Source organism: Pseudomonas sp. CP-1 (genome assembly GCF_021213715.1).
In the GTDB taxonomy this organism is placed as follows: Bacteria; Pseudomonadota; Gammaproteobacteria; order Pseudomonadales; family Pseudomonadaceae; genus Pseudomonas; species Pseudomonas aeruginosa.
In genome coordinates this window covers 564061-656109 of record NZ_JAJQKY010000002.1, presented here as the reverse complement: position 1 = coordinate 656109, position 92049 = coordinate 564061, and the positions used below count along the sequence as shown (strand labels likewise).

General features: G+C 68.2%; 101 protein-coding genes, 1 tRNA gene and 1 pseudogene (1 of these 103 only partly in view). 41 read left to right on the top strand and 62 right to left on the bottom strand.

Going from position 1 to position 92049, the window contains the following annotated elements:
• Positions 1–425: hypothetical protein (locus LT948_RS06935; protein WP_232197074.1), on the bottom strand; the 425-nt coding region annotated here is incomplete at its 3' end.
• A gap of 26 nt (positions 426–451) precedes the next feature.
• On the opposite strand from LT948_RS06935, the gene LT948_RS06930 reads away from it, so the two are divergent.
• Genes LT948_RS06930 through LT948_RS06920 form a run of 3 tightly spaced genes read left to right on the top strand, consistent with a single transcriptional unit; the run spans position 452 to position 3326 of the window.
• The gene (locus tag LT948_RS06930; protein ID WP_003130268.1) at positions 452–1564 is read left to right on the top strand and encodes an aKG-HExxH-type peptide beta-hydroxylase; all 1113 of its coding nucleotides are present in this window, start codon (positions 452–454) and stop codon (positions 1562–1564) included.
• The gene (locus LT948_RS06925; RefSeq protein ID WP_003130266.1) at positions 1545–2735 is read left to right on the top strand and encodes a SagB/ThcOx family dehydrogenase; all 1191 of its coding nucleotides are present in this window, start codon (positions 1545–1547) and stop codon (positions 2733–2735) included. The genes LT948_RS06930 and LT948_RS06925 overlap by 20 nt, the downstream gene beginning before the upstream one ends.
• A gap of 3 nt (positions 2736–2738) precedes the next feature.
• Positions 2739–3326, top strand: a complete 588-nt coding sequence (locus LT948_RS06920; protein WP_003130264.1) for a JmjC domain-containing protein — start codon at positions 2739–2741, stop codon at positions 3324–3326.
• A 24-nt stretch (positions 3327–3350) separates the two neighbouring features.
• On the opposite strand, the gene LT948_RS06915 is transcribed toward LT948_RS06920, so the two are convergent.
• Both LT948_RS06915 and LT948_RS06910 read right to left on the bottom strand, forming a co-directional pair.
• The gene (locus tag LT948_RS06915; protein ID WP_003130262.1) at positions 3351–3818 is read right to left on the bottom strand and encodes a GNAT family N-acetyltransferase; all 468 of its coding nucleotides are present in this window, start codon (positions 3816–3818) and stop codon (positions 3351–3353) included.
• Between the two features lie 130 nt (positions 3819–3948).
• A tRNA-Arg gene (locus LT948_RS06910) sits at positions 3949–4023 on the bottom strand.
• A gap of 177 nt (positions 4024–4200) precedes the next feature.
• On the opposite strand from LT948_RS06910, the gene LT948_RS06905 reads away from it, so the two are divergent.
• The 4 genes from LT948_RS06905 (at position 4201) to LT948_RS06890 (ending at position 5661) form a co-directional block, all read left to right on the top strand.
• Positions 4201–4719, top strand: a complete 519-nt coding sequence (locus LT948_RS06905) for a GNAT family N-acetyltransferase (protein WP_022579681.1) — start codon at positions 4201–4203, stop codon at positions 4717–4719.
• A 192-nt stretch (positions 4720–4911) separates the two neighbouring features.
• Positions 4912–5190, top strand: coding sequence for a hypothetical protein (locus LT948_RS06900; RefSeq protein ID WP_003109295.1), 279 nt, complete (start codon positions 4912–4914; stop codon positions 5188–5190).
• A gap of 88 nt (positions 5191–5278) precedes the next feature.
• Entirely contained in the window at positions 5279–5425 is a 147-nt protein-coding gene (locus LT948_RS06895; protein ID WP_003091766.1) for a hypothetical protein, read from the top strand.
• Positions 5426–5475: 50 nt separating this feature from the next.
• Positions 5476–5661 (top strand): PA3371 family protein, encoded by a 186-nt coding sequence (locus LT948_RS06890; protein WP_003091768.1) that lies wholly within the window; start codon positions 5476–5478, stop codon positions 5659–5661.
• 48 nt (positions 5662–5709) lie between these two features.
• On the opposite strand, the gene phnP is transcribed toward LT948_RS06890, so the two are convergent.
• The 13 genes from phnP to phnC form a co-directional block, all read right to left on the bottom strand.
• Complete coding sequence (phnP, locus tag LT948_RS06885; RefSeq protein WP_003109294.1) at positions 5710–6480, bottom strand: phosphonate metabolism protein PhnP; 771 nt, start codon at positions 6478–6480, stop codon at positions 5710–5712.
• Positions 6471–7028: a phosphonate metabolism protein/1,5-bisphosphokinase (PRPP-forming) PhnN gene (gene phnN, locus LT948_RS06880; RefSeq protein ID WP_003109293.1), complete on the bottom strand. Its 558-nt coding sequence runs from the start codon at positions 7026–7028 to the stop codon at positions 6471–6473. The genes phnP and phnN overlap by 10 nt, the downstream gene beginning before the upstream one ends.
• Positions 7028–8191 (bottom strand): alpha-D-ribose 1-methylphosphonate 5-triphosphate diphosphatase, encoded by a 1164-nt coding sequence (locus LT948_RS06875; protein WP_003091776.1) that lies wholly within the window; start codon positions 8189–8191, stop codon positions 7028–7030. Before LT948_RS06875 ends, phnN begins: the two co-directional genes overlap by 1 nt.
• Positions 8181–8897 (bottom strand): phosphonate C-P lyase system protein PhnL, encoded by a 717-nt coding sequence (phnL, locus tag LT948_RS06870; protein ID WP_003098702.1) that lies wholly within the window; start codon positions 8895–8897, stop codon positions 8181–8183. The genes LT948_RS06875 and phnL overlap by 11 nt, the downstream gene beginning before the upstream one ends.
• Before the next feature lie 49 nt (positions 8898–8946).
• Positions 8947–9762, bottom strand: a complete 816-nt coding sequence (phnK, locus tag LT948_RS06865; protein WP_003091781.1) for a phosphonate C-P lyase system protein PhnK — start codon at positions 9760–9762, stop codon at positions 8947–8949.
• Positions 9759–10643: an alpha-D-ribose 1-methylphosphonate 5-phosphate C-P-lyase PhnJ gene (locus LT948_RS06860; RefSeq protein WP_003091784.1), complete on the bottom strand. Its 885-nt coding sequence runs from the start codon at positions 10641–10643 to the stop codon at positions 9759–9761. Before LT948_RS06860 ends, phnK begins: the two co-directional genes overlap by 4 nt.
• Positions 10640–11740: a carbon-phosphorus lyase complex subunit PhnI gene (locus tag LT948_RS06855; protein WP_003091786.1), complete on the bottom strand. Its 1101-nt coding sequence runs from the start codon at positions 11738–11740 to the stop codon at positions 10640–10642. Before LT948_RS06855 ends, LT948_RS06860 begins: the two co-directional genes overlap by 4 nt.
• Positions 11740–12369 (bottom strand): phosphonate C-P lyase system protein PhnH, encoded by a 630-nt coding sequence (gene phnH, locus LT948_RS06850; RefSeq protein ID WP_003138236.1) that lies wholly within the window; start codon positions 12367–12369, stop codon positions 11740–11742. Before phnH ends, LT948_RS06855 begins: the two co-directional genes overlap by 1 nt.
• Positions 12369–12827 (bottom strand): phosphonate C-P lyase system protein PhnG, encoded by a 459-nt coding sequence (gene phnG, locus LT948_RS06845; RefSeq protein ID WP_003138234.1) that lies wholly within the window; start codon positions 12825–12827, stop codon positions 12369–12371. Before phnG ends, phnH begins: the two co-directional genes overlap by 1 nt.
• Before the next feature lie 9 nt (positions 12828–12836).
• Positions 12837–13559, bottom strand: a complete 723-nt coding sequence (gene phnF / locus LT948_RS06840; protein ID WP_003091792.1) for a phosphonate metabolism transcriptional regulator PhnF — start codon at positions 13557–13559, stop codon at positions 12837–12839.
• 20 nt (positions 13560–13579) lie between these two features.
• The gene (phnE, locus tag LT948_RS06835; protein ID WP_003091793.1) at positions 13580–14374 is read right to left on the bottom strand and encodes a phosphonate ABC transporter, permease protein PhnE; all 795 of its coding nucleotides are present in this window, start codon (positions 14372–14374) and stop codon (positions 13580–13582) included.
• 66 nt (positions 14375–14440) lie between these two features.
• Entirely contained in the window at positions 14441–15445 is a 1005-nt protein-coding gene (gene phnD / locus LT948_RS06830) for a phosphonate ABC transporter substrate-binding protein (protein WP_003091795.1), read from the bottom strand.
• A gap of 52 nt (positions 15446–15497) precedes the next feature.
• A complete protein-coding gene (gene phnC / locus LT948_RS06825; protein WP_003109291.1) occupies positions 15498–16334 on the bottom strand; it encodes a phosphonate ABC transporter ATP-binding protein in 837 nt (278 codons plus the stop codon).
• A gap of 360 nt (positions 16335–16694) precedes the next feature.
• On the opposite strand from phnC, the gene amrZ reads away from it, so the two are divergent.
• From amrZ to tsaA, 4 genes are all read left to right on the top strand, one after another.
• Positions 16695–17021, top strand: coding sequence for a transcriptional regulator AmrZ (gene amrZ / locus LT948_RS06820; protein WP_003091802.1), 327 nt, complete (start codon positions 16695–16697; stop codon positions 17019–17021).
• Between the two features lie 153 nt (positions 17022–17174).
• Positions 17175–17540: a DUF2784 domain-containing protein gene (locus LT948_RS06815; protein ID WP_003109290.1), complete on the top strand. Its 366-nt coding sequence runs from the start codon at positions 17175–17177 to the stop codon at positions 17538–17540.
• Positions 17541–17637: 97 nt separating this feature from the next.
• On the top strand, positions 17638–18408 hold the full coding sequence (gene rhlG, locus LT948_RS06810; protein WP_003138231.1) for a 3-oxoacyl-ACP reductase RhlG: 771 nt from the start codon (positions 17638–17640) through the stop codon (positions 18406–18408).
• A gap of 52 nt (positions 18409–18460) precedes the next feature.
• Positions 18461–19156, top strand: a complete 696-nt coding sequence (gene tsaA / locus LT948_RS06805; protein ID WP_023875045.1) for a tRNA (N6-threonylcarbamoyladenosine(37)-N6)-methyltransferase TrmO — start codon at positions 18461–18463, stop codon at positions 19154–19156.
• Between the two features lie 6 nt (positions 19157–19162).
• Here tsaA and LT948_RS06800 read toward each other — a convergent pair whose 3' ends face one another.
• Entirely contained in the window at positions 19163–19465 is a 303-nt protein-coding gene (locus LT948_RS06800) for a putative quinol monooxygenase (RefSeq protein ID WP_023875044.1), read from the bottom strand.
• Between the two features lie 60 nt (positions 19466–19525).
• Here LT948_RS06800 and LT948_RS06795 point away from each other — a divergent pair, with 60 nt between their 5' ends.
• From LT948_RS06795 to LT948_RS06765, 7 genes are all read left to right on the top strand, one after another.
• On the top strand, positions 19526–19939 hold the full coding sequence (locus LT948_RS06795; RefSeq protein WP_003098688.1) for a VOC family protein: 414 nt from the start codon (positions 19526–19528) through the stop codon (positions 19937–19939).
• Between the two features lie 228 nt (positions 19940–20167).
• Positions 20168–22315 (top strand): transcriptional regulator NosR, encoded by a 2148-nt coding sequence (gene nosR, locus LT948_RS06790; protein ID WP_023092623.1) that lies wholly within the window; start codon positions 20168–20170, stop codon positions 22313–22315.
• A 42-nt stretch (positions 22316–22357) separates the two neighbouring features.
• Positions 22358–24268, top strand: coding sequence for a TAT-dependent nitrous-oxide reductase (nosZ, locus tag LT948_RS06785; RefSeq protein WP_003098686.1), 1911 nt, complete (start codon positions 22358–22360; stop codon positions 24266–24268).
• Complete coding sequence (locus LT948_RS06780; RefSeq protein WP_073656907.1) at positions 24265–25551, top strand: nitrous oxide reductase family maturation protein NosD; 1287 nt, start codon at positions 24265–24267, stop codon at positions 25549–25551. The genes nosZ and LT948_RS06780 overlap by 4 nt, the downstream gene beginning before the upstream one ends.
• Positions 25548–26462: an ABC transporter ATP-binding protein gene (locus LT948_RS06775; RefSeq protein WP_033995997.1), complete on the top strand. Its 915-nt coding sequence runs from the start codon at positions 25548–25550 to the stop codon at positions 26460–26462. Before LT948_RS06780 ends, LT948_RS06775 begins: the two co-directional genes overlap by 4 nt.
• Positions 26453–27280 (top strand): ABC transporter permease, encoded by an 828-nt coding sequence (locus tag LT948_RS06770; RefSeq protein WP_003111482.1) that lies wholly within the window; start codon positions 26453–26455, stop codon positions 27278–27280. The genes LT948_RS06775 and LT948_RS06770 overlap by 10 nt, the downstream gene beginning before the upstream one ends.
• Positions 27281–27296: 16 nt before the next feature.
• Positions 27297–27833, top strand: a complete 537-nt coding sequence (locus LT948_RS06765; protein WP_003111481.1) for a nitrous oxide reductase accessory protein NosL — start codon at positions 27297–27299, stop codon at positions 27831–27833.
• An 82-nt stretch (positions 27834–27915) separates the two neighbouring features.
• Here the strand turns inward: LT948_RS06765 and fpr are convergent, their stop codons facing one another.
• Positions 27916–28692 (bottom strand): ferredoxin-NADP reductase, encoded by a 777-nt coding sequence (fpr, locus tag LT948_RS06760; protein WP_003091832.1) that lies wholly within the window; start codon positions 28690–28692, stop codon positions 27916–27918.
• A 273-nt stretch (positions 28693–28965) separates the two neighbouring features.
• Between fpr and LT948_RS06755 the strand changes: the two genes are divergently transcribed.
• The gene (locus LT948_RS06755; protein WP_003091833.1) at positions 28966–29892 is read left to right on the top strand and encodes a LysR family transcriptional regulator; all 927 of its coding nucleotides are present in this window, start codon (positions 28966–28968) and stop codon (positions 29890–29892) included.
• 1 nt (position 29893) lies between these two features.
• Here the strand turns inward: LT948_RS06755 and LT948_RS06750 are convergent, their stop codons facing one another.
• The 5 genes from LT948_RS06750 to LT948_RS06730 all read right to left on the bottom strand — a co-directional run bounded on the left by LT948_RS06750 (position 29894) and on the right by LT948_RS06730 (position 34164).
• Positions 29894–30235, bottom strand: a complete 342-nt coding sequence (locus LT948_RS06750; RefSeq protein ID WP_003098676.1) for a YceK/YidQ family lipoprotein — start codon at positions 30233–30235, stop codon at positions 29894–29896.
• Between the two features lie 53 nt (positions 30236–30288).
• Positions 30289–31422 (bottom strand): ABC transporter permease, encoded by a 1134-nt coding sequence (locus LT948_RS06745; protein ID WP_003098675.1) that lies wholly within the window; start codon positions 31420–31422, stop codon positions 30289–30291.
• On the bottom strand, positions 31419–32591 hold the full coding sequence (locus LT948_RS06740) for an ABC transporter permease (protein ID WP_003130238.1): 1173 nt from the start codon (positions 32589–32591) through the stop codon (positions 31419–31421). Before LT948_RS06740 ends, LT948_RS06745 begins: the two co-directional genes overlap by 4 nt.
• 3 nt (positions 32592–32594) lie before the next feature.
• The gene (locus tag LT948_RS06735) at positions 32595–33566 is read right to left on the bottom strand and encodes an HlyD family secretion protein (protein ID WP_003091837.1); all 972 of its coding nucleotides are present in this window, start codon (positions 33564–33566) and stop codon (positions 32595–32597) included.
• Positions 33567–33678: 112 nt separating this feature from the next.
• Positions 33679–34164 carry a phosphate-starvation-inducible protein PsiE gene (locus tag LT948_RS06730; RefSeq protein ID WP_003091838.1) on the bottom strand — a complete coding sequence of 162 codons (486 nt, stop codon included), beginning with the start codon at positions 34162–34164 and terminating at the stop codon, positions 33679–33681.
• Positions 34165–34338: 174 nt separating this feature from the next.
• On the opposite strand from LT948_RS06730, the gene LT948_RS06725 reads away from it, so the two are divergent.
• Positions 34339–34626, top strand: coding sequence for a DUF3509 domain-containing protein (locus LT948_RS06725; protein ID WP_218816307.1), 288 nt, complete (start codon positions 34339–34341; stop codon positions 34624–34626).
• On the opposite strand, the gene LT948_RS06720 is transcribed toward LT948_RS06725, so the two are convergent.
• The 9 genes from LT948_RS06720 to LT948_RS06680 form a co-directional block, all read right to left on the bottom strand.
• Positions 34619–35974 carry a TolC family outer membrane protein gene (locus LT948_RS06720; RefSeq protein ID WP_034016861.1) on the bottom strand — a complete coding sequence of 452 codons (1356 nt, stop codon included), beginning with the start codon at positions 35972–35974 and terminating at the stop codon, positions 34619–34621. The genes LT948_RS06725 and LT948_RS06720 overlap by 8 nt on opposite strands.
• Entirely contained in the window at positions 35971–37296 is a 1326-nt protein-coding gene (locus LT948_RS06715) for an HlyD family type I secretion periplasmic adaptor subunit (RefSeq protein ID WP_073656908.1), read from the bottom strand. Before LT948_RS06715 ends, LT948_RS06720 begins: the two co-directional genes overlap by 4 nt.
• Entirely contained in the window at positions 37293–39083 is a 1791-nt protein-coding gene (locus tag LT948_RS06710) for a type I secretion system permease/ATPase (protein ID WP_009877543.1), read from the bottom strand. Before LT948_RS06710 ends, LT948_RS06715 begins: the two co-directional genes overlap by 4 nt.
• Positions 39084–39300: 217 nt before the next feature.
• Positions 39301–39918, bottom strand: coding sequence for a heme acquisition protein HasA (gene hasA, locus LT948_RS06705; protein WP_003115011.1), 618 nt, complete (start codon positions 39916–39918; stop codon positions 39301–39303).
• Between the two features lie 85 nt (positions 39919–40003).
• Positions 40004–42679, bottom strand: a complete 2676-nt coding sequence (gene hasR, locus LT948_RS06700; RefSeq protein ID WP_003130234.1) for a heme uptake receptor HasR — start codon at positions 42677–42679, stop codon at positions 40004–40006.
• 210 nt (positions 42680–42889) lie between these two features.
• Positions 42890–43876, bottom strand: coding sequence for a FecR family protein (locus tag LT948_RS06695; protein WP_023091120.1), 987 nt, complete (start codon positions 43874–43876; stop codon positions 42890–42892).
• Positions 43877–43940: 64 nt separating this feature from the next.
• On the bottom strand, positions 43941–44456 hold the full coding sequence (locus LT948_RS06690) for an RNA polymerase sigma factor (RefSeq protein WP_003107536.1): 516 nt from the start codon (positions 44454–44456) through the stop codon (positions 43941–43943).
• 76 nt (positions 44457–44532) lie between these two features.
• Positions 44533–44751: a hypothetical protein gene (locus LT948_RS06685; protein ID WP_003112066.1), complete on the bottom strand. Its 219-nt coding sequence runs from the start codon at positions 44749–44751 to the stop codon at positions 44533–44535.
• Positions 44752–44870: 119 nt separating this feature from the next.
• The gene (locus LT948_RS06680; RefSeq protein ID WP_003091850.1) at positions 44871–45140 is read right to left on the bottom strand and encodes a DUF2790 domain-containing protein; all 270 of its coding nucleotides are present in this window, start codon (positions 45138–45140) and stop codon (positions 44871–44873) included.
• A 209-nt stretch (positions 45141–45349) separates the two neighbouring features.
• On the opposite strand from LT948_RS06680, the gene LT948_RS06675 reads away from it, so the two are divergent.
• The 3 genes from LT948_RS06675 (at position 45350) to LT948_RS06665 (ending at position 46728) form a co-directional block, all read left to right on the top strand.
• Positions 45350–45616: a YebG family protein gene (locus LT948_RS06675; RefSeq protein WP_003091854.1), complete on the top strand. Its 267-nt coding sequence runs from the start codon at positions 45350–45352 to the stop codon at positions 45614–45616.
• Positions 45617–45651: 35 nt separating this feature from the next.
• Positions 45652–46236: a hypothetical protein gene (locus LT948_RS06670; RefSeq protein WP_003130212.1), complete on the top strand. Its 585-nt coding sequence runs from the start codon at positions 45652–45654 to the stop codon at positions 46234–46236.
• Between the two features lie 93 nt (positions 46237–46329).
• A complete protein-coding gene (locus LT948_RS06665) occupies positions 46330–46728 on the top strand; it encodes a DUF2809 domain-containing protein (protein ID WP_003107529.1) in 399 nt (132 codons plus the stop codon).
• On the opposite strand, the gene LT948_RS06660 is transcribed toward LT948_RS06665, so the two are convergent.
• The 4 genes from LT948_RS06660 to LT948_RS06645 form a co-directional block, all read right to left on the bottom strand.
• Positions 46729–47841 (bottom strand): dihydrolipoamide acetyltransferase family protein, encoded by a 1113-nt coding sequence (locus LT948_RS06660; RefSeq protein WP_009313643.1) that lies wholly within the window; start codon positions 47839–47841, stop codon positions 46729–46731. It abuts the gene before it with no gap.
• 17 nt (positions 47842–47858) lie between these two features.
• Positions 47859–48860: an alpha-ketoacid dehydrogenase subunit beta gene (locus LT948_RS06655; protein WP_003091856.1), complete on the bottom strand. Its 1002-nt coding sequence runs from the start codon at positions 48858–48860 to the stop codon at positions 47859–47861.
• The gene (gene pdhA, locus LT948_RS06650; RefSeq protein WP_003106978.1) at positions 48853–49950 is read right to left on the bottom strand and encodes a pyruvate dehydrogenase (acetyl-transferring) E1 component subunit alpha; all 1098 of its coding nucleotides are present in this window, start codon (positions 49948–49950) and stop codon (positions 48853–48855) included. Before pdhA ends, LT948_RS06655 begins: the two co-directional genes overlap by 8 nt.
• A 141-nt stretch (positions 49951–50091) precedes the next feature.
• The gene (locus tag LT948_RS06645) at positions 50092–51117 is read right to left on the bottom strand and encodes a Leu/Phe/Val dehydrogenase (RefSeq protein WP_003091859.1); all 1026 of its coding nucleotides are present in this window, start codon (positions 51115–51117) and stop codon (positions 50092–50094) included.
• Between the two features lie 245 nt (positions 51118–51362).
• Between LT948_RS06645 and LT948_RS06640 the strand changes: the two genes are divergently transcribed.
• The gene (locus LT948_RS06640; RefSeq protein WP_003091860.1) at positions 51363–52175 is read left to right on the top strand and encodes a SirB1 family protein; all 813 of its coding nucleotides are present in this window, start codon (positions 51363–51365) and stop codon (positions 52173–52175) included.
• A 6-nt stretch (positions 52176–52181) separates the two neighbouring features.
• Here LT948_RS06640 and LT948_RS06635 read toward each other — a convergent pair whose 3' ends face one another.
• The 3 genes from LT948_RS06635 to LT948_RS06625 all read right to left on the bottom strand — a co-directional run bounded on the left by LT948_RS06635 (position 52182) and on the right by LT948_RS06625 (position 57999).
• Positions 52182–54665 (bottom strand): LuxR C-terminal-related transcriptional regulator, encoded by a 2484-nt coding sequence (locus LT948_RS06635; protein WP_073656909.1) that lies wholly within the window; start codon positions 54663–54665, stop codon positions 52182–52184.
• A 149-nt stretch (positions 54666–54814) separates the two neighbouring features.
• Positions 54815–56185: a DUF1329 domain-containing protein gene (locus LT948_RS06630; protein WP_103119308.1), complete on the bottom strand. Its 1371-nt coding sequence runs from the start codon at positions 56183–56185 to the stop codon at positions 54815–54817.
• A gap of 56 nt (positions 56186–56241) precedes the next feature.
• Positions 56242–57999, bottom strand: coding sequence for a DUF1302 domain-containing protein (locus LT948_RS06625; RefSeq protein ID WP_003102337.1), 1758 nt, complete (start codon positions 57997–57999; stop codon positions 56242–56244).
• 284 nt (positions 58000–58283) lie between these two features.
• Here LT948_RS06625 and LT948_RS06620 point away from each other — a divergent pair, with 284 nt between their 5' ends.
• The 3 genes from LT948_RS06620 to LT948_RS06610 all read left to right on the top strand — a co-directional run bounded on the left by LT948_RS06620 (position 58284) and on the right by LT948_RS06610 (position 60903).
• The gene (locus LT948_RS06620) at positions 58284–59027 is read left to right on the top strand and encodes an AraC family transcriptional regulator (protein ID WP_003119583.1); all 744 of its coding nucleotides are present in this window, start codon (positions 58284–58286) and stop codon (positions 59025–59027) included.
• Between the two features lie 90 nt (positions 59028–59117).
• Positions 59118–60524, top strand: a complete 1407-nt coding sequence (locus tag LT948_RS06615; protein ID WP_073656910.1) for an NAD(P)/FAD-dependent oxidoreductase — start codon at positions 59118–59120, stop codon at positions 60522–60524.
• 34 nt (positions 60525–60558) lie between these two features.
• On the top strand, positions 60559–60903 hold the full coding sequence (locus tag LT948_RS06610; protein WP_003091873.1) for a cupin domain-containing protein: 345 nt from the start codon (positions 60559–60561) through the stop codon (positions 60901–60903).
• Positions 60904–60922: 19 nt separating this feature from the next.
• On the opposite strand, the gene LT948_RS06605 is transcribed toward LT948_RS06610, so the two are convergent.
• From LT948_RS06605 to LT948_RS06575, 7 genes are all read right to left on the bottom strand, one after another.
• Positions 60923–61693 (bottom strand): crotonase/enoyl-CoA hydratase family protein, encoded by a 771-nt coding sequence (locus tag LT948_RS06605; RefSeq protein WP_003091874.1) that lies wholly within the window; start codon positions 61691–61693, stop codon positions 60923–60925.
• A 116-nt stretch (positions 61694–61809) separates the two neighbouring features.
• The gene (locus LT948_RS06600) at positions 61810–62721 is read right to left on the bottom strand and encodes an SDR family oxidoreductase (protein ID WP_003111019.1); all 912 of its coding nucleotides are present in this window, start codon (positions 62719–62721) and stop codon (positions 61810–61812) included.
• A 115-nt stretch (positions 62722–62836) separates the two neighbouring features.
• Positions 62837–63130 carry a hypothetical protein gene (locus LT948_RS06595; protein WP_003111018.1) on the bottom strand — a complete coding sequence of 98 codons (294 nt, stop codon included), beginning with the start codon at positions 63128–63130 and terminating at the stop codon, positions 62837–62839.
• Between the two features lie 98 nt (positions 63131–63228).
• Positions 63229–64125, bottom strand: coding sequence for an alpha/beta fold hydrolase (locus tag LT948_RS06590; RefSeq protein ID WP_019484490.1), 897 nt, complete (start codon positions 64123–64125; stop codon positions 63229–63231).
• Positions 64122–64901, bottom strand: a complete 780-nt coding sequence (locus LT948_RS06585) for a class II aldolase/adducin family protein (protein WP_003091880.1) — start codon at positions 64899–64901, stop codon at positions 64122–64124. Before LT948_RS06585 ends, LT948_RS06590 begins: the two co-directional genes overlap by 4 nt.
• A gap of 128 nt (positions 64902–65029) precedes the next feature.
• Complete coding sequence (locus tag LT948_RS06580) at positions 65030–65716, bottom strand: LrgB family protein (RefSeq protein WP_003102323.1); 687 nt, start codon at positions 65714–65716, stop codon at positions 65030–65032.
• Positions 65703–66092, bottom strand: coding sequence for a CidA/LrgA family protein (locus LT948_RS06575; protein ID WP_003091885.1), 390 nt, complete (start codon positions 66090–66092; stop codon positions 65703–65705). The genes LT948_RS06580 and LT948_RS06575 overlap by 14 nt, the downstream gene beginning before the upstream one ends.
• A 95-nt stretch (positions 66093–66187) precedes the next feature.
• Between LT948_RS06575 and LT948_RS06570 the strand changes: the two genes are divergently transcribed.
• Both LT948_RS06570 and LT948_RS06565 read left to right on the top strand, forming a co-directional pair.
• Positions 66188–67081 (top strand): LysR family transcriptional regulator, encoded by an 894-nt coding sequence (locus tag LT948_RS06570; RefSeq protein ID WP_073656911.1) that lies wholly within the window; start codon positions 66188–66190, stop codon positions 67079–67081.
• A 53-nt stretch (positions 67082–67134) separates the two neighbouring features.
• Positions 67135–67260 (top strand): annotated as a pseudogene (locus LT948_RS06565) (LysR family transcriptional regulator); the annotation flags it as partial.
• 343 nt (positions 67261–67603) lie between these two features.
• Here the strand turns inward: LT948_RS06565 and LT948_RS06560 are convergent.
• Entirely contained in the window at positions 67604–68056 is a 453-nt protein-coding gene (locus LT948_RS06560) for a flavodoxin (RefSeq protein ID WP_003102319.1), read from the bottom strand.
• Positions 68057–68335: 279 nt separating this feature from the next.
• Between LT948_RS06560 and LT948_RS06555 the strand changes: the two genes are divergently transcribed.
• The 6 genes from LT948_RS06555 to LT948_RS06530 all read left to right on the top strand — a co-directional run bounded on the left by LT948_RS06555 (position 68336) and on the right by LT948_RS06530 (position 71489).
• The gene (locus LT948_RS06555; protein ID WP_003111015.1) at positions 68336–68893 is read left to right on the top strand and encodes a hypothetical protein; all 558 of its coding nucleotides are present in this window, start codon (positions 68336–68338) and stop codon (positions 68891–68893) included.
• 110 nt (positions 68894–69003) lie between these two features.
• On the top strand, positions 69004–69708 hold the full coding sequence (folM, locus tag LT948_RS06550; protein WP_009313635.1) for a dihydromonapterin reductase: 705 nt from the start codon (positions 69004–69006) through the stop codon (positions 69706–69708).
• Positions 69709–69725: 17 nt separating this feature from the next.
• Complete coding sequence (folE, locus tag LT948_RS06545) at positions 69726–70286, top strand: GTP cyclohydrolase I FolE (protein WP_003091896.1); 561 nt, start codon at positions 69726–69728, stop codon at positions 70284–70286.
• 1 nt (position 70287) lies between these two features.
• Complete coding sequence (gene folX / locus LT948_RS06540; RefSeq protein ID WP_003091897.1) at positions 70288–70659, top strand: dihydroneopterin triphosphate 2'-epimerase; 372 nt, start codon at positions 70288–70290, stop codon at positions 70657–70659.
• Between the two features lie 128 nt (positions 70660–70787).
• Positions 70788–71099, top strand: a complete 312-nt coding sequence (locus tag LT948_RS06535; RefSeq protein WP_003091898.1) for a DUF1244 domain-containing protein — start codon at positions 70788–70790, stop codon at positions 71097–71099.
• 51 nt (positions 71100–71150) lie between these two features.
• Positions 71151–71489: a HopJ type III effector protein gene (locus LT948_RS06530; protein ID WP_003091899.1), complete on the top strand. Its 339-nt coding sequence runs from the start codon at positions 71151–71153 to the stop codon at positions 71487–71489.
• 179 nt (positions 71490–71668) lie between these two features.
• Here LT948_RS06530 and LT948_RS06525 read toward each other — a convergent pair whose 3' ends face one another.
• The 10 genes from LT948_RS06525 to LT948_RS06480 form a co-directional block, all read right to left on the bottom strand.
• Entirely contained in the window at positions 71669–71884 is a 216-nt protein-coding gene (locus tag LT948_RS06525) for a TOBE domain-containing protein (protein ID WP_003091900.1), read from the bottom strand.
• 40 nt (positions 71885–71924) lie between these two features.
• On the bottom strand, positions 71925–72749 hold the full coding sequence (ssuB, locus tag LT948_RS06520) for an aliphatic sulfonates ABC transporter ATP-binding protein (RefSeq protein ID WP_003117544.1): 825 nt from the start codon (positions 72747–72749) through the stop codon (positions 71925–71927).
• Positions 72746–73534: an aliphatic sulfonate ABC transporter permease SsuC gene (ssuC, locus tag LT948_RS06515; protein ID WP_003117543.1), complete on the bottom strand. Its 789-nt coding sequence runs from the start codon at positions 73532–73534 to the stop codon at positions 72746–72748. The genes ssuB and ssuC overlap by 4 nt, the downstream gene beginning before the upstream one ends.
• Positions 73535–73554: 20 nt before the next feature.
• Positions 73555–74703: an FMNH2-dependent alkanesulfonate monooxygenase gene (gene ssuD / locus LT948_RS06510; protein ID WP_073656912.1), complete on the bottom strand. Its 1149-nt coding sequence runs from the start codon at positions 74701–74703 to the stop codon at positions 73555–73557.
• Between the two features lie 77 nt (positions 74704–74780).
• The gene (locus LT948_RS06505; protein ID WP_003111308.1) at positions 74781–75752 is read right to left on the bottom strand and encodes a sulfonate ABC transporter substrate-binding protein; all 972 of its coding nucleotides are present in this window, start codon (positions 75750–75752) and stop codon (positions 74781–74783) included.
• A 118-nt stretch (positions 75753–75870) separates the two neighbouring features.
• Positions 75871–76464 carry an NADPH-dependent FMN reductase gene (ssuE, locus tag LT948_RS06500; RefSeq protein ID WP_003091915.1) on the bottom strand — a complete coding sequence of 198 codons (594 nt, stop codon included), beginning with the start codon at positions 76462–76464 and terminating at the stop codon, positions 75871–75873.
• A 152-nt stretch (positions 76465–76616) separates the two neighbouring features.
• Positions 76617–77366: an ABC transporter ATP-binding protein gene (locus LT948_RS06495; protein ID WP_003091922.1), complete on the bottom strand. Its 750-nt coding sequence runs from the start codon at positions 77364–77366 to the stop codon at positions 76617–76619.
• On the bottom strand, positions 77363–78187 hold the full coding sequence (locus LT948_RS06490) for an ABC transporter permease (RefSeq protein ID WP_073656913.1): 825 nt from the start codon (positions 78185–78187) through the stop codon (positions 77363–77365). The genes LT948_RS06495 and LT948_RS06490 overlap by 4 nt, the downstream gene beginning before the upstream one ends.
• 3 nt (positions 78188–78190) lie before the next feature.
• The gene (locus LT948_RS06485; RefSeq protein WP_023088137.1) at positions 78191–79195 is read right to left on the bottom strand and encodes an aliphatic sulfonate ABC transporter substrate-binding protein; all 1005 of its coding nucleotides are present in this window, start codon (positions 79193–79195) and stop codon (positions 78191–78193) included.
• Positions 79196–79445: 250 nt separating this feature from the next.
• Positions 79446–80084: a peroxiredoxin gene (locus LT948_RS06480; RefSeq protein ID WP_003091927.1), complete on the bottom strand. Its 639-nt coding sequence runs from the start codon at positions 80082–80084 to the stop codon at positions 79446–79448.
• Between the two features lie 205 nt (positions 80085–80289).
• Between LT948_RS06480 and LT948_RS06475 the strand changes: the two genes are divergently transcribed.
• Both LT948_RS06475 and LT948_RS06470 read left to right on the top strand, forming a co-directional pair.
• Positions 80290–80499, top strand: a complete 210-nt coding sequence (locus LT948_RS06475; RefSeq protein WP_003091929.1) for a DUF6316 family protein — start codon at positions 80290–80292, stop codon at positions 80497–80499.
• A 202-nt stretch (positions 80500–80701) separates the two neighbouring features.
• Positions 80702–82273 (top strand): malate:quinone oxidoreductase, encoded by a 1572-nt coding sequence (locus LT948_RS06470; RefSeq protein WP_003091930.1) that lies wholly within the window; start codon positions 80702–80704, stop codon positions 82271–82273.
• A 223-nt stretch (positions 82274–82496) separates the two neighbouring features.
• Here LT948_RS06470 and LT948_RS06465 read toward each other — a convergent pair whose 3' ends face one another.
• The 4 genes from LT948_RS06465 to LT948_RS06450 form a co-directional block, all read right to left on the bottom strand.
• Positions 82497–83162 (bottom strand): YceH family protein, encoded by a 666-nt coding sequence (locus LT948_RS06465; RefSeq protein WP_003091932.1) that lies wholly within the window; start codon positions 83160–83162, stop codon positions 82497–82499.
• 128 nt (positions 83163–83290) lie between these two features.
• Positions 83291–84475, bottom strand: coding sequence for a thiolase family protein (locus LT948_RS06460; RefSeq protein ID WP_003102299.1), 1185 nt, complete (start codon positions 84473–84475; stop codon positions 83291–83293).
• Between the two features lie 152 nt (positions 84476–84627).
• Positions 84628–86118, bottom strand: a complete 1491-nt coding sequence (gene pap, locus LT948_RS06455; protein WP_003091935.1) for a polyphosphate:AMP phosphotransferase — start codon at positions 86116–86118, stop codon at positions 84628–84630.
• A gap of 25 nt (positions 86119–86143) precedes the next feature.
• On the bottom strand, positions 86144–86263 hold the full coding sequence (locus tag LT948_RS06450; protein ID WP_003091936.1) for a hypothetical protein: 120 nt from the start codon (positions 86261–86263) through the stop codon (positions 86144–86146).
• Between LT948_RS06450 and mnmC the strand changes: the two genes are divergently transcribed.
• Both mnmC and LT948_RS06440 read left to right on the top strand, forming a co-directional pair.
• Positions 86262–88226, top strand: coding sequence for a bifunctional tRNA (5-methylaminomethyl-2-thiouridine)(34)-methyltransferase MnmD/FAD-dependent 5-carboxymethylaminomethyl-2-thiouridine(34) oxidoreductase MnmC (gene mnmC / locus LT948_RS06445; protein WP_073656914.1), 1965 nt, complete (start codon positions 86262–86264; stop codon positions 88224–88226). The two genes, LT948_RS06450 and mnmC, sit on opposite strands and share 2 nt — an antisense overlap.
• Before the next feature lie 100 nt (positions 88227–88326).
• Positions 88327–89079 carry a sulfite exporter TauE/SafE family protein gene (locus LT948_RS06440; RefSeq protein ID WP_003117537.1) on the top strand — a complete coding sequence of 251 codons (753 nt, stop codon included), beginning with the start codon at positions 88327–88329 and terminating at the stop codon, positions 89077–89079.
• A gap of 160 nt (positions 89080–89239) precedes the next feature.
• Here LT948_RS06440 and LT948_RS06435 read toward each other — a convergent pair whose 3' ends face one another.
• Positions 89240–89713 (bottom strand): MarR family winged helix-turn-helix transcriptional regulator, encoded by a 474-nt coding sequence (locus LT948_RS06435; RefSeq protein WP_003091943.1) that lies wholly within the window; start codon positions 89711–89713, stop codon positions 89240–89242.
• A 142-nt stretch (positions 89714–89855) separates the two neighbouring features.
• On the opposite strand from LT948_RS06435, the gene LT948_RS06430 reads away from it, so the two are divergent.
• On the top strand, positions 89856–91625 hold the full coding sequence (locus LT948_RS06430; protein WP_003106635.1) for an N-acetylglutaminylglutamine amidotransferase: 1770 nt from the start codon (positions 89856–89858) through the stop codon (positions 91623–91625).
• Positions 91626–91665: 40 nt separating this feature from the next.
• Positions 91666–92049: the 5' end (the start) of an N-acetylglutaminylglutamine synthetase gene (gene ngg / locus LT948_RS06425; protein ID WP_003091949.1), read on the top strand. It continues 1374 nt past the right edge of the window; 384 of the gene's 1758 nt are visible here — the first part of the coding sequence; its start codon is at positions 91666–91668; its stop codon lies beyond the right edge, outside the window.

The window sequence follows — 92049 nt, the reverse complement described above, 5'->3', positions numbered from 1 at the left end:
TGCTCGACCAGCAGCAACAGCAGAAGGGCCGGCAGTTCCTCCAGGGCCTGGCCGCTATCCTCGACCAGCAGCAACAGCAGGGAGGCCGCAACCTGCAGGACCTCGCCGCGCTGCTCGACCAGCAACAACAGCAGAAGGGCCGACAGCTCCTCCAGGACCTGGCCGCGGTCCTCGACCAACAGCAACAGCAGGGAGGCCGCAACCTGCAGGACCTCGCCGCGTTGCTCGACCAGCAGCAACAGCAGAAGGGCCGGCAGTTCCTCCAGGACCTGGCCGCGGTCCTCGACCAACAGCAACAGCAGGGAGGCCGCACCCTGCAGGACCTCGCCGCGTTGCTCGACCAGCAGCAACAGCAGAAAGGTCGACAGTTCCTCCAAGGCTTGGCCGCTATCCTTGACCAACAACAGCAACAGGGAAGCAAACAACTAGCCAATCTGAAGGGTGAGTCTCAATGAGTCCGGGCACCGACCGCCCCTGGAACTCGGCATTCCAGCCCGACAGGGGGCTCGGGGCTTTCCACTCGCTGCGCAAGGCCATCCTTGCGCAGCGTACCCAGCTGGGTCTCGATGCCCTGAAACAATGCGACGAAGTGCTGAGGACGGCACAGGAGCCTGGCCTCCCCGAGCCGCTGCTCAATCTCCGGGAGGGGGAAGGAGGATCTACGCTCGTCTTCGATGATCCCGTCTATTCGATCTGGCTGCGTTTTTTCCTCCGCGCATCGGCCAACAGGCGCACGGAAGAACTCATCCGCCATATATCGAAACTTCCCTCGGTACTGCAGGACGTCGAGCGTCGACTCACAGGCAAGGCCAACCTCTACGTCCCCGGCAGCGCGATCGCACTCCAGCGCGAGGATCTGCATCCCTATGTCATGAAAGCGACACCGCCAACCTATGATTTCAGTCGTGCCCCCTCCTCCTCCGGAGAAGAAGGACGCACCATCGGCCATCCGTTGAGAATGCAAGCCGGCCTTCTCGGCAGCGCCCTGAAGAACATCGAAACGGCCTGGCCCGAATTGCATGCGCAGATCGAGGAGTGCGTGCGCATCTTCGGCTACCTTCCGGATGCGGCATTTCGCAGTTGCTCGGCGGCGCGCTACTCCGGAATCGTCTACCTGGGCAACATGGATGAATCACTTCTCGATCTTGAAGAGTCGATCGTCCATGAAACCGGACATCAGGTTCTTTACCAACTTGGAGAAATGACCAGGCTGACCCTCCCGCAGACACCGCTCGAGGCCAACTACGTGCTGCCGTGGTCCGGCTCGCGTCGTGATCTCTTCGGCTTCCTGCATGCCCATTACATCTACGCCCTACTGGTCAAGTACTACTGGCGCCGAGCAAACCTGGATGGACGGGAAGCGGCCGAATGCCGGGGCCGCGCGTTACTGATCCTGTCCGGCTGCCTGAAGGCGACCCCCATGCTGCAAGGAGACGCCAACCTGACGGAACAGGGAAGAATCATCGTCGAGCGGCTTGCCGAAGAACTCGCCGAACTGGATGGCGAAATTCGCGGACGGGTCCGGCACGAGCGGGAGAAAGCGAATGCAGAAGCGACAGGTTGAAACGGATGAGCCAGCCACCCTGCGGATCAGCGGCAACGCCCTGCATCTCTCGGACGGCGTGGGAGTAACGCTGCTCGACGATCAGATCGTCCTCGAGAACCGCGCCACTGGCGCCAGCAAAGCCTTTTCCAGGGAGGCGATACCGCTGCTGGATCTGTTCATGGACTGGATCGAACCCGACGATTTCGTCAGCCGGGCCTTCGAGCAGGGAGGCGAGGCGGAGTCTGTCAACAGAGCCATCGGCGTTCTGCACGATCTGCTGGAACTCGATGTGCTGACGGTGCGCGCCGAGGATCTGAGGGGAACCCGCCTGCGCGCCCCTGGTGCGGGCTGGGGCGACGCCATGCGCTTCCTGCTCGCAACACGGACGAGCAGGGAGACGATCTTCGCCCCACCCGCGGAGTTCAATGCCGCCCTGGCCGAGAAGGCAGCCGTCACGCGTCAGGCATCCGCCTTCATGGAATATCCGGCGGCACCGTTCAGTCCATTGAGCGAACCACGCATGACGGCCTCCAGAGGAGAACCCTCGTTCCCGAAAACCATGCTGAACAGGAGGACGGCTCGCCGATACGCGGACCATCCCCTCACCGAAGCCCAGTTGTCCAGCCTGCTCAAGTTCGCCTGGGGCATGATCAAGAGCGTACCCAACCCTCTCGGCGACGTGTTCGTCCGCAAGACCTCGCCGAGCGGCGGCTCGTTACATCCGGTCGAAGTCTATCCGATCGTCCTCAACGTCGACGGCATCGAGAGAGGGATCTACCACTATTCCGTTCGCCGCCACGGCCTGGAGCGCCTGTGGACGGGGGATGCACACGAGTGGATCGCCAAGGCCTGCGGAGACCAGGAATGGGTTCGGGAAGCCGCCGTCATCTTTCTCTGCTCCGCGTTCCTTCCGCGCACGGCCTGGAAATACGACTTTTCGCGCGTCGCCCGGGCCGTGATGGCCGAGATCGGCTTCAGCGGGCAATCGCTTCTGCTCACCGCGTCATGGCTAGGCCTTGGCGCCTTCACCACCATTGCCCTGCGCGATGAACTGTTCGAGGACCTGCTCGGCTTCGACCCTCTGCGCGAACCGGTATTCGCCGTCTTCGGAGTCGGTGCCCTGGAACCGGACATCGTCGACCATTCGCGTCCTCGAACGGAAAACCAGGACGAAGCGGGCGCCCTGTAGAAGATGGACATCGTGCATTCCCATGGACACGACCCGGGCGTACTCGATCCCCGGACCGATCGCCTGTTCGTCGTCGCGCTCAGCCAAAGCCCAGCCAAGGTCATGCTGCGCGCGGCGGATGGCGCGCACCTGGAAATAGCGCTGCCGGCAAGCGGAGCTCCGGACAGACCGGCCGGGACGCGCTGCTACATGAATCTGGAACGCACGGTGGTGGAGCTTCGCGAACGCTTGAAGCCGCGTGATTGCGGCGCGGCGGTGATCGATCGGGTCAACGCCTATATCTCTCCGCCAGGATGCGGAGCGCCGCTGCATTTCGACATTCGTACCGTATGGATCGTGCAACTGTTCGGCTGCAAGACCTGGAGGCTGGGCGACAAGCCCGCGGTGGAACAGCCAAGCCACAACTGCGTCCTGCCCAATGGCGAGCGCCACGTCATCTACGACGGGCGGGAGCTCGAGGCGCCGACGCGGATGCGAACCTATAACCTGTTTCCGGGCGACTGGCTTCTGGTGCCAAAGGGCGTATGGCACGAAACGACAACGACCGCAGGCTCCGTGTCGGCCACCCTCGCGGCGCCGGAAGGCAGCTAGCCGACGCCTGCTGGGAGGATGTCCTCACCGGGTCGTCATCGGCAGACGCGTCACACCGTGCTCGGTGGTCACCGGACCGCTCGCCACGAAACCGAACCTCTGGTAGACCGGCACAGCCCCCAGCGCCGCGCTGACAGTGAAGACACCCGAATATCCCGCCTCGAGACAAGCCTCGCGCGCACGTGCCCAGAGGGCACGCGCCAGCCCCTGGCCCTGGGCCTCTTCCGCGACGAATAGCATGAGCAGATGATGGTCGTCGCGAGTGGCGACGACGCCAAGCATTTTCCCCCGCTCCTCGGCGACGAAATAGCGGCAGGTTCCACGCATACCCTCCAGGATTCGCGGAGTGCCAAGGGCTCGCTGAAGGAAACGCCGCCCCTGTGGAGGGAAATCACGGGCAACATGCTCGCGAGTCAGCCGGCGTACGAACGCGCCGATCATCTCTGCGTCCTCCACCCGGGCCAGGCGAATATTCACCCGATTGGCAGACATGCCCGCCCTCCCGTCGGTCGTCGGCAAACCATGTTTCCACAGTATTGCCCAGGCGACGCCGGCCTGCCATGCCGGCAGGCCGGACAGCGCAGGCATGGCGCCTGGAGGGAGGCAAGGTAAAGAAAGAAGGTGGCGTCCCCGACAGGAATCGAACCTGTACCGACCCCTTAGGAGGGGGCCGTTCTATCCATTAAACTACGAGGACGAATCGCGCCGGTGCTTTTTGCCATGCCGGCTTTCGACAGAAAGACCATCTCCATCGGAGTCCAGCGGCGCAATGCACGATGCGCTGACGGGGCGGCATGTTAACGGCAGAGAAAGCGTTTGTCATGCCACTGCCACCAAGGCTGCGCATAATTTTCCGCAACCCTGGAGGTGCAGCATGAACCAGACCGTCGCCATTCCCGCCGCACAGGACCTGCCGGACGCCCCGCGCCAGCCGCGGATACCGGACTCCCCCTTCGCCAGCTTCGATGTGCGGATCGCCAGCGAGCACGACGCGCCGCGCCTGTCGTTGCTGCTACAGCAACTCGGTAGCGCCGATCCGCGCCCGGACCCGGCGTTGCTGGCCATCCAGCTGCAACGACCGCGCGACGACCGGGTCACCCTGGTGGCCGAGCGCGGCGAGCGCCTGCTCGGCACCTGCACCCTGCATCTGATCGAACACCTGGCGCACGATTTCGCCCGCTCGGCAATTCTCGAAGACATGGTGGTCGACCGCCACGCCCGCGGCCAGGGCGTAGGCCGCGAACTGATCGGCCGGGCCGTGGAGCGAGCGCGCAGTTGGGGCTGCTACAAACTGGCGCTTTCCAGTCACCAGGACCGGGAAACCGCGCAGCGCTTCTATGCCGCGCTAGGGTTCACCAGCCACGGCGTAAGCCTGGCGCTGCATCTGGGCTGACAGCATCATGCATTTTGCAACCGGCAAAATGCCCATCCGTGCAAAGTGCATGCGAGAGAGTCTCGGACACATATATAATTCATTGATTTAAAAGGATTTTTTATAGAAAAAAGTTGGCACAACCGCTGCTACAAGACCCTCAGGATCAAACCTTGGCCATCTGCCTGGCAAAGCTACGAAATGGAGGTGAACATGAGCAGCTCACGCAACCTGGTCGGCACCGGACTTCTTTCCCTGCTGGCTCTCGTAGTCTTCCAGAACAGCGCACTGGGCGACGAGGACAGGACGCAGGAACGCAACGGCGAAAAGCCGGTAGTGCTGGACAGCAACGCAACACCGCAGTGGGCACCCGCTGCGCAGCGACTGGTGATCCAGGCGCCCGAAGAATCCCCGCGCATCGTCACCGTAGGCGAGGACGAGCGCGGCACGGCGCTGGTGACCGCGGCTGACGAACAGGCCTGGACATTCTGACGAAGCAAGCGCCGGGAGACCGGCATCCAACGACGCTACACCGCCGCACAGGTCCCCGGGATGCTGGCGGGCGGAAGGGAGAAAGAACATGTGGATCCTGGCTTTGCCGCTGACCGCCCTGGCCCTTTCGGTCGGCGTCTACGGGCTGCTCTGGCTGATAGAGCGCGGAGGAGACGAATATCCAGCGAAGCTTCCGCTGAGCGACAAGGGCGCCACGGAACCTCGGCGCCACTGAGCCGGCACAAGGAACAGCGAGCCCGACGGAGAGGGCTCCGGGAGTGAACCATGTCACGATCCGCCGTCATTCTTCTGTTCGTGGTGATCGCCAGCGCGATCCTGGCGCTGAGCCTGCCGCCCGATGCCACCCTCCTCGCCTGGTGCGCCTGGGGACTGCTGGGCATATCCGGCGCCTGGCTGCTGTTTGCGCTGGTGGTAGGTCGGCGAATCCGCTTCGATCCCAGCCTGGACTAATTTCGCCCACAACGCCCCACAACGCCTTGCCGGGCGCTACAGCGTCGCTCACAGCGGCAGGCACATCCCGTCGTGTGCCAGTTCCACCCCCTCGGGCAACGCAGCGGGGTGGTCCAGCAGCCAGGCGTCCAGCGCATGCCCGACGTGAGTCAACACGGCCCGCCGGGGACGCAGTGATTCGATGCACTCCAATGCCCGCGTCAGGTCGTTGTGGTTGCGCGGCGGCCGCTCCTGCGGCGGCATCGAGCAGTCCAGCACCAGCAGGTCCAGCGGCGCCGCGAGCAATCGCGAGGCGCTGTCCGCCGGCAGCCCGACGGTATCGGTGAGGTAGGCCAGACGCCGTATCGTTCCCTCCTCGGAAGCCCCCTCCAGCAAGTAACCGAAGGTCGGCTTCGAGTGGACCAGCGGTAGCGCGGTCGCCGCCAACGCGCCCCACTGGCGCCGCTCGAAGGCGCCGAAGGGCTGGCTGAAATCGAGGATGCCCGGATGCTTGTAGAGGTCGGCGAGGCCCTCCGGGTCGGCCGGGCCATGCACCGGGATCACCAGGCCCTGGCCCCAGCGCAGGTGCAGCAGGCCTTGGGCGTGGTCGGCGTGGTAATGGGTCTGGAGGATGCCGTCGAGGCTATGGGGCGGGAAGCGCTCGCAGAGATCGACCAGGCCGCTGTCGATCAGCCAGCGCTGGCCGGCGCACTCCAGCAGCGCGCTACAGGGACGGCGACGCAGGCCGGCGTCGGCGCGCGCGTTGCGACAGGCCGGGCAATCGCAACCGTAGACCGGCACCTGGCGGGCATCGCCGGTGCCGAGCAGGGTCAGGCGCATGCGCGGTCGCTGCCGAGACGGGCCAGGAGGCTGCGTAGCGTGTCGTCGAGGTCACCGGAGTTGTCCAGTTGGAACAGCGGGCCCTCCAGGCCGGCGGCGAACTCGGCGTTGCGCGCCAGGCGCGCCTCGATTTCCTCGGGGCTTTCCCGGCCGCGCGCCAGCAGGCGCTGGCGCAGCACCTCGGGTTTCACCCCGAGCAGGACCGCGAGCAGATCCGGATAGCGCCGGCGGGCCTGCGCCAGGTAGCCGCGCGAGCCGTTCACCAGCACGTCGTAGCCCTGCGCCAGCCACTCGTCGATCTGCACCGGAATGCCATAGCAAAGGCCGTTGGCGCGCCAGCTCATGGCGAACGCCGAGGCCCGCTCGAGGGTGTCGAACTGCGCCGGAGTCACCGCCTGGGCGTCCTCCCCCACCGCTTCCGCGGAGCGCGTGATCACCCGCCGCACGATACGGCAGCCGCGCAGCGCCAGGGGCTCGCGCGCGGCCTGCAACAGGCTGTCCTTGCCCGAGCCGGAAGGCCCCATCAGATAAATCAGTCTGCCTGTCATCAGAACACTCTCTGCCCGCCGCGCCAGACCTGACGCACCACCGGCTGGTTGTTGCCGAGCGCCCGCGCCTGCAGCAGATCGGCGCGCAGGCCGACGCGGATTTCACCACGATCGGTCAGCCCGGCGGCCAGCGCCGGGGTACGGCTGACCATCGCCACCGCGCGCGGCAGGTCGTAGCGGATCGCATCATACTCGCTGTGCTCGCCGGCGAGCAGCAAGGCCGCATGCAGCAGGCTGGCCGGATAGTAGTCGCTGGAAAGGATATCCAGCACGCCGATTCCCGCCAGTTGCGCCGCCGCCACGTTGCCCGAGTGGGAACCGCCGCGGACCACGTTGGGCGCGCCCATCAGCACCTGCAGGCCATGCTCGTGGCTGGCCCTGGCGGCCTCCACGGTGGTCGGGAACTCGGCGATGGCCATGCCGTAGCCGGCCGACTCGCGGACATGCGCGAGGGTCGCGTCGTCATGGCTGGCCACCGACAGGCCGCGTCCCTGGCAGACATCGACGATGGCCGCACGGGCGGCGTCGCTGTAGCGCTCGGAGTTGGCTACCTGCTCGACGATGAAGGCGTCCATCTCGGCATCGCTCAGGTGGTACTTGCCCTGGTAGTACTCGCGGTACTTCTCCAGCCTGGCGAACTGGCGCTGGCCGGGGGCGTGGTCCATCACCGAGACCAGTTGCACCAGCGGATGCTCGACCAGTTCGCGGAACACCTCCAGCGTCTGCGGATGGCTGACCTCGCAACGCAGGTGCAGGCGATGGTCGGCGCGCGCGTCGCCGCTGGCGGCGGCCTCGCCGATGGCCTCGAGCATCTTCGGCAACTGCTGCATGCGCTTGCCCTTGGGGTTGACGTCGCCGATGGACAGCGCGTCGAACACCGTGGTGATCCCCGCGGCGACGATCTGCGCGTCGTGCGCCAGCACCGCCGAGGCCGACGGCCAGTCGACGCCGGGACGCGGGGTCATGTGCTTCTCCAGGTTGTCGGTGTGCAGCTCGACCAGGCCGGGCAGCAGGTAGTCGCCCCCCAGGTCCTCGGCCCCGGCCAAGTGGCTGCGGCCTTCGTCGACCGCGGCGATCAGGCCGTCGCGCAGCAGCACGCTGCCGACGAAGACCCGCTCGGCGCTGACTACCCGGGCATTGCTGAGAACGCGTTCAGACGACATGGGCTTGCTCCTGGCGGGAAAGCTCCTGGCTCATGTCCAGGTAGCGGCTGGCCACCGCCTCGCGGGCGGCGCGGTCGTGGAAGATGCCGATCAACGCGGCGCCGGCGGCCTTGGCTTCGCCGATCAGTTCCAGCACTACCTGGCGGTTGGCTTCGTCGAGGGACGCGGTCGGCTCGTCGAGCAGCAGGATCGGCCACTCGACCATGAAGCCGCGGGCAATGTTGACGCGTTGCTGCTCGCCGCCGGAAAAGGTGCCCGGCGCCAGTTGCCAGAGGCGTTCCGGGATGTTCAGCCGGGCCAGCAGGCTGCGCGCCCGCAGTTCGGCGCTGTCGCGGCTCCAGCCACGGGCCAGGGCCGGCTCCATGACCACGTCGAGGGTCGCCACCCGCGGGATCACCCGCAGGAACTGGCTGACGTAGCCGAGGGTCTGGCGGCGCACGGCGAGCACCTCGCGAGGCTCGGCGCCGACCAGTTCCAGCCAGTCGCCGGCGTGGCGCAGGCGGATGCTGCCGCCGGCCGGCAGGTAGTTGCCGTAGAGCGTGCGCAGCAGGGTGCTCTTGCCGGCGCCGGAGCGTCCGTGGAGCACCAGGCATTCGCCGCCGGCGACATTGAAGTTGAGCCCGCGCAGCACATTGAGCACTACGCCCTGTTGCTGGTGCAGGGTGAAGGTCTTGCTGAGGTCGCGGACCTCGATCAGGTTGTTCATCGCTACTTCTCCGGGCGCCCGTCGCGCGGACCGGCGCCGACGCTTCGGCTCAGGGTTGCAGGACCGACGACACCAGCAATTGCGTGTACGGATGCTGCGGGTCGTCGAGAATCTGGTCGGTGAGACCGGCTTCCACCACCCGCGAACGGCGCATGACCATCAGGCGGTCGGCGAGCAGGCGCGCCACCGCCAGGTCGTGGGTGACGATCACCACCGCCAGGTCCAGCTCGCGCACCAGGCCGCGCAGCAGGTCGAGCAGGCGCGCCTGCACCGACACGTCGAGGCCGCCGGTGGGTTCGTCCATGAACACCAGGCGTGGCGCCGAGACCAGGTTGCGGGCGATCTGCAGGCGCTGCTGCATGCCGCCGGAAAAGGTTCGCGGCAGGTCGTCGATGCGCAGCGGATCGATCTCCACCTGTTCCAGCCAGTCCAGCCCGGCCTGGCGCAGCCGACCGTAGTGGCGCACGCCCTGGGCCATCAGCCGTTCGCCGATGTTGGCGCCGGCGGACACGCCCATACGCAGGCCGTCGCGCGGGTTCTGCTCGACGAAGCCCCACTCGGTGCGCAGCAGGGTGCGCCGCTCGGCTTCGCTGGCGGCGTAGAGGTCCAGCCAGCGGTCGCCGTCGTCGCGGTAGGCGACCGTGCCGGCGTCCGGCGGGCAGCGCCCGGAGAGCAGTGAGAGCAGGGTCGACTTGCCCGAGCCGGACTCGCCGACGATGCCCAGCACTTCGCCGGGGTAGAGATCGAAGTCGACCTCCTGGCAGCCCTTTTCCGGCCCGTACAGGCGGGTCAGGCCGCGCACCGAGAGCAGCGGCCGGTCGCGTGCGTCGAGGCTCGCATCGATGGATTCGCAGACCGCGTTCATTGCGCGTCCTCCCCTTCTTCCTGGCGGGCACGCCGCTGCGTGCAGTAATCGGTGTCGGAACAGACGAAGCGCTTGCCGCCACGGTCGTCGACGATCAGTTCGTCCAGGTAGGACTCGTGGCTGCCGCAGAAGGCGCAGCTTTCCTCCCAGCGCTGGACCTCGAAGGGGTGGTCCTCGAAGTCCAGGCTCGCCACCCGGGTGAACGGCGGCACCGCGTACAGGCGCTTCTCGCGACCGGCGCCGAACAGCATCAGCGCCGGGTTCATGTCCAGCTTGGGGTTGTCGAACTTGGGAATCGGCGAGGGATCCATCACGTAGCGCTCGTCCACCGTCACCGGGTAGGCATAGCTGGTGGCGATATGGCCGAAGGTGGCGATGTCCTCGTAGAGCTTCACGTGCATCACCCCGTAGTCGTTGAGCGCATGCATGGTCCGGGTCTCAGCCTCGGAAGGCTCGATGAAGCGCAGCGGCTCGGGGATCGGCACCTGGTAGACCATGATCTGCTCGCCGCTCAGGGCGGTTTCCGGTATCCGGTGGCGGGTCTGGATCACCGTCGCCTCCGGGGTCCGTTCGGTGGTGGCGACCCCGGCGGTGCGGGCGAAGAAACGCCGGATGGATACCGCGTTGGTGGTGTCGTCGGCGCCCTGGTCGATCACCTTGAGCACGTCGTCGGCACCGAGGATGGCCGCGGTCACCTGCATGCCGCCGGTGCCCCAGCCGTAGGGCAGCGGCATCTCGCGGCCGCCGAAGGGCACCTGGTAGCCGGGGATCGCCACCGCCTTGAGCAGGCCGCGGCGGATCATGCGCTTGGTCTGCTCGTCGAGGTAGGCGAAGTTGTAGCCCTGCTCCGGCGCGGCGCTGGCTTGCGGGGAAAGGCTCATGCGCGCTTCTCCTGGACAGTGGGTTGCGCGGATTCGGCGACGCCGGGACGACGCAGCTTGCGAATCAGCTCCAGCTCGGACTGGAAATCGACGTAGTGCGGCAGCTTCAGGTGCGAGACGAAGCCACCGGCCTCGACGTTGTCGCAGTGCATCAGGACGAACTCTTCCTGCTGCGCCGGCGACACCACCTCCTCGCCGTATTCCTCGGCGCGCAGGGCGCGGTCGACCAGGGCCATGCCCATCGCCTTGCGCTCGGCGTAGCCGAAGGCCAGGCCGTAGCCACGGGTGAATTGCGGCAGTTCCTCGCGGGAACCGACGAACTGGTTGACCATCTCGCACTCGGTGACCTCGATCTCGCCCACCGGCACCGCGAAGCCGAGTTCCTCGGGCTCCAGCCAGACCTCGCAGGCGCCGATGCGGATCTCCCCGGCAAACGGATGGTTGCGGCCGTAGCCGCGCTGGGTCGAATAGCCCAGGGCGAGAAGGAAGCCCTCGTCGCCGCGGGCCAGGGCCTGCAGGCGCTGGGCGCGGCCGGTGGGGAAGTCGAGCGGCTCGCGGGTGATATCCGGCACCGCGCCGGGCAGTTCGTACTCCGGCGTCATCAGGCCTTCCCGGTCGAGCAGGCCGAGCACGCGCGGACAAGGCTCCAGGGACGCGCCCCGCTCCACTTCGGGGCCGGGGTAGTCGCCCTCGGCGAGCAGGCTGAAGTCGAGCAGGCGATGGGTATAGTCGAAGGTCGGACCGAGCAGTTGCCCGCCCGGCAGGTCCTTGTAGGTCGCCGAGATCCGTCGTTGCAGGCGCATCCCGGCGGTATCCAGCGGCAGGCTGGCGGCGAAGCGCGGCAGCGTGGTGCGGTAGGCGCGGAGAAGGAAGATCGCTTCCATCAGGTCGCCGGCCGCCTGCTTGATCGCCAGTGCCGCCAGTTGCTCGTCGTACAGCGAACCCTCGGTCATCACCCGCGACACGGCCAGCGGCATCTGCTGGCGGATCTGCTCCACCGACAGCTCCGGCAGCGCGGTATCGCCGCGGCGCTTGCGCGCCAGCAGGCGATGGGCGTTGTCGATGGCCTTCTCGCCACCCTTGACGGCTACGTACATCAGGCCACCTCCTCGACGGGTTCGCTGACCCGGGTACTGCGTGGCAGGCCGAGGATGCGCTCGCCGGCGGCGAAGAAGGCATCCAGGCCCCTGGGGAATTCGGTGCGTGCGGCGCGCTGCGCCCAGAACCCGGCGCTCACCGGCAACGCCACCTGGCGCACCTCGGCGATACCCGGTCCGCGCCACTCCAGCGAGTCGCCACCATCGAGGCCGGCGAGCTGGATCAGCAGGGTGCAGGACTGGTCCGGATAACGGTCGCTGCCGCTGTCGAAGCCGCTCAGGTCGTCCAGCTCGCCTTCGTCGAGCAAGGCGAACAGCGCCTGCTCGCGCTCGGCGACGATCGGGCAGCCGCAATGGAAGGCCAGGTTGGCGCGCAACGTCGGGCTGTCGAGACCCGGCGCCAGCCACAGCGGGGTGTCGGAGTCGAGGAAGCTCAGGCACAGCGCGTAGCTGGCCGGTTGCAACGCGGCCAGCGCCGGTGCGCGGTCGAGGTTGCGTACCAGCCCCGGTTCGGCGAGGGCCTTGAGCGCCGCGCGGAAACTCCGCTGGGCGTCCAGGACCGGGTCCTGGAACGCCGGTTGCAATAGCGCGGCGGTATCCGCCGGGCTGGGAAGCGAAGCGCTGGTCATCAATCTTCTCCTCGGACCAGGGTGAAGAACTCCACCTTGGTAGTGGCGATTTCCGCCTCCTGGGCGGCACGGCGCTCGGCCTGGGTACGGGCCAGCGGTTCGATCAGGCGCGCCTGCCAGGCCGCCGCATCGGCGCCCTGCAGGTGCGCGTCGGCCAGGGCGGCCAGTTCGGCGTGGCGCTTGTCGCGCCCGGCGACATAGCTGTAGCCGGTGCGTCCGTCAGCGAGCCGCACCACGCAGCGGGTCACGGTCATCTCGCCGAAGTTGAACGGGCTGCCGGTGCCGCCCATGCGTCCGCGCACCAGGGTCATGCCGGTCTCGGCGGCGCGCAGCAGGTGATAGTCGGCATCGCGCAGGGCGTCCGCATGGGCGTCCAGCTCCTCGCGACGGGCGCGGGCGAGCACGCCCATCCAGCGCTGTCGTGCGGCGATGGTGGGATCGGAATGCAAGGCGGTCATGGGCTTCTCCTAGGGGGCGACCTGGTACTGGAAGCGATCGGCGCGGCTGATCGACTGGGCCAGTTCCACCGGTTGGCCGGTACGGTCGCGGGACAGGGTGAGGACGGTGAGCAACGGCGCATGGCGGGGCATCAGCAGGCGCGCCGCCTCCTCGCGGTTGGGCAGGCGCGCACCGATCAGGCTGTAGGTGCGGGTCAGCGGCAGGCCTTTGTCGGCCAGGTAGCGACGCAGCGAACCGCCCTGGTAGTCGGCGAGCAGCTCGCTGCGGGAAACGGCGTAGCAATGGCGGATCAGGCTCACCGGCTGGCCGTCGAGGTAACGCAGGGTGGTCAGTTCCAGCACCCGCCCGCCCTCGCCGATCCCCAGGTGGGTGGCCTCGGCGGCGCCGGCCGGACGCTGGCGCGCCTCCAGCAGCCGAGCCTCGACCCGGTGGCCCTGGGCCGAGAGCGACTCGGTGTAGGCGTTGGCGGCGCCCATCGGGTAGATCGTCGGCGCCTCCAGGACCTGGGTGCCCTTGCCCTGGCGCCGCAGCACGCGGCCTTCGAGCACCAGTTCGTCGAGCGCCCGGCGCAGGGTATGGCGGTTCACCGCGAAGCGCTGGGCCAGCTGGATCTCGCCGGGCAGGTAGTCGCCAGGGCGGTAGGCCAGCAGTTCCTGGCGCAGCCGTTCGGCCAGTTCGCGGTACAGCGGTTCGCTTTGTCTAGACAAGTGCATGGTTTGGAAAGGGCGCACCAGGCGCCCTCCTCGCGTCGTCAGATGAACAGCTTGCGCAGGCGTTGTGACAGAACGTCGATCAGGCTCACCACCACGATGATGACGATCAGCACGGCGCAGGTCTGGCCGAACTGGAAGCCGCGGATGGCCTCCCAGAGGATCACGCCGATGCCGCCGGCGCCGACCATCCCGACCACGGTGGCGGAACGCACGTTGGACTCGAAGCGGTACAGCGAATAGGAGATCCACAGCGGCAGGACCTGCGGGATGACCCCGAAGATGACCTCCTGCAGGGCGCTGGCACCGGTGGCGCGGACGCCTTCGACCGGACCGGGGTCGATCGCCTCGACCGCCTCGGCGAAGAGCTTGGCGAGCACCCCGGTGGTGCTGATGAACAGCGCCAGCACGCCGGCGAACGGGCCCAGGCCGACGGCGACCACGAAGAGCATGGCGAAGACCATCTCGTTGATCGAACGGCAGGCATCCATCACCCGCCGCACCGGCTGGTAGACCCACCAGGGCACGATGTTCTCGGAGGCCAGGATCGACAGCGGGATGGCGCAGACGATGGCCAGCACCGTGCCCCAGAGGGCGATCTGCACGGTGACCAGCATCTCGCTGAGGTAGAGCTTCCAGTTGCCGAAGTCCGGCGGGAAGAAGTCGGCGGCGAAGGTCGCCATGTTGCCGGCGTCGCGGAACAGCACGGCCGGGTTCATTTCCGCGCCCTTCCAGGACCAGGCGAGGATGGCGAGGAACAGGCCCCAGCCGACCAGGCGTCCCCAGGATGGCTTGCCGGTGGCGGCCGCCGCGGCGGTGGTGCTCAGAGTGCTCATATCGGGAATCTCGACAGCGGTATTGGCGAATCGGGTGGGCGCGGCGCCGGCCGCGCCCGGGGTGGATCAGCCGGCGTTGGCGGCGGTCTTCTGCTCGCGCTCGGCCATGCGTTTCTCCAGCTTGGCCAGCTCCTCGTCGAGGGCCTTCAGCTTGGCGGCCTTCTCCTCGGCGCCGAGGTTGGCGTTGTTCGCCACGTCGGTGCGCTGCTTGAACAGCTCGAGCTGGCGGATCGGCAGCAACTGGTCGTCGTCGGAGGGCTGGAACTTCGACCATTGCAGGTCGGCGAGGACCTTCTTCTGCTCGGCGTTGGCGCCGTACTTGAAGAAGAAGTCGCGCAGCTTGTTCTTCTGCTCGTCGCTCAGGTTGTTGCGCCACACCAGCGGGTCGCCCGGGATCAGCGGCGACTTCCAGATCACCTTGAGCTGCCTGGCCTTCTCCGGCTGGGTCAATTCCAGGCGCTCCATGCCCTCGGTATTGAAGGTGGCGACGTCGACCTGCTTGTTGGCCACCGCCAGGGCGTTGACCTCATGGCTGGAGTTGAGGGTGCGCTTGAAGGCCTTGACCGGGTCGACGTTGTTCTTGGCGAACACGTAGTAGCCGGGCACCAGGTAGCCGGAGGTGGAGTTCGGATCGCCGTTGCCGAAGGTCAGGCTCTTGGCGTTCGCCAACATGTCCTCGACGCTGTCGATCTTGCTGTCCTTGTTGGCGATCAGCAGGCTCCAGTAGCCCGGCGCGCCGCTGGCGGCGACGGTCTGGGCGAAGATCTCGCCGTGGGCGCGATCCACCGCTTCCATGGCGGCCTTGTTGCCGTACCAGGCGATGTCGACCTTGTCGAAACGCATGCCCTGGATGATCCCGGCGTAGTCGGGGGCGAAGAAGGCCTTCACCTGGTAGCCGGTCTGCTGGCTCATGTCCTTGAGGAAGGGCTCCCAGATGCTCTTGAGGTTCTGCGACGACTCGGTGGAGATGATCCCGAAATTGATCACCGGCTGGTCGGCGTGCGCCATCCCGGCAAGGGAGCCGGCGAGCAGGGCGGAAGCCGCGAGCACACGACTGAAGCGTTTCAACATGGAGAGAACTCCTGGGCAGGGTTTGGCGGGTTTTTATGCGGTTCGAATGACGTCAGGCGCGCGCGAGGGTCAGTTCCGGCTGGCTCTCCGCCCCGCGCCGGGCACGGTCGGAAAACAGCAACGGGGTGTCCCCTTCGGCGCCGTAGAGTTCGTTGAGGAAGCCTTCGGAAAGGTGCTCGCTGCTGCCGTCGAAGAGGATCCGGCCGCCCTTCAGGGCCACCGCGCGCGGGCAATAGCGCAACGCGTAGTCGACCTGATGCAGGGTCACCACCACGGTCTTGCCGTCGTGGCGGTTGATGTCGGCGAGGATGTCCATCACCTTGCGCGCCGACTCCGGGTCGAGCGAGGCGATCGGTTCGTCGGCGAGAATCACCTCGGCCTTCTGGGTCAGGGCGCGGGCGATGGCTACGCGCTGCTGCTGGCCGCCGGAGAGGGTCGAGGCGCGCTGCCCGGCGAGATCGGCCAGGCCGACCCGCGCCAGCGCTTCCAGGGCCTGGCGCTTCTGCTCGGCGCTGAACAGCCCCAGCGAACCGCGCCAGCGCGGCATGCGACCGAGGAAGCCGAGCAGGACGTTGTCCAGCACGCTGAGGCGGTTGACCAGGTTGAACTGCTGGAAGATGTAGCCGATGTCGGCGCGCAGGCGGCGCACTTCGCCGCTCAGGCGACCGGACGCCTGCAGGCGGCGACCCAGCACGTCGATGCTGCCGCCGTTGTCGCGGTCGCAGCGAGCGAGCCCGGCGACGTGACGCAGGAGCGTGGATTTGCCGGAGCCGGATGCACCGATCAACGCCACCATCTCGCCCGCCTGGATCTCCAGCTTCAGGTTGAAAAGCGCCTGCTTGCGGGCAAAGGTCTTGTTCAGGCTGTCGACACGGATCACCGCGCTCATCGTTCTCCCCTCCAATCGGTTGCACGAAGACGCCAGCGGCGCCATCTGGTGTAGACCAAGATAGGAGGAGACTGTGTCAGACCGGTGAAGTGACGATGACAGTCGAGTGACAATCCATTGAACGACCGGTGGTCAGAAGGCCATCATCTAACCCCAGTAAAAAACTAGGCTTTTGTTGAATCGCTCGCATTTCAGATAGCTGGTACTGGCAAAACGCCGTCACGCAACGCACAATTGACGTCAACTAATTGTTGTTTCCGAAATAACAGACTGAACGGCTGGCGGAAATCGTGGTCATAGGCCCGAGAACAATGAACGCTTCCTCGGCACCGCTTTTCCCTGACTCTACAGGTTCAATGTATGCGCCCACTGAAACAGGCAACTCCTACCTACTCCAGCCGTACCGCTGACAAATTCGTCGTTCGTCTGCCCGAGGGCATGCGTGAGCAGATCGCAGAAGTCGCTCGCAGCCATCACCGCAGCATGAACTCCGAGATCATCGCCCGACTCGAGCAGAGCCTGCTCCAGGAAGGGGCGCTGCAAGACAATCTCGGTGTTCGCCTGGACAGCCCGGAACTCAGCCTGCACGAGCGCGAGCTGCTGCAGCGTTTCCGCCAGCTGACCCACCGTCAGCAGAACGCGCTGGTCGCCCTGATCGCACACGATGCGGAGCTGGCCCAGGCCTGAGCGCCGAAGCCCACGCGTAGCGCTTGAAATGGCCGGCATTCGCCGGCTTTTTCTTTATGGGTGGCCCAACCATGGGCGAGTAACCGCAAGGCGGTTATCCGCCGGCCCCTGTAGCGGTGGCGTTATCCCTCCAACGCCACAAGGGAGAGCCGAATGAGCTATCGCCTGGCCGCCGATGCCCTGGTCTGGCTGCACCTGGGCTTCATCCTGTTCGTCCTGTTCGGCGGCCTGCTGCCGTTGCGTTGGCCACGCCTGGCCTGGCTGCACCTGCCGGCGGTGGCCTGGGGCTGCGCCGTTGAGTTCCTCGGCCTGCCCTGTCCGCTGACCCCGCTGGAGAATCGTCTGCGCCGGGCCGCCGGGGACGCCGGCTACAGCGGCGGCTTCGTCGAGCACTACCTGTTGCCGCTGATCTATCCCGCCGGCCTGACCCCGACGGTGCAATGGATCCTTGGCGCCATCGTTCTGCTGGTCAACCTGATCGCCTACCTGTATCTGTGGCATCGCCGCGGTAGCCGCTGAGCCACGGATGCCACGTCATTCCGTACCTGGATAGTGCTGCGCCGGCAGCGAGGCGAATCGTAGGCTGGTCACCCCTGCCCAGCCCGGAGTGTTTCCCATGCATCCCTATTTCAGCCTCGCCGGTCGCGTCGCCCTGGTCACCGGCGGCAGCCGCGGCATCGGCCAGATGATCGCCCAGGGTCTTCTCGAAGCCGGCGCCCGCGTCTTCATCTGCGCACGTGACGCAGAGGCCTGCGCCGACACCGCCACACACCTCTCGGCCTACGGCGATTGCCAGGCGATCCCTGCCGACCTTTCCAGCGAAGCCGGTGCCCGGCGCCTGGCGCAGGCGCTCGGCGAACTCAGCGCGCGGCTGGATATCCTGGTGAACAACGCCGGCACCAGTTGGGGCGCAGCGCTGGAAAGCTATCCGGTGTCCGGCTGGGAAAAGGTCATGCAGCTCAATGTCACCTCGGTGTTTTCCTGCATCCAGCAACTGCTGCCGCTGCTGCGCCGCTCGGCCAGCGCGGAAAATCCGGCGCGAGTGATCAACATCGGCTCGGTGGCGGGCATCAGCGCCATGGGCGAACAAGCCTATGCCTACGGGCCGAGCAAGGCCGCGCTGCATCAACTGTCGCGGATGCTGGCGAAGGAACTGGTCGGCGAGCACATCAATGTCAACGTGATCGCTCCCGGACGCTTCCCGAGCCGCATGACCCGTCACATCGCCAATGACCCGCAGGCACTGGAGGCGGACAGCGCGTCGATTCCCATGGGCCGCTGGGGTCGCCCGGAGGAGATGGCGGCGCTGGCGATCAGCCTGGCCGGCACCGCCGGTGCCTACATGACCGGCAACGTGATCCCCATCGACGGCGGTTTTCATCTCTGAGCGCCGCCAATCCGGGTAACATGACGCCCCCGACCGCTCGCCTCGTCCCGCCATGACCCACAGCGTTTCTCCCATCGGCTACATCCGCTCCTGCTTCATGGAGAAGTTCGCCATCCCGCGCCAGCCGCTGCTCGCGCCGGCGGCGCGGGGGACCCTGGAACTGCTGCCGCCGTTCGACCAGGCGGAAGCGCTGGAAGGCCTGGAGCAGGTCAGCCATGTCTGGCTGCTGTTCCTCTTCCACCAGGCCCTGGAAGACAAGCCGCGACTGAAGGTGCGCCCGCCGCGTCTGGGCGGCAACCGCTCGCTGGGAGTCTTCGCCACCCGCGCCACCCATCGGCCGAACGGCATCGGCCAGTCGGTGGTGCGCCTGGAGGGCTTCGAAGCGGGGCGCCTGTGGCTGTCCGGAATCGACCTGCTCGACGGCACCCCGGTACTCGATATCAAGCCCTACGTACCCTACGCCGACGCCGTGGCCGACGCCCGCAACGGCATCGCCGACGCGCGGCCGCCGGGCATCGCCGTGGAGTGGAGCGAGCAGGCGCGGCGCCAGGCCCATGAGCACGGCCAGCGGTTGCGGCAGCCGGTGGCCGAGCTGATCGAGCAGTGCCTGGCCCAGGACCCGCGTCCGGCCTACCAGAAGCCGGAGCCCGGGCGCCGCTACGGGGTGCGCCTGTGGGACCTCGACGTGCATTGGCACTACCCGCGCCCGGACCTGATCCGCGTGCTGGACGTCGCCCGCGGCGACTGAGCCTTCTCAGCGCAGCGGATTGAGCGCCAGCGCGTCGCTTTCGAAGACTTCCTGTTCGAGGATCAGCGGCTCGACCAACGGCCGGCTGTCGCGGAAATGCGCGGTGCGGGTGTGCGCCTCGTAGGCCGCGTCATCGCGATAGATCTCGTAGAGATAGACCAGGTCAGGGTCCTGTCGGTCGCGGGAAACGTCGAACACCAGGCAGCCGGGCTCGGTGGACACGGAAGCGGCGGCGTTGACCTGGATGGCATCGATGAAAGCCTCGGCGCAGTCGGGCCTGAGGCGGGTCTTGATAAAGATGCAGTACACGGAAACTTCCTTTTGTTTTAGATTTACAAAATTATTGTATACAAAAAAGGAAGCAAGCCCATGTCCGACCGCCCTGCCCGCCCCTCCCGCCTCAACGGCCTGCGTCACCTCGCCCTGCTGGTGCCCAACCTGGAAGAATGCGAGCGCTTCTATGTCGACGTGCTGGGCATGGAAGTGCTGAACCGCGCCAACGAAGACCTGGTGTATCTCACCTGCGGCAACGACAACCTTTCCCTCGGCCGCGCCCACGCCGCCAGCAACGGCCTGCAGACCATGGATCACTATGGCTTCGTCGTCGACAGCGTGGAGGAACTGGAGGCCTGGTACCGTTACCTGAAGGCGCTGGGCGTGACCCTGCTCGACCAACCCTTCGACCACGGCGACGGCGCGCGCAGCTTCCACCTGCTCGACCCGGCGGGCAACAAGGTGCAGCCGCTGTACCATCCGGCGGTATCCGGGCAACGCCTGGCCTGAGCCTCGGGCAGCCCTCTCCCCCTCTCCCTGAAGGGAGAGGGGCGACTCGGTACACTCAGTGCCAGCAACCTCGCTGGCTCCTCATCTCCACTTCTTGACTTTCATCAAGCGCGTTCCGCCCCCGCACCTCCTAGCATCCGGCAACGGAAGCGATTCCACCGCCAGGCGCAGACCCCACCGCAGCGCGGCGTCCCTTTTTTCGCCGGTAGCCAGTAGTAGATGGAACCTATGCGCGCCCTTCGTTTTTCCGCCGGATCGTGGCGGTGTGTCTTCGCCTGGATGCTCCTGCTGGTCGGCCTCGCCGCCCAGGGTGCCGAACTCAGCGAGTTGGAGCGTCTGCGCATCGCCCAGGTATTCCCCGCGGTCGAGCGGATCGGCGACCCCGAAGGCGACTACGGCGTACGCCGCCTGAGCAAGGGCGAGGAAACCCTCGGCTACGCCTTCCAGACCCTCAGCGTCACCGACATCCCGGCCTACTCCGGCAAGCCGATCAACCTGCAGGTGATCCTCGATCCGCAGGCGGTTATCCGCGACGCCTACGTCCTCGAACACCACGAACCGATCCTGCTGATCGGCATCCCGGAAGAGAAGCTGCACGCCTTCAGCGCCAGGTACGACGGCGTGCGCGCCGACCAGCGGGTGGTGGTCGGCCGCTCCAGCGACCCGCAGGCGGTTACCGTCGACGCGGTGAGCGGCGCCACGGTGACGGTGATGGTGGTCAACGAGATCGTCATGCGCGCCGCGCATACGGTGGCGGTTGCCCTCGGCCTGATCGAGGACCGCGGCAATGTGCGGCCCAAGCCGGCGCAGGTGCGCCAGCAGCCGGCAGCGACGGCGAGCTGGAGCGAATTGCTCGGCAACGGCGCGATCCGCCGCCTGCAGTTGAGTCGCGGGCAGATCGACGACGCCTTCAAGGGCAGCGAGGCCGAAGGCATCGGCGAGGCCGACGCGGCGCACCGCGACGAGCCGTTCATCGATCTCTACAGCGCCCTGCTCAACCCTCCCGCGGTGGGCCGCAGCCTGCTCGGCGACAACCAGTACCGCGAACTGATGGCGTCGCTGAAGCCAGGCGAATACGCCTTCGTCGTGCTCGGCGACGGCGAGTATTCCTTCAAGGGTTCCGGCTACGTGCGCGGTGGCATCTTCGATCGGGTCCAACTGCGCCAGTTCGGCGACATCATCAGCTTCCGCGACCTCGACTACCAGCGCCTGTCGGACGTCTACGCCGAAGGCATGCCGGAGTTCCGCGAGATGGCGATCTTCGTCGCCCGCGCCAGCCAGCGTTTCGATCCGGGCTCGCCCTGGACCCTGGAGTTGCTCGTGCGGCGCCAGACCGGCCCGGTGGCGGGGGTATTCACCAGCTTCGAGCTGGCCTGCCAGACGCCCGAGGAATACCTGGAGCGGCCGCAGCCAACGGCCGAGGAACTGGCCGCCCTGGAAGAGGCTGCCCGGCCGCTGTGGCTGCGGGTCTGGTACCAGAAGAGTTTCCAGATCGGGGTCCTCTGTACCGCCCTCGTCCTGCTCCTGGCGATCCTCTTCCTCCAGGACCGCCTGGTGCGACGGCCGCGCCTGATGCAGCGACTGCGCACCGGCTACCTGGCGTTCACGCTGGTCTACCTGGGCTGGTACAGCCTCGGCCAGCTATCGGTGGTCAACGTGCTGACCTTCGTCCACGCGCTGTTCGAAGGCTTCCGCTGGGAGCTGTTCCTCAGCGACCCGCTGCTGTTCATCCTCTGGACCTTCACCGCAGCCAGCCTGCTGCTCTGGGGCCGCGGCGTGTTCTGCGGCTGGCTGTGCCCGTTCGGTGCGCTACAGGAACTGCTCAACGAACTCGCGCGCAAGCTCCGCGTGCCGCAGTTCCAGGTGCCGTTCGCCGTGCACGAGCGGCTCTGGGCGATCAAGTACATCATCCTGCTGGTGCTCTTCGGTCTCTCCCTGGAATCCCTGGCGCTGGCCGAGCAGGCCGCGGAGGTGGAGCCGTTCAAGACCGCCATCACCCTCGGCTTCGACCGCCAGTGGTGGTTCGTCGCCTACGCCGTCGCGCTGCTGGTGGTCAACCTGTTCACCCGCAAGGTCTATTGCCGCTACCTCTGCCCGCTGGGCGCGGCCCTGGCGATCCCGGCCAAGGCGCGCCTGTTCGACTGGCTCAAGCGCCGCGCGGAATGCGGCAAGCCGTGCCAGCTCTGTGCCCGCGAATGCGAGATCCAGGCGATCCATCCGGACGGCCGCATCGAGGCCAACGAATGCCACTACTGCCTCGACTGCCAGATGACCTACCACGACCAGGACAAGTGCCCGCCGCTGGTGAACAAGCGCAAGAAGCGCGCGAAGAGCGCGCCGGCGGACAACGCGCGAATACCCGCGGAGAACCTCTGACCTGGCTCCCTTTCCCCTGACTGCCCTTGAGGACGACACGAGATGAGCGACGACACGAAAAGCCCCCACGAAGAAACCCACGGCCTGAACCGCCGCGGCTTCCTCGGCGCCTCGGCGCTGACCGGAGCCGCCGCCCTGGTTGGCGCCAGCGCCCTGGGCAGCGCGGTGGTCGGCCGCGAGGCCCGGGCCGCGGGCAAGGGCGAGCGCAGCAAGGCCGAGGTCGCCCCCGGCGAACTGGATGAGTACTACGGGTTCTGGAGCGGCGGACATTCCGGCGAAGTACGCGTGCTCGGCGTGCCGTCGATGCGCGAGCTGATGCGCATACCGGTGTTCAACGTCGACTCGGCCACCGGCTGGGGCCTGACCAACGAGAGCAAGCGGGTCCTCGGCGACAGCGCGCGCTTCCTCAACGGCGACTGCCACCATCCGCACATCTCGATGACCGACGGCAAGTACGACGGCAAGTACCTGTTCATCAACGACAAGGCCAACAGCCGGGTCGCGCGCATCCGCCTGGACGTCATGAAATGCGACCGCATCGTCACCATTCCCAACGTCCAGGCGATCCACGGCCTGCGCCTGCAAAAGGTGCCGCATACCCGCTACGTGTTCTGCAACGCCGAGTTCATCATCCCCCATCCCAACGACGGCTCGACCTTCGACCTGTCCGGCGACAACGCCTTCACCCTGTACAACGCCATCGACGCCGAGACCATGGAAGTGGCCTGGCAGGTGATCGTCGACGGCAACCTCGACAACACCGACATGGACTACAGCGGCAGGTTCGCCGCCTCCACCTGCTACAACTCGGAGAAGGCCGTCGACCTCGGCGGCATGATGCGCAACGAGCGCGACTGGGTGGTGGTGTTCGACATCCCGCGCATCGAGGCCGAGATCAAGGCGAAGCGCTTCGTCACCCTCGGCGACTCGAAGGTGCCGGTGGTCGACGGCCGGCGCAAGGACGGCAAGGACAGCCCGGTGACCCGCTACATCCCGGTACCGAAGAACCCCCACGGGCTGAACACCTCGCCGGACGGCAAGTACTTCATCGCCAACGGCAAGCTCTCGCCGACCTGCACCATGATCGCCATCGAGCGCCTCGGCGACCTGTTCGCCGGCAAGCTGGCCGACCCGCGCGACGTGGTGGTGGGCGAGCCGGAACTGGGCCTCGGCCCGCTGCACACCACTTTCGATGGCCGAGGCAACGCCTATACCACGCTGTTCATCGACAGCCAGTTGGTGAAGTGGAACCTGGCCGACGCGGTGCGCGCCTACAAGGGCGAGAAGGTCGACTACATCCGCCAGAAACTCGACGTGCAGTACCAGCCGGGGCACAACCACGCCACCCTGTGCGAGACCAGCGAAGCCGACGGCAAGTGGATCGTGGTGCTCAGCAAGTTCTCCAAGGACCGCTTCCTGCCCACCGGTCCGCTGCACCCGGAGAACGACCAGTTGATCGACATTTCCGGCGAGGAAATGAAGCTGGTCCACGACGGTCCGACCTTCGCCGAACCGCACGATTGCATCCTCGCCCGCCGCGACCAGATCAAGACCCGCAAGATCTGGGACCGCAAGGACCCGTTCTTCGCCGAGACGGTCAAGCGCGCGGAAAAGGACGGCATCGACCTGATGAAGGACAACAAGGTCATCCGCGAGGGCAACAAGGTCCGCGTCTACATGGTCTCGATGGCGCCCTCCTTCGGCCTCACCGAGTTCAAGGTGAAGCAGGGCGACGAAGTCACCGTGACCATCACCAACCTCGACGAGATCGAGGACGTGACCCACGGCTTCGTCATGGTCAACCACGGCGTCTGCATGGAGATCAGCCCGCAACAGACCTCGTCGATCACCTTCGTCGCCGATAAGCCCGGGGTGCACTGGTACTACTGCAGCTGGTTCTGCCACGCCCTGCACATGGAAATGTGCGGGCGGATGCTGGTGGAAAAGGCTTGATCCACTCAGCGCGGTCAATGGCCGGGCGCCGGGCGGGGCCGCTCCTCGCCCTGCTCCTGCTCGGCCTCGCCACGGCCCGCGCGGAGCCGGTCGACGGCCTGCCGCTGCGGGCCGACGGCGATGGCCGCTGGAGCCTGGCGGCGGGCCGCTACGCCGGCAACTTCGTCATCGACCGGCCGCTGCACCTGCGCTGCGAGGCCGGCGCCGAACTGGACGGCGGCGGCCACGGCAGCCTGCTGACCCTGACCAGCCCCGGGATCACCGTCGAGGGCTGCCGGCTGCGCAACTGGGGGCGCAACCTGACCGAACTCGACGCCGCGATCTTCGTCGGCAAGGCCGCCAGCGGCGCCGTGATCCGCGGCAACGACCTGCGCGGCGCGGGCTTCGGCGTCTGGCTCGACGCCACGGTGGGCGCGCAGGTGCTCGACAACCGCATCGAGGGCGACGAAAGCGTGCGCTCCCAGGATCGCGGCAACGGCATCCACCTCTATGCGGTGAAGGACGCCCTGGTCCGCGGCAACCGGGTCAGCCACACCCGCGACGGGGTCTACATCGACACCTCCAACGACAGCAGCATCGAAGCCAACCGCTTCGAGGACCTGCGCTACGGCGTGCACTACATGTTCACCCACAACAGCCGGGTGACCGACAACCTGACCCGGCGCACCCGCACCGGCTACGCGCTGATGCAGAGCCGCAAGCTGACCGTGACCGGCAACCGCTCCATCGACGACGAGAACTACGGCATCCTGATGAACTACATCACCTACTCGACCCTGGCCGGCAACCGCGTCGAGGGCGTGCGCAGCGGCAGCACCGGCGACGCGATGATTTCCGGCGCCGAGGGCAAGGCGCTGTTCATCTACAACTCGCTGTTCAACCGCATCGAAGGCAACAGCTTCGCCGACAGCGCCCTGGGCATCCACCTCACCGCCGGCTCGGAGGACAATCGCATCGCCGGCAACGCCTTCATAGGCAACCGCCAGCAGGTCAAGTACGTCGCCAGCCGCGAGCAGGAGTGGTCCGCCGACGGCCGCGGCAACTACTGGAGCGACTACCTGGGCTGGGACCGCAACGACGACGGTCTCGGCGACGTCGCCTACGAGCCCAACGACAACGTCGACCGGCTGATCTGGCTGTACCCGCAGGTACGCCTGCTGTTGAACAGCCCGAGCATCGAGCTGTTGCGCTGGGTCCAGCGCGCCTTCCCGGTGGTGCGCTCGCCCGGCGTGCGCGACAGCCATCCGCTGATGCGGATGCCCGCCGCGGAGCCGAGGCCATGAGCCTGGTCGAGATCGACGGCGCGACCCTGCGCTACGGCGCCCTCACCGCCCTGAGCGGGCTCGACCTGCGCCTGGAGCCCGGCGAGGTGCTCGGCCTGCTCGGCCACAACGGCGCCGGCAAGACCACCACCATCAAGCTGGTCCTCGGCCTGTTGGCCCCCAGCGAAGGCCGCGTGCGGGTCCTCGGCCACGATGCAAGAAGCCTGGAGGCGCGCCGCCAGCTCGGCTACCTGCCGGAGAACGTGACCTTCTACCCGCAGCTCAGCGGCGCGGAAACCCTGCGCCACTTCGCCCGCCTCAAGGGCGTGGCGCCGGCCGAGGCCGCGCGCCTGCTGGAACAGGTCGGCCTCGGCCATGCCGCCAGGCGGCGCCTGAAAACCTACTCGAAGGGCATGCGCCAGCGCCTCGGCCTGGCCCAGGCGCTGCTCGGCGAGCCGCGCCTGCTGCTGCTCGACGAACCGACGGTGGGCCTCGACCCGCTGGCCACCGTCGAGCTTTACCAATTGCTCGACCGCCTGCGCGGCCAGGGCACCGGGATCGTCCTCTGCTCCCATGTGCTGCCCGGCGTCGAGACGCATATCGACCGCGCCGCGATTCTCGCCGGCGGCCGCCTGCAAGTGGCCGGCAGCCTCGCCGAACTGCGCCGCAAGGCGGCTCTGCCGACCCGCGTGCGCCTGGCCAGCCCACATAACCCGCAGTGGCTCGAACGCTGGCGCCGGGCCGGCCTGGCGGCGCGGAGACTGGACGGCCAGCGCATCGAGGTACTGCTGGACGATGCCGAGCGCGACGGCGTGCTGGAAGCGCTGCTGGCCGCGCGCGAGTTCGAGCTGGAGATCCTGCCGCCGTCGCTGGAGGACCTCTATCGCCACCACATGTCCCCCGCCCCCACCGGAGCCACGCCATGCCCGTAGTCTGGACCATCGCCCGCAAGGAACTGGCCGACGGCCTGCGCAATCGCTGGCTGCTGGCGATCAGCCTGCTGTTCGCCCTGCTCTCGGTGGGCATCGCCTGGTTCGGCGCCGCCGCGGCCGGCCAGGTCGGCTTCACCTCGGTGCCGGCGACGGTCGCCAGCCTGACCAGCCTGGCCACCTTCCTGATGCCGCTGATCGCCCTGCTGCTGGCCTACGACGCCATCGTCGGCGAGGAGGAAGGCGGCACCCTGCTGCTGCTCCTGACCTACCCGCTGGGGCGCGGCCAGTTGCTGCTCGGCAAGTTCCTCGGTCACGGCCTGATCCTCGCCCTGGCCACCCTGATCGGCTTCGGCAGCGCGGCGCTGGCGATCCTCGTGCTGGTGCCGGAGGTCGAGGCGGCCATCCTGCTGGGCGCCTTCGGCCGCTTCATGGGTTCCTCGCTGCTGCTCGGCTGCGTGTTCCTCGCCCTGGCCTACGCCCTGAGCAGCCGCGCCGGCGAGAAATCCAGCGCCGCCGGGCAGGCGCTCGGCCTGTGGTTCTTCTTCGTCCTGCTGTTCGACCTGGCCCTGCTGGCGATCCTGGTCCTCAGCCAGGGTCACCTGAGCCCGCGGCTGCTGCCCTGGCTGTTGCTGCTCAACCCGACCGACCTCTACCGGCTGATCAACCTGTCCGGCTTCGACGCAGCCGCCGCCGGCGGGGTGGTTCCCCTGGCCAGCGACCTGCCGGTGTCCGCCAGCGCCCTCTGGCTGGCCCTGGCCCTCTGGGCCTGCGCTGCCCTGGCGCTGGCCCACGGCCTGTTCCGCCGCCGCCCCATCTGACTCACGAGGTTCCTCCATGCAACGTCATACCCTCCCCCTGCGCCCTCTGCTCGGCACGCTCCTGCTCGGCCTGCTGCTGGCCGGCTGCGATGCGTCGCGGGACGACGCCACGGCACTCGGCCCGGTGCCGATCGCCAGCGGCGACGAATGCCACGTCTGCGGCATGCTCATCGAGGAAATGCCCGGTCCCAAGGGCGAGGCGGTGCTTCCCGGCGCGGTGCGCAAGTTCTGCTCCACCGCCGAACTGTTCGGCTGGTGGCTGCAACCGGAAAACCGCCAGGGCCAGGCGCGCCTGTATGTCCACGACATGAGCCAGGCCGACTGGCGGCACCCCGACGACGCCCGCCTGATCGACGCCACCCGCGCCTACTACGTGGTCGGCATCCAGCGGCCGGGCGGCATGGGCGCCACCCTCGCCTCGTTCGCCGACGAAGAGGCCGCGACGCGCCTGGCGGCCGAGGAAGGCGGCCGGGTACTGCGCTTCGACGAGATCGACCAGACGGTGCTGCAAGGCGTGGGCGGCGACCACCCGCACCGGCACCCGGCGCACTGAGCGGGGGCCGGAAAGCAGAAAGCCCCTGCCGCGGATACGGCAGGGGCTTTCTTCGCCTGGCGCGACGAGGCGCGGCGGAGGCCTACTTCTCGACGAAGGCGCGCTCGATCAGGTAGTCGCCCGGCTCGCCCATGCGCGGCGAGATCTTCAGGCCGAAGCTATCGAGCACGGCGCTGGTCTCTTCCAGCATGCTCGGGCTGCCGCAGATCATCGCACGGTCGTCCTGCGGATTCATCGGCGGCAGGCCGATGTCCTCGAACAGCTTGCCGCTGCGCATCAGGTCGGTCTGGCGGCCCTGGTTGCGGAACGGCTCGCGGGTCACCAGCGGGTAGTAGATCAGCTTCTCTTTCACCTGGTCGCCGAAGTACTCGTGTTCCGGCAGGACCTTGGTGATGAAGTCGGCGTAGGCCAGTTCGCTGACCCAGCGCACGCCGTGGACCAGGATCACCTTCTCGTAGCGCTCGTAGGTTTCCGGGTCCTGGATCACGCTGAGGAAGGGCGCCATGCCGGTGCCGGTGCTGAGCAGGTAGAGGTGCTTGCCGGGCAGCAGGTCGTCGTGCACCAGGGTGCCGGTCGGCTTGCGGCTGACCATCAGCTCGTCGCCTTCCTTCAGGTGCTGCAGGCGCGAGGTCAGCGGGCCGTCCGGGACCTTGATGCTGAAGAACTCCAGGTGCTCTTCGTAGTTCGGGCTGGCAATGCTGTAGGCGCGCATCAGCGGGCGACCGTCGACTTCCAGGCCGATCATCACGAACTGGCCGGTCTTGAAGCGCAGACCCGGGTTGCGGGTGGTCTTGAAGCTGAACAGGGTGTCGTTCCAGTGGTGCACGCTGAGAACGCGCTCGGTGTACAGATTGCTCATCAAAGACTCCTAGGAAAACGCGGGCGCACACCAACAGCAGCAGACGTGACGCAGTTGCGCGGCATTTTATCGGTTGCCAAAATATCCGCAAAATGAATTGTCTGGATAATGCTTATCCAGAATATGGATATGGGATAACACGATATCGGTCGGCCGCCGGCCGCCGAGGGCTCCCATCGCTCCCGCGGACGGGGCGCAAGGATAACCGAGCCAACCCCGCCGACGGAACGGCAAAATGTCGCGGGGCCTTTCGCTCTAGACGAGGAAGCCTGGATGAAATTCACCCTCCGCCAGCTCGAGGTGTTCGTCGCCGTGGCCCAGCAGGAGAGCGTCTCCCGCGCCGCCGAGGGGCTGTCGCTGTCGCAGTCGGCGACCAGCACCTCGCTCGGCGAGCTGGAGCGGCAGTTCGACTGCAAGCTGTTCGACCGCGCCGGCAAGCGCCTGACCCTCAATGCCCTCGGCCGCCAACTGCTGCCGCAGGCGGTGGCGCTGCTCGACCGCGGCGAGGAAATCGAGAACCTGCTCAACGGCAAGACCGCCTTCGGCTCCCTCGACCTCGGCGCCACCCTGACCATCGGCAACTACCTGGCCACGCTGCTGATCGGCGCCTTCATGCAGCGCCAGCCGGACTGCCGGGTGCGCCTGCACGTGCACAACACCGCCCAGGTGGTGCAGCAGGTCGCCCACTACGAGCTGGACCTGGGCCTGATCGAGGGCGACTGCCGGCATCCGGACATCGAGGTGCAACCCTGGATGGAGGACGAACTGGTGGTGTTCTGCGCCCCCCAGCATCCGCTGGCGCGGCGGGGCGGCGCCGACCTGGAACGGCTGACGCGGGAGGCCTGGATCCTCCGCGAGCAGGGCTCCGGCACCCGCCTGACCTTCGACCAGGCCATGCGTCATCACCCGCGGCCGCTGAACATCCGCCTGGAGCTGGAGCACACCGAGGCGATCAAGCGTGCCGTGGAGTCCGGCCTGGGCATCGGCTGCATTTCCCGCCTGGCCTTGCGCGACGCTTTCCGCCGCGGCAGCCTGGTGCCGGTGGAAACGCCCGGCCTGGACCTGCGCCGGCAGTTCTACTTCATCTGGCACAAGCAGAAGTACCAGACCGCGACCATGCGCGAGTTCCTCGACCTGTGCCGCAGCGAGACCGCCGGGATCAGCCGCAGCGACGAGATCGTGCTGCCGCTGATTCCCTGACTCAGTTGGCCAGGGACAGGTTGCCGTCGCGGTACTGGCGGTACGAGGTATAGGGCAGCGCGAGGGTGTCGATCACCCCGGACAGCGCGAAGTCGAGGGCCAGCACCTCGAGGATGCCGTCGGCTTGCGCCGGCGCCACCGGCGATCCGGTCTTCACGTTGAGCCGGCAGAAGGTGTAGCTGACCCCGCTGTACACCCGCGGCAGGCTGGTGCAGGCGGTCGCCTTCAGGCGCAGGTCGTGGGCGGCGCTGGCGTCATCGCGTACCAGCGTGTTGACGGAACCGCACCCGCCGAGCGTGGCGAGCCCCAGAAGCACCAGCAAAGAAAGCCCCGAACGAAACATTCCTTCATCTCCCTGTGCGAACGCCAGCCGAGTATGGCCGGCCTTGCGCCGCTTCACCAACCCTTGACGTTGTCCCAGCGCCAGTTGCGGTACTGGTACAGCAGCGTACCCAGCAACGCATAGGTGGCGGCCATGCCCAGCAGCACCAGGGCATGGTCGCTGACTTCGCGCAGCGGCAGGTCCATCTGGTTCATCTCGGCGATGGCGCGGATCGCCCAGGTCGAGGGGATCGCGTCGGCCAGCCAGCGTACCCAGTCCGGCATGGCCTGTTCCGGCCAGCTGTAGCCGGCCATGTAGAACAGCGGCAGGGTGATGAAGGTCATGGTCAGGTACACCGATTCCTCGGTGGGCAGCAGCTCGGCGATGAACTCGCTGAGGGCGATCACCGCGATCAGGAACGGCAGGACGATCCCCAGCAGCATGAAGAACGAGGCCGACTGGCGATAGCCCAGCAGGTGCGGCCAGATCACGTAGAAGAGCATCGCCAGCACGGTCCAGATCAGCAGTTGCGCGCTGTAGCGGCCGAAGCGGGTCGACAGCGGCTGGCGCATGTAGCGCGGGGTGCCGCCGCGCAGCATGATGTTGCCGCGGGTGCAGCCGAGCAGCAGGCTGTGTTGCAGGATCAGCGACAGCAGCCCCGGAAGGACGATCGCGGCGAAGCTGATGCCGGGGTTGAACAGGTCGGTCAATTGCCCTACCAGCGGGCTCAGCACCACCTGCGCCTGGGTCGCGGTGAAGCCTTCGCGTTCCAGCAGGGCGGCGTTGTAGCGGTTGGTCAGCGCGCTGTAGACCGCCGAGATGTCCTGCTGGATCTGGCCGTTGGCCATGCGGTTGGTGGCATCGCCGAAGTACGGGATCACCAGCGCCTCGCCGCGCAGCAGGCGCTTCTCGAAGTTCAGCGGGATCACGATGATCGCGTACAGCTCGCGCCAGGCCAGGTCGCGCTTGGCCTGCGGCAGGCTGTCGTAGCCGACCACGGCGACCTTCGGCGCCGAATCGAGCAGCCGGACCAGCTCGCGCGACACGTCGCTGTGGTCCTCGTCGACCACCGCCACCGGCAGGTCGAGGGCGGTGTGGTTCATGTACGGCAGCGAGGTGATGCACACCGAGGCCACGACCATCAGCCACATCGGCTTGGACAGCATGGCCTTCAGGGTTTCCCGGAGGATCTGCAGGTAGTTCTTCATATCGGGCTCAGGTCCAGGCGGCTGCGCAGGCGCATCTTGGCGATCATGTAGGCGATCAGCGGGTACAGCGCCAGCTTGGCGCAGGTGTAGAGCGCCGAACTGGGCGGCGCCTGGCGCAAGAACTGGTCGAACAGGCCGTGCAGGGTGTGGGTCAGCGGCTCGGCCTCGGCGATCACCCGCGCCAGGGTCGGCATCGCCAGTTCCGGGATCAGCACTCCCGAGTAGGTCTGGGCGACGCCGATCAGCATGCCCACCAGCGAATAGGCGGTGAAGCGGTTGGCGGTGAAGACGAACAGCACCAGCCCGACGCTCTGCGCGGCAATCACGTAGAACAGCGTGATCATCAGCATCGCCAGCGGGCTGCCGTTGATGCGCGCGCCGGAGAACGCCACCAGCAGGAAGATTTCCAGCATCAGCAGCGCGGTGAACAGCAGCGTGTAGGGCGCCAGTTTGCCCACCAGGCGTACGCCGAGGGCCTTGGCCCGCAGGATGTGCGGCGAGGAGGCGCGCAGTTCCGGCGCCTCGCGGGCCAGCACATGGACCATGGTGACGATCACGAACAGCTGTAGCAGGTGCACGATGGCGGCGAACTGCTGGTAATAGATGTAGTTGCCGCTGGCATTGAACAGGCTGTCGTAGGACACGCTGATGCTCGCCAGGTGCGGCAGCGCCGCCGGCATCCCGGCGGCCAGGCGCGGACGCAATTCGCCGTTGAGGCTGGCGACCAGCGCCGAGAAGTCCTGGGTGGCGGCGTAGCCGGCCGAATACAGTAGCGCGTTGTAGTACAGCTCGGCCTTCGGCGCGCGCCCGCCGAGCACGTCGGCCTCGAAGTCCGGCGGGATGTAGAGCAAGGCGTAGGCATCGGCCCGACGGATCGCGTCGAGCCCCTCCTGGACGCCGGCGGGAACGGTGATCACCTGGGCGTGGGAGGTCGCGTCGAGGTCGCGGATCAGCTTGCGCGACAGCTGGCTATGGTCCTTGTCGACCACCGCCAGCGGCATGTCCAGCAGGGTACCGGCCTGGTAGACGCCGCTGATCACGCCGAACAGCAGCAGCGGCCAGCACCAGCCGAGCCAGTGGATGGTCCAGCTGCGGCAGGCGATCCGCGTCTCGGTGTTGAACGCCTGGACGAAACGGCTGGCGTTGCGCTTCAGCGCGGCCCACGCCATCGCTCAGTTCGTCCAGCGCCACAGCGCGCTCATGCCCGGGCGCAGGCCGGGTGTCGGCTGCAACGGGTAGAAGCGGGTCTCGAAGGTCTTCAGGTCGAAATCGCCGGTGGCGCGGGTCGCGCGCCTGGTCGAGAAATCGCCCAGCGGGGCGATGTAGCGCAGCTCGGTCTCGACCTCGGCGCCGCCCAGGCCGGGCACTTGCATGACGATGCGGTCGCCCTTGCGCACCTTGGCCAGGATGTCCTCGCGCAGGTTGAAGACGAAGTAGCTGTCGTCCAGCCGCACCAGCGTCAGCAGCGGACTGTAGGCGTTGATCAGTTCGCCCTGTTCGGCGGGGATCGGCCCGACCTCGCCGTTGACCGGCGCGCGCACCTGCAGGTCGTCGATCTGGGCCTGTAGCTCGGCGATCTGCGCGTCGGCCCGGCGCACCGCGGCCTGCAACGCCTGGCGGCGCTCCTCGCGGTCGCCCTTGAGGCCTTCGTCGAGATTGGCCCGCGCCTCGGCGACGCGGTCGCGGGCGACATCGCGCTCACGCCGCGAGAGGTCGAACTGGGTCCGCGAGAGGAAGCCGCGCTCGACCATCTGCTGGTTGCGCTGGAAATCCGACTCGGCGTTGCGCAACTCGGCCTCGGCCTGTGCCAGGCTGGCCTTGAGCGCGCGGATGCTCTCCTCGCGGGTACCGTGGAGCGACTCGTCGAGCTGCGCCTGGGCCTGGTTGCGCGCCGCGTGCAAGGCATCGAGCTGGGCTTCCAGCTCGGGGCTGTCGAGGCTGATCAGCAGGTCGCCCTGCTTCACCTCGTCGCCGCGCCGCACGTGCAGCACCTGGACCCGGCCCTTGGCCTTGGAGGAAACGATGACGTTGGTGGCGTCCGCCTCGCCCTGCAACAGCAGGGGCGGATTGTGCAGGCGCAGGTAGAGGGTGATGGCGACGATCGCGAGGATCAGCAACGGGGTAAAGAGTTTCCATCCCTTCATGGGGCAGGCTTCCTGAACACGACCGGGCGATGGTAGTACATTGCCAGGCCGTTGCGCTGGCCGGCGCGCCGGGCGGAAGCGCGCCGGAGACCGGCTCCGGCGCGGCGACGAATCAGGCTTCCCCTTCGGCGTCCTCGCTCGCCACCCGCCGCGCGGCGGCGCCGTCGGACTTCGCCGAAGGGAAGCGCGCCGAGGCGAAGCGCACCACCAGGATCGCCAGCGCCAGCAGCAGCAACGCCACCGAGACCAGGATGATGCCATCGTCCGGCGTATGGTTGTGCTGGATGTCGGCGATCATCAGGCGGGTCAGCGCGGTCATCGCCACGTAGATCAGGAAGCGTACCGGCATGTGGTTGGTCTTGAAGTAGATACCGACCATCGCGCCCAGCTCGAGGTAGATGAACAGCAGGAGGATGTCATCGATCGACGCATGCCCCTTGTTCACCATCCCCAGGAAGGCCGCGCCCGCCGCCCAGAACACCGTGGCGCCGATGGCGAACAGGGCCAGGTAGTGGAACGCCTCCACCAGCAGGTTGCCGAGACTCTCCGCCTGGTGGTGCATGCTTGCGCGCAGGCGCTCGGCCCAATTCTGTTTCATAGCTTCTCCCGACAAAGACGACGGCCACCTGGCCCGAAGCGTGCAAGGCCCAGGCCAAGGCACGTGCGCAGATAGACGTCCGCACGTCGGCGCAGGGTACAGCCCGGCGGTGACAAAGAACTTTCCGGGCGGCACCCAGTCCCAACCAGCACGACAGCATTCAGGTGGTCCGCCATGACCGACAGCAGCCCTTTCCAGCTCCTCACCGAGGCCTTCCAGGCCGAGTACCGGGTCAACCTCAGCCTGGAGCGGCCGGACGGCAGCATCGTCCTCACCCTCTCCAACGAACGCGGGGTCGCCGCCAAGCGCCTGATCCGACCGGCGCAACTGCATGACCTGGAACAGTTGCAGCGGATGATCGAGAGCATCCGCTTCGGCATCGCCATCGAAAACGGCACCAGCGCGCCGCAACTGTTGCAGGAGATGACCCAAGGCGAGGCACGCTGGCCGATAGCTATCTGATGGCAGCGGCGACCTGCGCGCGTCCTTCGCCGGCGCCGAAATAGGCGGCCAGCACCGCCAGGTCGCGGTCTTCCAGCACCCCCGCCAGCTGGCGCAGGCGCAGCCAGGCGTTGAGGTAGGCGTAGCGCGCTTCCGCCAGGTCGCGGCGGGCGCCGTAGAACTGCTGTTCGGCGTCCAGCACGTCGCGATTGACCCGCTCCCCGCCGGCGACGCTGCGCCGCGTCGCCGTCACCTGTTCGCGCGCCGCCGCCACCGCCATCTCATAGGCACGCACCTTGGCCAGGCTGCTGGCGGTCAGGTCGAACTGGCTGTGCAGGTCATTGATCACACTGGCCACCTGGGCATCCAGCTCGGCCTGGGCCTGGGCGTACTTGTCGCCGGCCTGGCGGGTCGCCGCCGACACCCGCCCGCCCTCGAACAGCGGCAGGCTGAGACGCAGGCCGACACTGTCGGTGTCGTATTTCTGCTCGTAGGTGCTTTCCGAAGCCGAGTGCGTCTTGCTGCTGCTGGCGTAGAGGCTGAGCCTGGGCAGGTGGCCGGCACGATTGCGCTCCACCTCGTAGGCCGCCGCCTCCAGCGCATGGCGCTGGGCGCCCAGCTCGGCGCTGCGTTGCAGGGCCACCTGGCGCCAGCCCTCGAAGGTCGCCGGTTGCAGGCGCAACGCCGGGAAACGCTCGATGGGCGCGGCCAGTTCGCGATCCTCCAGTGCCTGCCCGAGCATCGCTTCCAGCGTACGCCGCGCCGCCGCCGCACGATCGCCGGCGGCGATCTCCTCGGCGCGGGTCAGGCTCAGCCGGGCGCGGGTCTCCAGCAGGTCGGTGCGGGTGCCCTCGCCTTCCTCGAAGGCACGCTGGTTGAACGCCAGCTGGGTTTCCAGGGCGCGCCGCTGGGCCTCGGCCAGGACCACCTGCTCGCGGGCGAACAGGGTTTCGCTGTAGGCGGCGAACAGGCGCACCGCCAGTTCCTGGCTGCGCCCGCGGAACTGTTCGTCGGCGAACAGCGCCTGGGCTTCGCCCTGGCGGTAGCGCGCGTAGGCCTCGTAGTCGAACAGCGGCTGCTCCAGGCTGAGGGTCGAGGCGTAGCTGCGATAGTCGCGCTCGACGCGGGCGTCGCCCTGGCTGACGGTGGAGTCGTTGCGCGCCTTGTTGTAGTCGTAGCGCAGGCTCGGCAGCAGGCCGGCACGGCCGATGGCGCGGTTTTCGCTGCCAGCGCGGCGCTCGTGGAGCGCCGCCTGGAAGGTCGGGTCGTGGCGCACCGCCAGTTGGTAGGCGTCCAGCAGGCCCAGCGCCTGGGCCGAAGAGGCCGAAAGCAGCACGGAGGACAGCAGGCAGGCTCGCAGGCGATTCATTCTTCCCCCAGCGCCAGGTGCGTACGGTCGGCCAGCGGCTTGAACAGGTAGTTCAACAGCGAGCGCTCGCCGCTGCGAACGAAGGCCTCCACCGGCATCCCCGGGCGGATCTCCAGGCCGGCCAGGCGACGTACGCCCTCCTCCCCTACGCGGATGCGCACCCGGTAGTACGGCGCCTCGCTGCGCTCGTCCAGCAGGCGGTCGGCCGAGACCAGGGTCACTTCGCCCTCCACCCTCGGCGTAGTGCTCTGGTTGAAGGCGCTGAACATCAGCTCCACCGGCAGGCCGACGCGGACCTTGTCGACCATCTCCACCGGCAGCCGAGCGTCCACCAGCAGCGGCTGGCGCTCCGGGAGGATTTCCATCAGTTGCTGGCCGGGCGCGATCACGCCGCCCTCGGTGAACACTTCCTGGCCGACCACCAGGCCGGCGACCGGCGCCCGTACCTCGCTGTTGGCCAGGTCGAAGCGCGCGCTGGCCAGGCGGTTGCGCAACTCCTCGGCGCGCACCTGGGCGTCGGCCAGGCTGGCGCGCACCTCTTCCTGGAACTTCTCCCGCCGCTGGGCCATGCGCAGGCGCAGTTCGAGGATCTGCCGGCGGGTACTGCCGAGGCTGCCGAGGTCGCCGGCGATCTCGCCGTTGACCTGGGCCAGCAGGCGCTCGCTGTCGAGCAGGCGGTTGCGCGGCACGTAGCCCTCGCTGGCCAGTTGGCGCAGGCCGCGCAACTGTTCCTCGAGGGCGGCGCGCTGCTGCTCCTTGCTGCGCAGCGCGGCTTGCAGGCCGTCCAGTTGCGCCTGGCTGCCGGCGACCGTCTCGGTGAGACCATCGAGTTCCAGGCGCAGCGCCCGCCGACGGCTGTCGTGCAACTGCCGCTGCTGTTCCAGCAGGGTCGGCAGGCGCGGGTCGTCCAGCGCCAGCAGCTCGGCGGGAAACTCGATCCGCGCCTTTTCATCGCGCTCGGCGCTCAGCCGCGCCAGACTCGCCAGCGCCGCCAGGTACTGGGCGAACAGGCCATCGGCCTGGGCCCGGGCCTGGGTAGCGTCCATCTCCAGCAGCACCTGTCCTGCCTCCACCCGCTCGCCTTCGTGCACGCGGATGTGCCTGACCAGGCCACCGGTAGGGTGCTGCACGGCCTTGCGGCTACCGGCCACCATCACCGTGCCGGAGACCCCGACACCCTTGTCCAGCGGGGCCAACCCGGCCCACAGGAGAAAGCCGACGAAGCCGAGCAGCACCAGCCCCCAGCCGAGCCGGGAAAAACGCTTCTCGTCCAGTTCCAGCGCCGCGCCGCCGACTTCGCGCAACCGCGCCTGGCCGCTCATCGCGCCGCTCCTCCCGGCACACCGCCGACCGGCATCCCCGGTCCCGGCCGGTAGCCGAAACCGAACGCCGGCGTCGGCCGTGTCGGCGCCGGGGCCGCAGCGGCCGGCGGCGAGGCGCTGGCAAGCACCTCGGCGGTCGCGCCGAAACGCTGCAGGCGTCCGCCATGCAGCAACAACAGCTTGTCGGTCAGCGCCAGCACCGCCGGCTTGTGGGTGACCAGCACCAGGCTGCTGCCGTGCCGGCGCATCGCCGCGATGGCCTCGGCCAGGGCCGCCTCACCCGCCTCGTCGAGGCTGGCATTGGGTTCGTCGAGCACGATCAGCGCCGGTCGCCCGTACAGCGCGCGGGCCAGGCCGATGCGCTGGCGCTGGCCGCCGGAGAGTCCGGCGCCGCCGTCGCCAAGGCGCGTGTCGTAGCCCTGCGGCAGGCGCAGCACCAGGTCGTGCACGCCGGCCAGGCGCGCCGCCGCCACCACCTTCTCGGCATCCACCTCGGCGAAGCGCGCGATGTTCTCGGCGATGCTACCGGCGAACAGTTGCACGTCCTGGGCCAGGTAGCCGATGTGCGGCCCCAGTGCCGCCGCGCTCCACTGCCGCAGGTCGGCGCCGTCCAGGCGCACCGCGCCGGACAGCGGCTGCCAGGCGCCCACCAGCAAACGCGCCAGGGTCGACTTGCCGGAACCGGACGGCCCGATCACGCCGAGCGCTTCGCCAGGCTCCAGGGCGAAACCGAGGTCCTGCAACAATGCCTGCTCGCGTCCCGGCGCGGCCGCGCAGAGCCGCTCGACGCGCAACGCGCCGCGCGGCGCCGGCAGCGGCATGCCCAGGGCAGCCGGCGGATTCTCCTCGAGCAGCCGCGCCAGCCGCTGGTAGGCCTGCCGCGCGCCGCTCCACTGGCGCCAGACCGCGATCAACTGGTCGATGGGGCTGAGCACGCGGCCCATCAGGATCGAGCCGGCGATCATCATCCCCGGGGTGATCAGGCCTTCCACCGCCAGCCAGGCGCCGAGGCCGAGCACCAGCGACTGCAAGGCCAGGCGTACGCCCTTGGAGGTCGCGCCGATCGCCGCACTGCGCTCGCTGCCGAGGTTCTGCCGGGCAAGGAAGGCCTGGTGCTGGGCGAACCAGCGCGCACGCATGGCCGGCAACATGCCCATTGCCGCCAGGGTTTCCGCCTGGCGCAGGTTGGCCGAGGCCTGCTGGGTGGCGAGGATCGACAGTTGCCCGGCCTCGGCCAGCGGTTCGCGCGAGCGGCTTTCGTTGACCCAGGCGAGCAGCACCAGCAACAGCGCCCCAACCAGGGCGAGCAGGCCGAGCCAGGGGCTGAAGAGGAAGATCACCAGCAGGTAGAGCGGGAACCAGGGCGCGTCGAAGAAGGCGAACAGGGCGTTGCCGGTGAGGAACTGGCGCAGGCTGGTCAGGTCGTTCAGCGCCTGCCCGGCGGCCTGCTCGCCGCGCTCCAGGCTGGCGCGGAACGAGGCGTCGTAGATGCGCTGGTTGAGTTGCATGTCGAGCTGGCCGCCGAGGCGGATCACCACCAGGCTGCGCACCCACTCCAGGGCGCCGAGCAGCAGGTAGAGGCCGAGCACCATGAGGGTCAGCATCAGCAGGGTCATGTGGTTGCCGGAGCCGAGCACCCGGTCGTAGACCTGCAGCATGTACAGCGACGGCGCCAGCATCAGCAGGTTGATCACCGCGGTGAACAGCGCGACGCTGCGCAGCGCCGGGCGGAAGCGGCCGAGGGTGGCGAGGATTTCATTGCGCGGCGAGGCCGGCCGGAGCTTCATCGGAGTCGGGTCCTGTGGGTGTCCGGGCCGCGAGCGGGCCCGGAGGACATTGCGGCAGTCTCCGCTTGCCGGGCACGGCCGGCGGAGGAACAATCCGGGGGCCGCCGTCGCCACGGGTGCGAGGTGCAACGACGGCGGTTCGTGCGCCGGAGAGGAGCGCCAACTCCTCTCCGGCCTTTAGCGCAAGCAGTCCACGAACGCTATCGTGGACAGTTGCTCAGGCCGCCAGGGCCAGGTCGTGCGGCAGTTCCTGTACGCCGACCACGCCGACCTCCGCCGCTGCCGCAGCCGGGGTGGCATGGGCGACGCCGGCCGCGGCCAACTGGTCGAAGGTGGAGTTGATCGACAGGCTCGGGTCGACCGCTTTCAGCAGCGCGTCGATCTGCCCCTGCAGGGCGCTGCTGTCGCCGCTCATCAGGCCGTAGACCACCTTGTGCACGGTGCCGTCGCGGCCCTGGGCGATCGGCGAATCCAGGCCCAGGTTGCTGAAGCTCACCTCCTGGCTGTCCAGGGCGTAGCCACCGCTGGAGGCGCCGCCGGTCAGGGTGTCGCCGAGGGCGATGCTGTCCAGCTTGCCCCACAGGGTGTGGCTGGGGTTGCTGAACAGGGTGTAGTGGAGGTCGCCGCCGGCGATGAAGGCCGCGTCGCTGGCGGTGCTCTTCAGCGCGTACTGGCTGCCGTCGAACGGACCGGGGTTGAAGCCGCCGGTATTGCTGCCGTCCACCACCTGGCCCGGACGATGGTTGACGTCGCCGAAGTAGGCCGACCAGTCCGCCAGGTAATCCGCTACGGTCCAGCCGCTGTAGGTGGTGCTGTAGGAAATCGAAATGCTCATGCCAAAACTCCAATTCAACGAGTGGTGAATGCCGGAGCGCACGGATGCCCGCTCCGGTTTTGCCCTTCACTGGGCAAAACGGGGGTCAGAACTGGTATTCGAGGGTGCCTTGCAGGGTCCGCCCGCGACCGAGGGTGAAGGCCAGCACGTCGCCCAGCGGCACCAGGTAGGCGCGGTCGGTGACGTTCTCCATGGCCAGGCGCAGGGTCAGTTCATCGCTCACCCGGTAGCTGCCGTACAGGTCGTAGACGGTGTATTCCTTCCAGTCCGCCGGGTACACGCCGGCCTGCGACACCGTGGCGCCGCCAGCCACCGAGTAGCCTTCGCTGTAGCGGGCACGGGCGCCGACGTCCAGCCTGCGGTCGAAGAAGCGCATGCCCAGGGTCAGCGAGCCGCGGTCCATCGGCATGTGTTCGGCGGAGCCGAGCACCGCGCTGCAATGGGTGGCGGCGTTGGCCTGCTCGTCCGGCCGCATGTCGATCACCGGCGGGCGGCGACCGCTGCCCTTCACCGTCTGGGTGACGCCGCCGAGCCAGGCGGTCTTCGAACAGAAGTCGTTGCTGCCGATCATGTGCGTGTAGGAGAGCTGCCCGTAGGCCAGCCCGGCATCGTAGTCGAGCTGGTACTCGACGCCACGGAAGCGCGTGCTGTCGAGGTTGTTGACGTAGGCGCTGTTGCCGATCCCGGCCATGCCGTAGCCCGGCGGCTGCATGCCCATGCCCATGAAGATGAAGTCGTCGACCCGGGTGTCGAAGTAGGCGACCTTCAGGCCCAGGCGGTCGTCGCTGAACCAGAGGTTCTCCTTCAGCACGTTGAAGCCGACTTCCCAGGCCTTCGAGCGCTCCGGACTGAGGAACGGGTTGGGGTACATGTTTTCCGCGCCGCCGCCGTGGGGGCGGCCGGTGATCAGGCTCTCGGTCACCGCCGGCGGGCGCCAGCCCTTGCCGTAGGTGGCGAACAGCTGCAACCAGTCGACACCGGGCTTGACCGACAGGCCGAAGGTCGGCGAGAAGCGCCCCTCCTCGCGGTCGACGGCGTATTGCAGCGGCATGTCGGTCTGCCGGGTAGTGCCAAGGATGAAGGTGCGCGCGTTGAAGCCGGTGTCGCCGCGCAGGCGGTAGCGGTCGTAACGCAGCCCGGCGTTGAGGTTGAGCCAGTCGTCGTAGTCGTAGTCGAGACGGGCGAACAGGCTGCCGAGGGCGCGATCGCCCTTGGGGGTCATGCCTTCGGCCGCGGGGAAGTCGACCGCCGAGGTGCTCGCCCGCGGCTGGCTGGAGTCCGGCCGCACCTTGTCGTAGAAGAACTCCAGGCCATAGTTGGCGCGCAGCGTGGAGAGCTCGTCGAGAGCGAAGGTCGAGGTGTTCTGCGCCTGCGCGCCGTAGGTGTCGGTCTGGTAGGTGATCGAGTAGCCGGGGGTGATACCGCGTTGCAGGGTCTGCTGGCGGTTGCGGTTGTCGACGTAGTAGAGCTTGGCCTTGAAGTCCACCAGCGGGTTGTCCGGCGCGTAGCCGTAGTCGATGGCGAAGTTCTGCGCACGCACGTCGCTGCTGCCGAGCTTTTCCCAGAGCGCCTGGTTCTCGGTGTTGAGCATGTTGGCGTCGTCGTAGGACACCTGGGTGGTCAGGTAGCTGAACTGCAGGCGCTGGTCCTGCGGCAGGGCGACGCCAAGCTTGGCCAGTCGCGAGCGCATCACGTAGCCGGAGTAGGCCACCGGCGAATGCTTGACCCGCTGCCCGGCCTCGGGATTGAACCAGGCGCCGGTGCGCAGCTCACCGATGCTGCCCTTGGTCCCCGGGTCGTAGTCGCCCAGGTGGCGCTCGCTGGCGGCGACCAGCATGTCCCAGGCCTCGGTGCCGATGGCGAAGGCCGCGCTGCCGATGAAGTGGGTGCCGTTGGCGTCGCCGCCCAGGCCGCTGGTGAGGCGCACCCGGCCACCGACCTGCTTGCCCGGCTTGACCAGGTCGCGGGCCTCCAGGGTGCGGAAGTTGGCGATCCCGCCGATCACCCCGGCGCCGCCCATGGCCGAGCTGGCGCCCTTGTCGATGACCACCTCGCTGAGCAGCTCGGGATCGACGTAGAGCGTCCCGTTGCGCTGCTGGTGGCCGCTCTGCTGGTAGTTCTGGCGCATGCCGTCGACCGACATGTTGACCCGCCCGTAGTCCTGGATGCCACGGATGTTCACCGACAGGCCGGGATCCTGCTGGCTCACCGAGGAGTACACCCCGGGGGTTTCCTCGAGCATGTCGGCGGCATGCCGCGGCGGGTTGCGCTCGATCTGCTCGCGGCCGATCACGCTGACCGAATGCGGCGTCTGGTAGACCCAGTCGTCCGGACGCGCGGCGGAGATCACCGAGGGCGACATCTGCACCAGGTCGTCCTGGCTGACGCGGATCAGGCTCAATTGGTCCTTGCCGGAGAAGCGGTATTCCACCGGGCTGCCCTGGAGCATCTGGCTCAGGCCGTCGGCCAGCACATATTCGCCGTGCACCGCTGCGCTGCCGAGACCGGCGAAACGCTGGCTGTCGAAGAACACCTGGACCCCGGCCTGCTCGGCGAATCGCAGCAGGGCGCGGTTCAGCGGTTGTGCCGGGATGTCCAGCCGGACCCGGCGCAACGCGGTCTGCTGCTGGCTCGCCGAGTCCGCCCCGTCTTGCGCATGCAGCGGTAGCGCGGCCGTTCCCAGCAGGACCAGGCCCAGCCCCAGGGCCAGTTGCGCCCCCTTGCGACCGCCTCGCACGGCACTCCATCCACGATGTTTCATGACAGCGCCTACACTCCATCGTTTTTGTGTAATAAGAATCAGTCTCGTTAAGAGAACGATGGAGGCAGGGAAAGTCAGTAACGGAAATCGAGAAAATTTTTCGCCGGCGGGATCCACGGCTCGAAAATGCGCTTCCCGGCCCCTGCCGGAACAAGCGCACGGGACGACTGCCCGGCCCGTGGTCGAGGCTCTCGGAAGCGATCACGCCGCTCAGTACAGCAGCGTCACTCCCGCCAGGCTCAGGCTGCGCACCCCCAGCTCATCGCTGATCGACTGTAACGAGGCTTCCAGGTCGGCGACCCGGAATACCCCGCTGACCCGCCGCTGCGCCAACGCACCGGGAGCCACCAGCAAATGCCCCGGCCGGTAGCGATTGAGGCGCGCCACCACCTCGCCCAGCGGCTGCTCGTCGAAGACCAGCAGGCCGCGCCGCCAACTGGTCAGGTCGTCGAGGCGACCGCCCAGCGGCGCCTCGACGCCGCCCTCCGCGCTGTAGCGCAGGCTCTCGCCCTCGCCCAGCTCGCGGCGTCCGACGGTCCCCGTGCGCGGATGCGCCAGGGCCACCGCGACGCGGTGTTCGAGCACCCCGACCTGGACGCTGCCGTCGTCGTTGCGGCTGACCAGGAACCGAGTGCCCAGCGCGCGAGTGCTGCCGCCGGCGCTTTCCACCACGAAGGGCCGGGTCTCCCGGCCCGCGCGTGGGGCGGCGCGGAAGATCGCGCTGCCTTCGAGCAGGCGCACCCGTCGCTCGCGGCTGTCGTAGGCGACATCGATGGCGCTCTGTGCGTCCAGTTCGACCTCGCTGCCATCCACCAGCCGCAGGATGCGCACCTCGCCCTTGCCGGTGGCGTGGTCGGCCAGCCAGCTCACGCCGGCGTCGCGTTCGTTCCAGGCGCTGCCCAGGGCCAGCAGCACCGCCGCCGCCGCGGCCCAGCCGCGCCAGCCCTTGCGCCGCCCCCCGGCGCGGCGCGGCGCGCTGGCGACCGGCGTCTGAACCATCGTCCGCGGTTCGGCCAGCGATCCCAGCTGTTTCCAGGTCCGTTGCGCCAGCGCCAGCGCGGCCGGGTGCCGGGGGTCGGCCGCCAGCCAGCCGTCCAGCGCTTCGCGCCGGGACCGGTCGAGGTCGCCGCCGTCCAGGCGGATCGCCCATTCGGCGGCCTGCTGGCGGATCTGCTGTTGTTCCTGGGGGCTGTTCACGTGCGGCTCTCGTTGGTCGTTATAGAGGTTCAGACGCGCGAACCGGCAAGACTCGGTAATCCATTCAGCGGGAATCCTCGAGTGCCTGCATCACATGGGCCAGGGCGCGGGCCAGGTGCTTCTGCACCGAGCTATCGGAGATTTCCAGGCGTCTCGCCACCTCGGCATGGGTCAGCCCCTCCAGACGGTTGAGACGGAAGATCTCACGGGTGCGCGGCGGCAGTTCGGCGACTATCTCGCGCAGGCGGGCAAGCGCATCGGCATCCACCGCGGACTCCTCGGGGCCGGGCTGGTCGGCGACGAACCCGGCGAGGTCGTCGTTGGGGCGGGTCTCGGTGCGGCGCCGCCGTTCCTGCCGGTAATGGTCGATGGTGAGGTTGTGCGCGGTGCGGTAGAGATAGGCGTCGACATGCTCGATCGGCTCCTTGTGCCGCTGCTCGGCCAGGCGCAGGAAGCTTTCCTGCGCCAGGTCCGCCGCCAGGTGCGGATCGCGGGTCTTGCGCAACAGATACGACTGCAACTGCCGGGCATGCCTGAGAAACAGTGCCTTGAGATCCTGCTCCGCCAACGGCGCATCCACCCACGTCCTTTCAGAAGGGCAGCAGCATATTTTTTATGATAATGATTTTCAATCGTATTATTGTGAGATGCCGGGCTCAGCCGAACACCGAGCCGCCGCCGAGGTAGGCCAGGCCCGCGCCAAAGGCCGCCAGCGCCAGCGGCGGGCGCATCGGCGCGTCGTTGATGGCGAAGGCCAGTTGCGCCAGCGGAAACAGCAGCAGGCAGAGCAATGCGCAGGGGATCGAACGGCGGCCGCCGCTGGCCACGGACCAGACATAGCCGATGAGCAGGAGGGCGAAACCGAGGTCTTGCATGCCGGGCATCCTTGCGGGGCGGAAGGTATGCGCCGCGCAACGGGCGGCAGGCGCGCAACCTTAGCAGAAGCGCGGGAGCCGAGGAAAACCCGGCGCGGCCCGTGCCGCGCCGGGTTCGCTCAATTGCCGCTGCAACCGCTGCCCCAGGCCTTGTACTCGACGGTATGCCGCTCGCCCTGCGAGTCCTCGTAGACCAGGCGCGCCGGGACGATCCCACAGGCGCTCCACAGGTCGGTCTTGTAGATCACCCGGGCGATGTCCAGGCGCCCTTCCACGTAATGCTGGCGGAGCGATTTCGAGTCCGGGTTGGGTCCGTAGGGCTGCTGCTGCGCCTGGGCCAGCGGCGCCAGGCCGAGCAGCGCGACAAGTGCCAACGGGATCACTCTCATGAGGATGTCTCCTTGGTAGAACGTTCAGCCTGAAACTACGCTGCGGAGACTGTCAGGCTCATGAGCCCGGCGTGACATTTCTGTCAGACGACGACCGCCCCGGCAATGCGCCAGCAATCCTGGCGCTATCCACGGACGGCAAGACGCCATATACTGTATGGATAACCAGTCAAAGCAACCTTGCGACTCAGAAGGCACAGAGGTGATGAATGGCCGTCGAAGTGGTGTACCGCAGCAGCCGGGATCAGGAGCGTTTGTTCATGGACAAGGCTGAAGCCGATCGTTACGACAAGATGCTGGAGCTGGCGGAAACGCTGGCCGAGGTGCTGCAGAAGGCGGTGCCGTCGCTGAAGGAGGAACAGGTGGAAGAACTCGGCATCTTCATGGCGAAGAACCGCGACGCCTTCGCCCGCGCCTTCAAGAACCAGCCGGACGCCCTCAACGAACTGTTCGAGGAAAACGCCGCGGACGAATGAGCCGCCGCTGCAAGCAAAGCGCAAGGAGCCGAAACATGCCGCGACAACTTGCCGGCCTGCTGTGCGTCCTCCTCGGCCTCACCGGCGCCCCTGCCCTCGCCTGCCCGTTCCGGGCCACGGACGCCGAGACACCGGCAGCCTCTGCCGGCGCCGCGCAGGTCCTGGCCCTGGGCGGCACCGGCAGACTGCAACTCGACCTGCAACGGGCCCCCGCCACCCTGCTGCACAGCGGCGACCTGCTGATCGCCCGCTACGCCGAGGGTCATTACCTCGCCCACCGCCTGCTCGAAGGCAACGAGATGGGCGCGGACGAGGGCGAACGGCTCGACCTTCCGCGACAGGTTCGCCTGCTCTTCGGAGCCCTGCCGCTGGACGGCCTGCCCGACGCCGAGCGCGAGCGTCTCCAGGCGCAGCGCCAGGCCCTCGGCCTGTGCGACCGGCGCGCCAGCGTCAGCCGCTACCGCGTGGCCGGCACCGAGGTCTATCGCCTGCGCGGCAGCCAGGCCGGCAAGCCCTACCACGCGCTCTACCTGCTCGACGGTCCCCAGGTGCACTACCTCGACAGCTCCGGCAGCGACGCCTTCATCGAGCAGTTGCTCGCCAGCCTGCGACGCCGCTGAGTCCGCGCGGCGCTTGTCCGACCCGCGCCCGGCTTGCCGGAAACCGGCGCTTGCCGTACAACGCCCGGCAGCCCCATCGACCAGGAAGGCCCCATGCCCGCTCTCCCCGCCTCCCCCGTCCGCTCCCGACGCTGGCGCCTGGACCGGCGCAGCCTGCTGCTGGCACTGCTGCTGTTCGGCCTGCTGGTCCTGCTCGCCACCCTGGGCCGGCATTGGGGCTGGATACGCAGCTTCGGCGGCGACCTGCTGGCGGTGGTCTGGCTCTACTACCTGATGGGCAGCGCGCTCAGGGCGCCGGCCGCCTGGCTGGCATCCGCCGCCTTTGCCGTCGGCGCGCTGCTGGAACTGGGCCAGTACCTGGCGGCGCAACTGCATTGGCAATTCTCCAGCCCCGTGCTGCGCATCGTTCTCGGCAGCACCGCCGACGGCTTCGACCTGCTCGCCTATGCCCTCGGCGCGCTGCTGGCATGGTGGCTGGAGCGCCGGCGCTGATCAGCCGTCGGGCTGCTCCAGGGCGTTCACCAGTACCTTGAGGAAACGCGCCGCCTCGCCACCGGTGGCGGCGCGGTGATCGAAGGTCAGCGAGAGCGGCAGGATCGGGTGGATCGCCATCTCGCCGCGCCAGGCCACTACTTCGTCGCGGATGCCGCCGGCGCCGAGGATGGCCACCTGCGGCGGCACCACCACGGGGTTGGCGTAGCGGCCGAACAGGGTGCCGAAGTTGGATAGGGTCAGGGTCGCGCCGAGCATTTCCGCCGGCGGGATCGAGCGTGCCTGGACGTCTTCGCGCAGGCGCCGCATACCGGCGCGCAGGTCCTCCGCCGAACGCGCACCGACGTCGCGCAGCACCGGCACGAACAGGCCGTCCGGGGTGTCCACGGCGATCCCCAGGTCGAGCCGCTCATGCAGTTTCAGCGACAACGAGGCGCCATCGAACCAGGCGTTGAGGGTCGGCTCGGCGCGACAGGCCTCGGCCAGCGCCTGGGCCAGGCGGATCAACGGGTCGCGTGCGGTCTTCCACCGATGCAGGTCGGCGTCGCCGTAGATCGTCACCGGCACCACCTCGGCATGCGAGCGCGCCATGTTCAGCGCCATGCTCCGCCGTACCCCGCGCAAGCGCTCGCCGCCGAAGCGTTCGCGGGCGCCCTGGGCGGCGGCCTCGACGTCGCCGCGGGTGATCAGGCCATCCGGGCCGGAGCCGCTCAGGCCGGCCAGCTCGACGCCCTGCTGGCGGGCGAACTGGCGCACCGCCGGGGTCGCGCGCGGTGCCAGGTGCTCGCGGGTGGATGGTGCGGCGCCGATGAAGAAACGGTCCTCCAGGGCGCTACCGCCGCCCTCCAGGCGCCCCACCACGGTACCGGCGTCCGCCTCCTCGCCCTCGAAGCCCACCAGCGGTTCGCCGACGTGGAGGATGTCGCCCTCGGCGCCGAACAGCTTGCCCACCACCCCGTCGTAGGGCGCGGGGATGTCCACCAGCGCCTTGGCGGTTTCCACCGAGACCAGGCGCTGGTCGGCGCGCACGCTGTCGCCGGCCTTGACGTGCCATTCGACGATTTCCGCTTCCTGCAGGCCCTCGCCCAGGTCGGGCAGCTTGAAGTGCTTCATGGTCGTCTCCCCTCGGCTCAGGCGTAGCCGAGCACGGTGTCGCAGGCCGCCAGGATGTCCTCCACGGCGGGCATGTACAGCGCTTCCAGGCGGTACAGCGGCGGCGGGATATCGGCCGCGGCGACCCGCTGGATCGGCGCCCGCAGATCGAACAGGACGCGCTCGTAGAGGCTCGCGGCGATTTCCCCGCCGAGGCCGCCGCTCTTCGGCGCCTCATGGACGATCACGCAGCGACCGGTCTTGCGCACCGAAGCTTCGAGGGTGTCGAGGTCGAGCGGCTTGAGGCAGGCGACGTCGATCACTTCGGCCTCGATGCCGCGCTGCGCCAGGCGCTCGGCGGCCTGCAGGGTCTCGTGGACGCTGGCGCCCCAGCTGACCAGGGTCAGGTCGCCGCCTTCGCGAAGGGTGAAGCAACTGTCCAGCGGCAGGCGCCGGGCGTCGTCCGCCAGCGGCTGCGGGTTCATCCGGTAGAGCCGGGTCGGTTCGAGGAAGATCACCGGATCGGGATCGTCGATCGCCGCCAGGAGCAGGCCGTAGGCCCGCGCCGGCGACGACGGCACCAGCACACGGACGCCGGGGATGTGCGCGAACATCGCCTCGGTCGCCTCGCTGTGGTGCTCCGGTGCGCGGATTCCCGCGCCCATCGGCGTGCGCAGCACCAACGGGCAGGCCAGGCGGCCGCGGGTGCGATTGCGCAGGCGGCTGGCGTGGGACACCAGTTGCTCCATGGCGGCGTAGATGAAGCCCATGAACTGGATCTCCATCACCGGCTTCAGGCCCTGGGCGGCCATGCCGATGGACAGCCCGGCGATCATGTTCTCCGCCAGCGGCGTATCCAGCACCCGCTTGAAGCCGAAGCGCTCGCGCAGGCCGAGGGTGGCGCGAAACACCCCGCCGTTGACCCCGACGTCTTCGCCCAGCACCACCACCGCCTCGTCCTCAGCCATGGCCCGGTGCAGCGCCAGGTTGACCGCCTCCAGAAGGGCCAGGCGTTTCGCTTCGCCATTGCGCTCATTCATGTTCGGCCCCTCCCTGCCGCCGCGCGGCGCGCTCCAGCAATTGCTCGCGCTGCTCCTCCAGGACCGCCGGCCAGCGCGCGTAGACATGCTCGAACAGTGCCTGCGGCGCCTGCGCGGCGAACGTCTCGAAACGCTCCACCGCCTCCTGCACCCGCGCCTGGCACTCGCCCACCAGCGCCTGCTCGCGCTCCTCGTCCCACTGGCCGCGGCCGGCGAGGAAGGCGCGCAGGCGCTTGATCGGCTCCTCGCGCCAGGCCTGGTTGACCTCCTCGGCGGAACGGTAGCGGCTGGCGTCGTCGGCCGTGGTGTGGTCGCACAGGCGATAGCTGATGCACTCCAGCAGGGTCGGCCCCTTGCCCTGGCGCGCGCGCTCCAGGGCCGCGCGGACGCGTTCGGCGACCGCCAGCACGTCGTTGCCGTCCACCTGTTCGCCGGGGAAGCCAGCACCCACCGCCTTCTCCGCCAGGGTCGGCGCGCCGCACTGGATGCGCCGCGGCACCGAGATCGCCCACTGGTTGTTGTTGACCACGAAGAGCACCGGCAACTGCCAGGCGCCCGCCACGTTCAGCGCCTCGAGGAAATCGCCCTTGCTGGTGGCGCCGTCGCCGCAGGTGGTCACCGCCACCCGGTGCTCGCCGCGGATGCGGAACGCCGAGGCGACCCCGCAGGCATGCAGGGCCTGGGTGGCGATCGGCACGCAGATGGGAAAGTCCTGCGCCGCCAGCGGTTCGGCGTAGTCGCTGCCGCGCTCGTCGCCGCCCCAGTAGAGGAGGATGTCCTCCATGCGCACGCCGCGCATCAATTGCACGGCGGTATCGCGGTAATAGGGCACCAGCACGTCCTCGGCGCGCATCTGGCTGCCAATGGCCACGCCGATGGCTTCCTGGCCGAGGGTTGGCGCATAGGTGCCGATCCGTCCGGTACGCTGGAGGGCCACCGCCTTCTGGTCGAACAGGCGGGTCAGGAGCATCTGCCGGTAGAGGCCGACCAGCGCGTCGCTGTCGCCGGCCCAGGCGGGCAACTCGCCGAGGGGCCGACCGTCGCTGTCGAGGTAGCGGGTGAAAGGCGGGTCGATCCGGTTGTGAACCATCGCAAACCTCCTCCGCACGCCGGGTAGGCGTGCCGCTCAGGGTCGCGCCGCGGGTGGCGGCGTGCACGCGCGGCACCGCGGGGGTGGCCCGCACTGCCGCTGGCGAGGCCCGCTGGCGGCCTCGCCGGAAACGCCGGCCCGTCACTGCGGGCCGTAGAGAATCCGTTCCGCCAGACGGTCGGCGATCCGCGCCGGCGACTGGTGGTCGGCCTGGGCATGGGCATAGATCTCGGTGAGCCGCGCGGGAATCCGCGCCAGGTGCGCGGTGATGCTGTGCGGGTCGGCGCCGCGATGCTTGAGGGCGACGTAGATCAGGCCGCCGGAGTTGATCACGTAGTCCGGCGCATAGAGGATGCCGCGCGCCTCCAGCTCGTCGGCGACCTCCGGCCGCTCCAACTGGTTGTTCGCCGCCCCGGCCACCGCCGCGCAGCGCAACTGGCTGACGCTCTGGCTGGTGAGCACGCCGCCCAGGCCGCAGGGCGCGAGGATGTCGCATGGGGTGGAGAGCAATGCCTCCGGCGCCAGCGGATGGGCACCGAGCTGCTCGACGGCCAGTTGCACCCGGCCGGGATCGAGGTCGCAGACCAGCAGCTCGGCGCCGACCGCCGCCAGTTGCTCGGCCAATGCGTAGCCGACGTGGCCGAGCCCCTGCACCGCGACCCGCAGGCCTTCCAGGTCGTCGCTGCCGAGGCGCGCCTGGGCGCTGGCGCGAATCCCGGCGAACACGCCGAGGGCGGTATGCGGCGAGGGGTCGCCGGCCTGGGTGGTGCTGGTGACGTGGCGGGTCTGCTGGGCGATGCAGTCCATGTCGGCGCTGGAGGTACCGCTGTCCACCGCGGTGATGTAGCGTCCGCCGAGGCTTTCGATGAAGCGCCCGAAGGCCTCGAACAGCGCGCCGCGATTGTCCAGGTGCGGCGGGCGGATGATCACCGCCTTGCCGCCGCCCTGCTCCAGCCCGGCCAGGGCCGCCTTGTAGCTCATGCCCTGGGCCAGGCGGATGGCGTCGCCGATGGCGGCTTCGTCGTTGGGGTAAGGCAGGTAGCGACAACCACCCAGTGCCGGGCCGAGTCGCGTGCTGTGGATGGCGATAATGGCCTTGAGTCCCGTGGCCGGGTCTTGGGCGAGGTGGAGACCCTCGAGCCGGGCCGCGTCCATCATGTCGAACATGCTGGGGCTCCCCTGCTTGCTGCTTGTTGTCCGGGCCGGGCCGTTGCCGCCCGGCACCTTCAGTATAGGCAGGCGTCGGCGAAACGCCCGCAAGGCCGACGACCAGGCGGCGGCGCTCGCCGAGCCGGGTACTGGACGAAGCTTCGGCGGACGGTTACAACCTTGGGGTCCGCCCGCTCGAAACCGGCCCCGGCGTGCTCCGAACGGCCCGTCCGCAGCGATCCAGGCGCACCAGGAGGAAAGCCATGGACCCGCGTCAAGCCTGCCTCGATTGTCTCGCCCAGGAACCGCCAGCGCTGTTCGAGGCGGCCCTGTGGATCGCCGCGGAGCACCTCCCGGCGTATTCGCCCGCCCACGCCCTGCGCGAGCTCGACGAACTCGTCCGGCAGATCGGCGCGAGCCTGGACGACCGCGCCTCGGCCAGCGAGCGCGCCCAGGGGTTGCTGCGGCGAATGAGCGAACAGGGTTTCTGCGAGGACGACGACTTCCCCCTGCAACCGCGCTCGGCCCTGCTTCCGCTGGTGCTGCAGCGGCGCCAGGGACAGCCGTTGTCGCTGGCGCTGGTGGCCATGGAACTGGCGCGGCGGCTGGACATTCCGCTGGTCGGAGTGAACTTCCCGGGACGCTTCCTGCTGCGCGTGCCGCAGGCCGACCATCTGCTCGACCCGGCCACCGGACGGCGCCTCTATCCCACCGACTGCCGCGAACTGCTGCTGCGCCTGCAGGGGCCGAAGAGCGAGCTGCAAGCCGCCTACCTGAAGCAGGCCTCTCCCGGGGAAATCCTCCAGCGTCTGTCGCGCAACCTGCGACAACTGCACAGCGCCGCCGGCGAGCCGCTGGCCGCGCTGAAGGATGCCCAGCGGGTGATCGAACTCGGCCCGGTGGGCGCCGCCGACCACGAGGCCCGCGCCGGCCTCTATCGGCAACTGGATTGCCCGCAGGCGGAACGCTACGACCTGGAACGCGCGCTCTTGCTCAGCGACGATCCCACCGAGCAACTGCGCCTCGGCCAGCGCCTGGGCGAACTCGCCCCGCCGACCGGCCGCGCCCTGCACTGAGGCCGCTCAGGCGAGCAGGCCGAGGGCCTTGGCCCGCGCCACCGCCTGGGTCCGGCGGGCCACCCCGAGCTTGCCGTTGATCCGCCGGGCGTGGGTCTTCACCGTGTGCAGGGAAATGAACAGTTGCTCGCCGATCTCCTGGTTGGAGCAGCCCTGGGCGATCAGGCCGAGCACCGCCAGCTCCCGACAACTGAGCGGACTGAGCCCCTCCTCTTCTTCCCCCGGCAGGGCGGCGAACAGTTGCGGCTGGCGATCCCGCAGTCGCCGCTGCGGCAGTTGCAGGCCTAGCCGCTCCGCCAGCTCCAGGCCGCTGCGCAGGGTCTGCTGGGCCTGGGGCAATTGTCCGGAGAGGAACTGGCACTCGGCGATACCCATGCGCACTTCGCAGAGCAGCGTCTGCCGCCCCTGCGCCTCGAGAATGGCGAGCAGCCCGCGCAGCCGCGCTTCGGCGGCGGCTGCCTCGCCGCTGTAGAGTTCGGCCAGTGCCAATTGGTGCTCTACCCGCGCTTCCAGCTCCGGTTCGGAGGGCGGCGACAGGCGCGCCCGTCCCGGCTGGAAGTAGGCGCGGACCCGCAGCAGGATCTCCCGCGCCTGCGCCGGCCTTCCCTGCTGCAGGGTCAGGGCGGAGCTGACCAGCAGCAGCGCGCCGCGATACAGCGGATCGGGGACATGGCGCTGCTGCATCAGCCGCTCGACCTCCAGCAGGCGGTTGAACGCCGCGTCCAGGTCGCCCTGCCCGGCTTCCAGCAAGGCCAGTCCCAGGTAGCCGTAGAGCGCCCAGGGATCGAGATTCTCCCGTGCCTGCTCCAGCCCCAGCCGATACCAGTGCCCGGCCTCGACCTCGCGGCCCTGCTGCAGGCACAGGCGCGCGCGGCGCAGGGCGATCCGGCCGAGCATCGGGCTGCCCTGCTGGCCGAGGTCCTCCAGGTAGCGCTGGGCGCGATCGAGGACGCCTTCCGCGCGCAGCAGTTCGCCGCGCTGCTCCAGCCACTGCGCCCGCTCCAGTTCGATCAACGCCTCGAAGATCAGGCTGTCGTGCTCGCGCGCCAGGCGCAAGGCATCGCGGCCGATCAACCGCGCCTGGTCCATCCGCCCCTCGATCATCGCCAGTTGCATCAGCGCCGAGCGGCAGATCAGTCCCTGCGACCAGGCGTCCTCCGGCAGTTGCTCCAGCGCCTCGCGCAGGTAGTCGGCGGCGCCGCGCTCGCCGCGGCAGTGCAGGAGGATCCCGAACAAGCCCTGCCATTGCGCCAGCAGCACCCGCTGGCGGGACGCCGAGGGCATCGGCAGGAAGCGCGCCAACTGGCCGATGCAGTCCTCGGCTTCGGCCAGGCGTCCGGCGTAGAGCAGCGCCCAGGCATTCAGGATCACCAGGCGCGGCGTGCTGGCCAGCAGCGCCGCCGGCAGTTCGTCGCGCAGGGCCAGGACCATGCCGATGTTGTGGCCGTGCAGCAATTGCTCCTCGGTGAGCTTCTGCAACAATCCGGCGGCGGTTTCCGGTTCGTCGGCGGCCAGCGCCTGGTCGACCGCCTCGCGGGTCTCGCCGTGTTCGGCGAACCATTCGCAGGCTTCCCGGTGGAAGTCCCGCTGCGGGCGCTGCGGCGATTCGCGCCAGGCCTCGCGGATCGCCGGCGGCAGGCTGTAGCGCTGGTTCGTATCGGCCAGCAGGGGGAAGCCCCGCGCCAACAGGTCGTCCAGCCCGTGGGGCAGTTCCTCGAACAGCCGGCGGAACAGCTCCGGACCGACTTGCGGCAGCCAGGCCAGGGCACGCGCGGCGTCGGCCAGCGGCGGCGGCAGCTCGTCGAGCAACTCGTGCTGGAGGTATTCCTGCAACAACGGTCCGGCCGTCTCTTCGCCGACCAGCAGGCGCAAGCGCAACGCGGCGCACCAACCGCCGCTGCGTTCCAGCAGTGCCCCGGCCGTAGCGGCATCGGCGCTGCGCCCGTGCAGGCGGAGCAGTTCGGCGACCTCGTCGGCATCGAACGCCAGCAGGCCGCCGTCGACCTCCAGCAACTCCCCTTCCAGCAGCAACCGCGCCAGGTTGCACTGCGGCCGCCGCCGGCTCGCCAGCCACCAGCCCACCCGTGGCGAGGCCGCGCTCAACAGGCGATCGAGGCAGGCGTCGAGGGCGGGGTCGGGGTGCCGTGGGTAATCGTCGAGCAGCAGCCACAGCGCGGATGCGTTGCGCAGCCGCCGGCACAGCTGCGCTTCGTCGCTGTCCTCGGGCAAGCCGAGGGCGCCGGCCAGGCGGCGGCGGAAGGTCGCGGGGTCCAGCGCTTCCCCGCCCAGCGCCAGCCAGACCACCTGCACGCCAGGCGGCGCCCGCCGCGCGCATTCTCCGAGGAGGACGGTCTTGCCGCTGCCGGCGGGCGCGCAGAGCAGTCGCAGGCGGCATTCGCCGCGCAGCAGCGGCTGGTGCAAACGGGGCCGCGGCAGGTGCTGCGGCGGCAGCCGCGGCAAGGCGGCGGGCAGCTCGGTCGGCTCGGTCATGGCAGTGCTCTTGTTCTGTCGAAGCGCCTTGCCGGGAGCCTAGACCGCGCCTGCCCCGCTGCTGAACGATGATTGCGCCGGGTGATGGGCCGTCATAACGAACGAGCGCGTCGGCACAAGCCGCCACGCTCGTCGCGACTGGCCGGGACTCAGCGTACCCCTGCGTTGCGCAGGGCGGCCGGCGTGTAGTCGGCGGACGAGGCCTTGAAGCCGAACTCGTAGCCGCGCTTCTCCTCGTTGTTCATGCCCAGCGCCAGGTAGCGACCGGCTATCACGTCGTAGAGCGCCTCCAGGGTGTAGCCGGCGACCTTCTGGTCGTAGTGGTACTGCGCGTGGCCCTCGCCGACCCGCCAGAGCTGGCCGCGACCGTCGTAGTGGTCGACCAGGGCGATCTGCCAGCTGTCCTCGTCGATGTACATGTGGCGCTTGGCGTAGATGTGCCGCTCACCCGGCTTCACCGTGCCGACCACTTCCCACACCCGGTGCAGCTCGTAGCGGGTCAGGTCCTGGTTGATGTGCCCGGCCTTGATGATGTCGCCGTACTTCAGGGTCGGGTCGTTGAGCTTGTAGGCGTTGTAGGGGATGTACATCTCGCGCTTGCCGACCAGCTTCCAGTCGTAGCGGTCCGGGGCGCCGGAGAACATGTCGAAGTTATCCGAGGTGCGCAGGCCATCGGCGGCGGTGCCCGGGCCATCGTAGGCCACCTGCGGGGCGCGCCGCACGCGGCGCTGGCCGGCGTTGTAGACCCAGGCCAGGCGCGGCTCCTTGACCTGGTCGAGGGTCTCGTGGACCAGCAGCACGTTGCCCGCCAGGCGCGCCGGCGCGATCACCTGCTGCTTGAAGAAGGTGAGGATGTTGGCCGCCTTGCTCTGGTCGAGGTCGGGCATGTTCTGCGGGAACGCCACCGACTCCTCGAAGCGGATCGGCGTGAAGCTGCCGTTGGTCTGCGGGGTGGCCTGGACGATGATGCGCTTGAGGTTGCCGCCGCGGTAGCGGGTGATGTGGTTCCAGAGCACTTCGACGCCGTTCTTCGGGATCGGGAAGGCGTAGTAGCGGCTCTTCTCGAAATTCGACAGGCCGTTGCCGTCGTTGATCGGCTGCACGTTCAGCGCGCTCTGCTTGACCGCCTCGTCGATCTCGGCCGGCAGGGCCACCGTGCGATGGGTCTTGTACACCGGGATCCGGTAGGTCTCGGGGTAGCGCTTGAACATCGCCAACTGGCCGTCGGAGAGCTTGTCCTTGTATTGCTCGACGTTCTGCGCGGTGATGGTGAACAGCGGCTTCTCGTCGGCAAAGGGATCGGAAAGGAAGCCCTTGCCGTCGACCTTGCCGGCGCTGGCCGCAAGGCCGCCGGTCCAGGCCGGGATGCTGCCGTCGGCGTTGCCTTCCTTCTGCGCGCCGATGGGGGTCAGGCTGCTGCCGAGCTTGGCGGCCTCGTCGGGCGAAACCGCCGCCGTCACCGAACCGGCCAGCAGGCTGAGGGCCAGCGCCCCGGAGGACAGGAGTCGTGCTGTTTTCATGCGTCGTTATCCTTGTTCGTATCCGCGAAAGCGGCCGCCCCGAGGGGCGGCGGACCTCAGAAGTTCACCCCGAAGCTCACCGCGAGGAAGTCGCGGTCGTTGATCGGGTTGTAGTTGCCGCCGAAGAAGTCGGTGTAGCTGATGCTGGCGGTATAGGTGTTCTGGTAGTCGGCATCGAGGCCGACGCTGACGGCCTTGGCGCCCTCGCTGAAGTTCGGCCCGTAGCCCTCGACGTCGTGCGACCAGGCCAGGTTCGGCTTCAGGTTGACCCCGGCGAACACGTTGGGATATTCGAGGATCCCGCGCAGGCGGTAGCCCCACGAGTTGCGGGTGTAGAAACCGTGGCTGTTGCACTCCTGCGGGTTGGCCACGTTGAGCGCGCCGGTGCACAAGGCGTTGTTCGGCAGTTCGCCGATGCCGTAGATGGCGTCGCGGCCGTAGCGCAGGTCGTCGCCGTCGACCCCGCTGAGGTGGTTGTAGCCGACTTCGCCGACCACGGTCAGGCGGTCGGCCGCCAGTACCCGGTCGAAGAACTGGGTGACGGTCACCTGTGCCTGGGTCACCGGCTTGCGCACGTAGCCGTTGATCACCTCGCCGGCGCGCGGGGTGGCGAAGCCGCTGTCGTAGATCGGGTTACCGAACAGGGTGGTCGGGTAGATCGCGGCGATCGACATGTCGGTGCTGTTGATTTGTAGCGGCATGTTCGGCCGGTAGCTCAGCTCGCCGGCCACCGAGGTGCTGCCGATGTTGGTCTGGAAGCTCAGGCCGTAGAGGCGGATGTCCTCGGGATAGTCGATGAAGTAATAGCCGGTGGAGCGCCCGGTGACCGGGTCGGAGGTGGCCAGGCCGTTGCCGGCGATCACGCTGTAGTACGGGTTGCGACTGTGGTAGTTCATCGCGTACAGGCCGAACTCGGTGTCGTTCAGCTCCGCCGCGTACCAGCGCAGGGCCAGGCCCCACTGGCCGCTGTCGCGGGCATCGCGATCGCCGGCGCGCGGCAGGTAGCGGTAGCCGTTGGCCGGGTTCGGGTCGAAGTCGCTGCCGGCGTAGACCATCCGCTCGCAGCCATCGGCGACCACGTCGGTGGTGGAGAAGAAGGTACCGCAGTTGTCGATCACCGTCTGGTCCCACTCCAACTGGTAGAAGCCTTCGACGGTCAGCGCGTCGCTGATGCCCTGGGACAGGTAGAGCATGTTCACCGGGATCAGGCCTTCCTTGATCTCCGCGCCGGGCCGGCGGAACGCGGCGACGTCCATCGGGTTGATGCTGTTGATCGAGTTCTGGATGAACGTGCTCTCGCCCCAGCTCACCACCTGCTTGCCGACCCGCACGCTGCCGGGCAGGTCGCCGATGCTGTAGTTGTGGTAGAGGAAGGCATCGAGCAGCTGCGCCCCGGAGGACTTGGCGCCCTCCTTACGGTTGTGGTCGTCGATGTCGTAGAGCAGGCGGTGTTCGTCCTTCAGCTCGAAGTCGTACCAGTACTTGCCACGGAAGAACGCGCCGGTGTCGCCGTACTTGAGTTCGAGATCGTGGATGCCCTTGAAGATCTTCGAGAAGGTTTCGCCCTTCTTGAAGTTGAGCCGGCCGTCGTCGGAGGTCTGCGACGAGGCGTGGCCGCCGTTGCGGGTGCCGATGTAGTCCTTGTCGGCGGAACGCATGGACCAGCTGGCCCCCACCGACAGCGACGAGTCGAATTGCCCTTCGATCTCCCCGATGTTGAATGACACGGCCGAGGCCTGGGTGGCGCAACCCAGGGCTGTGGCCGCAGCGAGTGCGTGCAGAGGGAAGATTCCGCGCCTTTTTGTTGTTGTCATGCGGCTCTCCTGACAGGGTCGAGGTGGCTACACCCTACCCAGCGACCCGAACGGCGGTAAGCGCACCAAGGAGGTATTCCGGCTGTCGCCCGAAAGAGTGAACAGGGGCCCTGGAAAGCGCCTCGGCGAACGCCATATGCAGGATGGATACGCCGTCATCCAGTGCATGGATGACGGCGCGGCACTGTTCCGCCGGCGGCGGCGATGGCATCCTTCGCTGCATGCAGCCCGAACAGACCATTCCCGCCGACCGCGACCTCGCCGACGCCACCCGCGAGACGGTCATGCGCTACCACCTCAGCTGGAAACACCGCGACATCGACGCGGTGATGGCGCTCTATCATCCCGAGGTCGAATACAACGACTTCTTCCAGAACCGCCGGATGCGCCTGGCCGATCTTCGCGAGTACGTCGAGGCGACCATGCCCAAGGGCCCCGACGAGTCGCTGGAGCACACCGACCGTATCCGCTTCGACGGCGATACCGCCTTCATCCAGTACCGCCTGCGGGTGACCCTCAGCGGCCGCCTGGCTTCGTTCCGCGCCAGCGAGGCGATCACCGTGCGCGACGGCCTGATCTGGCGCATCAACGAATACGCCTCGCTGGTCCACGAAAGCGGCGGCGGAGCCCAGGCCGGCGGCGACGGCCGGCCGCCGGCCAGCCGCCTGGGGCTTTCGGCCAAGCAGCTGAGCCTGCTGGCGCGCGACCTGGAGCACTACTTCCAGCAGGCCCAGCCCTATCTCGATCCGGACCTGGACCTGACCCAGGTGGCCAATGCCACCGGCTATACGCGCAACCAGATTTCCTACCTGCTCAACCAAGTGCTCGGCCTGAGCTTCTACCAGTACGTCAACCAGACCCGCCTGCAACACCTGCTCGGCCAGCTTTCCGGCGAGCTGCCCGGACGGGTCGACGAACTGGCCTTCGCCGCCGGCTTCAATTCGCTGTCGGCCTTCTACCGCTGCTTCCGCCAGCACACCGGCCAGTCTCCGCGCGAATACCTGAAGCGCCTGTCGTCGCGCCGCTGAGATTTCCCAGCGGACCCGCGCGCACGACAGGCGCACGGCATCTTCCTACTCTCGCCGCATTCCCCCTTCCCTCTCGCTATGGAGCCCTCTATGTCGGCCTGGCGCCACCTCAGCCTGTGGATGAATCAACTGGACGATCCGCTCGAAGCGCGCCCGTCCCTGGAAGAATCCCTCGAGGTCGACGTGGCCATCGTCGGCGCCGGCTACACCGGCCTCTGGACCGCCTATTACCTGAAGCACCGGGCGCCGCAGTTGCGCGTCGCCATCGTCGAGGCGGAAACCGCCGGCTTCGGCGCCTCGGGGCGCAACGGCGGCTGGCTGATGGGCAACCTGCTCGGCGAGGACGGCCTGCTCGCCGGCTTGCCGCCGGAACGGCGCCGGGCCGGCTACGACCTGCTGCACGGGATTCCCGACGAGGTCGCGCGGGTGCTGCAAGAGGAAGGCATCGACTGCGACTACCGCAAGGGCGGCGTGCTCTACTGCGCGGCGCGCTACCCGGAACAGGAACGCCGCCTGCGCGCCTATCTGCATGATCTCTATGCCGAAGGCCTGGACGAAAGCGACTACCGCTGGCTGACGCCGCAGGAACTCGACCAGCAGTTGCGCATCCCCGGCAGCTACGGGGCGATCCATTCGCCGCACTGCGCCACCATCCAGCCGGCCAGGCTCGCGCGCGGCCTGGCCCGCGCGGTGGAGCGCCTGGGCGTGCGGCTGTTCGAGAAGAGCCGGGTGCTGCACTGGCAACGCGGCCTGCTGCGCACCGAGCGCGGCGAACTACGCGCCGAATGGATCGTGCCGGCGGTGGAAGGCTATGCCGCCAGCCTGCCGCCACTGGGCCACTACCAGTTGCCGGTGCAGAGTCTGCTGGTGGCCACCGAGCCGCTGCCGTCGTCGGTCTGGGCGGAGATCGGCCTGGAGCGCGGCCAGGCCTTCAGCGAATTCAGCCGCCAGGTCACCTACGGCCAGCGCACCGCCGACGACCGCCTGGCCTTCGGCGCGCGGGGCGGCTACCGCTTCGGCGGCAAGCTGCGCAACGACTTCAGCCTCGACGACGAGGAAGTCGGCCTGCGTCGCTACCTGTTCGGCGAACTCTTCCCGCTGCTCAAGGACGCCAGGATCAGCCACACCTGGGGCGGCAACCTCGGCATGGCCCGGCGCTTCCGCCCGCACATGCTGCTCGACCGCGCCAGTGGCATCGCCCTCTCCGGCGGCTACGGCGGCGAAGGGGTCGGCGCCAGCAACCTCGGCGGCCGCACCCTGGCCGCGCTGATCCTCGGCGAGGACAGCGAGCTGCTGCGGCAGCCCTGGGTGCTGGGCGAGCGTCCACTGGACAGCCTGGCCCGCTGGGAACCGGAACCCTGCCGCTGGCTCGGCTACAACGCGATCATCCGCAGTTTCGTCCATGAGGACCGGGTCCTTGCCGATCCGCACAGCGCGCCCTGGCGCCGCAGCCTGGCGCAAACCCTCGCGGCCGGCATGGAAAGCCTGATGCGCTGAGAATCCCCTCCACCTCCCACAGAGGAAAAACCGCATGGCCCTGACCCTTCTGAAAAATACCGCCGGCGCCGATCTTGGCGCCGCCAGCCCGGTCGCGGTGCCCCTTGGCGAGCCGGTCGCGCAGACCCGCGCCTACGCCGTGGAGCGCACCGACCAGGTGGAAACCGGCATCTGGGAATGCACCCCCGGACGCTGGCGGCGGCAGATCGTCGAGCAGGAGTTCTGCCACTTCCTGCAAGGCCGCTGCACCTTCACCCCGGACGGCGGCGAGACCATCCGCATCGAGGCCGGCGATGCCCTGCTGCTGCCGGAGAACAGTCTCGGCGTGTGGGATGTGCAGGAAACCGTGCGCAAGAGCTACGTGATCATCCACCGCTAGCCCACGCGGCGCGACGGCGTCACTCGAAGCGCCCGTGGCGCCCCTCGCCATCCTTGAAGCGCTGCGCGCCCTCCAGGGTCTCGCCGCTCTCGATCACCGCCAGCCCGCCCTGGAATTCGTTGGCCAGGGCCACGTCGAAGGACAGTTCCCACTGCGCGTATACGCTGGCGCGGTCGGCGAGCATGCAGGTCTGCGGGAAGGCGGCGAGTTCCGCCGCCAGCTCCTCGGCCTCGGCTCGCGCCGAACCGCTCGGCACCACCCGGTTGGCCAGGCCGATCTGCAACGCTTCGTCGGCCTTCACCGGACGCCCGGTGAGGATCAGGTCGAGCGCCCGGCCCTGCCCGACGATCCGCGGCAGGCGCACGCTGCCGCCATCGATCAGCGGCACCCCGAAACGCCGGCAGAACACTCCGCAGATGGCGTCCTCGGCCATCACCCGCAGGTCGGCGAGCAGCGCCAGCTCCAGCCCGCCGGCCACCGCATAGCCTTCGATGGCGGCGATCAGCGGCTTGCCGAGCTGCATGCGGCTCGGCCCCATCGGTCCGTCGCCCTCCGCCTCCAGGCGATTGCGCCGCTCGCCATCCTCGGCCACCGCCGCCAGGTCGGCGCCGGCGCAGAAATTGCCGCCGCTGCCGGTGAGTACCGCGACCCGCGCCGTATCGTCCGCTTCGAACTCGCGCAGGGCGTCGGCCAGGGCCTGGGCGGTCGGCCGGTCCACCGCATTGCGCCGCTCCGGGCGAGCGATGACCAGGGTGGTGACCGGGCCGTTGCGTTCGACGATGACACTCATGACAGACTCCCTGCGGAAAAAGCGAAAAAAGACACCGGCCGGATGGCAGAAGACCGGCGTCAGCCGGTCTTCACCTTAGTCCTTTTCCCGCGGCCGCGCCGCATCCGCCGGGCGTCTCAGAGCGCGTGCTTCTGCAGGTTGGCCATCATTTCACGGAGCGCCTCGACGTTGTCCGCCGGGTGCGCGGCGTTCTCGAAGTCGCAGATCTGCTGCCAGTGCGCGGCCACGTCCTCGGCATCGAAGCCGGCCTTCGGATCGAAGCCGAAGCCCAGGCTGCGCTCCCAGCGCACCTTGCCGATCCAGCCACCGCCGACCTCATAGAGCCCCGAGGTATCCTCGCAGGCCGAGCTGCCGAGGTAGACCACCAGCGGGCTGACCAGCTCCGGCTTGAGCTGCTCGAAGACCTGCGGCGGGATCAGCCCCTCGGTCATCCGCGTACCGCCGGTGGGGGCGATGGCGTTGACCAGGATATTGTTCTTGCGCCCTTCCAGGGCCAGGGTGCGGGTCAGGCCGTAGAGGCCGAGCTTGGCCATGCCGTAGTTGCTCTGGCCGAAGTTGCCGTAGATGCCCGAGGTCGAGGAGGTGAACACCACCCGCCCGTAGGCCTGCTCGCGCAAGTGCGGCCAGGCGGCGCGAGTGACCTTGTAGGCGCCTTCGACATGCACCTGGTAGACCAGGTCCCAGTCGGCGTCCTCCATCTTGTGGAAGGTCTTGTCACGCAGGATGCCGGCATTGTTGACCACCACGTCGACGCGGCCGAAGGCGTCCAGCGCGTTCTCCACGATCCTGCCGCCGTCCGTGACCGAGTCGTGGTTGGCCACCGCGGTGCCGCCGGCGGCTCGGATTTCCGCCACCACCTTGTCCGCCGCCGAGGCACTGGCGCCTTCGCCATGGGTGCTGCCGCCGAGGTCGTTGACCACCACCCTGGCGCCATGCTTCGCGAACAGCAGGGCGTGGGCGCGGCCAAGGCCGCCGCCGGCTCCGGTGACGATCACGACTTGGTCGTCGAAACGCAGGGCATCGCTCATGTTCGGGACTCCAGGGCAGTAGGAAGGATTGCCCGAGTGTCGGCCAGCCCGCCGGCGGGGACAAGGCTTCGCGCCGCCATGAATGGCGCCCGATAAGGCAGCGGGATGTTCCGCTTCAGTCGAACGGAATGTACAGCCGGCCACGCGGGCCGAGCTTGAACAGCCACCAGTCGTAGTTGTGCCGGACCACCACCAGCAGCAGGCTGCCGAGCAACGCGAGGCCGGCGCCGACGGCGTACCAGCGACTGCCTTCCTGCCAGCACAGGTAGCCGAGCCCGAGCGCCAGCAGCAGGCCGAGTTCGGCGAGGACCATCCCGGACTGGCGGATGAACGGCTGCGCCTGCACCATCTGGCGGAACAACCAGGAGCCCTCGTCGAACACGCGCAAGGGAGAAACGGGATCGTGCATGGAGACCTCCATGGGTGACGAAACGCCTCGTCCAGCGAGGCGCCAGCACCCTAGCCCCGATCCTTGCGCGATGGCACTTGCTGCAATCTCAAACTCGCTTAAGAAAACTCTGAATCATCCAGTCGGGCGCGAAACGCCAGGTAATGTTCGAGCACCGCCGCCGGCGCTTCGATCTGCGGATAATGGCCGATGCCATCGAGCAGCACGCAGTCGGCATCGGCGACCAGTTGCCGGTAGCGCTCGACCATGTGCGCCCCGGAGATCGGGTCGACGGCTCCGTCGATCACCCGCAACGGCACCCCGCCGTGCTGCAACGCCGCCACCCAGCGCTCACGCTGCTCGCGGCGGTCGACGATGTAGCGGATCAGGCGATGCATCACCCGCTGCCCCTGGTTGCTTTCGATCAGGCTCCAGAAGGCATCCAGCTCGGTCTCGCCGGGCTGGCTGCGCGGGCCGAAGACCTTGGCGAAGTTGCGCGCCAGGGCGCGGCGGTCGAACAGCCGGCCGAACAGCCCGCCCAACGGGCTCAGCAACAGCTTCTGGCTGAGCACCGGGCGGTGCGTTTCCGGGAACAGTCCACCATTGAGGAACACGCAGGAGGCGAGCCGCAGCCGGCCTTCGTGATGGCGGGCGAGCAGTTCCTGGGCGACGCTGTCGCCGTAGTCGTGGGCCAGCACGTGCAGCGGCTCGTCGACTCCCAGGTGGCCGAGCAGCGCCTGTTGCAGGTCGGCCTGCTCCAGCAGGCTGTAGCGATGGGCGCGCGGCTTGGCCGAATCGCCGAAGCCGAGCAGGTCGCAGACCAGCACGCGGTAGCGCTGCGCCAGCGGCTCCCAGAGGTAGTGCCAGTCCCAGGCGGCGCTGGGAAAACCGTGGATCAGCAGCAACGGCCGCCCCTGCCCGGCTTCCCAGTAGCGGATCGGGAAGCCCTTGAAATCCAGAGTGCGGCCGCGCCTCCGCCAGGCCTCCAGGGGAATGCCGGGCAGCGCCGCGGTCACTGGCGGTAGCCCGGGTTCTGCTGGTCGAGCTTGCGCAGGAGCGCCGGCCAGGCGAGCTGGCCGCCCATGCCGGTCTTGCTGCGCATCACCCCGGCGATCATGTCGCGCGCGCCGGCGAGGATCTGCCCCGGGATGTGGATCAGCTCGGCGCCGCCGCTCTGCGCCATCACCTGTACCTCGCAGGCGCGTTGCAGGGTGAACATCATGAGGAAGGTATCGGCGATGGAACCGCCGCAGGTGAGCAGGCCGTGGTTGGGCAGGATCAGGAAGTTGCTGGTCCCCAGGTCGGCCTGCAGCCGGGCCTTTTCCTCATGGTTCAGGGCGACGCCCTCGTAGGCGTGGTAGGACAGGCTGGAGAGCACGAACAACGATTGCTGCGACAGCGGCAACAGGCCCTGCTTCTGGCAGGACACCGCGATCCCCGCGGCGGTATGGGTGTGCAGCACGCATTCGACGTCATGGCGGACCTCGTGCACCGCGCTGTGGATGGTGTAGCCGGCCGGGTTGATCTCGTAGGGGCTGTCCATCAGCTTCTTGCCGCTGGCGTCCACCTTCACCAGGCTGGAGGCGGTGATCTCGTGGAACATCAGGCCGAACGGGTTGATCAGGAAGTCCTCGGTGCCCGGCACCTTGGCCGAGATGTGGGTGAAGATCAGGTCGTCCCAACCGTGCAGGGCGACCAGCCGGTAGCAGGCAGCGAGATCGACGCGGGTCTGCCATTCGGCGGCGGAGACCTGGGCTTGCACATCGGCGGGCAGGGAGTGAACGGCGGTCACGGCGGCATCCTCTTTTGTCGTTATCGGATGCCCGCAGTCTAGCCCCGCCCTCCTCCGGCGACTGTCGCCGGGCTTACACTCGCGCGCCGGCTGAATGGCGGAGGATTCAGCCGGCCTATGCGCGCAGGCTACAGGCAGTGGGCGACCAGGGGCGCGACCAGCAGGTTGAACAGCCCGGTGAGAACCATCAGCAGACCGGCCGCCGAACCTTCCTCGCCGCCGAACTCGTAGGCCCGACTGGTGCCGGCGCCGTGCGCGCCGACGCCGAACAGCGCGCCGCGGGCCAGCGGCGTGCGCAAGCGCAGGACACGCAGCAGGGTTCCGCCGATCACCGCGCCGAACACCCCGGTGATCATCACGAAGGCGGCGGTCAGTTCCGGCACGCCACCCAGGTCGTGGGACATCTCCATGGCGAACGGCGTGGTGATCGAGCGCGGCAGCAACGACAGCGTGACCTGGCCGTCCAGCGCCAGGGCCTGGGCCAGCGCCCAGGAGCTGCCGATGGCCACTGCGGTGCCGGCGAACATCCCGGCCAGCAGCGCCGGCCAGTGGCGCATCAGCAGCTCGCGCTGCTGCCAGATCGGGATGGCGAAGGCCACCGTCGCCGGACCGAGCAGCGCCACCAGCCAATTGGTGTCGCGGGCGTAGTCGGCGTAGCGGGTATGGGTGGGAATCGCCAGGGCATAGAGCAGCACCGGGACGAACACGATGGGCGACAGCCAGTACCACTTCACCCGGCGGTACAGCTGGCGGCTCAGCAGGTAGCCGCCGACGGTCGCCGCCAACCAGAACAGGGCTTGCTTATCGAGACTCATGGCGCGCCCTCCAGCGGCACATCCACTCCACCGACACCGCGGTGACCAGCATCACCAGCAGGGTGCTGAGCATGATCACCAGGAGGATGCGCCAGCCCTCGCTGCGTAGCAGCGCGCCGTAGTCGAGCAGGCTCATCAGCGCCGGGATGAAGAACAGCAACATCTCCGCCAGCAACAGGCCGGCGCCGGCCTGCAGCCAGGCCGGACGCAGCAGGCCGCTGGCGAACAGCAGCAACAGCGCCGCCAGGCCGACCACCCCGCCCGGCAGCGGCAGGCCGATGGCCTTCGCCAGCCAGCCGCCGGCCCACCAGAAGGCGATGAGTACCGCCAGTTCGGCGGCAAGGCGGGACAGACGGCGGACGAGCGGGGGCAACATGGGAAGGGCCTTGGCTGGGAAATCGGGGATGGAGAAAGGATAAGGCCCGGCCTATCATCCCCAAAGCGAATTGTCCGCATGAGAGCCATTCCAGAATGGAATTCCGTCAACTCCGCAGCTTCGTCGAAGTGGTCCGCCAGGGCAGCTTCACCCAGGCGGCGCAGGTCCGCCACGCCAGCCAGTCGACCATCAGCAAGCAGGTCGCCCAACTGGAGCAGAGCCTCGGCGTGCAGGTATTGGAACGCAACGGGCCGCACGTGCGCCTGACCGACGCCGGCGCCGTGGTGTTTCGCCGCGCCGAGGAGATGCTGCGGCTGCGCCGCGACCTGCTCAGCGAACTGGACGATCTCAGCCAGCTCAACCGCGGCGAACTGCGCCTGGGCCTGCCGTTGCTCGGCGCCGACGCGCTGTTCGCCCAACGCTTCGCCGAATACCGGCGGCGCTATCCGAACATCGCCGTGCACCTGGTGGAAGGCGGCAGCAAGACCATGGAGCAGGCGGTGCTGGCCGGCGAGCTGGAACTGGCCGGCAGCCTCACCCCGACGGACGACGGCTTCGACTACCAGCCGTTCTGCAACGAACCGCTGGACGTGCTGCTGCCGGCCGGGCATCCCAAGGCCGCTGCCGCAAGCGTCGCCCTCGGCGAACTGGCGGACAGCCCGTTCCTGCTCTACCAGCAGAGCTTCACCCTCAACGACCGCCTGCTGCGCGCCTGCCTGGAGGCCGGCTTCAGCCCGCGCGAAGGCGGCCGCAGCGGCCAGGCCGACTTCCTCGGCGCGTTGGTGGCGGCCAACCAGGGGGTGGTGCTGCTACCACGGGCGATCGCTCGCGAGATCGAACGCCCGGGAGTGGTGCGGGTCCTGCTCAGGGAGCCGGACCTGCGCTGGGACATCGCCTTCATCTGGCGCCGTGGCGGCTACCTGTCGCGGGCGGCGCAGGCCTGGCTGGAGCTGCTGCGCGAGCGGCCGCTGGAGGAAAGCCCGGCGTAGGACGAATAACCACCAGCTCGGCAGAGGCTACGGCGGATAACGCCTGGAGGCNGCTCAGGGAGCCGGACCTGCGCTGGGACATCGCCTTCATCTGGCGCCGTGGCGGCTACCTGTCGCGGGCGGCGCAGGCCTGGCTGGAGCTGCTGCGCGAGCGGCCGCTGGAGGAAAGCCCGGCGTAGGACGAATAACCACCAGCTCGGCAGAGGCTACGGCGGATAACGCCTGGAGGCGTTATTCGCCCTACCGCTTGCTCCCTCCCCGTGTAGGGCGAATAACCGCTACGCGGTTATCCGCCACCTCGGCAGACGTTTCGGCGGATAACGCCCGGGGCGGTTATTCGCCCTACCGCTTGCTCCCTCCCCGTGTAGGGCGAATAACCGCTACGCGGTTATCCGCCACCTCGGCAGACGTGTCGGCGGATAACGCCCGGGGCGGTTATTCGCCCTACCGCTTGCTCCCTCCCCGTGTAGGGCGAATAACCGCCACGCGGTTATCCGCCGCCTCGGCGGGGTACGCCCGGGATCAGCCCTTGAGGGCGGCGGCGAACTCGGCCAGCCAAGGCTCGGCGTCGGTCTCGGGGGTAACGGTTTCGCTGGCATCCAGGCGCAGCATCGGCAGCACTTCGCGCACGCCCAGTTCGCCGAACAGTTCGCGAACCTGCTCGCCGCCACCGCAGAACGTGTCGCCGTAGCTCGAATCGCCCAGGCCGATGACCCCACCCGGCAGGCCGTGCCAGGCCGGCAGTTGGTCGCGGATCGCGTAGTACAGCGGTTGCAGGTTGTCCGGCAGTTCGCCCATGCCGGTGGTCGACGTCACCACCAGGAATGCCTCGGGGGCGAAGGCCTTGAGTTCGTCGAGGCTGGCGCGGGGCAGATGGGAGGCCTCGAGGCCGGCCGCGGACAGCAATTTCTGGGCGTGCCGGGCGACTTCTTCGGCGGTGCCGTAGACCGAGCCGGAGAGAATGGCGACTTTCATGAACACTCCGTAAGCCAACAGGGGTAAGCCGGGCATTATGCCGCATGCGCTCGCCGATCGGGGCGCACCGAATCAATGCAGACAAGCCGCAAAAGCACCATTTCGGTGCGCGCCCTGTCATCGGGATGTCATCGCGCTGCCGTAGACACGGCAGCGAACCTTCGCCACCACGGCGGGAACGATCCTTGCCTGTCCTCCGACGCAGCCCACCACCCCCGGCGCTGCGCCGTTGTCCGAGGGCGCCCACGAAGCGCGCTCAACCGTTCCAGGAGATACACGATGTCTACCGCTCCCGTTACCCTGCTGGTGGCCCGCCGCGTCGCCGCCGGCCGTTACCGCGACTTCCTCGCCTGGCAGCGCGAAGGCGAAGCCCTCGCCGCCGACTTCCCCGGCTACCTCGGCTCCGGGGCGCTGGCGCCGCCCGCCGGCGGAGACGAATTCCAGATGATCTTTCGCTTCGCCGACGACGCCACCCTCGCCGCCTGGGCCCACTCCGCCTCGCGCCAGGCCTGGCTCGAACGCGGCCAGGGACTCTTCGACGAACCGCGCGAGCACCGCGCCCACGGACTCGCCGCCTGGTTCGACGACAACCGCAAACCGCCGCGCTGGAAGCAGAGCGTGGCGATCTGGCTGGCGTTCTTCCCGGTCTCGCTGGCCTTCAACCTCGGCGCCGGCCCCTACCTCGGCGAGCTGTCGCTGGCCGCGCGGGTGCTGCTCAGCACGCTGGTCCTCACCCCGTTGATGACCTACTGGTTCATCCCTCTCTCCAGCCGTCTGCTCGCCCCCTGGCTGCACCGCCGCCCGCAGCGCGCCGCCAGCCTGCCGGAAGCGCACTGACGGCTTGCCGCCCACCCCGGCGGGGTGGGCCGTAGCGCAAGGCTTTGCCCGACTGGCTCAGTCGGGTACCCTGCATCCATCCGATTCCCTTCGCCTGCTGTGAGAGCCCCATGGCGACAGCCCCGATCCTGATCACCGGCGCCAGCCAGCGTGTCGGCCTGCATTGCGCCCGCCGCCTGCTGGCCGACGGCGAGTCGGTGATCGTCAGCTACCGCAGCGAACGCCCGGCGCTGGACGAACTGCGCCAGGCCGGCGCGCTGACCCTGCACGCCGACTTCGCCAGCGAGGCCGGCATCTTCGCCTTCATCGGGTCCCTCCGGCAGCATACCGACAGCCTGCGAGCGATCGTCCACAACGCCTCGGACTGGGTCGCCGAGACGCCCGGCCACGAAGCCGAGGCGTTCCAGCAACTGTTCAGCGTGCACATGCTCGCGCCCTACCTGATCAACCTGCACTGCGCCGAGCTGCTGGAACGCTCGCAGCCCGCCGACATCGTCCACCTCACCGACGACGTGGCGCGCAAGGGCAGCGCCCGGCGCATCGCCTACTGCGCGAGCAAGGCCGGGCTGGACAACCTGACCCTGTCGTTCGCCGCGCGCTTCGCGCCGAGGATCAAGGTCAACGCCATTTCACCGGCGCTGGTGATGTTCAACGACGGGGACGACGCCGAATACCGCGCCCGCACCCTGGCGAAATCCGCCCTCGGCATCGAGCCGGGGCCGGAAGTCATCTACCAGAGCCTTCGCTACCTGTTGGACAACCCCTACGTCACCGGGACCACCCTGACCGTGAACGGCGGCCGCCACGTCAAGTGAGGCGCCAAGGACCCCTTATGAACCCAGCACTTTCCCAGCATTACCGGGAGATCCTCGTCGGTCTCGGCGAAGACCCGCAGCGCGAAGGCCTGCTCGACACCCCGAAGCGCGCGGCCAAGGCCATGCAGTACCTCTGCCACGGCTATGGCCAGACCCTGGAGGAAATCGTCAACGGCGCGCTGTTCGCCTCGGACAACGATGAAATGGTCATCGTCCGCGACATCGAGCTGTACTCCCTGTGCGAACACCACCTCCTGCCCTTCATCGGCAAGGCTCATGTGGCGTACATTCCCACCGGCAAGGTGCTCGGCCTGTCGAAGGTGGCGCGGATCGTCGACATGTTCGCCCGCCGCCTGCAGATCCAGGAGAACCTCACCCGGCAGATCGCCGAGGCGGTCCGCCAGGTGACCAGCGCCGCCGGCGTGGCGGTAGTGATCGAGGCCCAGCACATGTGCATGATGATGCGCGGGGTGGAGAAGCAGAACTCGCAGATGTTCACCTCGGTGATGCTCGGCGCGTTCCGCGACTCGAACACCACCCGCCAGGAATTTCTGCAATTGATCGGAAGGAGCAAGTGACATGCCGCGACTGGAACCGGGAATGGCGCGAATCCGCGTCAAGGACCTGCGCCTGCGCACCTTCATCGGGATCAAGGAGGAGGAAATCCTCAACAAGCAGGACGTGCTGATCAACCTGACCATCCTCTACCCGGCCGCGGACGCCGTGGAGGTCAACGACATCGAGCACGCGCTGAACTACCGCACCATCACCAAGGCGATCATCCGCCACGTCGAGGAGAACCGCTTCGCCCTGCTCGAACGGATGACCCAGGAAATCCTCGACCTGGTGATGGAGAACCCGGCGGTGCGCTACGCCGAGGTGGAAGTGGACAAGCCGCACGCGCTGCGCTTCGCCGAGTCAGTCTCGATCACCCTCGCCGGCCACCGCTGAGGCGGCCGACGAGCGAACCGCGCGAAGACGCGCACAAGCGTTGCCCGCCGGCCGCGCCAACTCTTATCATCGCCGGACCTGGCCCTGTGCCTTCACCCTGCCCCGAGCCATCGTCGAGAAACACCGCCATGACCGCAGCCAACCTCACCGAACAGCAACGCCTGGAACTCGAAGCCGCCGCCTTCCGCACCCTGGTCCATCATTTGCAGACCCGCAAGGACGTGCAGAACATCGACCTGATGAACCTCGCCGGTTTCTGCCGCAACTGCCTGTCCAAGTGGTACAAGGCCGCCGCCGACGACCTCGGGGTGGAAGTCAGCAATGACCAGGCCCGCGAAGAGATCTACGGCATGCCCTATGCCGAGTGGAAAGCCAAGTACCAGAAAGAAGCGAGCCCGGAACAACAGGCCGCCTTCGCCAAGAGCCAGGGCAACGCCTGAGGCCACCGGGCCCCTTGCCAACCCTGCCCCAGACACCATGAGCCTGTTTCGATGACCCTGACCGACTTCCGCGCGCGTCTGCGCAGCGAACACCACCTGTTCACCGACACCCTGGCGTTCATCGCCGAGCACTACAGCTACACGCCGAGCGCCTTCGACAACGGCAGCGTGAGCAACCCGGCCGGGCAGAACGAAGGTTCCTGCAAGACCCTGGGCTTCGCCATCCTCGAAGGCCTCAGCCTCGAGGAAACCCTGCTGGCCTTCGGCGAGCACTACCGTGCGGTGCGCGACAACCCGGAAGGCGACGACCACGCCAACATCCGCGCCCTGCAACAGACCGGCCTGGCCGGCGTGCATTTCGAGCGCCAGCCCCTGTCGCGCCGGGGCTGAGAAGTCCCGGTCGCCCCCACGGCGGATAACCGCGAGCGGTTATTCGCCCTACCGACCGCTCCATAGCGACCCACGCCAGCCGTCGCCACCGGCCGGCCTTGCCGATACGCGACGAAAAAAGGCGGGGCCCCATCGGGGTCCCCGCCCTTCTCGCCGCCGCAAGCGCGGCGCAGCCAGCGTCACAGCTTGGCGATGGATACCTCGGTGGACTTGACGAAGGCGATCACTTCGCTACCGATGGCCAGCTCCAGTTCCTTCACCGAACGCGTGGTGATCACCGAAGTGACGATCCCGGCGGCGGTCTGCACGTCGATCTCGGAGAGCACCGGCCCTTCGATGATTTCCTTCACGGTGCCCTTGAACTGGTTACGAACGTTGATGGCTTTGATGGTCATGGCGTTTCTCCTGGGGGGATTCGGAACGAGGCATGGTTGCTTAGAGCGCCCAGCGCAGTTGCGTGGGCAGGGGTGAAACGGGTTCGGGTTGCGGCGGCAGCTCCGGCTGCGCCAGCACCCGGTTGAGCACTTCGGCTTCCAGCGCGGCCAGTCGCGCCGAGCCACGCGAGCGCGGCCGGGGCAGTTCCACCGGCAGGTCGAGGCCGATCTCGCCGTCCTCGATGAGGATCACCCGGTCGGCCACCGCCACCGCCTCGCTGACGTCGTGGGTGACCAGCAGGACGGTGAAACCGTGTTCGCGCCAGAGTCCTTCGATCAGTTGCTGCATCTCGATCCGGGTCAGCGCATCGAGCGCGCCGAGCGGCTCGTCGAGCAACAGCAGGCGCGGCTCGTGGATCAGCGCGCGAGCCAGCGCGACGCGTTGCTTCTGCCCGCCGGACAGGGCCGCCGGCCACTCGTTGGCACGCTCGGCCAGGCCGACCGCCCGCAGCGCCTGCCGGGCCTTCGCCCGCCAGTCGCCGCGCAGGCCGAGGCCGACGTTGTCGATCACCCGCTTCCACGGCAGCAGGCGCGAGTCCTGGAACATCAGCCGGGTGTCCTCGCGGGCCTCGGCCAGCGCCGCCGAGCCGGCCAGCAACTCGCCGCGGCTGGGCTGGTCGAGGCCGGCCAGCAGGCGCAGCAAGGTGCTCTTGCCGCAGCCGCTGCGGCCAACGATAGCGACGAACTGCCCGGCCGGAACCAGCAGGTCGATGTCCTTGAGCACCTCGCGCTCGCCGAAGCGCCGCGCCACTCCGCGCAGGGCCAGCGGGATACCGCGCTTGAGGCGCTGCGGAGTGCCGCCAAGGGCGGCGTTGTGGGCATTCATGCGCCACCTCCCTTGACCTGGTAGGCCGGGTGCCAGCGTAGCCAGACGCGTTCCAGACCGCGGGCGGCGAGGTCGGCGAGCTTGCCGAGGACGGCATAGAGCAGGATCGCCAGGACCACCACGTCGGTCTGCAGGAACTCGCGGGCGTTCATCGCCAGGTAACCGATGCCGGAGCTGGCGGAAATGGTCTCGGCGACGATCAGGGTCAACCACATGAAGCCGAGGGCGAAGCGCACCCCGACCAGGATCGACGGCAGCGCGCCGGGCAGGATCACCTGGCGGAACAGGGCGAAGCCGGACAACCCGTAGCTGCGCGCCATCTCCAGCAGGCCGGGGTCGATGCCGCGGATGCCGTGGTAGGTGTTCAGGTAGATCGGGAACAGCGTGCCGAGGGCGACCAGGAAGATCTTCGCCGACTCGTCGATGCCGAACCACAGGATCACCAGCGGGATCAGCGCCAGGTGCGGCACGTTGCGGATCATCTGCACCGAACTGTCGAGGAAGCGTTCGCCCCACTTCGACAGGCCGGTGACGAAGCCCAGCACCAGGCCGATGGCGCCGCCGATGAGAAAGCCGATCGCCGCGCGCCAGCCGCTGATCGCCAGGTGCTGCCAGATCTCGCCGCTGCGCAGCAGCGTCCAGCCGGCCTCGAGTACGGCGCTGGGCGCGGGGAGGATGCGGCTGGACAGCCAGCCGAACTCCACCGCCGCCTGCCACACCGCCAGCAGGACCAGCGGCAGCGCCCAGGGCGCCAGGCGCTCGGCCAGTCGTTTGGAAATGCTCATGTCGTTCGCTCCGACCGCTCTCAACTCTGCGCGGCCTGCCGGGGTAGGATGTCGTTGGCCACCATCTCGCCGAACGGGCTGACATAGCCGCGTCCCTTGGGCTGCGCCGGGCGCTGCACGTCGAGGTGCGGGAACAGCAGTTCGGCGACCCGGTAGGACTCTTCCAGATGCGGGTAGCCGGAGAAGATGAAGGTATCGATGCCCAGCTCGGCGTACTCCCTGACCCGCGCCGCCACCGTCGGTCCGTCGCCGACCAGCGCGGTGCCGGCGCCGCCGCGCACCAGGCCGACGCCGGCCCAGAGATTGGGGCTGACTTCCAGGTTGTCGCGCGAACCGCCGTGCAGCGCGGCCATGCGTTGCTGGCCGACCGAGTCGAAGCGCGCCAGGGAGGCCTGGGCGCGGGCGATGGTGTCGTCGTCGAGGTGCGCGATCAGGCGATCGGCGGCCTGCCAGGCTTCCTCGCTGGTCTCGCGGACGATCACGTGCAGGCGGATCCCGAAGCGCACCTGGCGGCCCTGGCGGGCGGCCTTCTCGCGTACCTGGGCGATCTTCTCGGCAACCGCCGCCGGCGGCTCGCCCCAGGTCAGGTACAGCTCGACCTGCTCGGCGGCGAGGTCCTGGGCGGCCTCCGAGGAACCGCCGAAGTACAGCGGCGGACGCGGCTGCTGCAACGGCGGATAGAGCAGTTTGGCCCCCTTCACCTGGATGTGCTTGCCGGCGTAGTCGACGGTCTCGCCCTCCAGCACGCGACGCCAGATGCGGGTGAATTCGACCGAGGCCTCGTAGCGTTCGGCGTGGCTCAGGTGCAGGCCGTCGCCAGCCAGTTCGTCGGGATCGCCGCCGGTGACCAGGTTGAACAGCGCGCGGCCGTTGGACAGCCGGTCCAGGGTCGCCGCCTGGCGCGCGGCCACGGTCGGCGAAATGATCCCGGGACGCAGCGCGACGAGGAACTTCAGGCGCTGGGTTACCGGGATCAGCGAGGCGGCGACCAGCCAGGAGTCCTCGCAGGAGCGTCCGGTGGGGATCAGTACGCCGCCGAAGCCCAGGCGGTCGGCGGCCTGGGCGATCTGCTGCAGGTAGCCGTGGTCGACGGCACGGGCGCCCTGGGTGGTGCCCAGGTAGTGGCCGTCGCCGTGGGTGGGAAGGAACCAGAAAATCTCGAGGCTCATCGCAATTGACTCCAGGGTGAGCGCGCCGGCGTGGCGTAGCCGCGCGATGATCGTGTCGGTATGTGGGCGGTACGGGCTCAGGGTGCGCTGGCGACCTTGCCGGCCGATGGCGTCCAGATCACGTCCTTGATGCTCAGCGGTTTGGGAATCAGCTTCAGCTGGGTGAAGGTGTCGGCGATCTTCTGCTGCGCCTCGACCACCGCCGGGGTGATCAACTGCGCGCCGTAGCCCTGGCGCTTCACCGCGGTCAGGGTGATGTCGGCGGGCAACCCGAGCAGCGGCGCGACCTGCTCGGTCACCTGCTGCGGGTTGGCCCGCGACCAGTCGCCGACCTGGCGGATCTCGTCCACCAGCTTGTCGAGCACCTGCGGATGCCGTTGCGCGTAAGTCCGGGTGGCGAGGTAGAACTGGTGGTTGTCGACCAGCTCGCGACCATCCACCAGGACCCGCGCGGACAACTGCTTCTCAGCGGCGGCCTGGTAGGGGTCCCAGATCACCCAGGCGTCGACGCTGTGGCGCTCGAAGGCGGCGCGGGCGTCGGCCGGCGGCAGGTAGACGGGTTGGATGTCGCTGTACTTCAGGCCGGCCTGCTCGAGGGCACGGACCAACAGGTAATGCACGTTGGAGCCCTTGTTCAGGGCGACTTTCCTGCCCTTCAGCTCGGCCACCGAACGAATCGGCGAGTCCTTCGGCAGGAGGATCGCCTCGCTGGTCGGCGCCGGCGGTTCGTAGGCCACGTAGAGCAGGTCGGCGCCGGCGGCCTGGGCGAATACCGGCGGGGTTTCCCCGGTCACGCCGAAGTCGATGCTGCCGACATTGAGTCCCTCGAGCAATTGCGGGCCGCCGGGAAACTCGGTCCATTGCACCTTCACGCCGTCTTCGGCGAGACGTTTCTCCAGGGTGCCGCGGGCCTTGAGCAGGACCAGGGTGCCGTATTTCTGATAACCGATCCGCAGGGTGTTGGCCGACTTCTCGTCGGCCTGGACGCCGTAGGACAGGGCCGCCACCAGCAGGGCCGCCAGTCCACGACGCAAAGCGATGGTGCGCATGGCGCTCTCCTTTGTCGTTGTGGGTGCCGAACCTGCCGCGCCGTTGACGGAACAGTGAGGTCGTCGTGTGTGCGTTGTGCAATCGGGCCGCGGCGCGCGTGCGCTGGCGGCGGACGGATCAGATGCTCCAGCGGGCGTTCACCAGGCGCTCGTTGAGCAACTGCGGGTCGATCGGCTGCGGCCGTCGCGAGAGGGCCAGGTGGAAGGTTTCCAGGGCGTTTTCCAGGCGCTGCTCGAGGACCGGCTCCAGGCGCGCCGGGTCGCTCTCGGTGGCGTAGGCGATCTGCTTGTCCACGGCGAATACGCCGTGCAGCACCTCCTGGGCCTTGAGCGCGGCCAGTACCGGCTTCAATGCGTAGTCCACGGCCAGCATGTGCGCGCTGCTGCCGCCGGTGGCGAACGGCAGCACCACCTTGTGCTCCAGGGCGCGCTCGGGCAACAGGTCGAGCAGGACCTTCAGCGCGCCGGAAAACGAGGCCTTGTACACCGGGGTGGCGACCAGCAGGCCGTCGGCGCGGCCGATCTGCTCGGCCAGCGCCAGTACCGGCGGACTGTCGAGGCGGGCACGCAGCAGGTCCTCGGCGGGAAAATCCAGCACCTGGTGGCTGGCCACCTCGACGCCGCGACGGCTCAGCCAGTCCCTGGCACGCTCCAGCAACACCCCGGAGCGGGAGCGTACGCTGGGACTTCCGGCGATGGAAACGACGAGCATGGGGGGATTCCTTATAACCGGAAAACAGAATATTCGTTTGGCTTGCTAACCAAGTTGCATAGACCTTAACAGGCGGCCTCATATTCCAATAAATGTTTTTTATTCATTTATTTATTCCATAAAGAATATAAGAACCCGCTCGGGGTCTTGCCTCAGAGCACGTGCGCCCGCTGCATTTCGGTCAGGGCCTCGCCGCGCAAGTAGGCCAGCTCCACCGCCCGGCGATCGCGGGGACGCGCCAGCGGTACGTGGAACTCGCGGCGGATGTGTCCGGGACGGCCGCCCATCAGCAGCACGCGGTCGGCGAGATAGAACGCCTCGTCGAGATCGTGGGTGACCAGCAGGACGCTGATCTCGTAGTTCTGCACCACGTCCTGCAGCAGGTCCTGGAGGCGCATGCGGGTGAAGGCGTCGACCGCGCTGAACGGCTCGTCGAGCAACAGCACCTGCGGCCGTCCGTAGAGACCGCGGGCGATCGCCGCGCGCTGCGCCATGCCGCCGGACAATTGCTTGGGCAGCAATCCTCCGCAGCCGGCCAGTCCGACATCGGCGAGCAGGCGCTCGACCCAGTGCTCGTCCTCCAGCCAGCCGTCGGCGAAACCGACGTTCTGCGCCACCGTCAGCCAGGGCAACAGGCGCGGCTCCTGGAACACCACGCCGATTCCGCCGCTGCGGCCGTTCTCGCCGTCCGGGCCGAAGCCGAGGATCGGGTTGCGTTCGACAGTGCCCTGGAAGTCATCGTCCAGTCCGGCGGCGATCCGCAGCAGGGTGCTCTTGCCGCAACCACTGGGGCCGAGCAGGCTGACCACCTCGCCGGGCGCCAGCGACAGCGCCACGCCCTCCAGCACCCGCGTATCGCCATAGGCCTTGCGAATCTCCAGCAGGTCGAGCAGGCCGCTCATGCGCCGCCCTCCCCGTCGAAGCTGTCGCGCCAGCGCAGGGCCCGGCGCTCCAGCGAGCGGAGCAGGCCATCGCTGAGCTTGCCGAGGGCCGCCAGGACCAGGATCGCGGCGATCACCAGGTCCGGACGCGAGGTTTCCCGACCGTCGCTGAGCAGGTAGCCGAGGCCCTGGGTGGCGGCGATCAGCTCCGCCGCGACGAGGAACATCCAGCTCAGGCTGAGCGCCCCGCGCAGGCCGGTGAACAGGTTCGGCAGCGCCGCCGGAAGGAGGATGCGGCGGACCTGGGCGAAGCGCGACAAACGGTAGAGCCGCCCCAGTTCCACCCACTTGCGATCAACCCCGCGTACCCCGGCGACCAGCGCGAGGTAGACCGGGAAGAAGGCGCCGAGGGCGATGAGGACGATCTTTGGCGTCTCGTCGATGCCGAACCAGAGCAGCAGCAAGGGCACCCAGGCCAGGCTGGGGATCGCCCGCAGGGCCTGGAAGCTCGGCTCGAGGTAGGCTTCGGCGCGACGACTGAGGCCGACCCAGGTTCCGACCGCCAGGGCCAGGCCGCTGCCGATCGCGAAGCCGGCGGCGACCCGCGCCAGGCTCGCGCCGACATGCCCCCACAGTTCGCCGCGGGCCAGTTCCACCAGGGTCAGCAGGATGCCGCTCGGCGCCGGCATCTGGTAGGCCGGCAGCCAGCCCAGGCGCACCAGCGCTTCCCACGACGATAGCGCCAGCAGCGGCAAGGCCCAGGCCCGCCAGGCGCCCGGCACGCGCAGTCGCCACGCCCGGCGCGAGACTCGCCGGGCCAGTCGCAGGCTCTGGCTGACCATGGCTCAGGGCTCCGTGCGCGCCAACGGGGCACCGCCGATGACCTCGGCGGCCCACTGCGGCGCGATCAGTTCGTCGACCACCTTCTGCACGTCCACGCCCGGCCGCACCAGGCGCTCGTCCGCCAGGATCGGCGCCGCGGCCTTGAGCGCGGCGACCTGTTCGGCGCCCGGCAGCGGCTGGCTGAAATCGGTGCGCGACAGTTGCAGGCGAGCCACTTCCAGCGGCAGGCCGGCTTCCTCGGCAAGCAGTTGCGCGGCCTCGTCGGGATGCCCGATCACCCAGTGGCGCGCCTGCTCGTAGGCCGCCAGCACCTGGCGGATCAGTTGCGGATGGCCTTCGGCGAAATCCTCGCGGACATTGAGCACGCCGTAGCTGTTGAAGCCGAGGTTGCGGTAGAGCAGCCGCGAGCCGGCCTGCAACTCGCTGGCCGCCATGTGCGGATCGAGCCCGGCCCAGGCGTCGACCTGGCCCTTCTCCAGGGCTACCCGGCCGTCGGGATGCTGCAGGTGGACGATACGCAGGTCGTTCTTGTCCAGGCCCACGCTGTGCAGGCTGCGGAGCAGGAACAGGTAGGGATCGGTGCCCTTGGTGGCAGCCACCTTGCGCCCCTTGAGTTCGGCGAGGCTGCGGATCGGCGAATCCTTGCGCACCAGCAGCGCGGTCCACTCCGGGCGGCTGGCGACGTATACGGTACGTACCGGGCTGCCGTTGGCCCGCGCGAGTACCGCGGCGAGGCCGGCGGTCGAGGCGAAATCGACGCTGCCGGCGTTGAGGTACTCCAGGGAACGGTTGCTGCCCTGGCTGAACACCCAGCGCACCCGGGTTCCGCTGCCGTCCAGGCTTTTCTCCAGCCAGCCGAACTTCCTGAGCGCCAGGCTGGTGGGGGCGTAGTAGGCATAGTCGAGACGGATTTCAGCGGGGGCGTCGGCGGCTTCGGCCGCGGGAAACACGGCAAGAACGGCGAGCAGGGCCAGCCAGGCCCGGCAGCGACGGAGAGCGGCGATCATGCGTCTGCTCCTGGAAGGAGGTGGATGAGCGAGCCTTCTCCCCGTCTGGCGGGCAAGTCAGAGCCGGTTTCGGAAACGGATGGCGGATAGAAAGCGTCGCGGCGACGCGCTGGCGCACATAAAAAAGAGGGCCGGTCGAAACCGGCCAAAAACCCTGCTCGTGGCTAAACAGCGTTGCATGACGGCACGCACCGTCGAATAAAAAGTCCCGCCTGCCGTGCCTGCCCATGCAGGCGGGACGAATCCGGCCTCAGCGGTTGGGCTGGGGCGTCAGGCGCAGGTAGGGCTTCACCGCGCGGTAGCCTTTGGGGAAACGCCGCTTGATCTCTTCCTCGTCCTTCAGCGAAGGCACGATCACCACCTCGTCGCCGTCCTCCCAGTTGGCCGGCGTGGCGACCTTGTGCTCGTCGGTCAGTTGCAGCGAATCGATCACCCGGAGGATCTCGTTGAAGTTGCGCCCGGTGCTCGCCGGGTAGGTGATGATCAGGCGCACCTTCTTGTTCGGGTCGATGATGAACAGCGAACGCACGGTCAGCGTGTCGTTGGCGTTCGGGTGGATCAGGTCGTAGAGTTCGGAGACCTTGCGATCGGCGTCGGCGATGATCGGGAAGTTGACCCGGGTGTCCTGGGTTTCGTTGATATCGTCGATCCACTTCAGGTGCGAGTCCACCGGGTCCACCGACAGCGCCAGGACCTTGACCCCGCGCTGGGCGAACTGGTCCTTGAGCTTGGCGGTGAAGCCCAGCTCGGTGGTGCACACCGGGGTGAAGTCGGCCGGGTGGGAAAACAGCACGCCCCAGCTGTCGCCCAGCCATTCGTGGAGGCGGATGCGCCCTTCGCTGGAATCCTGTTCGAAATCGGGGGCGATGTCGCCGAGTCTGAGGCTCATGGGGTCACTCCTTGTTCGTGTTGGAACCCACTATGCCCAAGGCCGGTCGACGTTAAAAAGAATAAATTCAGATTTTCTTATAACCAAAAATAGAATACCCAACCCTTCGCCTGGAAATCCGTCTCCTTTCGTCCGCCGGCCTGCCGCCCGGCCAACCCCCGCCTACACTGAAATCACCTTGGCCCGCCATCCAGGAGTCGCCGTCATGTTGGGGAAACGTTCCACCGATCCCGTCCCGGCCACCCGCTTCCGCAGCGATCGCATAAGTTCGGTGAATGGCCAGTACTTCTTCTCCACCCGCGAAGGGACCCTGGAAGGTCCCTACTTCACCCGTTTCGACGCGGAGCGGGAAATCGACGCGTATATCCGCAGGATGCGCCAATCGGCGGAAATCCAGGCGCCGGGTTCCCACTGAAACGATACAGGCGCGGAATTTATTTCCCGGCGGCTGAAACGTTCAAGAAAGGGAAGGCAGGTATTCTCGGCGGAACGCCGAGGCAAATGTCACCGCATGTGAACGCACTCACATCGGGGGTGAGTTCCAGTATCATTCACCCGGTGAATACCTGCCACGTCGTGCGTATCCACGCTTCTCCACGTTTTCTAGCGGTAAATCCATGAAAAAAATCTTATTGATGCTTTTGTGCGTCAGCGTGCTGGGTTGCTCCAAAAACAGCGTCGAATCGGAAAAACCGGTCGACGTGCTCCTGATCGGTGGCGGCATCATGAGCGCCACCCTGGGTACCTATCTGAACGAACTGGAACCGGGCTGGACCATCGAGATGGTCGAGCGCCTGGACAAGGTCGCCGAGGAAAGCTCCAACGGCTGGAACAACGCGGGCACCGGTCACTCGGCGTTCTGCGAACTGAACTACACCAGCGAGGCCGCGGACGGCTCGATGGATATCAGCAAGGCGGTGGCGATCAACGAGAACTTCGAGATCTCCAAGCAGTTCTGGGCCTACCAGGTCGACCGCAAGGTGCTGAACGATCCGAAGTCGTTCATCAACAACGTCCCGCACATGAGCTTCGTCTGGGGCGACGACAACGTCGCCTTCCTCAAGAAGCGCCACGCCGCCCTGCAGCACAGCTCGCTGTTCCGCGGCATGGAGTACTCGGAAGACCCCGAGCAGATCAAGCAGTGGGTGCCGCTGGTGATGGAAGGCCGCGAGCCGGGGCAGAAGATCGCCGCCACGCGCATGTCGATCGGCACCGACGTCAACTTCGGCGAGATCACCCGCCAGCTGGTGGGCTCGCTGTCGGCCAAGGACACCTTCAAGCTGCGCCTGCAACATGAGGTCCGCGACCTCAAGCGCAACGACGACAACACCTGGACCGTGACCATGGCCGACCTGGCCAACGGCGACAAGGAAACCAGCGTCAAGGCCAGGTTCGTCTTCATCGGCGCCGGTGGCGGCGCGCTGAAGCTGCTGCAGATGTCCGGCATCCCCGAGGCCGAAGGCTATGCCGGCTTCCCGGTGGGCGGTTCGTTCCTCGCCACCACCAACCCGGACGTGGTCAAGCGCCACCTGGCCAAGGTCTACGGCAAGGCTTCGGTGGGCTCGCCGCCGATGTCGGTGCCGCACCTCGACACCCGCATGATCGACGGCAAGCCGGTTCTGCTGTTCGGTCCGTTCGCCACCTTCTCCACCAAGTTCCTGAAGAACGGCTCGCTGTGGGACCTGCCGGGCTCGGTGACCAGCAGCAACATCGGCCCGATGTTCAACGCCGGCATCGACAACTTCGATCTCAGCCAGTACCTGATCGGCCAGCTGATGCTCAGCCAGGACGACCGCATGGCCTCGCTGCGCGAGTACTTCCCGGAAGCCCGCGACGAGGACTGGAAGCTGGTGCAGGCCGGCCAGCGCGTGCAGATCATCAAGAAGGACGCCGAGAAAGGCGGCGTACTGCAATTCGGCACCGAAGTGGTGACCGCCGCCGACGGCTCCGTCGCCGCCCTGCTCGGCGCCTCGCCGGGCGCCTCGACCGCCGCGCCGATCATGCTGTCGGTGCTGGAGAAGGCCTTCAAGGACAAGGTCGCCACCCCCGAGTGGCAGGCACGCCTGAAGGAAATCGTGCCGTCTTACGGGCGCAAGCTGAACAACGACATCGAGCTGACCAACAGCACCCGTGCCTGGAGCAGCGAGCGCCTGCAACTGATCCACGTGCCGGTACAGCCGGAGGCCTGATCGGCCACCGACGCGCGCGCATGAAAAAGCCCGGCAATAGCCGGGCTTTTTTGGGTTGGCGTTCGCCTTGCGGGGCGGCGCATCGGCGGATAACGCCGCTGGCGTTATGCGCCCTACCCGACAGGCAGCGCCGCCCACAAAGTCACTGCGGGCCGTAGGGCGAACAACCGCTCGCGGTTATCCGCCGAAACCTGCATGTCACCGATTGCGCCCTCCCGCGATATCACGCCCCTCCTTCGAGCCTGGCCAGGCGCTCCTCCAGCGCCGCCAGGCGCGTCTCCAGCTCGGCGATCCGCGCTTCCGCATCGGCCGACAGAGCGGCCGGCGCGGCGCGTTCCGGGTCGCTGCCCATCGCCTCCACGGCGGCCTCGAGGTCGGCCTGGCTGCCGAGCAGGTGCATGTAGCGCTCCTCGCGCTGCCCGGCGCGACGCTCCAGGTGCACGGCCAGGCCACGGCCGGCGAGGCGTTCCAGGTGGTGGCGGATCTGCTCGACGTCGTCGAAATCGTGCAGGCGGTTGCTGCGGGTGAGCAGTTCGTTGAGGGTCTGCGGACCACGCAGGAACAGCAGGCCGAGCAGCGCCACCTGTGGCGCCACCAATTCCAGGCCCTTGCCCAGGGTGTGCTCCCAGCGGTCGGCGCGGCTGCCCATCACCAGCCTGACCAGGCCGCGCCCCTCGAGCTGGCGCAGGCTCTGGCCGACCTGGCCGGGCGTGAGGTTCATCACCGGATCGCGGCTGGTCTTCTGGTTGCAGGCCAGGACCAGGGCATTGAGGGTCAGCGGATAGGTTTCCGGAGTGGTCGCCTGCTTCTCGACGAGGCTGCCGAGAATCCGTGCATCGACGGCGCTCAGCGGGTCGTCGACGAACGGCGAGTTGGGCTCGGTGGACATCGCTACATCCCTATGCAAGGAAAAAGGCGCCTAGCCTAGCGCGAGTCGCCGGGGATGGCACGGAGCGTCATGTAAATAAAACCCATGAGGCGAGCCCCGACCTGCGGGGCCCGCCGTCGCGCACGGGCTCAGCGTACGGCTTCGAACAGCCCGCTGGCGCCCATGCCGCCGCCGACGCACATGGTCACCACGCCGTAGCGCAGGTTGCGCCGGCGCAGTTCGCGGACCAGATGACCGACCTGGCGCGAGCCGGTCATGCCGAACGGGTGGCCGATGGCGATGGAGCCGCCGTTGACGTTGTACTTCTCGTTGTCGATCTCCAGCCGGTCGCGGCAGTACAGGCACTGCGAGGCGAAGGCTTCGTTGAGTTCCCAGAGATCGACGTCGGCGATCTTCAGCCCCTTCGCCTTGAGCAGCTTCGGCACCGAGAACACCGGACCGATGCCCATTTCGTCCGGCTCGCAGCCGGCCACGGTGAAGCCACGGAAAAAGGCCTTCGGCTCCAGGCCCAGCGCCAGCGCTTTCTCCAGGCTCATCAGCAGGGTCATCGAGGCGCCGTCGGAGAGTTGCGAGGCGTTGCCGGCGGTGACCGAACCGTCCTCGGCGAACGCCGGCTTCAGCGAGGCCAGGCCTTCGAGGGTGGTGTCCGGGCGGTTGCAGTCGTCGCGGTCGACCACTCCGTCGAGCACCTGCTTCTCGCCGCTGGCCTTGTCCTCCACCGCGTAGCGGGTGGTCATCGGCACGATCTCGTCGGCGAACAGCCCGTCCGCCTGGGCTCGCGCCATCCGCTGCTGGCTCTGCAGGGCGTAGGCGTCCTGGGCCTCGCGGGTGATGCCGTAGCGACGGGCGACGATCTCGGCGGTCTGCCCCATGGGGTAGTAGATGCCCGGCACCTCCCTTTGCAGCAGCGGGTTCACCAGGTGGTCGGTGTTGACGCTCTTCAGGGTCAGGGTGATCGACTCGACGCCGCCGGCGACGATCACCTCGCTGCAACCGGAAGCGATCTGGTTGGCGGCGATGGCAATAGCCTGCAGGCCGGAGGAACAGTAGCGGTTGAGGGTCATCCCCGGCACCTGGATGCCGAGGCCGGAGAGCACCGCCACGTTGCGCCCGATGTTGTGGCCCTGGGCGCCTTCGTTGGAGCCGGCGCCGACGATGCAGTCATCCACCAGCAGCGGGTCGAGGTCGTTGCGCGCCAGCAGCGCGTCGACGCAGTGGGCGGCCATGTCGTCCGGCCGAGTCAGGTTGAACTTGCCGCGGAAGGACTTGGCCAGGCCGGTCCGGACGCTGTCGACGATCACCACTTCACGCATGGGGGAACCCTCGCTGTTATTGTCGGGCGGCCGCCGGGGCAGCGGCCGGATCGAGCGAGGATAAGGCGAGGCAATCGCGCGAGGCACCGATCATTCATCCGGCGTATGCGTCGCCATCCCCTGGAGAGGACGGCGCCGCATTCCGGCAGGCCTCACTTGTCCTTCTTGTACGCCGCCTCGATGGCGTCGTTGATGGTGCGCAGCACCTTGACCCGGGCGAAGCGCTTGTCGTTGGCTTCGACCAGGGTCCAGGGCGCGATCTCGGTGCTGGTACGGTCGACCATGTCGCCCACCGCGTCCACGTACTGGTCCCACTTGTCGCGGTTGCGCCAGTCTTCCTCGGTGATCTTGTAGCGCTTGTAGGGGGTTTTCTCGCGCTCCTTGAAGCGCTCCATCTGGGTCTGCTTGTCGATCGCCAGCCAGAACTTCACCACGATGATCCCGTACTCGCTGAGCTGCTCCTCGAAGTCGTTGATCTCGCCATAGGCGCGCAGCCAGTCGGCCGGTGCGCAGAAGCCCTCGATGCGTTCCACCAGCACGCGGCCGTACCAGGAACGGTCGAAGATGGTGAACTGGCGGCGCGCCGGGATGTGCCGCCAGAAGCGCCAGAGATAGGGCTGCGCGCGCTCCTCTTCGGTCGGCGCGGCGATCGGCACGATATGGTACTGGCGCGGGTCCAGCGCGTCGGTGACACGGCGGATGGCGCCGCCCTTGCCGGCCGCGTCGTTGCCCTCGAACACCGCGACCAGCGAATGCTGGCGGAAGCGCTTGTCGCGGATCAGCCCGGCCAGGCGCGCCTGCTCGGCGGCGAGCTGCTCCTTGTAGGCGTCCTTGTCCAGGTACTGGCCCAGGTCCAGGGAGTCCAGCAGGCCACGGTTGTCCAGGCTCGACACCAGCGGTGCGGCGTGCGGCTGGCGCTTGGCGCGCTCCTTGGTGGCCAGCGCGGCCTGCAACCCTTCGAGGAGGATGCGGCCGACGGTCAGGGCGCGGTAGCGCTCGTCCGCGCCTTCCACCACGTACCAGGGCGCGTAGTCCCGGCTGGTGCGGCGCAGCACGCGCTCGCCGTAATGCACGAAGCGGTCGTAGACCTCGCTCTGCTTCCAGTCCAGCGGACTGAGCTTCCAGCTGTGCTGCGGATCCTTCTCCAGCGCCTTGAGACGCTCCTTCAACTGTTTCTTGGAGAGATGGAACCAGAACTTGAAGAGCAGCGCGCCTTCGTCGCAGAGCATGCGCTCGAAGCGTTCGGCGGCATCGATGGCCTGGTCCAGCTTGGCCTCCTTGATATGCCCCTCGACCCGCGCGTAGAGCATCTGGCTGTACCAGTTGCCGAAGAAGATACCGGTCCGCCCCTTGGGCGGCAGGCGCCGCCAGAAGCGCCACTGCGGCGGCCGCTCCAGTTCCTCGTCGGAGGGACGGAGGAAGCTCTGCACCTCGATCAGGCGCGGGTCCATCCACTCGTTGAGGAGCTTGACCGTCTCGCCCTTGCCGGCGCCCTCGATGCCGTTGATCAGGATGATCACCGGGAAGCGCGCCTGCTGCTTGAGCTCGAACTGCGCCTCGAGCAGCGCTTCGCGCAACTCGATGACGGCCTTCTCGTAGGTGTCCTTGTCGATGCTGTGGCCAACTTCCGCGGATTCGAACATGGAGGTCTCCCTTAACCTGAGTCCTTCAAGGTAGCGGATCGGCGTGCGGCTGTCTGCGCGGCGCCGCGGCATGTTCGCGCAGCGCCTCGCCGCTGGCCGGCAAAGCCCCGTAAAATGCGCCATCCGCTTTTTCAGGTTCTGCCATGTCCGACTTCCAGCATGCCCAGCTCGACTGGGACGAAAACGGCCAGCCGCTATCCCGCGCCTTCGGCGACGTATATTTTTCCCGGCATTCCGGGCTCAACGAGACGCGCCATGTGTTCCTCGCCACCAACCGCCTGGCCGAGCGCTTCGCCGCGCTGGGCGACGGCGAGGTGCTGTGCATCGGCGAGACCGGCTTCGGCACCGGACTGAACTTCCTCTGCGCCTGGCAGCTGTTCGAGCGGGTCGCGCCGGCCGGCGCGCGCCTGGAGTTCGTCAGCGTGGAGAAATTCCCCCTCGCCGCCGCCGACCTGCGCCGCGCCCTGGCGCTATGGCCGGAACTGGCGCCCTGGAGCGAGGCCCTGCTGGGCCAGTACCTTGCCGTGCACCCGGGCTTCCAGCGCCTGGCGTTCGCGGGCGGAAGGGTCGGCCTGACCCTGCTGCTGGGCGATGCCCTGGAGTGCCTGCCGCAGCTCGACGCGCGGGTCGACGCCTGGTTCCTCGACGGCTTCGCCCCGGCGAAGAACCCGGACATGTGGTCGCCCGTACTGTTCGCCGAACTGGCGCGACTGTCGGCGCCGCAGGCGACCCTGGGCACTTTCACCAGCGCCGGTTTCGTTCGCCGCGGGCTGGTCGAGGCCGGTTTCGCCATGCAACGGGTACCGGGCTACGGACAGAAGCGCGAGATGCTCAGCGGCACCTACCAAGGGCCGCCGGCGAACGCCGGCAAGCCCTGGTACGCACGCCCCGCGCCCCACGCCGGGCGCCGCGCGGCACTGGTGGTCGGCGGCGGCCTGGCCGGCTGCGCCAGCGCCGCCAGCCTCGCCGCGCGCGGCTGGCAGGTGACCCTGATCGAACGCCATCCCGGCCTCGCCCGGGAAGCCTCGGGCAACCCCCAGGGCGTGCTCTACCTGAAACTCTCGGCCCACGGCACGCCGCTGTCGCGCCTGGTGCTCAGCGGCTTCGGCCATACCCGCCGGCTGCTCGAACGCCTGCGGCGCGGCCACGACTGGGACGCCTGCGGCGTACTGCAACTGGCCTTCGACGCCAAGGAAGCGCAACGCCAGGCGCAACTGGCCGCAGCCTTCCCCGCCGACCTGCTGCACGGCCTGGACCGCGAGCAGGCCGAGCGCCTCGCCGGCGTCGCCCTGCCCGCCGGCGGCCTGTTCTATCCCGAAGCCGGCTGGGTCCATCCGCCCGCGCTGTGTCAGGCCCTGGCCGCCACCCCCGGGATCACCCTGCTGAGCGGCCGGGCAGTACGCTTGCGCCGCGAGGGCGACGACTGGTGCGCCTACGCCGGCGACGAATGCCTGACCCGCGCGCCACTCGCGATCCTCGCCACCGCCGCCGACATCCGCGACTTCCCGCCCGCCGCCGAGCTGCCGCTGAAGCGCATTCGCGGGCAGGTCACCCGCCTGCCGGCCACCCCGCAAAGCCGGGCGCTGCGCACCGTGGTCTGCGCCGAGGGCTACGTCGCACCGCCGCGTGGCGACGAACACACCCTCGGCGCCAGCTTCGACTTCAAGAGCGAAGACCTGGCGCCGACCCTCGCCGAACACCAGGGCAACCTCGAACTGCTGCGGGAGATATCCCCCGACCTGTTGCAGCGCCTGGGCGCCGACGACCTGCCGCTGGAGCGCCTGGAAGGCCGCGCGGCGTTCCGCTGCACCAGCCCCGACTACCTGCCCCTGGTAGGCCCGCTGGCCGAGCGCGCGGCCTTCGACGAGGCCTACGCGGTGCTCGCCCGCGACGCCCGCCAGGTGCCGGAGCGGGCCTGCCCCTGGCTGCCAGGCCTGTACCTGAACAGCGGCCACGGCTCGCGCGGGCTGATCAGCGCGCCGCTGTCCGGCGAACTGCTGGCGGCGTGGATCTGCGGCGAGCCGCTGCCGCTGCCGCGCGCGGTGGCCGAGGCCTGCCACCCGAACCGCTTCCTGCTGCGCGACCTGGTGCGCGGGCAGCGCGGCTGAAGCCCCGGGCGCACCGATTTGCGCTACCCTTCGGGCCTGCCGCACGCGCAGGCCATACCGGACCACCGGCTGGCTCACCCGCGGAAACAGTTGATCGACGATGGATGTACTGCTCTTCGAATCCCTGGGCATCGGCGCCGTTCTCGGCCTGCTGCTCGGCCTCACCGGCGCCGGCGGCTCGCTGGTCGCCCTGCCCCTGCTGCTCAGCCTGCACCTGCCGCTGCGCGACGCCATCGGCGTGAGCCTCGGCGCGGTCGCCCTGTCGGCGCTGATCGGCGCCATCCCGCGCGCGCGCCAGGGCCAGGTGGCCTGGCGGCCGGTGCTGGTCCTGGCGCTGGCCGGCCTGCCGAGCAACGCCGTCGGCCAATGGCTCGGCCGCTTCGTCCCGGAAGGCGTGCTGATCGTCGCCTTCTGCCTGCTGGTGCTCTGGTCGGCCTGGCGCATGTGGCGCGGCGCCGGGATGAAACGCGAGGCCAGCGACCAGGCACGGAGCCTGCCGCTGCTCGGCATCGGCCTGGCGGTCGGCTTGCTGTCGGGATTGATGGGCGTGGGCGGCGGTTTCCTGGTGGTACCGGGGCTGCTCTGGTTCACCCCGCTGTCGATGATGGCCGCCACCGCCACCTCGATGGCGGTGATCGCGCTGGTCTCCGGCGGCGGTTTCCTGATCTACCTGACCGGCGCCCACCCGCCGCTGCCGCTGCTCGGCGGCCTCGCCGCCGGCGGCGCGGTCGGCGTGCTCGGCGGCAACCTGCTGGCGCAGCGCCTCGGCGGCCCGACCCTGCAACGCCTGTTCGCGCTGATGCTGGTGGCGGTGAGCTTCTCCCTGGCGGCGCAGAAGCTCTACGGCGGGTAGCTTTCCTCGGCGGCCGGGGCACCGGGGAAGCGGCGTTATGCGCCCTGCTCGACGGTCATGCCATGTCGTCGGGCGGATATCGCTGGGTCGGCAAGGCATCGGCAGGTTCGCCAGGTAAAGACCGCCGACGCGACTGTCTTTCGTAGCGAACCTGACGCCCTCACTCTTCTTCGACGTCCTCTTCCGGCAGGCCGAACAGGTCGGCCGCGCGCAGCAGCGCGGCCAGCAGGCCGTGGCGCTCCCACTCGGGCAACGCGGCGAAGCGCTCGATCACGTACTCCGGCAATAGCGGCGGCGCCTCCGCCAGGGCTTCGTGGCCGGCCGGGTCGAGGTGCAGCCAGGACTTGCGCCGGTCCTGTTCGTCGCGCCGACGATAGAGCAGGCCGCGTCCTTCGAGGCGGTCGAGCACGCCGGAAAGCGATGCCTGGGACAGGCTGACCAGCTTGGCCAGTTGCGTCGCGGTCAGTTCTCCCTCCACCGCCAGGACATGCAGGATCAGCAATTGCAGCGGGGTCAGGCCGCCGTATCGGCTGAGACGCTTGGAGTGGATTTCAGCGGCCTGCTGGAGGCGGCGGATGGCGCGGAAAATAGCGAGCGAATAGGTATCGGCAGCGGTCTTATTACTTTCAACCATAATAAATTCTTCGTTAAGGGTCCTGATAGGCCCGGAAAATTCGTATAGAACTCCTTCCAACTGTAACGGTCCTCTGTTAGGTAAGTCATGTACCCGGAAGGAGTACGTAACCCACTTCCCCAACGGAGAACCGGTAAGGAATATGTGCGGCATATCAGGAGAGTTTCGTTTCGACAACCAGGCAGCCGACCTCGCAGCGGTCGAACGCATCACCCACCACCTGGCCCCTCGAGGCCCCGACGCCTGGGGTTTCCATGCCCAGGGCCCGATCGCCCTCGGACATCGACGGCTGAAGATCATGGACCTGGCGGAAGCTTCCGGCCAACCGATGATCGATCCCGATCTCGGCCTGGCCATGGTGTTCAATGGCGCCATCTACAACTACCCCGAACTGCGTGGCGAACTGGAAAGCCTTGGCTATCGGTTCTTCTCCGGCGGCGACACCGAAGTTCTCTTGAAGGGGTACCATGCCTGGGGCGCCGATTTATTGCCCCGGCTCAATGGGATGTTCGCCTTCGCCGTCTGGGAGCGCGATCGCCAGCGGCTGTTCCTGGCCCGTGACCGCCTCGGCATCAAGCCGCTCTACTACAGCCTCGACCGCTCGCGCCTGCGCTTCGCCTCGAGCCTGCCGGCCCTGCTCAAGGGCGGCGACATCGCCAGCGACCTCGATCCGCAGGCGCTGAATTTCTACCTCAACTTCCACGCAGTGGTTCCCGCCCCGCACACCTTGCTGGAGGGCGTGAAGAAGCTGCCGCCGGCGACCTGGATGAGCGTCGACCTCGACGGCAGCTGCGAGCAGCGCACCTGGTGGACGCTGGACTACGGCCCGCGCCCGGACGAGCGCGAGCTGACGCTCGACGACTGGCAGGAGCGCGTCCTCGACGGCCTCCGCGAAGCGGTGGCGATCCGCCAGCGCGCCGCCCGCGAGGTCGGCGTGCTGCTCTCCGGCGGGGTCGATTCGAGCCTGCTGGTGGGCCTGCTGCACGAGGCCGGGGTGGACAACCTGCTGACCTTCTCCATCGGCTTCGAGGATGCCGGCGGCGAGCGCGGCGACGAGTTCCAGTATTCCGACCTGATCGCCGAGCGCTACCACACCCGCCACCATCGCCTGCGCATCGGCGAGCACGAAGTGATCGAGCAGTTGCCGGCGGCCTTCCGCGCCATGAGCGAGCCGATGGTCAGCCACGACTGCATCGCCTTCTACCTGCTCGCGCGGGAAGTCTCGAAGCACTGCAAGGTGGTGCAGAGCGGCCAGGGCGCCGACGAGCTGTTCGCCGGCTACCACTGGTATCCGAAGGTGGATGGCGCCGACGACGCCTTCGCCGCGTACCGCGCGGCGTTCTTCGACCGCGACCACGAGGAATACCTGGCCACCGTCGGTGAGCGCTTCCGCGTCGAGGACGTCGCCGGGCGCTTCGTCCGCGACCACTTCGCCAGCCCCGGCGCCGAGGCCGCGGTGGACAAGGCGCTGCGCCTGGACAGCACGATCATGCTGGTCGACGACCCGGTCAAGCGGGTCGACAACATGACCATGGCCTGGGGCCTGGAAGCCCGCGTGCCGTTCCTCGACTACCGCCTGGCCGAGCTGTCGGCGCGCATTCCCGCCCGCTTCAAGCTCGGCGACGGCGGCAAGCAGGTGCTCAAGGGCGCCGCGCGCAAGGTAATTCCCAGCGAAGTCATCGACCGGCCCAAGGGCTACTTCCCGGTGCCCGGTCTCAAGCACCTGCAGGGCCGCACCCGCGAATGGGTACGCGAACTGCTGCTCGACCCGAGCCAGGACCGCGGCCTGTTCCAGCCGGCGATATTCGATCGCCTGCTGAGCGATCCGGACGGAGACCTCACACCGCTGCGCGGCTCCAAGCTGTGGCAGCTGGCCGCCCTCAACCTCTGGCTCAGCGAACAGGGACTTTGAAAATGGGCCCCCAACGCAGGGGCCCGAACCAGGAGCGATCATGAAAGGCCACTTGCATCTGCCTCACCCGCACAACCAGCGCCTGCAACGTATCCAGGCGCCCACCTACGAACGCCTGCAGGCGCGTCTCGCCGAAGATCACAGCGAGCCCACCGAGAAACCGCTGAGCATCCACTGCGGCTGGGGCCGCCTGCTGATCGGGCAGACCTACCCGGACGCCGAGGAACTGGCCCGCGACCTGTTGCAGGAAGCCCCCGGCGAACGCGACATCGCGCTCTACGTGGCGGCGCCGCAGCAGGTCCTGGCCCACGCCCCGCAGCAGCTCTTCCTCGATCCCTCGGATACCCTGCGCCTGTGGTTCACCGACTACCGCCCGGCGCGCCGTCCGCCACGCGGTTTCCGCATCCGCCGGGTACATACCGAG

Excerpts from the sequence above, each read along its gene's own strand:
- LT948_RS06795 (WP_003098688.1), top strand. The coding sequence starts at position 19,526 with ATGTCCGACCGCCCTGCCCGCCCCTCCCGCCTCAACGGCCTGCGTCAC.
- LT948_RS06435 (WP_003091943.1), bottom strand. The coding sequence starts at position 89,713 with ATGGTTGAAAGTAATAAGACCGCTGCCGATACCTATTCGCTCGCTATT.
- LT948_RS06715 (WP_073656908.1), bottom strand. The coding sequence starts at position 37,296 with ATGAGCGGCCAGGCGCGGTTGCGCGAAGTCGGCGGCGCGGCGCTGGAA.
- LT948_RS06765 (WP_003111481.1), top strand. The coding sequence starts at position 27,297 with ATGCAACGTCATACCCTCCCCCTGCGCCCTCTGCTCGGCACGCTCCTG.
- LT948_RS06745 (WP_003098675.1), bottom strand. The coding sequence starts at position 31,422 with ATGAAGAACTACCTGCAGATCCTCCGGGAAACCCTGAAGGCCATGCTG.
- LT948_RS06725 (WP_218816307.1), top strand. The coding sequence starts at position 34,339 with ATGACCGACAGCAGCCCTTTCCAGCTCCTCACCGAGGCCTTCCAGGCC.
- LT948_RS06915 (WP_003130262.1), bottom strand. The coding sequence starts at position 3,818 with ATGTCTGCCAATCGGGTGAATATTCGCCTGGCCCGGGTGGAGGACGCA.
- LT948_RS06600 (WP_003111019.1), bottom strand. The coding sequence starts at position 62,721 with ATGAGCGATGCCCTGCGTTTCGACGACCAAGTCGTGATCGTCACCGGA.
- LT948_RS06630 (WP_103119308.1), bottom strand. The coding sequence starts at position 56,185 with ATGAAAACAGCACGACTCCTGTCCTCCGGGGCGCTGGCCCTCAGCCTG.
- ssuB (WP_003117544.1), bottom strand. The coding sequence starts at position 72,749 with ATGAATGCCCACAACGCCGCCCTTGGCGGCACTCCGCAGCGCCTCAAG.
- phnC (WP_003109291.1), bottom strand. The coding sequence starts at position 16,334 with ATGAGCGCGGTGATCCGTGTCGACAGCCTGAACAAGACCTTTGCCCGC.
- LT948_RS06560 (WP_003102319.1), bottom strand. The coding sequence starts at position 68,056 with ATGAAAGTCGCCATTCTCTCCGGCTCGGTCTACGGCACCGCCGAAGAA.
- LT948_RS06660 (WP_009313643.1), bottom strand. The coding sequence starts at position 47,841 with ATGAAGCACTTCAAGCTGCCCGACCTGGGCGAGGGCCTGCAGGAAGCG.
- ssuC (WP_003117543.1), bottom strand. The coding sequence starts at position 73,534 with ATGAGCATTTCCAAACGACTGGCCGAGCGCCTGGCGCCCTGGGCGCTG.
- LT948_RS06505 (WP_003111308.1), bottom strand. The coding sequence starts at position 75,752 with ATGCGCACCATCGCTTTGCGTCGTGGACTGGCGGCCCTGCTGGTGGCG.
- pdhA (WP_003106978.1), bottom strand. The coding sequence starts at position 49,950 with ATGGTTCACAACCGGATCGACCCGCCTTTCACCCGCTACCTCGACAGC.
- LT948_RS06625 (WP_003102337.1), bottom strand. The coding sequence starts at position 57,999 with ATGACAACAACAAAAAGGCGCGGAATCTTCCCTCTGCACGCACTCGCT.
- fpr (WP_003091832.1), bottom strand. The coding sequence starts at position 28,692 with ATGAGCAATCTGTACACCGAGCGCGTTCTCAGCGTGCACCACTGGAAC.
- phnL (WP_003098702.1), bottom strand. The coding sequence starts at position 8,897 with ATGAACAACCTGATCGAGGTCCGCGACCTCAGCAAGACCTTCACCCTG.
- LT948_RS06750 (WP_003098676.1), bottom strand. The coding sequence starts at position 30,235 with ATGTTTCGTTCGGGGCTTTCTTTGCTGGTGCTTCTGGGGCTCGCCACG.
- phnE (WP_003091793.1), bottom strand. The coding sequence starts at position 14,374 with ATGAGCACTCTGAGCACCACCGCCGCGGCGGCCGCCACCGGCAAGCCA.
- amrZ (WP_003091802.1), top strand. The coding sequence starts at position 16,695 with ATGCGCCCACTGAAACAGGCAACTCCTACCTACTCCAGCCGTACCGCT.
- LT948_RS06530 (WP_003091899.1), top strand. The coding sequence starts at position 71,151 with ATGACCCTGACCGACTTCCGCGCGCGTCTGCGCAGCGAACACCACCTG.
- LT948_RS06675 (WP_003091854.1), top strand. The coding sequence starts at position 45,350 with ATGGCCGTCGAAGTGGTGTACCGCAGCAGCCGGGATCAGGAGCGTTTG.
- LT948_RS06620 (WP_003119583.1), top strand. The coding sequence starts at position 58,284 with ATGCGCTACCACCTCAGCTGGAAACACCGCGACATCGACGCGGTGATG.
- rhlG (WP_003138231.1), top strand. The coding sequence starts at position 17,638 with ATGCATCCCTATTTCAGCCTCGCCGGTCGCGTCGCCCTGGTCACCGGC.
- tsaA (WP_023875045.1), top strand. The coding sequence starts at position 18,461 with ATGACCCACAGCGTTTCTCCCATCGGCTACATCCGCTCCTGCTTCATG.
- LT948_RS06470 (WP_003091930.1), top strand. The coding sequence starts at position 80,702 with ATGAAAAAAATCTTATTGATGCTTTTGTGCGTCAGCGTGCTGGGTTGC.
- LT948_RS06495 (WP_003091922.1), bottom strand. The coding sequence starts at position 77,366 with ATGAGCGGCCTGCTCGACCTGCTGGAGATTCGCAAGGCCTATGGCGAT.
- LT948_RS06580 (WP_003102323.1), bottom strand. The coding sequence starts at position 65,716 with ATGAGTCTCGATAAGCAAGCCCTGTTCTGGTTGGCGGCGACCGTCGGC.
- LT948_RS06895 (WP_003091766.1), top strand. The coding sequence starts at position 5,279 with ATGTGGATCCTGGCTTTGCCGCTGACCGCCCTGGCCCTTTCGGTCGGC.
- LT948_RS06610 (WP_003091873.1), top strand. The coding sequence starts at position 60,559 with ATGGCCCTGACCCTTCTGAAAAATACCGCCGGCGCCGATCTTGGCGCC.
- LT948_RS06735 (WP_003091837.1), bottom strand. The coding sequence starts at position 33,566 with ATGAAGGGATGGAAACTCTTTACCCCGTTGCTGATCCTCGCGATCGTC.
- LT948_RS06605 (WP_003091874.1), bottom strand. The coding sequence starts at position 61,693 with ATGAGTGTCATCGTCGAACGCAACGGCCCGGTCACCACCCTGGTCATC.
- LT948_RS06450 (WP_003091936.1), bottom strand. The coding sequence starts at position 86,263 with ATGGCAGAACCTGAAAAAGCGGATGGCGCATTTTACGGGGCTTTGCCG.
- nosZ (WP_003098686.1), top strand. The coding sequence starts at position 22,358 with ATGAGCGACGACACGAAAAGCCCCCACGAAGAAACCCACGGCCTGAAC.
- LT948_RS06635 (WP_073656909.1), bottom strand. The coding sequence starts at position 54,665 with ATGACCGAGCCGACCGAGCTGCCCGCCGCCTTGCCGCGGCTGCCGCCG.
- LT948_RS06555 (WP_003111015.1), top strand. The coding sequence starts at position 68,336 with ATGTCTACCGCTCCCGTTACCCTGCTGGTGGCCCGCCGCGTCGCCGCC.
- phnG (WP_003138234.1), bottom strand. The coding sequence starts at position 12,827 with ATGACCGCCTTGCATTCCGATCCCACCATCGCCGCACGACAGCGCTGG.
- LT948_RS06490 (WP_073656913.1), bottom strand. The coding sequence starts at position 78,187 with ATGGTCAGCCAGAGCCTGCGACTGGCCCGGCGAGTCTCGCGCCGGGCG.
- LT948_RS06640 (WP_003091860.1), top strand. The coding sequence starts at position 51,363 with ATGGACCCGCGTCAAGCCTGCCTCGATTGTCTCGCCCAGGAACCGCCA.
- LT948_RS06860 (WP_003091784.1), bottom strand. The coding sequence starts at position 10,643 with ATGAGCCTTTCCCCGCAAGCCAGCGCCGCGCCGGAGCAGGGCTACAAC.
- folE (WP_003091896.1), top strand. The coding sequence starts at position 69,726 with ATGAACCCAGCACTTTCCCAGCATTACCGGGAGATCCTCGTCGGTCTC.
- mnmC (WP_073656914.1), top strand. The coding sequence starts at position 86,262 with ATGTCCGACTTCCAGCATGCCCAGCTCGACTGGGACGAAAACGGCCAG.
- LT948_RS06440 (WP_003117537.1), top strand. The coding sequence starts at position 88,327 with ATGGATGTACTGCTCTTCGAATCCCTGGGCATCGGCGCCGTTCTCGGC.
- LT948_RS06475 (WP_003091929.1), top strand. The coding sequence starts at position 80,290 with ATGTTGGGGAAACGTTCCACCGATCCCGTCCCGGCCACCCGCTTCCGC.
- LT948_RS06775 (WP_033995997.1), top strand. The coding sequence starts at position 25,548 with ATGAGCCTGGTCGAGATCGACGGCGCGACCCTGCGCTACGGCGCCCTC.
- LT948_RS06655 (WP_003091856.1), bottom strand. The coding sequence starts at position 48,860 with ATGAATGAGCGCAATGGCGAAGCGAAACGCCTGGCCCTTCTGGAGGCG.
- LT948_RS06920 (WP_003130264.1), top strand. The coding sequence starts at position 2,739 with ATGGACATCGTGCATTCCCATGGACACGACCCGGGCGTACTCGATCCC.
- LT948_RS06930 (WP_003130268.1), top strand. The coding sequence starts at position 452 with ATGAGTCCGGGCACCGACCGCCCCTGGAACTCGGCATTCCAGCCCGAC.
- phnK (WP_003091781.1), bottom strand. The coding sequence starts at position 9,762 with ATGAACGCGGTCTGCGAATCCATCGATGCGAGCCTCGACGCACGCGAC.
- phnD (WP_003091795.1), bottom strand. The coding sequence starts at position 15,445 with ATGTTGAAACGCTTCAGTCGTGTGCTCGCGGCTTCCGCCCTGCTCGCC.
- LT948_RS06755 (WP_003091833.1), top strand. The coding sequence starts at position 28,966 with ATGAAATTCACCCTCCGCCAGCTCGAGGTGTTCGTCGCCGTGGCCCAG.
- LT948_RS06615 (WP_073656910.1), top strand. The coding sequence starts at position 59,118 with ATGTCGGCCTGGCGCCACCTCAGCCTGTGGATGAATCAACTGGACGAT.
- pap (WP_003091935.1), bottom strand. The coding sequence starts at position 86,118 with ATGTTCGAATCCGCGGAAGTTGGCCACAGCATCGACAAGGACACCTAC.
- LT948_RS06855 (WP_003091786.1), bottom strand. The coding sequence starts at position 11,740 with ATGTACGTAGCCGTCAAGGGTGGCGAGAAGGCCATCGACAACGCCCAT.
- LT948_RS06770 (WP_003111482.1), top strand. The coding sequence starts at position 26,453 with ATGCCCGTAGTCTGGACCATCGCCCGCAAGGAACTGGCCGACGGCCTG.
- LT948_RS06460 (WP_003102299.1), bottom strand. The coding sequence starts at position 84,475 with ATGCGTGAAGTGGTGATCGTCGACAGCGTCCGGACCGGCCTGGCCAAG.
- LT948_RS06595 (WP_003111018.1), bottom strand. The coding sequence starts at position 63,130 with ATGCACGATCCCGTTTCTCCCTTGCGCGTGTTCGACGAGGGCTCCTGG.
- LT948_RS06685 (WP_003112066.1), bottom strand. The coding sequence starts at position 44,751 with ATGCAAGACCTCGGTTTCGCCCTCCTGCTCATCGGCTATGTCTGGTCC.
- LT948_RS06430 (WP_003106635.1), top strand. The coding sequence starts at position 89,856 with ATGTGCGGCATATCAGGAGAGTTTCGTTTCGACAACCAGGCAGCCGAC.
- folX (WP_003091897.1), top strand. The coding sequence starts at position 70,288 with ATGCCGCGACTGGAACCGGGAATGGCGCGAATCCGCGTCAAGGACCTG.
- LT948_RS06535 (WP_003091898.1), top strand. The coding sequence starts at position 70,788 with ATGACCGCAGCCAACCTCACCGAACAGCAACGCCTGGAACTCGAAGCC.
- LT948_RS06875 (WP_003091776.1), bottom strand. The coding sequence starts at position 8,191 with ATGTCGTCTGAACGCGTTCTCAGCAATGCCCGGGTAGTCAGCGCCGAG.
- LT948_RS06485 (WP_023088137.1), bottom strand. The coding sequence starts at position 79,195 with ATGATCGCCGCTCTCCGTCGCTGCCGGGCCTGGCTGGCCCTGCTCGCC.
- LT948_RS06525 (WP_003091900.1), bottom strand. The coding sequence starts at position 71,884 with ATGACCATCAAAGCCATCAACGTTCGTAACCAGTTCAAGGGCACCGTG.
- LT948_RS06465 (WP_003091932.1), bottom strand. The coding sequence starts at position 83,162 with ATGTCCACCGAGCCCAACTCGCCGTTCGTCGACGACCCGCTGAGCGCC.
- LT948_RS06710 (WP_009877543.1), bottom strand. The coding sequence starts at position 39,083 with ATGAAGCTCCGGCCGGCCTCGCCGCGCAATGAAATCCTCGCCACCCTC.
- LT948_RS06925 (WP_003130266.1), top strand. The coding sequence starts at position 1,545 with ATGCAGAAGCGACAGGTTGAAACGGATGAGCCAGCCACCCTGCGGATC.
- LT948_RS06645 (WP_003091859.1), bottom strand. The coding sequence starts at position 51,117 with ATGTTCGACATGATGGACGCGGCCCGGCTCGAGGGTCTCCACCTCGCC.
- LT948_RS06905 (WP_022579681.1), top strand. The coding sequence starts at position 4,201 with ATGAACCAGACCGTCGCCATTCCCGCCGCACAGGACCTGCCGGACGCC.
- LT948_RS06815 (WP_003109290.1), top strand. The coding sequence starts at position 17,175 with ATGAGCTATCGCCTGGCCGCCGATGCCCTGGTCTGGCTGCACCTGGGC.
- LT948_RS06720 (WP_034016861.1), bottom strand. The coding sequence starts at position 35,974 with ATGAATCGCCTGCGAGCCTGCCTGCTGTCCTCCGTGCTGCTTTCGGCC.
- LT948_RS06900 (WP_003109295.1), top strand. The coding sequence starts at position 4,912 with ATGAGCAGCTCACGCAACCTGGTCGGCACCGGACTTCTTTCCCTGCTG.
- LT948_RS06665 (WP_003107529.1), top strand. The coding sequence starts at position 46,330 with ATGCCCGCTCTCCCCGCCTCCCCCGTCCGCTCCCGACGCTGGCGCCTG.
- folM (WP_009313635.1), top strand. The coding sequence starts at position 69,004 with ATGGCGACAGCCCCGATCCTGATCACCGGCGCCAGCCAGCGTGTCGGC.
- ssuE (WP_003091915.1), bottom strand. The coding sequence starts at position 76,464 with ATGCTCGTCGTTTCCATCGCCGGAAGTCCCAGCGTACGCTCCCGCTCC.
- LT948_RS06670 (WP_003130212.1), top strand. The coding sequence starts at position 45,652 with ATGCCGCGACAACTTGCCGGCCTGCTGTGCGTCCTCCTCGGCCTCACC.
- LT948_RS06570 (WP_073656911.1), top strand. The coding sequence starts at position 66,188 with ATGGAATTCCGTCAACTCCGCAGCTTCGTCGAAGTGGTCCGCCAGGGC.
- LT948_RS06730 (WP_003091838.1), bottom strand. The coding sequence starts at position 34,164 with ATGAAACAGAATTGGGCCGAGCGCCTGCGCGCAAGCATGCACCACCAG.
- nosR (WP_023092623.1), top strand. The coding sequence starts at position 20,168 with ATGCGCGCCCTTCGTTTTTCCGCCGGATCGTGGCGGTGTGTCTTCGCC.
- ssuD (WP_073656912.1), bottom strand. The coding sequence starts at position 74,703 with ATGAGCCTCGAGATTTTCTGGTTCCTTCCCACCCACGGCGACGGCCAC.
- LT948_RS06890 (WP_003091768.1), top strand. The coding sequence starts at position 5,476 with ATGTCACGATCCGCCGTCATTCTTCTGTTCGTGGTGATCGCCAGCGCG.
- LT948_RS06480 (WP_003091927.1), bottom strand. The coding sequence starts at position 80,084 with ATGAGCCTCAGACTCGGCGACATCGCCCCCGATTTCGAACAGGATTCC.
- hasR (WP_003130234.1), bottom strand. The coding sequence starts at position 42,679 with ATGAAACATCGTGGATGGAGTGCCGTGCGAGGCGGTCGCAAGGGGGCG.
- phnP (WP_003109294.1), bottom strand. The coding sequence starts at position 6,480 with ATGCGCCTGACCCTGCTCGGCACCGGCGATGCCCGCCAGGTGCCGGTC.
- phnN (WP_003109293.1), bottom strand. The coding sequence starts at position 7,028 with ATGACAGGCAGACTGATTTATCTGATGGGGCCTTCCGGCTCGGGCAAG.
- LT948_RS06680 (WP_003091850.1), bottom strand. The coding sequence starts at position 45,140 with ATGAGAGTGATCCCGTTGGCACTTGTCGCGCTGCTCGGCCTGGCGCCG.
- phnH (WP_003138236.1), bottom strand. The coding sequence starts at position 12,369 with ATGACCAGCGCTTCGCTTCCCAGCCCGGCGGATACCGCCGCGCTATTG.
- LT948_RS06740 (WP_003130238.1), bottom strand. The coding sequence starts at position 32,591 with ATGGCGTGGGCCGCGCTGAAGCGCAACGCCAGCCGTTTCGTCCAGGCG.
- LT948_RS06575 (WP_003091885.1), bottom strand. The coding sequence starts at position 66,092 with ATGTTGCCCCCGCTCGTCCGCCGTCTGTCCCGCCTTGCCGCCGAACTG.
- hasA (WP_003115011.1), bottom strand. The coding sequence starts at position 39,918 with ATGAGCATTTCGATTTCCTACAGCACCACCTACAGCGGCTGGACCGTA.